Here is a 115,343-nt window from a genome sequence, read left to right as displayed (position 1 = left end):
TGGGTCAAACAAGACAAGACTGCGTCCGGCGGAAGTTCCGCGGTGAGGCTTGCTAGCAAGGCTCACGACGGGCAAACCGCCGTGGTTTCTTATTGTCTGGTATTAACGTTTCTTACGGTTGGCAATGTGGATGGCACCGCCATTCACAGCCAGCGCTGCTTCGTGCAACGCTTCGGACAGGGTTGGATGGGAGAAAACCATCATGCCCAGATCCTCAGCACTAGTGCCGAATTCCATACCGATAGCGCCCTGCTGAACCAGCTCTGCAGCGCTCGGGCCAATCACGTGGACGCCCAGTACGCGGTCAGTTTTGGCATCAGCAATGACTTTAACAAAGCCACCGGTGTCGTTTGCTGCCATGGCACGACCACTGGCTGCGAACGGGAAGGTGCCGACGTTAACTTCAACGCCTTCAGCTTTCAAGGCCTGTTCGGTTTTACCTACCCACGCGATCTCCGGGTGAGTGTAAATAACTGATGGAATCAGGTCGTAGTTCATCTCGGTCTTGTGACCTTTGATGCGCTCAACAACCATGATGCCTTCTTCCGAAGCCTTGTGAGCCAACATCATGCCGCGAACCACGTCACCGATGGCGAATACGCCCGGTACGCTGGTGGCGCAATGATCGTCAACAAACACGAAACCGCGCTCGTCGATGGTCACGCCGCTGTCAGCTGCCAGCAGTTCGGTAGTCACCGGACGGCGACCCACGGCTACGATCAGCTTGTCGAACGTGATGGTCTGTTCGCCGTTGGCGTCGGTGTAGGTCACAACGACTTCTTCGCCGTTAACCTTGGAACCGGTTACGCGAGCGCCCAGCTTGATGTCCAGACCTTGTTTGGTCAGGGTTTTGTAGGCTTCTTTCGAAACGGCAGCGTCAGCAGCCATCAGGAACGTGTCCAGAGCTTCCAGAACAGTTACCTGAGCGCCCAGACGGGACCATACCGAACCCAGTTCCAGACCGATAACGCCAGCGCCGATAACGCCCAGACGCTTAGGTACGGATTGGAATTCCAGTGCGCCGGTCGAATCAACGATCACGTTGTTATCAACTGGAGCCGGTGGAATGTCGATTGGGCGCGAACCCGATGCCAGAATCACGTTCTCGGCTTCGATGATTTCAACGCTGCCGTCTGGCTTGGTCAGTTCAACACGCTTGCCGGCCAGCAGTTTGCCGTGGCCTTGCAGGGAAGTAACACCGTTAGCCTTGAACAGGGTAGCAACGCCGGAAGTCAGACCTTTAACGATGTTGGCTTTACGGCCAACCATCGCAGCTACGTCCATCTTCACTTCACCGGTGGTGATGCCGTGGATAGCAAATGCATCCTTGGCTTCGTGATACTTCCAGGAGCTGTCCAGCAGCGCCTTGGATGGAATGCAACCAACGTTCAGGCAAGTACCGCCCAGAGCCAGTTTGCCTTCCTTGTCGGTGTATTTTTCGATGCAAGCAGTCGAAAGGCCCAATTGCGCGGCCTTGATGGCTGCAACGTAGCCGCCAGGGCCCGCACCAATCACTACAACGTCAAATTTCTGAGACATGAAAATAGATCCTCTATTAGCTACAAGCTGTCAGCTGCAAGCTGCAAGCCCAAGCCAAGCTGCTTTTTCTCGCAGCTTGTCACCTGAAGCTTGCAGCTGCTTCTATTAGATATCCAGCAGCAGACGAGCTGGGTCTTCCAGCAGGTTTTTGATTGCTACCAGGAAACTTACAGCTTCTTTGCCGTCGATCAAGCGGTGATCGTAAGACAGAGCCAAATACATCATCGGACGGATAACTACCTGACCGTTGATTGCCATTGGACGCTGAAGGATGTTGTGCATGCCCAGGATCGCGGCTTGCGGCGGGTTAACGATCGGGGTCGACATCATCGAACCGAAAGTACCACCGTTGGTGATCGTGAAGGTACCGCCGGTCATTTCGTCGATCGACAGCTTACCGTCACGGGCTTTCTTGCCGTAAGCAGCGATACCGCCTTCGATTTCAGCCAGGCTCATCAGTTCGGCGTTACGCAGAACCGGAACCACCAAACCACGGTCGCTGGATACAGCAACACCGATGTCGGCGAAGCCGTGGTAAACGATGTCGGAACCGTCGATCGAAGCGTTCACAGCCGGGAAGCGTTTCAGCGACTCGGTAGCAGCTTTGACGAAGAACGACATGAAGCCCAGGCGTACGCCGTTGTGGGCCTTCTCGAACTGGTCCTTGTACTTCGAACGCAGTGCCATGATTTCAGTCATGTCCACTTCGTTGAAAGTGGTCAGCATCGCCATGTTCGACTGAGCTTCAACCAGACGCTTGGCCACAGTGGCACGAACGCGGGTCATCGGAACGCGTTTTTCTACGCGGTCGCCAACAGCGAATACCGGAGCAGCAGCGGCAGGAGCAGCGGCCTTGGCCGGCGCAGCAGCAGGAGCGGCCTTTTTGGCAGCAACAGCAGCAACTACGTCTTCCTTGGTCACACGACCGCCTTTGCCAGTACCGGCAACGGAAGCGATGTTGATGCCGTTTTCTTCAGCGATCTTGCGAGCTGCAGGAGCAGCAACAGGATCGTCTTCGCCATCAGCAGCAGGAGCAGCAGCCTGAGCGGCCGGTGCAGCAGCGGCTGGGGCAGCAGCAACACCGCCTTCAACGATGGAGCCCAGAACTTCGTCGGACAGAACGGTGTCGCCTTCGTTCTTGACGATAGCGCCCAGAACGCCGTCAGCTGTAGCCAGTACTTCCAGCACAACCTTGTCGGTTTCGATGTCAACAATCAGGTCGTCGCGTTTTACAGCGTCGCCCGGTTGCTTGTGCCAGGTGGCAACGGTGCCATCGGCAACCGATTCCGGAAATGTTGGGGCTTTGATCTCGATAGCCATGTTCTTTGGTTCCTTAAATTCGGTTTCAGTGCGCGAAGGCGTTAAACAGTGAACGCGTCTTGCAACAGTTTTGCCTGTTGCTCAGCGTGCATCGATGCGTAACCACAAGCAGGTGCAGCAGAAGCGTCACGGCCCGCGTACTCAAGTACGAGAGACTTGTCGTGACCGCCAATGATGCGGCGCATGTGGTGTTGGCTGCAGTACCAGGCACCCTGGTTCATCGGCTCTTCCTGACACCAAACAATATGCTTGGCGTTTTTGTACGGAGCCAGGACTTCAATCAAGTCGTCCTCAGGGAACGGGTACAGCTGCTCAAGACGCACGATGGCGATGTCATCACGACCTTCGGCACGGCGTTTTTCCAACAGGTCGTAGTAGACCTTGCCGCTACACAGCACGATGCGACCGACTTTCGCCGGATCTTGCGCATCGATTTCCGGAATAACGGTCTGGAACGAACCTTCGGCCAGATCTTCCAGGGTCGAGATTGCCAATTTGTGACGCAGCAACGACTTCGGTGTCAGGACGATCAGCGGCTTGCGCAGCGGACGGATAACCTGGCGGCGCAGCAGATGGTAGATCTGTGCAGGAGTTGTTGGTACGCACACCTGAATGTTGTGCTCAGCGCACAATTGCAGGTAACGCTCAAGACGTGCAGAGGAGTGCTCCGGGCCCTGACCTTCATAACCGTGTGGCAGCAACATGGTCAGACCGCACAGACGGCCCCACTTGTGCTCACCGCTGGTGATGAACTGGTCGATTACAACCTGGGCGCCGTTGGCGAAGTCGCCGAACTGGGCTTCCCAGATCACCAGCGCCTCTGGCGTGGTGGTCGAGTAACCGTATTCGAACGCCAATACTGCTTCTTCCGACAGCAACGAGTCGTACAGGTCAAAACGTGGCTGACCCTCGAACAGGTGCTTCAGAGGAATGTAGGTGCCAGCATCTTTCTGGTTGTGCAACACGGCGTGACGGTGCGAGAACGTACCGCGACCAATGTCCTGACCCGTCATGCGGATCGGGTGACCTTCGAACTGCAGGGTTGCGTATGCCATTGTTTCGGCATAACCCCAGTTGATCGGCAGGCCGCCGGCTTGCATTTTTTGACGGTCTTCGTAGATCTTCGCAACCTGACGCTGAACCACGAAGCCATCTGGAATTTCCAGCAGCTTGGCCGACAGTTCTTGCAGGGTCTTGAGATCAAAACGCGTGTCGTGACGAGCAGTCCAGGCGTGACCCAGGTATGGGCGCCAGTCTACAAACAGCTCTTTGTTAGGCTCTTTGACCAGACTTTTCACAACATGCAGACCGTTGTCCAGCGCGTTGCGATATTCGTCGATCTTGGCCTGAACGCGCTCTGCGTCTACCACTTTCTCTTGCGTCAGACGCTCGGCATACAGCTCACGGGTAGTGCGCTGCTTGGCGATCTGCTGATACATCAGCGGCTGAGTGCCGTTTGGCTCATCGGCCTCGTTGTGACCGCGACGGCGGTAGCAGAACAGGTCGATCACGACGTCACGCTTGAACTGCATGCGGTAGTCGATAGCCAGCTGGGTCACGAACAATACGGCTTCCGGATCATCACCATTTACATGGAGGATCGGGGCCTGAATCATTTTCGCGACGTCAGTGCAGTACTCGGTAGAACGCGAGTCTTCCGGATTGCTGATGGTGAAGCCAACCTGGTTGTTGATGACCAGGTGAACCGTACCGCCAGTCTTGAAGCCGCGAGTCTGCGACATCTGGAAGGTTTCCATGACCACGCCCTGACCTGCGAATGCAGCGTCACCGTGGATGGAAATCGGCAGTACCTTTTCGCCGGTGCTGTCGTTACGACGGTCCTGGCGAGCACGTACAGACCCTTCAACCACTGGAGAAACGATTTCCAGGTGGGACGGGTTAAACGCCATTGCCAGGTGAACTTCGCCACCGGAGGTCATGACGTTGGAGGAGAAGCCCTGGTGATATTTAACGTCACCGGAACCCAGCTCGATTTTTTTCTTGCCTTCGAACTCGTCGAACAGCTCGCGCGGGTTTTTGCCGAAGGTGTTCACCAATACGTTCAGACGGCCACGGTGGGCCATGCCGATAACGATTTCCTTGGTGCCGTAGTTGCCCGAACGCTGGATCAGCTCGTCCAGCAAAGGAATCAGGCTTTCGCCGCCTTCCAGGCCGAAACGCTTGGTGCCCGGGTATTTAGTACCCAGGTACTTCTCCAGACCTTCAGCAGCAGTGACGCGCTCAAGCAGATGGCCTTTGACTTCAGCAGAATACGCTGGACGGCCGCGTACGCTTTCGAGGCGCTGTTCAAACCAGTGGCGCTGCTCGGAATCGACGATGTGCGTGAACTCTGCGCCGATGGTGCGGCAATATGTCTGCTGCAACGCTTCGAGAATTTCGCGTAGGCTCGCTTCCTCTTTGCCGATATACAGGTCGCCGGCACGGAAGGTCGTATCAAGATCGGCATTGGTCAAGCCGTAATGATTGATCGACAGGTCTGCAGGTGCAGGACGCTGCCACAGCCCCAGCGGATCAAGCTGGGCTGCCTGGTGGCCGCGCATCCGATAGGCCTGGATCAATCGCAGCACTTCAACCTGCTTCTTCTCGTGCTCACTGCTCACGCTCCCGGCGGAAACCGGTTGGGCGCGGCGCTGGTTCTTTGCCAGCAGCACGAAATGATCGCGGATTGTGGAGTGCGAAACATCGTTGGCAGAGTTGCCGTCAGCGGGCAACGTCTGAAATTTGGTGCGCCATTCTTCTGGCACAGCGTTAGGGTCGTGCAGGTAGAGCTCGTAGAGCTCTTCCACATAGGCAGCGTTACCACCTGAAAGATAGCCGCTGTTCCACATGCGCTGCATCACGCTTTCTTGCATGCTTGGTCACCCTCGGTTAGGGGACACCATCGACGAGAACACCAGAGCACGCTTGAGAAAGTCCGAATACAGCGACTAAAACAAGCCACTTAGGATCACGCTGATAGTCCGGGTACCAGCCCGGATGCCCCTGCTGGTCTCATTTCTTCAAAATAAGAGCCGCAGCTTTATGAGCTGTTGCTCAGGTTAAAACTACGGCGCCGGTTGAAGCCTGCGCCGTAGCATCTACGGTTACAGCGGTCCTGCGTTACAGCTTTGGATCACACGCCGCTTTGCAGCAGCATGCTACGCACGTGTCCAATGGCCTTAGTCGGGTTCAAGCCCTTCGGACACACGTTTACGCAGTTCATGATCCCGCGGCAGCGGAATACGCTGAACGGGTCATCCAGTGAAGCCAGACGCTCGCTGGTCTTGGTGTCACGGCTGTCAGCCAGGAAACGATAGGCTTGAAGCAGTGCAGCAGGGCCCAGGAACTTGTCCGGGTTCCACCAGAAGGATGGGCACGAGGTCGAGCAGCAAGCGCACAGGATGCACTCGTACAGACCGTCGAGCTTTTCACGCTCTTCTGGCGATTGCAGACGCTCAATGGCCGGAGCCGGAGTATCGTTCTGCAGGAACGGCTTAACTTTTTCGTATTGCTTGTAGAAGATGCTCATATCGACGACCAGGTCACGGATAACCGGCAAACCTGGCAATGGACGAACAATCAGCTTGTTGCCTTTAACGACAGCGGACAGCGGCGTTACACACGCCAGGCCGTTTTTGCCGTTGATGTTCATGCCGTCGGAGCCGCAAACGCCCTCACGGCAAGAGCGACGATAGGAGAAACCCTCGTCCTGCTCTTTAACCAGCGCCAGCACGTCCAGCACCATCAGGTCTTTACCATTGGTATTGACCTGAAACTCTTGCATGAACGGCGCAGCGTCCTGGTCCGGGTTGTAGCGATAAACACTGACTTTCAACATATCGGCCACCCTTAGTAAGTCCGAATCATGGGTTCAAAGGTCGGGACGGTTTTCGGCGAGAAGTTTACGGCTCGCTTGGCAACGCGCTTTTCACCCGGGAAGTACAGGGTGTGGCACAGCCAGTTAACGTCATCACGATCTTCGAAATCTTCACGGGCGTGAGCACCGCGCGATTCTTTACGAACTTCAGCAGCGATTGCAGTTGCTTCAGCCACTTCGAGCAGGTTTTGCAGCTCAAGGGCTTCGATACGGGCCGTGTTGAACGCCTGGCTCTTATCGTTGATTTTCACGTTGGCGATGCGCTTGCGCAGATCAGCCAGCTGGGCAATACCCTTCTGCATGTATTCGCCAGTACGGAATACACCGAAGTAGTTCTGCATGCAGCTTTGCAGCTCTTTACGCAGGGTAGCTACGTCTTCGCCGTCAGTACGCGAGTTCAGGCCGTCCAGACGTGCCAGGGCAGCGTCGATGTCGGACTGGCGAGGACGAGCGTAATCAACGCCTTCTTTCAGGGTCTGCTCAAGGAACAGGCCTGCAGCACGACCGAACACCACCAGGTCAAGCAGCGAGTTGCCGCCCAGACGGTTGGCACCGTGTACCGATACGCACGCCACTTCACCCACTGCGAACAGGCCAGGGATGATGGTATCAACGCCATCAGCGTCCTGAGTGATCGCTTGGCCATGAATGTTGGTGGCAACGCCGCCCATCATATAGTGGCAAGTTGGAACAACCGGGATCGGCGCTACGGCTGGATCGACGTGAGCGAAGGTCTTGGACAGTTCCATGATGCCTGGCAGACGGCTGTGCAGAACTTCTTCACCCAGGTGATCGAGTTTCAGCATTACGTGGTCGCCATCTGGACCGCAACCGTTGCCCGCGATGATTTCCTTAACCATCGAGCGAGCTACAACGTCACGACCAGCAAGGTCTTTAGCGTTCGGAGCGTAACGCTCCATGAAACGCTCACCGTGCTTGTTGATCAGGTATCCACCTTCACCACGGCAACCTTCTGTAACCAGTACACCGGCGCCGGCAATACCGGTTGGGTGGAACTGCCACATTTCGATGTCTTGTACCGGCACGCCAGCACGCAGCGCCATGCCAATACCGTCACCGGTGTTGATCAGAGCGTTGGTAGTGGACGAGTAGATACGGCCTGCACCGCCAGTCGCCAATACGGTGGCGTTAGCGCGAACGTAAGAGGTTTCGCCTGTTTCGATGCAGATAACGATCATGCCGACAAAGTCGCCAGCCTCGTTCTTCACCAGATCGACACCGTAGTATTCGTTAAGGAATACAGTGCCAGCCTTCAGGTTGGCCTGGTACAGGGTGTGCAGCAGCGCGTGACCGGTACGGTCGGCTGCAGCGCAGGTACGGGCAGCCTGACCGCCTTTACCGAAGTCCTTGGACTGACCACCGAAAGGACGCTGGTAGATGCGACCCTGTTCAGTACGGGAGAACGGCATGCCCATGTGTTCAAGTTCGTATACGGCTTCCGGGCCTACGGAACACATGTATTCGATAGCGTCCTGGTCACCGATATAGTCGGAACCCTTGACGGTATCGTACATGTGCCAGCGCCAGTCATCGTTTGGATCTGCAGACGCGATCGCGCAGGTAATGCCACCCTGAGCCGATACGGTGTGCGAACGAGTCGGGAAAACCTTGGTGATTACGGCAGTCTTGTGACCACCTTGTGCCAGCTGCAGAGCAGCGCGCATGCCAGCACCGCCGCCGCCAATAATGATGGCGTCGAACGAAAGTGTATTAACTGTGTTAGCCATGAATCAGATACCCCAAAGAATCTGCACACCCCAGACGAAGTAAGCGAACATTGCAACGCCGCAGACTGCCTGGAAGAGGAAACGTACTGCTGTCGCGGACTTGCCCAGCGCCATTGGCGTCAGGTAGTCGGTCGCGATGGTCCACATGCCTACCCAGGCGTGTGCGCCCAGAGCAACAAGGGCCAGCAGGCTGAAGATACGCATCCAGTTGCTTGCAAACAGTTCATGCCATTGGGCGTAGCCAATGCCAGGGTTCGCAACGAGGTATCCGATCAGGAAAATGAAATAAGCCGCTAGAACGACCGCAGACACACGTTGTGCCATCCAGTCATAGAGGCCCGAACGCGATAGGTTCGTAACGCTGGTTACCATATCCAAACTCCCGCCAGAACGATCATCACCACGGAAATGGCGATTACGATTTTCGAGCCCAGTCGGCCGCCTTCAAGCGTCTCACCGATGCCCATGTCCATGATCAAGTGGCGCACACCGGCAACCAAGTGATACAGCAAGGCAGAGAGCAGGCCCCACGCAACGAATTTGGCCAGCGGACTGGTCAAGCATGCCTTCACCTCGGCAAAACCTTCTTCGGAACCCAGGGATTTGCTCAATGCATAAAGCATGATGCCCAGGCCGAGAAAAAGAATAATGCCCGATACACGGTGCAGAAATGACGTAACGCCGGTGATGGGGAGTTTGATGGTCCTTAGGTCTAGGTTTACAGGTCGTTGGCTATTCACGGCTTTTTTCACACTGAAGAGCCCCTAACAATCAGGGCAAGTTTGTTGGGATGCGCACTGGTCAGGTACCCACCACCCGGGAGTGACGACCCCCATCTAAACAGGCCCAAAAGCCCCTGGCGGTCGGCTGCCGAGTATAGACAGTTAGGTCACTAATGACAACGCAAACACCTCCCCCTAATAGCGCATTGCGCTTAGGCTATAAAAGGCGTAAACGGCTGGGATATTCGCGAAAAAATGCTTCTCAAAGCCTTGTACAGCAAGACTTTAGGCAAATTGACATTCAAATTTATCTCACTATAGTGGTGCGGGCCCTGCGTGGGGGGTCTGTCTGATGATTTCAAGCATAAATAGGAGGCCACATGGCTGACAAAAAAGCGCAGTTGATCATCGAGGGCGCAGCCCCCGTCGAGCTGCCCATTTTAACTGGCACCGTGGGTCCCGATGTAATCGATGTGCGCGGCCTAACGGCTACGGGCCGATTCACATTTGACCCTGGCTTCATGTCGACTGCATCTTGCGAGTCGAAGATCACCTATATTGATGGTGACAACGGTATCCTGCTCCACCGCGGCTACCCGATTGAACAGCTGGCTGAACACTCTGACTACCTTGAGACCGCTTATCTGCTGCTGAACGGCGAACTGCCGACTGCAGAGCAGAAGGCTCAATTTGTCAGCACCGTGAAGAACCACACCATGGTTCACGAGCAGTTGAAGACTTTCTTCAACGGCTTCCGTCGTGACGCCCACCCGATGGCGGTCATGTGCGGTGTAGTCGGCGCCCTTTCGGCCTTCTACCACGACTCCCTGGACATCAATAACCCGCAGCATCGCGAAATTTCCGCGATCCGCCTGGTTGCCAAGATGCCAACCCTCGCAGCGATGGTTTACAAGTACTCCATGGGTCAACCCATGATGTACCCGCGTAACGACCTGACCTACGCCGAAAACTTCCTGCACATGATGTTCAACACGCCGTGCGAGATCAAACCGATCAGCCCGGTACTGGCCAAGGCAATGGATAAGATCTTTATCCTGCACGCTGACCACGAACAGAATGCTTCGACCTCCACCGTGCGTCTGGCGGGTTCTTCGGGTGCTAACCCGTTCGCCTGTATTGCCGCTGGCATCGCTGCACTGTGGGGCCCTGCCCACGGCGGCGCAAACGAAGCCGTGCTGACCATGCTCGACGAAATTGGCGATGTTTCGAACATCGACACCTTCATCGCCAAGGCCAAGGACAAGAACGATCCATTCAAACTGATGGGCTTCGGTCACCGCGTTTACAAAAACCGCGACCCACGCGCCACAGTCATGAAGAAGACGTGCGACGAAGTACTTAAAGAGCTGGGGATCAAAAATGATCCGCAACTTGAGTTGGCCATGCGTCTGGAAGAGATTGCACTGACCGACCCGTACTTCATCGAGCGCTCGCTGTACCCGAACGTCGACTTCTACTCGGGGATCATCCTCAAGGCGATCGGCATTCCAACCAGCATGTTCACCGTGATCTTCGCTCTGTCGCGTACAGTCGGCTGGATCTCGCACTGGAAAGAAATGCTCTCCAGCCCGTACAAGATTGGCCGCCCACGCCAGCTGTACACCGGCTACGAGCAGCGTGACCTGACCAAACTGGAAGACCGCAAGTAAGGCATATCCCACGATATAGTCTTAGCTGCAAACAAAACGGCCTCTATATATAGAGGCCGTTTTTGTTTTGCGCCGTTTTAACCCTGTGCAGAACTGACTGCTGTGGGAGCGGGCTTGCTCGCGATGGTATCGCCGTGGCTCACCTGACAGGCCGCAGTGATGCCATCGCGAGCAAGCCCGCCCCCACACAAACCTCAACACAAAAAAATCCCCCTGCCTCACGACAGGGGGATTGCTTTACACATAACGCCTACCGCTAATTAATGATCCACCGCCCCGCTCGCCCCAAGACCGGTCTGCGAACGCACAAACTGCGGGAAGAACAACGCACGCTCTTTCTCTGCTGACTTGGACTTGTCAGTAATAGAGAAGAACCAGATACCCGCGAACGCAATGATCATCGAGAACAGTGCTGGGTACTCGTAAGGGAAGATCGCTTTTTCATGATGCAGGATCTGCACCCAAATGGTCGGCCCCAGAATCATCAGGCCTACCGCACTCACCAGCCCCATCCAGCCGCCAATCATCGCACCGCGAGTGGTCAGGTTTTTCCAGTACATGGAAAGCAGCAGTACCGGGAAGTTGCAGCTAGCCGCGATGGAGAACGCCAGGCCCACCATGAACGCGATGTTCTGGCTTTCAAACAGGATACCCAGGCCGATCGCCAACACTGCCAATGCAATGGTGGTGATTTTCGAAACCCGAATCTCATCCTTGTCGTTGGTCTTGCCCTTCTTGATCACGCTGGCATACAGGTCGTGAGACACCGCCGAAGCACCAGCCAGGGTCAGACCCGCAACCACCGCCAGGATGGTGGCGAACGCCACTGCCGAGATAAAGCCCAGGAAGATACTGCCACCTACCGCATCAGCCAGATGCACGGCCGCCATGTTGTTACCACCCAGCAAGGCGCCAGCAGCGTCTTTGAATGCAGGGTTGGTGCTCACCAGGATGATCGCGCCAAAACCGATAATGAAGGTCAGGATGTAGAAGTAGCCAATAAAGCCGGTTGCGTACAACACGCTCTTGCGAGCTTCTTTCGCATCACTCACGGTGAAGAAGCGCATCAGGATATGTGGCAGGCCAGCAGTACCAAACATCAATGCCAGGCCCAGAGAGAACGCAGAAATTGGATCTTTCACCAGCCCGCCCGGGCTCATGATCGCCTCACCTTTAGGGTGAATCTTGACCGCTTCAGCAAACAGCGCATTGAAGTCGAAGTTGACGTGCTTCATTACCATCACGGCCATGAACGTCGCACCGGACAGCAACAGTACCGCCTTGATGATCTGCACCCATGTGGTTGCCAGCATGCCGCCGAACAACACGTACAGGCACATCAGGATGCCCACCATGATCACCGCTACGTGGTAATCCAGGCCGAACAGCAACTGGATCAGCTTACCGGCACCCACCATTTGCGCGATCAGGTAGAACGCAACCACCACCAGCGAACCGCACGCTGACAATGAACGAATCTGGGCTTGCCCCAGACGGTACGACGCCACGTCAGCAAAGGTGTACTTGCCCAGGTTGCGCAGACGCTCTGCTATCAGGAACAGGATGATGGGCCAGCCCACCAGGAAGCCGATCGAATAGATCAGGCCATCGTAGCCAGAGGTATAGACCAGCGCGGAAATACCCAGAAAGGAGGCGGCGGACATATAGTCGCCCGCAATCGCCAGACCATTCTGAAACCCTGTGATTTTGCCGCCAGCTGCATAATAGTCGGCTGCCGACTTGTTACGCTTCGATGCCCAGTAAGTAATGCACAGCGTGGCGCCAACAAATGCAACGAACATGATGATCGCGGCAATATTAAGCGGTTGTTTTTGCACTTCGCCAGTCAGGGCCTCCCCCGCCCAAACCGCTGGTGCAAGGGCAGCGATGCCCAGTGTTGCCAATAGACGCCTGATCATTGCCCCGCCTCCTTGAGAATTGCATTGTTCAGCGCGTCAAACTCACCATTGGCCCGGCGTACATAGATTGCCGTCAGAATAAAGGCTGAAACAATCAGCCCCACACCAATCGGAATACCCCAGGTAATAGACGAATCAGGGGTCAACTTGGCCCCCATGATGTGCGACCCATAAGCAATTAACAGGATAAAGGCGGCATATAACCCGAGCATGATTGCCGAGAGAATCCAGGCGAATCGTTCTCTTTTTTTAACCAGCTCCTTGAAGCGCGGGCTGTTTTGAATCGAGAGGTAAATGCTGTCGTTCATTATTTTTGTCCTCGCAGCACAGATGAAATGGAACGCTTTCACTATTAGGGCGCTGCTGATTCAATTCCAGACGACTTTAGTAGTAGAGCCTCAATTTGCTGTAGCCCCCGATTTCTCTAGCCTGCAAGGACGATGACCGCTAGCACAACCGCCCATAAATGCAAAAACCGCCTGGCGTAAACGCCAAACGGTCTTGTGTACTGCGACCCAGACACTTCGCGATTATTTAGCGGTCCACTGAGCAACGCGTTCCGGATGTTTAGCGACCCATTCCTTGGCCGCAGCTTCAGGTTTTGCACCCTCTTGAATAGCCAGCATTACCTCGCCAATCTCATCTTTTGAATCCCAGGAAAACTTCTGCAAAAACGCCGCTACTTCAGGGGCTTTTTTATCCAGTTCCTTGCTGCCGATACTATTAACGGTTTCTGCAGCGCCATACACGCCCTGCGGATCATCGAGAAAGCGCAGCTTCCACTTGGCAAACATCCAGTGTGGCACCCAGCCGGTCACTGCGATGGGTTCATTCTTGGCATAAGCGCGCCCCAACTCAGAAGTCATGGCAGCCCCTGAACTGGCTTGCAACTTGTAACCCTTCAGGTCGTAATCCTTGATTGCCTGATCGGTCTTGAGCATCACACCTGAGCCGGCATCAATGCCGACAATCTTGTTTTTAAACTCGCTGCTGCCCTTCAGGTCGGCAATGGACCGTGCCTTTACATACTCCGGAACGATCAGGCCAATTCTTGCGTCTTTAAAGTTCGGACCATAATCGACAACCTTGTCTTTATTCTTGGCCCAGTACTCGCCATGAGTCACCGGCAGCCAGGCGGACAGCATCGCGTCCAGCTTGCCCGTCGCCACGCCCTGCCACATGATCCCGGTCGCTACCGGCATCAGTTTCACGTCATAACCCAGCTTCTGCTTGATAACTTCGGCCGCTACATGGGTAGTCGCCACGCTATCGGACCAACCATCAACATAACCAATATTCAGGGTCGGCTTGCTCTGAGCGCTTGCCAAACCCGCACTCATCGCCAGCACCAAGGCTGCTCCCGCGCTCAAAAGGCGTCGCATCTTCATCTTTGATTCCCCACAGTGCCGGGCCCGACGAGTGCCGGGCCACATCAGGGTTGGTGCAGGGTTTGTACCCCCCGCTTAACCTGCACCGTGATAATCAACCTCGATTGCCGACAGTCATGCTCTGACGACGACTTCCAGGCAGCAACCAACGACATTGCGACCATACCCCGTTGGAACCCCGGCACTTTGCCCGCAAGACTGCCTGAACTTTGCATGTCAAAATTATACGCGGGCGCTGAACCGGCTCAATTGCAGGTAAGATGCGCGGCTTTGCTCCCATACGGCCTGACCATGTCTGCGACTGCCCGCTTCCCCGTGCTGCCTTATCTGTTTGCCTGCTTACTGGGCGTGTTTGCCATTGCCGGCTTCTGGTACGGCCTTGGCCAACCGGTAATTTTGCCCGATGCCGCGACACCGACCCACAAACTGCAATGTGCGTCCTACACGCCGTTCGACAAGGACCAGTCCCCCTTCGACCAGCCTTTCGTACCGCGTGCCGAACGCATGGACGCAGACCTGGCATTGCTCGCCACGCGCTTTCAATGTATTCGCACCTACTCCCAGGCAGGCCTTGAAGCCCTGCCGGAGCTGGCACGCAAGCACGGCCTGAAACTGATGATCGGGGCCTGGGTCAGCAGCGACCCTATCGCCACTGAACAGGAAGTCGACGCCCTGATCGCCTCGGCCAACGCCAATCCAGACGTGGTCAGCGCGGTTATCGTCGGCAACGAAGCCCTGCTGCGCAAAGAAATAACAGCCCCGCAACTGGTCAAGCTGATCGGCAAGGTTAAAAGCCAGGTCAAGCAACCCGTCACTTACGCAGATGTTTGGGAGTTCTGGCTGCAACACCCGGAAATCGCTCCGGCAGTGGACTTTCTGACCATCCACCTGCTGCCTTACTGGGAAGATGACCCAGCGGGCATTGATCAGGCAGTGAACCATGTGGCGCAGGTCCGTCAGGTGTTCGGCAACAAGTTTGCCCCTAAAGACATTCTGATCGGCGAAACCGGCTGGCCCAGCGAAGGTCGCCAGCGTGAAACCGCCCTGCCGAGCCGGGTCAACGAAGCGAAATTCATTCGTGGCTTTGTCACGCTAGCCGAACAGAACGGCTGGAAATACAACCTGATCGAAGCGTTCGACCAACCCTGGAAGCGTGGCAGCGAAGGTGCTGTTGGAGGTTACTGGGGTTTGTTTGATGCCGATCGTCAGGACAAGGGCATCCTCGCCGGGCCCGTGTCCAACCTGCCGCACTGGCCTGTGTGGCTAGGTCTTGGCGCCACCCTGTTTCTGGGCACGCTGCTGATTGGCGGGCGGGTTCGTTCAACTCGCGCCGCGCTATTGCTGCCAGCACTGGGGGCTGTGGCGGGATGCAGCATCGTGGCCTGGGCCGAGCTGGCGTCAGTCACCAGTCGCTTTGCTGGCGAGTGGCTATGGGCTGGCTTACTGGTTGGCCTGAACCTGATCGTACTGACCCATGGCGCATTGGCCCTTGGCCAGAAAGACGGCTGGCGCGAACGCCTGTTCAACTTGCTGGAGCGGCGTGCGGGTTGGTGGCTGGCTGCGGCCGGTTTTGCCGGTGCCGTGATGATGCTTGGGTTGGTATTTGAACCGCGCTACCGCAGCTTCCCGAGTGCAGCGCTGCTATTGCCTGCACTGGTTTACCTGCTACGCCCGGTAACCGGCCCACGCCGCGAATTCGGGCTGCTGGCATTGATCATAGGCGCGGGCATTCCGGTGCAGCTGTACCGCGAGGGCCTGATCAATGAGCAGGCGTGGACATGGGCATTGGTGAGCGTACTGATGGTGATGGCACTGTGGCGCAGCGTGCGCAAGCGCGCATAACACCCTTTTAGCATTACCCCTTGTGGGAGCGAGCCGGCTCGCTCCCACAACTGCTCGTACAAACTCTTATCTGGCTGCCCGCACCAATCGCAGCCCTGCAATCACCACCGCAAACACCGCCAGGCTGGCGTTATACAATGCCAGCGCCGGAAAGCCGAACAACAAGGCCAGTACCGCCAGCGCGCTGCCGACCCGTCCGCGCACAAAGAACGCGACAATCGACAGTACCAAAGCGATCCAGCCCATCACCCGGAAATGGATCAACAGCCCCAGGTTGGAGCGCAACTGGCATTCCCAGCGCGCAGCCTCAGCAACACACGTGCCCACCCACTGCGGGTCTTCCATCAAGCCGTATCGCAGCCCATAACTGGCCACGAGCCACACAGGCAGGGCGATAAGCAGCAAGATCAACGGCAAACGAGGTCGCATAAAAACTCCGATAGACAAAAGCGGCGCCCAGCTTAATCTCCATCCTCGTCTATGCAAGCCTTGCAATCAGATATCTGTTAACTAAAGTCATTCAACGTGTATCGTTGGGTAGCCTTTTGCCTGCCTGCGACTCTGTGGGGATTTATTTAGTGCCGCCATACGGCACTTCAGCACTAGCCCTGTGGTCATAGCCTGCGAATCATTTCCGCACCTTTTTAGGGATAGTCTTCATGCTTCGTTCTCTGCCCCTCGCTGCCTTACTGGGCGGCCTTATCTTGAGTGCGTCCGCACAGGCGGTCGATGTCGACCCCGCAACGTATGGCTACCCGATTACCAATCCGTTTGAAGCCACGATTGCCACCACTCCGCCGGACATGCGCCCCCTGCTGCCCGCCGAAGATGACATCAACCAGTCGGACTACACCCTCAGCCTGCGCCCCGAACGCGAATTCACTCTGCCCGCCAATTTTTGGGCCGTGAAAAAGCTGACCTACCGCATGGCCAAACAGGATCATCCGGCGCCACTGATGTTTCTGATTGCAGGCACCGGCGCGGCTTATGACAGTAGCCTCAATGAATACTTGAAAAAACTCTTCTACCAAGAGGGCTATCACGTCGTTCAGCTGTCATCACCCACCAGCTATGACTTTATGAGTGCAGCCTCACGCCTGGCTACACCAGGCATCAGCCAGTACGACGCCGAAGACCTGTATCACGTGATGCAAGCCGTACGCGCCCAACAGGCAAGCCTCCCCGTAACCGACTACTACCTGGCAGGCTATAGCCTGGGAGCGCTGGATGCAGCTTTCGTCAGCCACCTGGATGAAACCCGCAAAAGCTTCAACTTCAAAAAGGTGTTGATGCTCAACCCGCCGGTCAACCTGTTCACCTCCATCAGCAACCTCGACAGGCTGGTTCAAACAGAAGTCAAAGGCATCAACAACACGACCACTTTCTACGAACTGGTGCTGAACAAGCTGACCCGCTACTTCCAGGACAAAGGCCGTGTAGACCTGAATGCTGCCTTGGTCTATGACCTGCAAAACTCCAAGGAGCGCCTGAGCAACGAGCAGATGGCAATGCTGATCGGCACCGTGTTCCGCTTTTCGTCGGCCGACATCGTGTTCACCTCGGACCTGATCAACCGCCGAGGCCTGATCACTCCGCCGAACTACCCGATCACCGAAGGCACCAGCCTTACGCCGTTTCTCAAGCGTTCGTTGCAGTGTGATTTCGACTGCTACCTGACCGAGCAAGTGATTCCCATGTGGCGCGCCAAAACTGATGGCGGCAGCCTGTTGCAACTGATCGATCAAGTCAGCCTGTACGCGCTCCAGGACTACCTTAAAAACAGCCCGAAAATTGCCGTCATGCATAACGCTGACGACATCATCCTGGGCCCTGGCGACCTGGGGTTTCTGCGTAAGACCTTCGGCAATCGCCTGACGGTTTATCCGTATGGCGGCCACTGCGGCAACCTCAACTACCGAGTCAACGCTGACGCTATGCTGGAGTTTTTCCGTGGCTAAACAACTATTGCTTCTTGCCGCCCTGCTCAGCGCAGGCTTCGCCCAAGCGGATAACAGCAAGGCCCACACGGAGCTGACGCCGGATATCGACGGCTTTACCCAACCGTTGAAATTGCTCAAGTTTAATCCGGGCCTGGATCAGCGCGAGTTCGAACGCGCCACCATGAACGCGCTCAATGTGTATGACCCGCTGGAGTCACTCAACCGCCGTATCTACCACTTCAACTACCGCTTCGACCAGTGGGTGTTCCTGCCGGTGGTCGACGGTTATCGCTATGTTACGCCGAGCTTTCTGCGTACAGGCGTGAGTAACTTCTTCAACAATTTGGGTGATGTACCCAACCTGTTCAACAGCCTGTTGCAACTCAAGGGCCACCGTTCTCTGGAAACTACAGGGCGCCTGCTGCTCAACACGACTTTGGGTGTTGGCGGCCTGTGGGACCCGGCTACGGCAATGGGCCTGCCGCGCCAAAGCGAAGACTTCGGCCAGACATTGGGCTTTTATGGAGTACCGGGCGGCGCTTATCTGATGCTGCCTATCCTCGGGCCGTCGAACTTGCGTGACACCACCGGTCTGGCGGTCGACTTTGGCGTCAACCAGGAAATCAACTTCCTCAACGTACCTCACGAAAGCACCCGCCACCCCGAGATCTGGGTACTGGGCGCTGTCGACAAGCGTTACAACACCAGCTTCCGCTATGGCCAGTTCGACTCGCCGTTTGAGTACGACAAGTTGCGCTATATCTACACCGAAGCGCGTAAATTGCAGATCGCCGAGTAACCACACAGGCAAAATCTGTAGCCGCTGCCGCAGCCTGCTAAAGCTGCGCAGCGGCCCCCGTATTCTGATCGAATGCGAAGGTCCTGCGGACCTTATCGCAGCCTGTGGCAGCGGCTACACAAATCGCATGAACTACACCCGCAAAAACCGGCACAGCGCTTCGCGCTTGTCCATCGCGTCACGGCGCCCAAGCTCGATCAACTCGCGGCAATAGCCCGACTCAAACAACAAGTAACTCAGCACCCCTGCACCACTGGTCTTGGTCGCACCGGGGCCACGCAAAAATGTACGCAGCGCAACAGGCAATTCATGTCGATGACGGGCCGCGATCTCGTCGATGGGTTGGCTCGGCGCAATAACCAGCACTTCCACGGGCGCCAGCCCAAGATTATCGGTTTGCCGGGGCAGCAAGCGGCTGAAGTGATTCAAACGCTCCAGCAGTTCGATATCACTCTCCAGGCTGTCAATAAACGTGCTGTTGAGCATATGCCCGCCAATTTGCGCCAGGGTAGGTTGCGCTGCATTGTAGTAACGCGGCTCAGCGCCTTGTAGATCCGGCCCGCGCGGGTTACCGCTGACCCCCACCACCAGCACCCGGGTTGCCCCCAAATGCAGGGCAGGACTGATAGGCGCCGACTGACGCACCGCGCCATCGCCGAAGTACTCCTCACCAATCCTGACCGGAGCAAACAACAACGGAATCGCCGAGCTGGCCAGCAAGTGCTCTACTGTTAGCGCGGTGGGCATACCAATACGTCGGTGACGCAGCCAGCCATCGATAGTGCCCTTGCCCTGATAAAAGGTTATGGCCTGGCTCGAGGAATAACCGAACGCCGTCACCGCCACCGCGCGCAGGTGCTGCCCGGCAATCGCCTGATCAATACCCTGAAAATTGATCTTTTCGTGAAGCAGGTCCCGCAACGGAGAGCTATTGAGCAACGCCACCGGTACCTGCGAACCCAGCCCAAGCAGACTGTGGAACATAAACCGACTGGCCTGACGCAGAACTCCCGGCCAGTCGCTGCGCAATACGCGATGGCTTTCAAAGTTTTGCCAGAACGCGGTCAGGCTCTCGACTGCACGGGTGAAATCCATCGCTCCGCTGGCCAGGCTGACCGCATTGATCGCCCCCGCCGACGTGCCGACGATCACTGGAAACGGATTAGCCGCGCCTGCTGGCAACAATTCGGCAATCGCCGCCAGCACGCCAACCTGATAGGCCGCACGCGCCCCACCGCCTGACAGTATCAGGCCCGTAACGGGCGCGACGGCACTCATCACGAGTCGCCCTCGCAGGGGTATGCGTCAGCGGCGTTTGTCGTAGAGCTTGGGCTCGCCGGGCGGACGGGTCTTGAAGCGACGATGGGCCCACAGATACTGCTCGGGGCACTCACGTATCGCCCGTTCGACCCATTGATTGATTCGCAGGCAGTCCACCTCATCGCTTTCTCCGGGGAAATCCCTCAGGGGAGGATGAATGACCAACTTGTAACCACTGCCGTCGGCCAGTCGTTGTTGAGTAAAGGGCACAACCTGCGCTTTGCCCAGTCGGGCAAACTTGCTGGTGGCAGTCACGGTGGCTGCCTCGATACCGAACAACGGCACGAAGATACTTTGCTTGGCGCCGTAGTCCTGATCAGGCGCATACCAGATCGCCCGCCCGGAGCGCAGCAACTTGAGCATGCCGCGTACGTCATCACGCTCGACTGCCAGCGAGTCGACGTTATGCCGCTCACGCCCCCGACGCTGAATAAAGTCGAACAATGGATTTTTATGCTCGCGGTACATGCCATCGATGGTGTGCTGCTGACCGAGCAAGGCGGCGCCAATCTCCAGCGTGGTGAAGTGAAACGCCATCAGGATCACACCCCTGCCTTCCAGCTGGGCCTGTTTGAGATGCTCCAGCCCTTCGACATGGGCCAGCTTGGCCAATCGTGACCGGGACCACCACCAGCTCATGGCCATTTCAAAAAAAGCGATGCCGGTCGAGGCGAAATTGTCCTTGAGCAACTGCTTGCGCTCGGCGGCAGTTTTTTCAGGAAAACACAATTCAAGGTTGCGCGTCGCAATGCGCCGACGATCACCGGCCACCCGGTACATCAGCGCACCCAGCCCTCGGCCGATACACAGCTGGACTTTATAAGGCAGTTGAACAACCAGCCACAGCACGCCCAGCCCTAGCCAAAGCAGCCAAAAGCGCGGATGAAAAAAAGCAGCACGAAAACGCGGGCGATCCATTAATGATTCCGGACAGACACATGGCCGGGCATTCTACATCGTTCGACCCCGCTTGCGGCTCGCGGGCGTTCTCGTTATAAGTCTCAGCACTTTAAGTGACAAGCCGCGTTAACAGACCATGACCCAAACCGAATCGCTAGACCAAGCCCCTGTGTTCCAGCTTAAGGGCAGTATGCTCGCCATTACGGTGCTGGAACTGGCACACAACAACCTTGAGGCACTGGACCGCCAACTGGCCGCCAAAGTGGCTCAGGCACCAAATTTTTTCAGCAACACCCCTCTCGTACTGGCGTTGGACAAACTGCCCGCCGGCGAAGGTGCTATCGATCTGCCCGGGCTGATGCGCGTGTGCCGCCAGCATGGCTTGCGCACCCTGGCCATTCGGGCCAACCGCATTGAAGACATCGCAGCGGCCATCGCCATCGACCTGCCAGTGCTGCCGCCTTCAGGCGCACGCGAGCGACCGATTGATCCTGTCGAAGTGGTCCAGCCGAAAAAACCCGAAAAACCGCCAGAGCCTGTGATCAAGCCGACGAAAATCATCACCAGCCCGGTACGCGGCGGCCAGACGGTGTATGCCGAAGGTTGTGACCTGGTAGTTATTGCCTCAGTCAGCCCCGGTGCGGAACTTATGGCCGATGGCAACATCCATGTTTACGGGCCAATGCGTGGCCGAGCGCTTGCAGGTCATAAAGGCAACACCAAGGCCCGGATTTTTTGCCAGCAGTTGAGCGCCGAACTGGTGTCGATTGCAGGCAAGTACAAGGTATCTGAAGACTTGCGTCGAGATCCGTTGTGGGGAACAGGCGTTCAGATCAGTCTGTCAAGTGACATGTTGAACATCACCCGGCTTTAACGGATACTCTCGCCATTTTCCAACCATCTCAAAATCGTAGTGAAAACAGACTTTTCCTTGTAGGGACAAACAATCAGGCCGCATTTACACACCGTAAACGCAACCTGAACAATGCCCCGCCAAGGCTGTTCACCTGCAGTCGTTCATAGAGATGTTATTCAGGGGCTAAAAAGTCCTTTTTCCTTAGGGGTGAAACACCTTGGCCAAGATTCTAGTGGTTACATCCGGCAAGGGTGGTGTGGGTAAGACCACCACCAGCGCCGCTATCGGTACCGGCCTCGCTCTGCGCGGCCACAAAACAGTAATCGTCGACTTCGACGTCGGCTTGCGTAACCTCGACCTGATCATGGGTTGCGAGCGCCGCGTGGTGTATGACTTCGTCAACGTGGTAAACGGCGAAGCCAACCTGCAGCAGGCACTGATCAAAGACAAGCGTCTGGAAAACCTTTACGTGCTGGCCGCCAGCCAGACCCGTGACAAGGATGCACTGACCAAGGAAGGCGTCGAAAAAGTTCTGATGGAACTTAAAGAGACCTTCGAATTCGTGGTGTGTGATTCCCCGGCAGGCATCGAAACCGGTGCCCACCTGGCCATGTACTTCGCTGATGAAGCGATTGTCGTGACCAACCCGGAAGTGTCTTCGGTACGTGACTCGGACCGCATGCTGGGCCTGCTGGCCAGCAAATCGCGCCGCGCCGAGAAGGGCGAAGACCCGATCAAGGAACACTTGCTGCTGACCCGCTACAACCCGGACCGCGTCTCCAAGGGCGAAATGCTCGGCGTTGAAGACGTCAAAGAGATTTTGGCCGTGGCCCTGCTGGGCGTCATTCCAGAATCCCAGGCTGTACTGAAGGCTTCCAACCAGGGCGTACCTGTGATCCTTGACGATCAGAGCGACGCCGGCCAGGCCTACAGCGATGCTGTTGATCGCCTGCTGGGCAAAACCGTGGAGCACCGGTTCCTTGATGTACAGAAGAAGGGATTCTTCGAGCGCCTGTTTGGAGGCAACTAAACAATGAACATTTTTGACTTCTTTCGTACTCGCAAAACGCCAAGCACCGCGTCGGTTGCGAAAGAGCGTCTACAGATCATCGTGGCGCACGAGCGCGGCCAACGCAGCACCCCGGACTACCTGCCTGCCCTGCAAAAAGAGCTGGTCGAGGTGATCCGCAAGTACGTCAATATCGGGGATGATCAAGTACAGATCGCCCTCGAGAACGAGGGTAGCTGCTCGATTCTGGAACTCAACATCACACTGCCTGACCGTTAATCGATCCGGCTGACACCACGGCGACTTGGGCGCCTTCCTTGCGGGGGAGGTTCCCTCGTCGCCGTTGGCGTTTGTTAAGAGGCTGTTTTAATGCCGTTGTCCAATATTCACATCATCCATGAGGACGCTGGCGTCCTGGTGGTCAACAAGCCGACCCTGCTGCTTTCGGTGCCGGGCCGGGCCGAAGACAACAAGGACTGCTTGATCACCCGCCTGCAGGAAAACGGCTATCCCGAGGCGCGTATTGTCCATCGACTGGACTGGGAAACCTCCGGGATCATTCTGCTGGCACGGGACGCTGACACCCATCGCGAACTGTCGCGCCAGTTTCACGACCGTGAAACCGAAAAGGCCTATACCGCACTGGCCTGGGGGCAGCCCGAGCTGGACAGTGGCAGCATCGACCTGCCCTTGCGTTACGACCCACCGACCAAGCCCCGGCACGTGGTTGATCACGAATTTGGCAAAAACGCGCTGACCTTCTGGAAAGTTCTGGAACGCTGCGGCGATTACTGCCGGGTTGAGCTGACGCCGATCACCGGCCGCTCGCACCAGCTACGGGTACACATGCTGTCTATCGGTCACCCGCTGCTGGGCGATGGTCTTTATGCGCATCCACAAGCCCTGGCCGCCTGGCCGCGCCTGTGCCTGCACGCCAGCATGCTGAGTTTCACCCACCCGCAAACCGGCGAACGCCTGCGGTTTGAGTGCCCGGCTCCGTTTTGACTGCTGCGGCGCTTCCGTAGCAGCTGCCGTAGGAACGAGGCTGCGGTCGGCGGCGCAGCTGTCGTAAATTCAGGCATCGCGTTTTATCAGGTAAAACGCGCACTCAGATTTTACGATTGCTTCACAATCGAGCGCAGCCTCGTTCCTACGGCAGCTGCTACGGAAATTGCACCGCAACAATTCTTGCGATCAATGCGCTAAACTCGCGGCCTTGCTGTCTGGAGTAACTTATGCGCGAAGAGTTGAACCAAGGCCTGATCGACTTTCTGAAGGCCTCCCCTACCCCCTTTCATGCCACTGCAAGTCTTGTGCAACGCTTGGAGGCTGCAGGCTACCAACGCCTCGACGAGCGCGAGACATGGTTCACCGAAGCCAATGGTCGCTATTACGTCACCCGAAATGACTCTTCCATTGTTGCCTTCAAGCTGGGGCGTCACTCTGCGCTGCAAGGCGGCATTCGTATGGTCGGCGCTCACACAGACAGCCCGTGCCTGCGCGTCAAGCCTCAGCCTGAACTGCAACGCCAAGGTTTCTGGCAGTTGGGCGTCGAAGTCTACGGCGGCGCCTTGCTGGCCCCTTGGTTCGACCGCGACCTGTCGCTCGCTGGGCGAGTCACCTTCCGCCGCGATGGCCAGGTCGAAAGCCAACTGATCGATTTCAAGGCGCCGATTGCGACCATCCCCAACCTGGCGATTCACCTCAATCGTACCGCCAACGAAGGCTGGGCAATCAACCCCCAGACCGAACTGCCGCCGATCCTGGCTCAAGTGGCAGGCGATGAGCGTGTTGATTTCCGCGCCCTGCTCGCCGACCAACTGGCCCGTGAGCACGGCCTCAATGCCGATGTAGTGCTTGATTACGAGCTGAGTTTCTACGACACCCAAAGTGCTGCAGTCATCGGCCTTAATGGCGACTTTATCGCCGGTGCGCGCCTCGACAACCTGTTGTCGTGCTATGCCGGCCTGCAAGCCCTGCTCACTACCGAGACTGAAGAAACCTGCCTGTTCGTGGCCAACGACCACGAAGAAGTCGGCTCTTGCTCGGCCTGCGGTGCCGATGGCCCGATGCTGGAGCAGATCCTGCAACGTGTGCTGCCTGACGGCGACGAGTACGTACGTACAATCCAAAAATCGCTGCTGGTCTCGGCAGACAACGCCCATGGCGTTCATCCCAACTACGCCGATAAACACGACGCCAATCATGGCCCCAAGCTCAATGCCGGGCCGGTGATCAAGGTCAACAGCAATCAGCGTTACGCCACCAACAGCGAAACGGCCGGGTTCTTCCGTCACCTGTGCATGGCGGTGGAAGTTCCGGTGCAAAGCTTTGTGGTGCGCAGCGACATGGGTTGCGGCTCGACGATTGGCCCGATCACCGCCAGCCATTTGGGTGTGCGCACCGTGGATATCGGCCTGCCGACATTCGCCATGCACTCGATCCGCGAACTGGCCGGCAGCCATGACCTGGCGCATCTGGTCAAAGTGTTGAGCGCGTTTTACGCCAGCAACCAATTGCCATGAGGCAAATGCCTTGTAGCCACTACCGTAGGCTGCGATAAGGGCCGCCAAACCCATCGCAGCCTGCGGCAGCGGCTACAGGCTACGCATCTGGCCGATTCATTTTTGACACACATCACCACACATCTGCGTAATCCGACCTAGACTGGGATCATTCTTTTCCACAGGTCCATAACCATGTTCGAAACGTCTGCGTTCCACTCCATGATGATTCCCATTGTCTGCGGCATGCTGCTGCTGACCATTGGCTTCAACTTCCGCGAACGCAGTAGTGGCGTCGGCGTGCTGATGATTTGGGCTGGCATGCTGCTGATTTTCGGCACCATCATCTTTAAAATCCTCGCCAAACTGAACGAGTCATCGCTCTGATTTTTTGCTCCGCGTCCGCAATCGTTTATTTATCGGTTACAAGAAATGAATGATCGCGGGCCCTAGCGTACACTCGGCCAATTTGCCCCCTTCGAGGTTGATCGCCCAGTGTTTCTTCGTCTATTCGCCTTGCCCTATTGCCTGCTGGTTTGCCTGCTGACGCTGTTGCCCATGACGTCGGCGCAAGCCGTTGGCTTGCCGGGCATCCTGGGTAGTTCGGATAAAACCCAGGCACAACCGAGCGAGCCGCTGGGTCAATCGCTGGACGAGGTGATCAAAAACCTCGAAAACGATCAACAGCGCAGCAAGCTGTTGGCTGACCTGAAAAAGCTGCGCGATGCCACCAAAAAAGCCCAGCCCGAAGCCGAAATCGGCGTACTGGGTCTGATCGGTAGCACCCTGGCCGACCTCGAAAAACAGTTCTCCGGCACAGACAGCCCGAGCTATCGCTGGTCCAAGGAAATATCACAGGCCCAGGACGAGCTGGAAGCATTGATGCTGCCAGCCAGCGAATGGATACCGATCATCTTTGCCTTTGCATTGATCATCATGGTCTGGAGCCTGCTGGCCGCACTGCTGATTTGGGTCAGCCACCGTGTGCGTGTGCGTTTTGGCCTCAGTGAAGAATTGCCGCAACACCCCAAGGCCGTCGACATGCTGCGCTTTGCCTTGCGCAAGCTGGGCCCGTGGATGGTCGCGCTGATGATCACGGTGTACATGAGCTATGCCCTGCCGTCGTCGCTGGGCAAAGACCTGGCGATGGTGCTGGCCTATGCCCTGGTTATCGGCACGTGCTTCTCAGCCATTTGCGTCATCCTGTTCTCGCTGCTCGATGGACCGCACCGCCACCGAGCCCTGCATATTTTGCGGCACCAGGCTTTTCGCCCGCTGTGGTGGATCGGCAGCTTCGCAGCGTTTGGTGAGGCGCTGAGCGACCCGCGGCTGGTTGCGACCCTCGGCGTGCATCTGGCCCATACGGCAGCTACGTTTGCCAATGTGATGGCCGCGCTGTCCACCGGGTTGTTTATTATCCGGTTCCGCCGCCCCATCGCCCACCTGATCCGCAACCAGCCATTGTCGCGGCGCCTGACCCGCCGCGCCTTGAGCGACAGCATCGAGATCCTCGGTACCTACTGGTATATACCGGCACTGATTCTGGTTGGTGTTTCGCTGGTCGCGACGTTTGTCTCGGCAGGCGATACCAGCACTGCATTGCGCCAGTCACTGATCTGCACCGTGCTGGTGGTGTTGTGCATGGTGATCAACGGGCTGGTGCGACGTCATTCGCAAAAACCGCAACGCGGACACAAGCGTCACGCGCTGTATTCCGAACGTCTGACAAGCTTCCTCTATACCCTGGCGCATCTGGTTGTGTGGCTGGTGTTCATCGAACTGGGCCTGCGGGTCTGGGGCATGTCCCTGATCAGCTTCACCGAGGGTGAAGGGCACGAGATCAGCGTCAAGCTGTTCAGCCTCGGCGGCACTCTGCTGTTTGCCTGGCTGATCTGGATTCTTTCCGACACCGCAGTGCATCACGCCCTGACCCGCTCGCGCAAAGGTCTGGCCAATGCGCGCGCCCAAACCATGATGCCGCTGATTCGCAACGTGCTGTTCGTGGCGATCTTCATCATTGCGCTGATCGTTGCCCTGGCCAATATGGGCATGAACGTCACCCCCCTGCTGGCGGGTGCCGGTGTGATCGGTCTGGCCATCGGCTTTGGTGCACAGTCACTGGTAGCCGACCTGATCACCGGCCTGTTCATCATCATTGAAGACTCCCTGGCCATCGACGACTACGTCGATGTCGGTGGGCACCTGGGCACTGTTGAAGGGCTGACGATTCGTACGGTACGCCTGCGGGACATCGACGGCATCGTGCACACCATCCCGTTCAGCGAAATCAAAAGCATCAAGAACTATTCCCGCGAATTTGGCTACGCCATCTTTCGGGTTGCGATCCCCTACAACATGGACATCGACGACGCGATAAAACTGATGCGCGAAGTCGGTCAGAAGATGCGCACCGACCCCCTGCAGCGACGCAATATCTGGTCACCACTGGAGATCCAGGGGGTTGAGAGTTTCGAGTCCGGCAGCGCCATTTTGCGTGCTCGTTTCAAGACTGCTCCGATCAAGCAATGGGAAGTGTCGCGGGCATTCAACCTGTCGCTCAAACGGCATCTGGATGAAGCCGGGCTGGACCTGGCGACCCCGCGCCTGAGTGTGCAGGTGGTAACTGCGGGCAGCGGAATATTGCAGAAGGATTGATGCCTGGACATGTAGCAGCTGCCGAAGGAACGAGGCTGCGTTCGATTGCGAAGCGATCGTAAAACCTGAGGCCGCGATTTAACTGATAGACAGCGGGTTCAGGTTTTACGACGGCTACGCCGCCGAACGCAGCCTCGTTCCTTCGGCAGCTGCTACGGAGCACGCATTGGTTCAGCGCTCCAGCACATCCACCCCGACATGAATCGCATCATGTCGCCAATACTCCAGATCGCAATCGATCAGCCGTTCGTGCTGATCGTAATTGACCCGCGCAATTCGCAAGCCTGGGCTACCCGTTGAAACCTTGAGCGTGGCTGCAGCCTCCATCGGCAACGCCGTGGGCACGATTTCGAAACGCACCCGACCGTAATGTAAATCGTAGTGCCGGGCATACAGCTCGGTGATCGACTGTGTGAGATCACATTCCAGAATCCGTGGGAAATATTGCGGGTTCAGGTAGTGCTCGACATACAGCACCAGCCGCCCATCAATGCGCCGCGCACGGCAAATCTGGATCACGCTGGACAGCGCCGGCAATTGCAGGCGTTCGCACACCGCCGCCGTGGCGGGTTGCAGGCGCGCCGAAATCACTTCGGTGGTCGGCACTCGCCCTTGGGCCGTGACCATTGCATGGAAGTGGCTGCGCTGCATCAGGTTGTAAGCCAGACGTGGCGGTGAAATAAACCAGCCACGGCGCTCTTCGCGATAAACCATCCCTTGAGCCTCAAGCTGCAGCAGTGCCTCGCGCACCGTGACCCGGGTGGTGGCAAACAGCTCACTAAGTTTTCGCTCAGCGGGTAACTGACTGCCGCCCGCCAACAGGCCGTGCTCTATCTGCTCTTGCAGCGTGCGACTGATCGCTGTCACCGCTTTGGGTGCACCTTCTCGCATCAACGTTACCTATCTGGACTAGTCCAGCACCAAATGTGGGCAGGCCTGACCTGTTAACGGGTCAATCCTTGAGCCTGCCAGCCTAGGCAGAACATATGACTGTTACATGACAAGCGCCGCGCCGCATGCCACTTGAAAAGCCCCAAAGCCCTTGCCAGTCGGGGCCTTGTCGATGGTCTAAGCTTGTTCGTAACACACCCGCGGACCTGCAACACCTCCTGCACAAGTAATGCCGACATTAAAGTGTCATCTGCCGGGCTTAAATTGGCTCAGGTATTGCTGACCTAGACCAACCCACCGCAAAAGAGCAATAAAACCCAGCGTTGAAAACGCCCAAGGAGCTTCGGATGAAACAGTTTTTCCTGGCAACACTGTTAGGTTCAAGCATCGCCCTGTGCACGTCGGCCATGGCCGCCGATGTCGATTTAAAAGCCCTTGAAGCCGCAGCAAAGGCTGAAGGTGCGGTCAACAGTGTCGGCATGCCCGATGACTGGGCCAACTGGAAAGGCACCTGGGCCGACCTGAACAAGCTCTACGGCCTCAAGCACATCGACACTGACATGAGCTCGGCCCAGGAAGTCGCCAAATTTGCAGCAGAAAAAGACAACGCCAGCGCCGACATTGGTGACGTAGGCGCAGCCTTCGGCCCGATTGCAGTCGCCAAGGGCGTGACCCAGCCGTACAAGCCGACCACCTGGGACCAGATCCCTGCATGGGCCAAGGACAAGGACGGTAACTGGGCCCTGGCCTACACCGGCAGCATCGCGTTTATCGTCAATAAAAAGCTGCTGCACGGTTCCGAAATTCCAACCAAGTGGGCTGATCTGAAGTCCGGCAAATACAAGGTTTCAATCGGTGACGTGAGCACTGCAGCGCAAGCCACCAATGGCGTGCTGGCAGCTGCGCTGGCCAATGGCGGTGATGAAAAGAACGTGCAACCTGCCCTGCTGATGTTTGCTGACATCGCCAAGCAAGGTCGCTTGTCTCTGGCCAACCCGACCATCGCCACCATGGAGAAGGGCGAAGTGGAAGTCGGCGTAGTCTGGGATTTCAACGGTCTGAGCTACAAAGCCAAAATGGTCAACCCGGATGACTACGTGGTGCTGATCCCGTCCGATGGCTCGGTGATCTCGGGCTACACCACCATCATCAACAAATACGCCAAGCACCCGAACGCGGCCAAACTGACCCGCGAATACATCTTCAGCGATGCCGGTCAAACCAACCTGGCGCGAGGCAATGCTCGGCCGATTCGTGCTGAGCACCTGAAGCTGCCAGCAGACGTTCAAGCCAAGCTGCTTTCCAACGATCAGTACAAAAATGTAACGCCGATCAAGGACGCAGACGCCTGGGAAAAAACCTCCAAGGCCTTGCCGCAGCTGTGGCAGGAAGAAGTCATTATCAATATGCAGTAACTGACTGAACCGGCACCTGTAACCGCTGCCACTGGCTGCGATGGGTTGCGAAGCAGCCCTGCTTCTTGGGGGCCTTCGGGCCCTATCGCAGCCTTCGGCAGCGGCTACAGGGTTGGCATGCTACATCTGCTTGCGGAGTCGCCGTACATGAAACACAACGTTATTTTGGTAGTCCTCGACGGTTTGAATTACGAGGTCGCCCGCCAGGCAATGGGGCATTTGCAGGCTTATGTCGGAGCCGGGCGCTGCACGCTGTACAAGCTCACCTGCGAACTGCCCGCACTGTCGCGCCCCCTCTACGAATGTATCCTCACCGGTGTGCCGCCGATTGAAAGCGGCATCGTGCATAACAATGTGGCGCGCTTGTCCAATCAGCGCAGCGTGTTCCATTACGCCCGTGATGGCGGGCTGACCACTGCGGCCGCGGCCTATCACTGGGTCAGCGAACTGTATAACCGCTCCCCGTTCGTCGTTGCCCGGGACCGCCATACCGTTGCAGCCGATCTGCCGATTCAGAACGGGCATTTCTACTGGAGCGATCACTACCCCGACTCTCACTTGTTCGCCGACGCCGAAAGCCTGCGCCTGGCGCACCAGCCGAACTTTCTACTGGTTCACCCCATGAACATTGATGATGCCGGGCACAAGTACGGTCTCGACACCCCGCAATACCGCAACAGCGCACGTTCGGCCGACATCATTCTGGCCGATTATCTGCAAGGCTGGCTGGACGCTGGCTACCAAGTACTGGTGACTGCCGACCACGGCATGAACAACGATCGTTCGCACAACGGCTTGCTGCCCGAAGAACGTGAAGTACCACTGTTTGTGCTGGGGGATGCCTTTAGCCTCAATCCGGATGTCGCGCCTAAACAGACCGAGCTGTGTGGCACCGTCTGCGAACTGCTGGGCGTAGCCCACGACAAACCGTGGTGCCAGGACCTGTTGAGGCCCGCATCATGAGTCGTGGCAAATGGCTTGCGCTGCTGTGCCTGGTGCCCTTCGCAGTATTTTTTATCGTGTTTCAGATTGCCCCGCTGGTGTGGGTACTGATCCACAGTGTGCAATCTGAAGAAAGCGGCTGGGGCTTGGCCAACTTCATCAAGATCTTCAACTCGAAATTCTATTTGCAAGCGATTCAGCACAGCCTGGAGATCAGCTTCTGGTCCAGCCTGTTTGGCATCGTGATCGCCGTACTGGGCAGTTACTCCCTGCGCAAGGTGGATTCACGGCTGCGCAATTTTGTTAACGCGTTCGCCAACATGACCAGCAACTTCTCCGGTGTACCATTGGCCTTTGCGTTCATCATTCTGCTGGGCTTTAACGGCAGCATCACGATCATGCTCAAACAGGCGGGGATCATCCAGGATTTCAACCTCTACTCCAAAACCGGCCTGATCATCCTGTACACCTATTTCCAGATTCCGCTCGGAGTGCTTCTGCTTTACCCGGCCTTCGATGCCTTGCGCGAAGACTGGCGCGAATCAGCCTCCTTGCTGGGCGCGAACAGCTGGCAGTTCTGGCGCCACATCGGCCTGCCGGTACTCACCCCGGCATTGCTCGGTACTTTCGTGATTCTGCTGGCCAACGCCCTGGGCGCCTACGCCACGGTGTATGCGTTGACTACCGGTAACTTCAACGTACTGCCCATCCGTATTGCCGCGATGGTCTCCGGTGATATCAGCCTGGACCCGAATATGGCCAGCGCCTTGGCGGTGATTCTGGTGGGTTTGATGACCCTGGTAACCCTGGTCCATCAGTGGCTGTTAAAGAGGAGCTACCATGTCGCGCGTTGAATCCACGTCTGCCAGCGTTTACCACCGCAGCGTGGTCTGGCTGCTGTTTCTGATTTTACTTCTGCCGCTGCTGGGCACCCTGGTTTATTCCATAGCCAGCAGTTGGTCGGCGACTATCCTGCCCAGTGGTTTCACCTTCAAGTGGTATAGCCAACTGTGGAGCGACCCGCGTTTTCTTGCCGCTTTCGGCCAGTCGCTGCTGGTGTGTGTCGCTGCGCTGGTACTGTCGGTGATTCTGATTTTGCCGCTGCTGTTTGTGGTGCATTACCACTTCCCCAAGCTGGATGCGCTGATGAACATCCTGATCCTGCTGCCTTTTGCCGTACCGCCCGTGGTGTCATCGGTAGGCCTGCTGCAGCTATATGGTTCCGGCCCGCTGCAAATGGTCGGCACTCCGTGGATTCTGATTGGCTGCTATTTCACCGTCGCGCTGCCCTTTATGTATCGAGCGATCACCAACAACCTGCAAGCAATCAACCTGCGCGACCTGATGGACTCCGCCCAACTGCTGGGTGCCAGCACCTGGCAGGCCGCGTTTCTGGTGGTACTGCCCAATTTGCGCAAAGGCCTGATGGTGGCCCTGCTGCTGTCGTTCTCGTTCCTGTTTGGCGAGTTTGTATTTGCCAATATTCTGGTGGGCACCCGCTACGAAACCCTGCAGGTGTTCCTGAACAACATGCGTAACAGCAGCGGCCACTTCACCAGCGCGCTCGTGATCTCCTATTTCCTCTTTGTACTGGTGTTGACCTGGGTTGCCACCTTCCTGAACAAGGACAAAAGCCAATGAGCTTCGTCAGCGTCGAACGCCTGCAAAAATCCTATTCCGGCACGCCGGTCTTCAGTGATATCAACTGCAACATCGCCAAAGGTGAATTCGTCACCCTTCTCGGTCCGTCCGGCTGCGGCAAGTCCACACTGTTGCGCTGCATCGCGGGGCTAACCCCGGTGGATGGCGGCAAAATCCTTCTGGATGGCCAGGACATAGTGCCGCTGAGCCCGCAAAAACGCGGGATCGGTATGGTATTTCAAAGCTATGCGCTGTTCCCCAACATGACTGTCGAGCAAAACGTGGCATTTGGTTTGCGCATGCAAAAGGTCAAAGCCGATGACAGCCACAAACGCGTGGCCGAAGTGTTGCAACTGGTGGAACTCAATGACTTTGCCAAGCGCTACCCCCACCAACTGTCTGGTGGCCAGTGCCAGCGGGTCGCGTTGGCGCGCTCGCTGGTAACGCGCCCACGCCTGCTGCTGTTGGATGAACCACTGTCGGCGCTGGATGCACGCATTCGCAAGCACTTGCGCGAGCAGATCCGCACGATTCAGCGCGAGCTGGGCCTGACCACAATATTCGTCACCCACGATCAGGAAGAAGCCCTGGTCATGAGCGACCGTATTTTCCTGATGAACAAAGGCCACATCGTCCAAAGCGGCAATGCGCAGACCCTCTATGCCGCACCGGCAGATGCGTTCGCCGCAGGGTTTATCGGTAACTACAACCTGCTGGACTCCGACACCGCCAGCCGCCTGTTGCAGCGCCCGATCAACAGCCGCATCGCCATCCGCCCGGAAACCCTCGGCTTGAGCCTGCAAGGCGAGCCCGACACGTTGATCCGCAACCACAGCCTGTTGGGCAATGTGATCCGCTATCGCGTCGAGACGCGCGGGGTCGAATTGATCGTTGATGTGCTCAACCGCTCCCCCGGCGATCTGTACCCGGACGGTCAGCGCGTAGCGCTGTCGATCGATTCGAGTACCCTTTGTGAGGTAGCCTGATGTACTTGAATTTACTGAAGGGAGAGTTGTGCTGATGGCTCTGGCAATCTTTGATCTGGACGAAACCCTGATTCACGGCGACTGCGCCACCCTGTGGAGCGAGCAGATGGGCCGCTTGGGCTGGGTCGACCCGAAGTCGTTCATGCAGCGCAACAACGAATTGATGGACGCCTACAGCCGGGGCGAGCTGGCCATGGAGGACTATATGGCCTTCAGCCTGGAACCCCTGATCGGTCGCACCCCCGAAGAAGTCGAGCATTTGGTCGGCCCCTGGGTTGAAGACTTTATCGAACCGATCATTTTCAGTGACGCGACGCGAACCATTGCCGCACACCGCAAGGCAGGTGACCGGATCCTGGTGATTTCGGCCTCGGGCACACACTTGGTCAAGCCCATTGCAGAGCGCCTGGGCATCGATGAAGTACTGGGGATTGAACTGGAAGTTGCCCACGGTTTCTACACCGGCAACACCGTGGGCACTTTGACTTACCGCGAAGGCAAGATCACGCGCCTGCTGGAATGGCTCGATGAGCAGGAAGAGAATCTCGAAGGCGCGAGCTTTTACTCCGACTCGCGTAACGATTTGCCGTTATTGCTCAAGGTTGACCATCCCCATGTCGTCAATCCGGATCCGGTATTGCTCGAACAGGCTGAAAAGGCCGGATGGCCGATCCATCACTGGAAGTAACACCTCACACCTGTAGCCTGCTCGCGAAGATCATTCGCGAGCAGGCTCGCTCCCACTGGGGCTTGACCTGGAACAGAGTATCTAAACGATGTGCGTACGCTTCAAATAGCTACACCAGACTCGCGTCAATCACCAGCACCAGCTTGCCCGACACCTGATTACTGGCCAGTTCGGCAAACGCCGCCTGGGCCTCTTCAATCGGGAAGGTTTTAGCCAGTTGCGGGCTCAAGCGGCCTTCGGTGAACAACGGCCATACCTGCTGCCCCAGATCACTGAGCAGGTCAGCCTTGAACTGGTCGCTGCGGCTGCGCAAGGTCGAGCCCAGTAACTGGATACGCTTGCCCAGTACCAACGCCAGATCCAGCTCGGCCTTGCGACCGCCCATCAAACCGATCAACACCCAACGCCCGTCCTGTACCAGCAACTTGAGGTTGGATTCGGCATAGTTGGCGCCCACCGGGTCGAGCACTACATCAAAAGGACCCAAGGCCTTTAGATCGTCCAGCCCATCGGTGCGCACCACTCCACCTTGAGCGCCCAGCGCCTGGCAGTAAGCCAGCCGGTCAGCCGAACCTACGGTCACCCAGCACGGGCTGCCAAAGGCTTTGCACAGCTGAATGGCCGCTGAACCAACACCACTTGCACCCGCGTGCAACAGCACTTTTTCACCTGGTTTGAGACCCGCCAGTTGAAACAGGTTGAGCCAAGCCGTGCTGTAAACCTCAGGCAAGGCCGCGGCTTCAATCAACGACAAGCCTTCCGGCACCGGCAAAGCGTGACGGCCATCGACCACCACCTCTTGCGCCATGCCACCGCCCGCCAACAGCGCGCAAACCCGGTCGCCAAGCTGCCAGGAGGAACCCGGACCCACTTCGCTGACCACTCCGGAGCACTCCAGCCCCAACATCTGACTGGCACCCGGCGGCGGCGGATACAAGCCAGCGCTCTGTAACAAGTCGGCCCGATTGAGACCCGCAGCCGCTACTCGAATCCGAATTTGTCCTACATCACAGGTAGGGCTTGGCTCCTCAACCCATGTCACTTGACCTTCAACGCCTTGCAATGCTTTCACAGTGCCTCCATAGTGAGTCTGGACTGAGCCCGGCGCTATAGCACCGGGCTTTTTGCATTATGCGACCGGTCCTTGATGGAACCGGCGACTTCAAAGACGGCCTAATATGCGTTATCAATTGCCCCCGCGTCGAATCAGCATGAAGCATTTATTCCCTAGCACCGCACTTGCCCTATTCATTGGCTTAGGCGTTTTGCCGTTTTCGGCCAATACGTTTGCCGCTAACAGTTGGGATAACCTTCAGCCCGATCGTGATGAGGTAATTGCCAGTCTTAACGTTGTTGAGCTGCTCAAGCGCCATCATTACAGCAAGCCGCCACTGGATGACGCCCGCTCGGCGATCATCTATGACAGCTACTTGAAGCTGCTGGACCCTTCGCGCAGTTACTTTCTGGCAAGCGACATTGCCGAATTTGACAAGTGGAAGTACAAGTTTGACGACTTCCTCAAAAGCGGCGACCTCAACCCCGGTTTCATCATCTACAAGCGCTATCTGGATCGCGTCAAGTCGCGTCTGGACTTCGCCCTTGCCGAGTTGAACAAAGGCGTTGATTCGTTGGACTTTAAAGCCAAGGAAAGCCTGGAGATCGACCGCAAGGAAGCTCCATGGCTCAAGTCCGAAGCCGAGCTCAATGATCTGTGGCGCAAACGCATCAAGGACGAAGTCCTGCGTCTGAAGATTGCCGGCAAGGAGCCTGCGAAAATTCAGGAACTGCTGACCAAGCGCTACAAGAATCAACTGGCGCGCCTCGATCAGACCCGCAGCGAAGATATCTTCCAGGCGTACATCAACACCTTCGCCATGTCTTACGATCCGCACACCAACTATCTGTCGCCAGATAACGCGGAAAACTTCGACATCAACATGAGCCTGTCGCTGGAAGGCATTGGCGCCGTGTTGCAGAGCGATAACGACCAGGTGAAAATTGTCCGTCTGGTGCCCGCAGGCCCGGCCGACAAGACCAAACAGGTCGCTCCGGCGGACAAGATCATCGGTGTCGCCCAAGGCGATAAAGAGATGGTCGACGTAATCGGCTGGCGTCTGGACGAAGTGGTCAAACTGATTCGTGGCCCTAAAGGCTCTGTGGTGCGCCTGGAAGTGATTCCAGCGAGCAACGCGCCTAACGACCAGACCAGCAAGATCGTGTCCATCACCCGCGAAGCGGTGAAGCTTGAAGAGCAGGCCGCGAAAAAGTCTATTCTCAACCTGAAACAGGATGGCAAGGACTACAAGCTCGGCGTGATTGAAATCCCGGCGTTCTACCTGGACTTCAAAGCGTTCCGTGCAGGCGACCCGAACTACAAGAGCACCACCCGCGACGTCAAAAAACTGCTGACCGAGTTGCAGAAAGAAAAAGTCGATGGCGTGATCATCGACCTGCGCAACAACGGCGGCGGTTCGTTGCAGGAAGCCACCGAACTGACCAGCCTGTTTATCGACAAGGGCCCAACCGTTCTGGTGCGTAACGCCGACGGTAAGGTCGACGTTCTTGAAGACGAAAACCCGGGCGCGTTCTACAAAGGCCCGATGGCGTTGCTGGTCAATCGCCTGTCGGCTTCAGCCTCGGAGATTTTTGCCGGTGCCATGCAGGATTACCATCGTGCGCTGATCATTGGCGGCCAGACCTTCGGCAAAGGGACGGTGCAAACCATCCAGCCGCTGAATCATGGCGAACTGAAACTGACCCTGGCCAAGTTCTACCGGGTATCCGGTCAGAGCACCCAGCATCAGGGCGTACTGCCCGATGTCGCTTTCCCGTCGATCATCGACACCAAGGAAATCGGCGAGAGCGCACTGCCTGAAGCCATGCCGTGGGACACCATCCGTCCTGCCATCAAGCCTGCTGTCGATCCGTTCAAGCCTTTCATCAATCAGCTGAAAGCCGAGCATGACGCACGAGTTGCCAAAGATGCCGAGTTCATCTTTATCCGCGACAAGTTGGCCCTCGCCGAAAAACTGATGACCGAGAAAACCGTCAGCCTCAACGAAGCGGAACGTCGCGCACAACACGCCGACATCGACGCCAAGCAGTTGGTGATGGAAAACGCCCGTCGTCAGGCCAAAGGCGAAGCACCGCTCAAGGAAATGAAGAAAGAAGACGAAGATGCATTGCCGGTCGAACCTGAAAAGACCAAACCGGAAGATGACGCCTACCTGAGTGAAACCGGGCGGATTCTGCTGGACTACCTCAAGCTCAGCTCGCAGGTTGCCAAGAAGTAATTCCAGCCGATGTAAAAAAGGGCGGGCCGCGTAATGCGCCCGCCCTTTTTATTGGCGATGGGTAATGCCAGGGCAGTTACGGGTCGGCCTGCTATCGCGAACCACCCTGCTCATTCAACATCTCCAGCTTATGTGCTGCCAACGGGTGCCCGGCTTTTACCGCCATCGTCCACCAGCGTGCAGCCTCGACTGCATCAGGCGCTTTGCCGAGCGAACCTGCCAGGCAGAAAACACCCACTTGGTATGCGGCCTTCGCATCGCCGCTCAACGCTGCCAGGCGCAACAAACGCACGCCCTCCTCCTTTGCCCCCAATCCTTGACCGCGAAAGGCCAGGATATGCCCATAGAAGCTTTGGGCGCGGGTATCCCCCAGGTTGGCCATGCGCGAGAACTGTCCTTCCATCCAGCGCCAGATACGCGGTTGGCGGACACACCAGGACCAGTGAAACAACTTGCGCGCCAGCCAGTAGCTCAAGCGCGCTTTAAATCGCCAGAGCACTCAAGCTTCCTCGTGCTCGTAAGCGTACTCAAACACCCGTACGACCTCAGAGGCATGCCACGACGCGGCAGCAATGCCATCCGGCGGGCCGGGAAAGCGTCCAAGTCGCTCTGCGCATTCAAAAAAACCGGTACGTGGCAGACGGCTTGCGCCCTGGCTGATCACCAGCGAACTGCGCAATGGTTGTTCGGCCTTGGCATCCATTGCCGCCAGATGCTCAAGTGCTGCGGTCAAGGTCAACATGGCCGGGCTCGGCAATTGCAACCGCTCCAACAACGCACGGTACGTCAGCAAATGGCGCTGTCGACGCGCCTGATCGAGCTCAGCCAACAACCCGTCCCAGTGTTGCCGACTGATGCGAACGCTCATGATGCTTCCCTCCAACCTGCGATACCCAGTTCCCAGGCCAAGCTGCGACGAATAGCGAGATCCGGAAGACGCTCCCCGGATTCGATCATTCCCAGATACGACGCACTGATGCCTACTGTGCGCGCCAGCGCCTCAAGGGCCAGGCCCTTGTTCTCGCGCAGAACGCGCAATTGATCGAGCCCGAGCAGAACCTGCTCGGGAACTGCCGGCTGCACATCCGGTGCTGGTGCTGGTGCCGGCTCCTTGATACCTGCAGCCTTGAGCAGAGCCTGATAGCTTTCCCATGAGAGAACTGCGTATTCGGGCTCGCCATTGCGCTTGATAATTTGAAGATCCATTACTAAACCCCGTCAGACTTTTATATAGCTCGAGTCGGAACTTTCCCTATAAGCCTAATCCTAACAGCTACCAAGGGCTCGGGAGTTTTTGATCTCAAATAGGCGATTAGTGGAAAACGCCCCAAAACAGCACGTTGATCGGCAAATGTTATCCACACAAATTGTGGATAACCTTGTGAACAGAGCTGTTTTTCATGGCTGAAAGGCCCGTCCCATAAGGCTTGTAGTCAGATCGGGCGTTTTTTACACACATAAAAAAACCCATAAATTCATTGACTTGGCAGTCAGCAACCACTAGCCAAGGGAACTTATGGGACATTTTGAGTTTTGTAGGACAGAACTTACAAAAATTCGACTCGGACTACAGATACGACAACGCCCCGTCGAGACGGGGCGTTGTGCGTACAAAAAACTGCTTATTGGGCAGCGTCTTGCTCTGCTTTGGCAGGATCTTTGATGCCCAGCAGTTCCAGGTCGAATACCAGTACCGAATTGGCCGGGATCGACGGGCTTGGGCTTTGTGCGCCGTAAGCCAGCTCGCTTGGGATGTACAGCTTGTACTTCTCGCCAACGTGCATCAGTTGCAGGCCTTCAACCCAACCCGGGATTACACCGCTAACCGGCAGATCAATCGGGCTACCACGCTCTACCGAGCTGTCGAACACCTTGCCATCAATCAGTTTGCCTTCGTAGTGAACAGTCACCACGTCGGTAGCTTTAGGCTGAGGACCATCGGCTTTCTTGATTACTTCGTACTGCAAGCCAGAAGCGGTAGTGACAACACCAGCTTTCTTGGCATTTTCTTCGAGGAATTTTTTGCCTGCAGTAGAGGCTTCTTCACTCATTTTGGTCAGACGCTCTTCCGCACGCTTTTGCAGTGCTGCGAACGCTTCGATCAGTTCATCGTCCTTGAGCTTTTGCTCTTTCTTGCCGACGGCATCTTCGATGCCCTGGGCTACAGCCTTGGAATCAAGGTCATCCATGCCTTCCTGAGCCAGGCTTTTGCCCATGTTCAGGCCGATGCCGTACGAGGCTTTTTGCGCAGGGGTTTTCAGCTCTACGCTGGTCTGCGAATCACAACCCGCCAGTACCAGACTTACCAGGGCCACAGCTGCCGCCAACCGATGCTGTTTCATGCTATTTCCTTGTTCATGCGCCAAATGGGCAATCGAATAAAGCCGCGAGCTTATCAGGCGGCCGCGACCAATGGCTACCGGGTTAAGAGAGACAAATCATGGATAAGTTCACCGCCGGAACGGTGTTCTCGGAAGAATTCATAATAGCCGCAACTTTTATTTACACATCTGAGAACCTGCCAAACCTGACAGTGCCACCCCATGATTGCTTGATGCCAGGCCACACCTGAGGCATAAGGCTGTAAATATTCTTACAAGGAGCGTTATTGTGCGTCTGTTTTACCGTGTTTTGCTGGGGTTGCTGGTGGCATTGGCCCTGGGAATTGGCCTGGTGATTTACTTCATTGCCAACCCGAAGCTGCCTGCCTACCAACCCCCGCAGCAACTGCACTATCTTGACCAGTGGAGCCCTGCTGACCGTCAAACTTATTACTACACCCCTCAGGGCACACAGGTTAAAGGCCTGCATTACGACTGGTTCAGCGCCCTGGAGCTGCCTTTTTCAAAGCAGCCTTTCGCAGCGCCCGAGTATTTGGCGCGCTTTGGCTTTCTGGTTGCCCCCCAGCAACAGGCCAGTGCCGCCAACCCGGCCAATTTGCCAGTGGGTTTTACTCGTCACCAGAACCCTGGCAGCACCGTGGAGTACCTGGATATCACCTGCGCAGCCTGTCACACCGGCGAGTTGCGGTTCAAAGGCCAGGCACTGCGCATTGACGGCGCCCCGGCACAGCACGTGCTGCCATCCAGCGTACCTACCTTGCGCGGCGGCAGTTTTGGCCAGGCGCTGGTAGCCAGCCTTGCAGCGACTTATTACAACCCGTGGAAATTCGAGCGTTTCGCCCGCACGGTGCTGGGCGATCAATACGATGCGCAACACCAGCAGCTGCGCAAGGACTTCAAGGCGTCGCTGGACAACTTCCTGAGTGTGGCCTGGAACGATACCCATCGCGGCCTCTATCCGACGCTAGAAGGCCCTGGCCGCACCGATGCATTTGGGCGTATTGCCAACGCCAGCTTCGGCGATGCAATTTCCCCCGCCAACTACCGTGTGGCCAACGCTCCGGTAGACTATCCACACCTGTGGGATATGTGGACGTTTGACTGGGTGCAGTGGACCGGCTCGGCCAAGCAGCCGATGGCACGCAACATTGGCGAAGCGCTTGGCGTTGGCGCCACCCTGAACTTTTTCGACCCCCATGGTCAGCCACTGCAAGGCGATGCTCGTTATCCGTCGAGTGTCCGGGTCAATGACCTGCACCTGATCGAAGAAACCCTGCAAAAACTCAAGCCCCCGGTCTGGCCCGAAGATCTGTTCGGCCCGGTCGATCGCCCTCTGGCCGCCAAAGGTCGCGCGCTATTCAGCGAAAATTGCGCCGGGTGTCACGTGCCGCCTGTGGTTGAAGAAAACGGGCGATGGGTCAAGCAACTCAAAATGCTGCCGGTCGAGGTGATTGGCACCGATCCCAATACCGCGAATAACATCGCCGACAACCGTTACGACCTGAGCGCATTGCAATGGGACCCCGCCGAACTGGCCGGAATGAATGTGGATTTGTTCCCCAAAACCGACGCGCCTCTGGACATGAGCAAACTGTCGGTAGCCAAGGGCTTGGCCTACGTAACCGCCTTTGTTGAAAAGCGTGCCTACCACGACGCCAACATCGGCCCTGAAGAGCAGGATCGCCTCAATGGCTTTGGCCTGCCGATTGGCGTCATGGAGTTGCGTGCCTACAAGGCTCGGCCGCTCGACGGGATCTGGGCCACGGCACCCTTCCTGCACAACGGTTCGGTACCTACGGTGTACCAACTGCTGTCACCACAGTCCGAGCGCGACGCTACCTTCTATCGCGGCAGCTTTGAGTACGACCCGCGCCATTTGGGCTACCGCACAGAGGCCTTTGACGGCGGTTTTGTACTCGACACCCGCATCAGCGGCAATCACAACAGCGGTCACGAGTTCCGCTCCGGTCCTCGTGGCAATGGGGTGATCGGCCGCCTGCTGCAACCCGAAGAACGCTGGGCGCTGCTGGAGTACTTGAAAGTGCTCGGCGGTCCCCTTGAGCAACAGTTGCCCAACCAATGAAGCGCCTTCAACACACCGAAGCTTTCGCTAAAAGGATGTTTGCATGCTGACCACTTTCTGGCTTCGACTCGGCAAATGGCTGGGCAAGTTGCTGTTGCTGCTGATTGCCCTGGGGTTACTCGGCTGGGCGCTTGCTACAGGCTGGTACGCCTGGCAGCATCGCGGGCCGGTCTCGGCTCAGGAGCAGATACCGGCGGGTGAAGCCGCCATGACCCAGGACACCCTCCAGACAGCGATCAGGATCGTCGACCAGCATCGCGAGAACACCCGCTATCTGCGCGATGCTCACGCCAAGGCTCATGGCTGCGTCAAGGCGCAAGTCCAGGTGCTGGATGACCTGGACCCGACTTTGCGCGAAGGCGTGTTTGCCACCCCAGGCAAAACCTGGCAAGCCGTGATGCGCCTGTCCAATGGCAACGCTTACCCGCAATTCGACAGCATCCGCGATGCCCGTGGCATGGCGATCAAGTTGCTCGACGTGCCGGGGGCTCAACTGTTGCCGAGCCAGCAAGGCCGTCACGAACAGGACTTTGTGATGTTCAACCACCCCAACTTCTTTGTCAGCGATGTTGCCGAATATCGTCAGAACATCGCGGCCCAGGCCGATGGCAAAAAGATCGCAGCGTTCTTCCCGTCATGGGACCCGCGCAGTTGGCAAGTCCGTCATTTGTTTATTGCCCTGGCCACATTGGCACCGGCTCCGGCCAGCCCAACTCAAACCACCTACTTTTCGGTATCGCCTTACAAGTTCGGCACGGCCAATGCCAAATACCGGGTAGCCCCTGACCCCGACAGTTGCCCGGCGTATAACTTGCCCAAGCAGAACGAGGCGCTGCCCAACTTTTTGCGCAACGCCTTGAACCAGCAACTGTCCACGGACCGAGTACCGGCCTGTTTTGTGCTGCAAATCCAGCGTCAGAACGCCAATCGCTTTATGCCGATCGAAGACACCAGTATCGAGTGGAAAGAGTCTGACGCGCCCTTCGAGACCGTGGCACGAGTCAAGATTGCCCCTCAAGACTTCGACACCCCAAGTCAGAATCTAACGTGTGACAACCTGTCGTTCAGCCCGTGGCACGGGATTGAAGAGCATCGGCCGATAGGCGGGATCAACCGTTTGCGCAAAGCGGTGTATGACGCGGTGAGCGCGTACCGGCATACGCGTAATGCCGAGCAGTAACCGCAAACACATATAGCCGCTGCCGCAGGCTGCGATGGGCAGCGCAGCGGCCCTGATTCTTAAAGGTCCTGCGGACCTTATCGCAGCCTGCGGTAGCGGCTACAGTCCAGAATGGCGCACTTAATGCACCGGCAGTTCAACGCCTTCGAACAGGTCTTCCAGTTCCTGTTTGTTGTGGCACGCAATGGCCTTGGCCATGACTTCACGGGTGAGGTGCGGAGCGAACTTTTCGATAAAGTCGCACATAAACCCGCGCAGGAAGGTGCCACGGCGGAAACCGATCTTGGTGATGCTCGACTCGAACAGTTCGCTCGCGTCCAGTACCACCAGGTCGTTGTCGAGTTTGGTGTCCACGGCCATTTTGGCGACGATGCCAACACCCAGGCCCAAACGCACATAGGTTTTGATCACGTCGGCGTCAGCAGCGGTAAACACCACTTTAGGGGTCAGGCCGCGGTGGCTGAAGGCTTCGTCGAGTTTGGAGCGACCGGTAAAGCCGAACACATAGGTCACGATCGGGTATTCAGCCAGCGCTTCAAGGGTCAGCTTCGGCAATTTGGTCAGTGGGTGACCTTGTGGCACCACCACACAGCGATTCCAGCGGTAGCACGGCATCATCACCAGATCACCGAACAGCTCCAGGGCCTCGGTGGCAATCGCAAAATCGACCGTACCATCGGCGGCCATTTCGGCAATTTGCATCGGCGAACCCTGGTGCATGTGCAACGCAACATCCGGGTATTGCTTGATGAAATTACTGATCACCGGCGGCAAGGCATAACGCGCCTGGGTGTGGGTGGTGGCAATCGACAGCGTGCCTTTTTTCTCGTTGGAAAATTCCTGGGCGATCTGCTTGATGCTTTCGACCTTGCGCAGGATCTCGCCAGCGGTGGTGATAATGCGCTCGCCTGCCGGTGTCACTCGGGTCAGGTGTTTACCACTACGGGCAAAGACCTCGACCCCCAGCTCATCTTCAAGCAGGCGGATCTGTTTGCTGATACCCGGCTGTGAGGTGTAAAGACTCTGCGCGGTGGCCGAAACGTTGAGGTCGTGGTGCGCCACTTCCCAGATGTAGCGCAATTGTTGAAGCTTCATATGCATCCCTCAAAGCTGATAGACGCCAAGGGTATCGGCGGCGGTATATAACTATATGGAAGGTTGGAATAAGAAATCTAGAACTTTTTATCGTTTTTATCGATTCATCAGCCTTACACATCAGTACTGCGCCGACGCTGCATCAGCGGCACCAGATACACCGGGATCTGTACCAGATCGATAATCCGGGCTGCCGTACGCCCCAAATGCGATTCGCCCCCCGTTGACTGGGCATGACTGCCCAGAACCAGCAGATCAACCAACAGTTTGCGCGACTGCTCCAGAATGACCTGCGAAGGCTCGCCCTGAATAACCTTGACCGATCGAATCAGGGCCAGTTCCCGCTCCCCCCCTGCCAACTCCTCGCGAATACTTGCAAAAACCCGCAGCTCTATATTTGAAAGCATGGTGTCCATGCCCTGCTGATGCAGCTCGCTCAACGCCTGCTCATCGAGGTAGCTTTCTAATACCGACTCGGCAAACAGCCCCATGGGCTCAACCACATGCACTACATACAGATCTGCGCCGAAACTGCTGGCCAACCCCAACGCATGCTGCATCACTACCGGCGAGTAAATACCGAGATCAGTGGCGTACAGAATTGAGCGAATCATACGACCCCCTCGACAGCTTTAATGGACGAGATTGATTCAGCTTAGCAGCGCACGGACAAGTACGATGATCCGCGCAATAACTTGCCCACGCGGCTACTCGGGCGTTGAGTCCGCGGATTCATTGCTGATGCCGTGGGGCACATGACCGGTAGCGACAACCTGACGCGCCCTTTCGCAATGACCGGCCTGATCGTCGAAAAACACGTCCGCTGCAAAGGCTTCCAGAAACGCCGATTTATCCAGCCCGCCGAGAAACAGCGACTCGTCCAGGCGAATATCCCAATCACGCAACGTGCGTATCACCCGCTCATGGGCTGGCGCCGAACGTGCGGTGACCAGCGCGGTGCGAATCGGGCATGCATCATCAGGAAACTCGCGTTGCAGCAGGTTAAGCGCCTCCAAAAAACCTTTGAACGGCCCGCCACGCAACGGGTTGCGCGCGGACTCGCGCTCAAGGGACTGAAACGCCTCAAGGCCACCGGTCTGAAACACGCGCTCTGACTCATCGGAAAACAGCACCGCATCACCGTCGAAGGCAATCCGTAATTCGTTGCTCTCGGCACGCAACGCGCCACCCGACAAAATGGTCGCCGCCGCAAACCCGGCATTCAATGCGCTGCGCACATCATCGGCATGGGTCGATAAAAACAGATCACAGCCAAATGCATTGAGATATGGATGCGGATTGCGCCCACCGGAAAACGCTGCCCGGGAAATATTCAGGCCGTAATGCTGGATCGAATTGAACACCCGCAACCCGGTATCGGCACTGTTGCGCGACACCAGCACCACCTCGACCCGCTCGCGCCCAAGGCTGGCGTTGAAACTAAGGAGCTTCTTGACCAGCGCGAAGGCATCCCCCGGGGCAAGTACTTCATCTTCATGTTCGATCTGGTACTGGCGGTATGCCTCGATCCCTTGGGTCAAGTACACCTGATGGCTATCACTCAAGTCGAACAGGGCCCGAGAAGAGATGGCCAGCACCAGCTTGCCTTTTAAGCCTTTGCTCATATCGCCTCCACAGGTTTTCAAGCGAGTACAAATATCGGATCAAGGTAACTCGTCAGGCTCAAGCATCAAGGCGAGTCGAATATGGTGCGCCAATTCGCCTTCACTCAAACGGGACTTGAGCTCACCGTAAAACGCCCCGTCGCGCACCACAAACAGGGTTGGCAAATGGAAAATTTCATAGCGCTCGACCAGGCCCCCGTTGTCACTGGCATCGATCCAGCACAGCCGGTCAATGGGCAACTGCATCTCTGGCAGCATGCGCCGAGCAGTGCGACAGGCCGAACAACCAGCGCTGGTAAAAATCACCAGCGAGGTCCCGGGCAGCGCCAGCAGCTGCTGATCGGCATCAAAGTCGGTCAGTTCCATTTCGCTCACTATACTCATAAGACAATATTAAATTGATGGCACTTGGAGTCAGTGTTCATGGGTCGTTTTTTACCTCACCCAGATGATGTTCCCGTTGAAATAACGCTGCGCAAACAACCTTCACTTTCGCGTCAGAAGCTGCACTCTATCAGCCTCGGCGGCGTGTCATGCAATAGCGATAGAGGCTGGCGACGCGGCACTGCGGTCGACCTGTACATGCCCACCCTGGGGGAAAACGCACATTACCCAGGCTATATCGCCTGGTGCGAGAAACACCTGCAGGGTTACCGCGTCGGGATTGCCCTGATCGACGAACAAACACTGTTTGGCGCGCGCATGGGCGAACAGATTTGCCAGATCGAGCACTACTCACGCCTCCAGCGCCAACAAAATCCATGCCCGCAAGACCTGGAGGCCCTGGCCCTGGAATGGGTCAGTCACCACGCTGCGGAGTTCTCCCAGGCGACCCTCGATCACGCAATGGCGCAGGCAGTGCTGGATTAAAGCTGTGCTTGCCCATTGTCGAATAACCGGTTAACGCGTTAAGGTTCGGCTCCCCGATGCGATCAACCAAGCAGTGCTCCGCCGCACGGGGATCGCTGGCGGCCGGCACCCGTGACCTGACGAGTAACACGATGGCTGATTTACCGATCGACGACCTAAACGTTGCCTCCAACGAAACCCTGATCACACCTGAACAGCTCAAGCGCGAAATGCCTTTGCGTGAAACGGCTCTGCAGACCGTGACCAAAGGCCGTGAGGTGATTCGCAACATCCTGGATGGCACCGACCATCGACTGTTCGTTGTTATCGGGCCTTGCTCGATCCACGATATCAAGGCTGCCCATGAGTATGCCGAGCGCCTTAAAGTGCTCGCCGCAGAAGTCAGCGACACGCTGTACCTGGTGATGCGCGTTTATTTCGAAAAGCCACGGACCACCGTGGGCTGGAAAGGCCTGATCAACGATCCGTACCTGGACGACTCCTTCAAGATCGAAGACGGTCTGCACATTGGCCGCAAACTGCTGCTGGATCTGGCTGAAATGGGCCTGCCAACGGCCACTGAAGCCCTTGATCCGATTTCCCCGCAGTACTTGCAGGACCTGATCAGCTGGTCGGCGATTGGCGCCCGTACCACCGAATCGCAGACCCACCGCGAAATGGCTTCCGGTCTGTCTTCCTCGGTAGGTTTCAAGAACGGCACCGATGGCGGCCTGACCGTGGCGATCAACGCCCTGCAGTCGGTTTCCAGCCCGCATCGCTTCCTGGGGATCAACCAGGAAGGCGGCGTGTCGATCGTCACCACCAAGGGCAACGCCTACGGCCACGTGGTATTGCGCGGCGGCAACGGCAAGCCCAACTATGATTCGGTCAGCGTCGCGCTCTGTGAGCAAGCGCTGAACAAGGCAAAAATCCGTCCGAATATCATGGTCGACTGCAGCCACGCCAACTCCAACAAAGACCCGGCGCTGCAACCGCTGGTCATGGAAAACGTGGCTAACCAGATCGTCGAGGGCAACCAGTCGATTATCGGCCTGATGGTCGAAAGTCACTTGAATTGGGGCTGCCAGGCAATCCCGAAAAACCTCGAAGACCTGCAATACGGCGTGTCGATTACCGATGCCTGCATCGATTGGGCGGCCACCGAAAGCACCTTGCGCAGCATGCATGCCAAGCTCAAGGATGTGCTGCCAAAACGTGATCGCGGCTAACACACCTGATCTGTAGTGCTGATACTCCTCAACTTGTAGCCGCTACCGCAGGCTGCGATGGGCAGCCTAGCTGTCCTGCCTTCAACGGCGAAGGTCCTTCGGACCTTCTCGCAGCCTGCGGCAGCGGCTACAGGTCAGTCTGAGCCCAGCAAACGCTGGCTTGCCACCATCTGCTCCCGCCCACGCGCCACCATCCAGCGATGAAAATCGCGGCAATGCGCGTTGTCAAAAGCGCCCTTGGCGCCCACCAGAAAATACGCTGAAGGCAAGGGCAAGCCGTAAGGGAACGGCATGACCAAGCGCCCCTGCGCCAGGGCATCAGCCACCATCGAGTATTGCGCCAACACCACACCCTGCCCCGCTTGAGCGGCATGGATTGCCATGGCCGACAATGAATAAACCCGATAACCGTCGCGCAACCCTTCGCAGTCAACCTGCTGGGCCTTGAACCAGTCGCGCCACGACGGTGGTGAAGCAAACTTGGGCAACCAGTCAATCGACAGCAAGGGATAGGCCAGCAAGTCCTGCGGGCTGTTGAGCGGCGCCTCGGTGCGCAACAGCTGCGGGCTCAGCACCGGCACCACGCAATCGCGGTATAGCTCAATGGCGTTCTCACTCGCCACATAATCGCCGTAGGTGAAGCGAAAGTCGATGTCATAGCCGTCAGGCGACGGCTCGGCATGGCTGCCATCAAGAAACACATTGAGCTGGGGGTGCTCGGCCTGCCAGGCATAAATATGCGGCGCCAACCACTCCGAAAGCAGCGACGGCAACGCGCTGATGCGCAGGTTGCTGGCATTTTTCGAGCGCTCGACTTCGGTCTGGGCAATGCGCAAACTTTCAAAAGCAGCGGCACAGCTCTCGTGATAACGCTGCCCGGCAACGGTCAGGCGGATGCGCTTGCCGACTTTGTGGGTCAGGCTCAAACCCAGGGTGTCCTCCAGCAGTTTCATCTGCTGACTGACAGCCCCGGCCGAAATCCCCAGGCGCCTGGCCGCCTCCACAATCCCGCCAAAGCGTCCAACGGCTTCAAAAACCTGCAAGGCACGCAGGGAAGGCAAGCTGTTCATCCACATCTCCAGAGGCAATTCAGCGGGTCGATACTTTAGCTGAGCTATAGAAAGCCACAGCTTTCACCCTCTTTTAGAAAAATGAAAGCCTCGTATTCTGAAGAGCCCCTGCGCCGCACAGCGAGGAAAATTCCCACACAGATGTAACTCTACGTAACGGCACACCCTACTGGCTGGCACAGCCCGCGCGTTAGTGGCCCGTACCAGGCCAGAGAACCGCTCTGGCACGCCATCCCACCGAATTGGCCTGTAATTTGCTCGTCATGTATATACAGGTACGGTCAATGCGCATCGTATATGTAGATCGGTCATAACGCTGAATCCGTCTGACAAAGGAAAATAACAATGAAAAAACTTGTCCTCGCAACCGTCTTGGCACTGGCATCTACCGGCATTCTGGCCAAGGATCTGAGCGAGATTCGCTTCGGTGTTGACCCCACTTTCGCGCCCTTCGAGTCCAAAAACGAAAAGGGTGAACTGGTGGGCTTTGATATTGATCTGGGCAACGCCATCTGCGCCGAACTCAAGGTCAAGTGCAAATGGGTAGAGACCCCGTTTGACAGCAGTATCCCGGCCTTGCGCGCGAAGAAGTTCGACGCGGTGTTATCAGCCATGACCGTTAACGAGCAGCGCAAAAAGAACGTCGCATTCTCGGATCGCCTCTACAACTCTCCCAACCGCTTGATCGCGAAGAAAGACAGCGGCCTGCTGCCGACCCCCGAGTCGCTCAAAGGCAAGCGTGTCGGCGTCGCCCAGGGCACCACTCAGGAAGCTTACGTCAAAGCCATTTGGGCGCCGCAGGGGGTGATCATGGTCACCTACCCCAACCAGGACCTGCTGTACCCCGACCTGATCAGTGGTCGTATCGATGCCAGCCTGACCGATGCTGCCGTGGCGGATATCGGCTTCTTGCAGACCAGCAAGAACACCGGTTTCTCGTTCGCCGGTGACGCGGTGACCAACACCGAGATCCTCGGCGAAGGCATCGCCATCGGCCTGCGCAAGGATGACCCGGTATTGCTCGAAGCCATCAACCGGGCACTGGCAGCCATGCACAAGGACGGCACCTACGACACCATCCAGAAAAAATACTTCACCTTCGATATCTATAACTGAAGCCCGCGTCTGAACGGTGCCGGATAGCCTGCATGCAGGTGGTCCGGCGCCTTGTATTGCACTTTCGCGCAACCGGCCTGCGGGCCGTCGTTGCCTCTGGAGCGACAGAACATGCTTTTACAGGGCTATGGCTCACTGATTGTCGAAGGGACGCTGGCAACCATCCAATTGGCACTGCTGTCGATGCTGCTGGCCGTAACACTGGGCCTGATCGGCGCGTCGGCCAAGCTGTCGAAACAACGGACCTTGCGCAATCTGGCAGCGGGCTACACCACGCTGATCCGTAGCGTGCCGGATCTGGTGATCATGCTGCTGCTGTTTTTCAGCCTGCAAATCTGGCTGAACAACTTCACCGAATGGCTGCAAGTCGATCAGATCGACATCAACCCGTTTGCCGCCGGGGTGCTGACTCTGGGTTTTATTTACGGGGCCTATTTCACCGAAACCTTTCGCGGAGCCTTTCAGGCCGTGCCTGCCGGCCAGCTCGAAGCAGCCGTGGCATACGGCATGAACCGGCGTCAGGTATTCATCCGCGTGCTGTTCCCGCAAATGATGCGTTTCGCGCTGCCGGGCATCGGCAATAACTGGCAAGTACTGATCAAAGCGACGGCGCTGGTGTCGATCATCGGTTTGATCGACATCGTCAAAGTCACCCAGGATGCCGGTAAAAACTCGATGGACCTGTTCTTTTTCAGCGTGATCGGCGGGCTGATTTACCTGGCCCTGACCACCGTGTCCAACGGCGTATTGATGTGGCTTGAGCGTCGCTATTCGGTCGGCGTCAGAGGTGCCCAACTGTGAACGAAATCATCCAGGAATATTGGAAGTCCTACCTGTGGTTCGATGGTTATCAGCTGTCGGGCGTGGCCATGACCTTGTGGCTACTGGTTGCTTCGATTGCCATCGGTGGCACTCTGGCCGTGCCATTGGCTGTCGCACGGGTGTCGCGCAACCCGCTGCTGCGCATCCCGGTGTGGTTCTACACTTACGTGTTTCGCGGCACGCCCTTGTACATCCAACTGCTGATTCTCTACACCGGGATCTACAGCTTGCAGATAGTGCGTGACCAGCCGGCGTTGGACGCGTTCTTTCGCGAAGGCATCAACTGCACCCTGCTGGCGTTTGCGCTCAACACTTGTGCCTACACCACGGAGATTTTTGCCGGAGCCATTCGAGCCACGCCCTATGGCGAAATTGAAGCCGGGCGTGCCTACGGCATGTCTGAATTCACTCTGTACCGACGCATCATTCTGCCCTCGGCGCTGCGCCGCTCGCTGCCGTTCTACAGCAACGAAGTGATCCTGATGCTGCACTCCACCACCCTGGCCTTTACCGCCACGGTGCCGGATCTGTTGAAGGTCGCTCGCGATGTGAACTCGGCCACCTACTCCTCGTTTGAAGCCTTTGGCCTGGCCGCCGTGTTGTACGCGGTGATGGTCTTTACCCTGGTCTGGGTGTTTCGCCGCTGCGAAAACCGCTGGCTAGCCTTCTTGCAACCGCAGGCCCATTAAACTGGCGTCATTTGGAGAACATCGAGCATGTACAAACTCAGTATCGAGGGCTTGCACAAGAAGTATGGCAATCACGAAGTCCTCAAGGGCGTGTCGCTCCAGGCCAAGGCCGGTGACGTGATCAGCATTATTGGCTCCAGTGGCTCGGGCAAAAGCACCTTCCTGCGTTGCATCAACTTTCTGGAACAGCCCTGCGCCGGCAGCATCACGGTCAACGATGAACCGATCCGCACCAAACAGGATCTGAACGGAGCCTTGTGTGTGGCTGATCCACGCCAGCTGCAAAAAATCCGCACCAAGCTGGCCATGGTGTTTCAGCATTTCAATCTGTGGCAACACATGACCGTACTGGAAAACATCATCGAAGCCCCGGTGCATGTGCTGGGCATCAAGCGCAAGGAAGCCATCGAGCGGGCGCGCCAGTATTTGCACAAAGTGGGCCTGGCACCGGAAGTCGAAAACAAGTACCCGTCCCATCTTTCCGGCGGACAACAGCAGCGGGTCGCGATTGCCCGGGCTCTGGCGATGGAACCGGAAGTGATGCTGTTCGATGAGCCCACCTCGGCCCTGGACCCGGAGCTGGTCGGTGAAGTACTCAAGGTGATGCAGGCCCTGGCTGAAGAGGGCCGCACCATGGTGGTCGTGACCCATGAAATGGGTTTTGCGCGCAATGTCTCCAACCATGTGATGTTTCTGCATCAAGGACTGGTGGAAGAACAAGGACCGCCGGGCGAAGTGCTGGTCAATCCCAAGAGTGAGCGTTTGACCCAGTTTCTTTCCGGGCGCTTGAAGTGAGCAGGCAGCTCAACAGGAGAAAGGCATGACCACAGGTTTCCCTTCACACCGCAGTTTTGCCCACCAGCGGGAACAATTTCTGGCGGCGGCCAACGAAGTTGGCGCGCAACTTCATGAGTATCCCCATCCACTACGCGGCCCATTTGGCGAGGCACTGAGCACCGACGTCGCGCTGATCGGCAACCCCCAGGCCAAACACCTGCTGGTAGCCCTGAGCGGCACCCACGGCGTGGAAGGCTATTACGGCTCGGACTGTCAGCGTCAATGGCTGGACGACTTGCGCGAGCGCAGCCTGCCCGAGGATGTCGCGGTGTTGATGATTCACTTGATCAACCCGTGGGGCACGGCCTGGATGCGCCGGGTTAACGAAGACAATATCGACCTCAATCGCAACTACCTGGACTTCAATCAGGCAGCGCCCGACAACCAGCCTTACGAAGCACTGCACGCGATCTATACCTGCGACCAACTGCGCGGCCCGCACCGCGAGCAGGCGGATGCCCTGCTCAATGAGCGGGTGCAACGTGAAGGCTGGTCGACGGTGATGTCGATTGTCGAAGCGGGCCAGTATCGCCATCCCGATGGGCTGTTTTACGGCGGTAACGCTGCCAGTTGGTCGAACCGGACGCTGCACCGCATTCTGCAGGAGCATCTGGGGCACGCCAGCAGCGTCATGTGCTTCGACCTGCACACCGGGGCCGGTGAGTACGGCCATCCGATGCTGATGACCATCGCCCAGGCCCCTTACCCGGCACTGAAAGATGCCCAGCGTCTGTTCGGTCCGTGGCTGTATACCTTGATGACCGGTGCTGGTAGCCACAGCGACACGGGGGTGGCCGCCACCGCCACCGGTTACACCTCGCAGGCAATCATTGATGCCCTGCCCCAAGTGCAACTGATGCCGTTTGTGATCGAGTGCGGCACCTACCCCGGCGAGCAGATTCATACGGTGTTGCGCGACGATCAGTGGCTGCATTTGCACGGCGACCTGTTCAGCCCCGAGGCGCGACAGATCAAACTCAAACTGCTGGAGCAATTCTTCCCGGCCGACCCTGACTGGCAAGAGCTGGTCTGGGTGCGTACGCGGCAGATCTGGGAGCGGGCGCTGGAAGAACTGACCAAGTCAGCTACACCATAAATCCTGTAGCCGCTGCCGCAGAGATACTTCAAGCGTGGGAGCGAGCCTGCTCGCGAAGATCATTCGCGAGCAGGCTCGCTCCCACTGGGGCTTGATCTGGAACAGAGTATCTACAGGGGTGTACTCGATCAACGTCATCAGTTAAGAAAATCTAAACAAAACAACAGATTTACCCATCTATTCTTACTCAAGCGCTCCCTCTTATTCTGGTCTCGTCCTCGCACAGGGCACATACCAGAATAATAAGGAGAGACCGCATGTTTATGCGCAACGCGTGGTACGTCGCAGCCAGTGAAACCGAGTTGGGTGAGGAGTTGCTTGCCGTCAAGTTGCTCAACGAGTCCGTGGTGCTGTATCGCAAGGGCGATGGCACCCCGGTTGCCCTGGAGGATGCCTGCCCGCACCGCAAGTTGCCGCTGTCGTTGGGCCGACGCAAGGGCGATGACATCGAATGCGGCTATCACGGCCTGACGTTCGACTGCTCCGGCAGTTGCGTCAAGGCCCCCGGCAGCAGCCATGTCCCCAAGGGCGCAAAAGTGCGCAGCTATCCGCTGCAAGTGCGCTACGGCCTGATCTGGATCTGGATGGGCGATGCCGAACTGGCCGATGCCGACAAGATTTGCCAGGTACCCGAATGGGACGATCCGGCCTGGGGACTCAACCGTGGCGACAGCATGCTTATCCCGTGCAACTACCTGTACATGACCGACAATCTGCTTGATCCGTCCCATGTAGCGTGGGTCCATCAGTCATCTTTTGGCAACGCCGCCTGCGCCCAGGAGCCGCTGCAAACCCGGGTCAGCGATGTCGGCGTAATCGTTTCGCGCTGGATGCGTGACGTTGAAGTTGCGCCCTTCTATGCCAAGTTCGTCAAATTCAGCGGCAACTGCGATCGCAAGCAACACTACGAAGTCCACTACCCCGCGCAGGCCATTATCAAGGCCATCTTCACCCCCGCGGGCACCGGTAGCGATGATGGCGAGCTGCATGAGCAGGTGTTCCTGATGAACTCCTATAACTTCATGACCCCCATCGACGAATCGAACACGCGCTATTACTGGTTTCAGGTGCGCAATTTCGATCAGGACAACCCGGATATTTCCCGTCAGTTTGATGAAGACGTACGCCACGCGTTTGCCGAAGACCGGATTGTGCTCAGCGCAGTCCATCAAGGCATGACCCACAAGCGCAGCCCCAATATTGACCTGGCTTCAGACGCGGGCCCACTGCGGTTTCGGCGTAACCTGGCGCGCTTGATTGCACTTGAGCAACCGGAACAGCTGATCCCGCTGATGCCTGCAGTGGAGGCCTGAGATGAGTACGCAAACACCGGGATTCAGTGCCTGGCGGGTAATCGACAAGCAACCGGAAAGCGCCATCATCACCTCCTTCGTGCTGGCACCTGCGGACGGTATCAGCCGTCTGGATTTTCGCCCAGGGCAGTTCCTCACCCTGCGCCTGACTCTGGCAAACAACAGCACGTTGCTGCGCAACTACAGCTTCAGCGCCTGCGCCGCCAAACCGGGCCAGGTACGGATTTCGGTCAAGCGCGAACCCGCACCCCTTGACCAGCCTCAACTGCCGCCGGGGCTGGGCTCCAACCACCTGCATGACTGCGTACAGACGGGCGACTTGCTGCAAGTCGCAGGCCCGTCCGGAACCTTTGTGCTGGATGAACTCAGTACCCGCCCCGTGCTGTTGTTCAGCGGCGGGGTTGGCCTGACGCCGATGGTCAGCATGCTCCACAGCCTGAGCCGCGACTCGAGCCGCACCGTGTATTTTGTGCATGCCTGCGAAAACGGCACGGTACATGCCCTGCGCGATGAAGTCCTGGCCCTGGCCGACCGGCGCCCGGGTATCAACGTGCATTTTTGCTATCGCACCCCCGGCGCAGACGACCGGAGTCGTTACCATAGCGAAGGCCTGATTACCCGCCAGACCCTGCAACAGTTGCTGCCGCTGGACGACTACGATGTCTACCTGTGCGGCCCACGCCCGTTCATGCAAGCGAACTGGCGCCTGTTGCGCAGCCTGGGGGTCGCCAGGGAACGTATCCACTATGAGTTCTTTGGCCCGGCTGCCGTGCTTGAAGAAGACGAGGTCAGCCCGCTGGCAGCACCTGTCAGTCCACCAACCGCACAGCGCCCGGAAGCCGACACGCTGAGCGTGTGCTTTATGCCGTCCGGTACTCGGGTGGTGTGGGATGAAAACTGTCACTCGCTACTGGAGTTGGCCGAGCAGGCAGGCCTTGAGCCCGCCTTCAACTGCCGGGCGGGGCTGTGCAACACCTGTCAGGTACGACTGCAGGAGGGAACCGTGGAGTATCTGGAGGAACCGCTGGAGGCACCGCAACATGGCGACATCCTGCTGTGTTGTACGCGCCCCACCAGCGCGATCACCGTGCAGTTATAGCCGCACACAAAAACGCCGGGGCGTGCCCGGCGTTTTTGTGAATCTGCTTTCAGGTGTTGGCTTGAGGGCGCTTGTGGCGCTCCATGTAGCGCTCAACATAAGAACATGAGGGGATCACCTCATAGCCCATCTTGTCGGCGTAATCGAGCGCCTGCTCTGTCAATGCTGCCGCAATACCCCGACCACGCAAGGCGTTGGGCACGAACGTGCGATAGATATCCAGAGTCTGCTTGCCCAGATCCATGTAGGTCAGGTAAGCACGATGACCGTCGACAGTGGTCTCAAACTGGTGACCTGCCTGGTCATGGTGGATAGACAACGCCTCGCTCATCATTGCTCCTTCGCGGGTCTCGAACCGTGACCCCTACCTTACTGATGTTTTTCCGCCGAGGGAACTACTACGCCATCGCCCACACTGCCAACACGCGACGGGTCGACAGGACTGAGCAAAGAGTAGCCACTCTCAAGGCAAATGTTCAATTCATGCGATCGGCAGTTGTCAGCAGAATAAGCCTGCCCAAACGTTTCGTCAGCCCGATAACCCGAAAGAAGCCCTGAACATTTTTCGGAAGGTTGAGGCTATGACGTAGACGCGCATTTAAAGTCACGTACTGGCAACACCGGCATGGCATTGCGTAACACTTGAAACTGACTGTTTTACAAACACAATCTGTTAAAGCTAGCCCATCAACAATGCTTTCCAATTATTTTTTTTGGTTCTTGCGCTAGGTCATTTTACTTACTACAACTAATGGGTACTATGTACGCCGGCTGTTTCCTCACTTTGAAGGAACAGCTTTAATTAGAAAGTCCTTGAAGGGGAACACGATGAACAACGTTCTGAAATTCTCTGCTCTGGCATTGGCCGCAGTTCTGGCTACCGGTTGCAGCAGCGTATCTAAAGAAACTGAAGCCCGTCTGACTGCAACTGAAGATGCAGCAGCTCGCTCCCAGGCTCGTGCTGACGAAGCCTACCGTAAAGCTGACGAAGCTCTGGCTGCTGCTCAAAAAGCACAACAGACTGCTGATGAAGCTAACGAGCGCGCTCTGCGCATGCTTGAAAAAGCAAGCCGCAAGTAATAGTCCTTCGGGATTGTTACCAAGCCGACCTATTTTTAGGTCGGCTTTTTTATTGCCTGCCAGCGACTAAACAGGCAATAAAAAGCCGCCGAGGTTAATAACCGCGGCGGCTTTTTTTAGTGCGTTTTTACTGCACGTAGTCCAGCGACTGGCCGACGGCCACTGAGTTGGATACACCGATTTCTGCCGGTATGCCCGTCTCGGCACCCACTACCGGGAACGCCTTGTCCTTGTCTATCTGGACTTTGTTTTCCAGGTCTTTGTGCTTGAGCAGAAAGTTGATGAAGCCTGCGTACTTGTTCTGCAAATCTTCAGGGGTCAAGTGGGACTTGTCGCTGACCGCCAACAAGGAGCCATCCTTGACGTTCAGGGGCTCATGGACCTCGAGGAAAACCTTGCCGCCACTGACGCCAATCTTGTACGGCTCGTTGATGATTCTTACCGGCGTACCGACAGGCACCATGCGCGACATTTCAAGAACGTTCTGGTTGAGCATGCGGAAACAACCATGGCTGGTCCCGGTGCCAATACCGAACTTCGCGTTCGAGCCATGGATCAGGTAGCCCGGCATGCCAAGGGTGAACTTGAACGGGCCCAACGGATTATCAGGGCCTGCAGGCACCACGTTCGGCAGCGGATCGCCATTTTTGGCGTGCTCTGCCTTGATCGAAGCCGGTGGGGTCCAGGTTGGATTAGGCGTCTTGGCGGTGACCTTGGTCTGACCTAAAGGCGAACCCCAGCCTTCACGGCCAATCCCCAGCGGAAAGGTGTAAACCTTGTTCTGGTCTTTGGGGAAGTAGTACAACCGGTACTCGGCCAGGTTGATCACGATCCCTTCACGCTTGCCCGGCGGCAGGATGAACTGGGTCGGCAACACGATATCGGTGTCGACTATGGTGCCATCGAGGTTCTTCTTGACCGGCAACCAGGCATCAATCCCAGGGTTGGCAGCGATCATTTCCGAGTAACCCAGTTCGTACTTGTTGCCCAGATCAGCGAAGGAGTCTTCGTACTTGCCCTTGATCACCTGCACCTCGCCGACGACATCTTCGCCAGGCGGTGGCAACGGGAATTCAAGCGCGACAGCGGGACCCGCAACACAAAGTGCGGCAACTGACAGGTAGCGGGTGACGGCAGGTAGGCGCGACAACATCCGGAACATCCTTCGCATAATCAACGGGGGACAAAAAAGGGAGTGTACACCGCGCCCGCAGGGATCGCGGGCCGGTTAAGACGTCAAACACGTAACATCATAGTTCAAAGCGCAACTCTACAGCTCGAAGCGCAACTCTGGCCAGATAGGCTCGGTGCCACGGCGCTGCGACTCGATAATTGCCCGGCACAGCGGGCACAGCCGATGGTCTTGAAAGACCTTGCGCGTGACATCCGACCAGCGCGGCTGTGCTGGCAGCAATGAGCCGCACAACGTACGGTCAATGGTGCCTCCCAGCTCCAGTTGACGCGTCACCAGATGCACCCGTACCTCCTGGCAGGCGAACAAATCGAGCTGCTCATCGGGCTCGATCAGTTGATAGGCATATAAAGACCAGGCAGGACGCGACATCAGGGGCTCCAAATCGGGGGGGCGCCACCTTAGCCGAAACACTGCCACTAGAAAAGCATCAAAGCAGGGGTTTTAGCGCCGGCCACACATTATCCAGCAAAAGCCCCTGCGCTCCGACCGCCGGGTGGATGCCATCGGCTTGCATCAACTCGGGTTTTCCCCCTACGCCCTCAAGGAAAAATGGCACCAGCACGACGTTTTTTTCCTTACCCAGTTCGGTATAAACCGCAGCAAATGCCTGGGTATATCGCGCACCATAATTGGGCGGCAACTGCATCCCCAGCAGTAGCACCTTGGCACCCGATTTTTGCGAGGCATCAATCATCCCCGCAAGATTTTGTTTCAATTGCGCTGGCAACTGGCCACGCAGACCGTCATTGCCACCCAGCTCCACAATAACCACCTCGGGCTTATGCTCTGCAAGCAGCGCGGGCAGCCGCGCCAGCCCTCCAGCGCTGGTGTCGCCACTGATCGAAGCATTGACTACCTTGTCGTCGTATCCTTGCTCCACAAGCCGCTGTTTGAGCAGCGACACCCATCCCAGACGGGTATCCAGGCCGAAAGCCGCGCTGATACTATCGCCAACGATCAAGATTGTTCCCGCCGTTGCCGTCTGCGCCATGCACATCAGGGCCAGAGCAGCACTTAAAAACCACACACGCATTGGATTCTCCATGGGCGAAAGTATTCTCACCGCGCAGAACCTTAGCAAAGTGGTTCCCAGCGCGGAAGGCGAGTTAACCATCCTCCACCCCCTGAGCCTAGAGCTGAACAAGGGCGACAGCCTGGCGATTGTCGGCGCATCCGGTTCCGGCAAGTCCACATTGCTGGGCTTGCTCGCAGGCCTGGACCTGCCCAGTCAGGGCGAAGTGATCCTGGCCGGACGCGCCCTGAGCACGCTGGATGAAGACCAGCGCGCACGGGTGCGAGCCGAACACGTGGGTTTTGTGTTCCAGTCGTTCCAACTGCTCGACAGCCTCAATGCCCTGGAAAACGTCATGCTGCCGCTGGAGCTGGATGGCCGCAAAGATGCCCGTGAGCATGCCCGGCATCTGCTTGAGCGGGTCGGCCTGGGCCAACGCCTGAGCCACTCACCGCGCCAGCTGTCCGGCGGCGAACAACAACGTGTCGCCATAGCCCGGGCGTTTGCAGCCAACCCGGATGTGCTGTTTGCCGATGAACCCACCGGTAACCTGGACAGCCACACCGGCGAGCGCATCACCGACCTGCTCTTTGAGCTGAACAAGGAAAGCGGCACCACCCTGGTGCTGGTGACCCACGACGAACGCCTGGCACATCGTTGCCGGCGCCTGATCCGCCTTGAAGCTGGCCATCTGGTCGGCCCTCTGGAGCCCTGATGGCACGTTTGCCGCTATTGCGCCTGCTAAGCCTCGCCGTACGCCAATTGCTGCGCGATGCCCGCGCGGGTGAGTTGCGCGTGCTGTTCTTTGCCCTGCTGGTCGCGGTCGCGGCCAGTACCGCCATCGGCTACTTCGGGGCCCGTCTCAATGGCGCGATGCTGTTGCGCGCTACCGAATTCCTCGGCGCCGACCTGGTGCTCGATGGCAGCTCCCCTGCCCGCGAAGAACAAATCAAGGTCGGCACCGATCTGCAGCTCCAGCATGCCCGGGTGGTCGAGTTTGCCAGCGTGATTGCCACCGACAACGGCATCCAGCTCTCCAGCATCAAGGCGGCAGATGCTGCATACCCGTTGCGCGGCGAACTGAAAAGCGCCCCCCAGCCCTACGCCGAAGAGCAACCCGGCGGCGGCCCCAGCCCCGGCGAAGCCTGGGCCGAAGCACGCCTGCTCACCGCGCTGAACCTCAAGGTCGGCGACGAAATCGATATCGGCTCCAAACCCGTGCGCATCACCCGCGTACTGACGTACGAGCCAGACCGTGCCGGTAACCTTTACAGCCTCACCCCGCGCGTACTGATCAATCTCGACGACCTTGCCGCTACTGGCATCGTGCAACCGGGCAGCAGGGTCACCTACCGCGAGCTGTGGCGCGGTGAAGCGCCAGCGCTTGAAGCCTATCGCCAGGTGATCAAACCCGGCCTGGAGGCCAACCAACGCCTGCTGGATGGCCGTGATGGCAACCAGCAGATCGGCGGCGCGCTGGGCAAGGCCGAGCGCTACTTGAACATGGCCAGCCTGGTGGCGGTGTTGCTTTCGGGCGTGGCCGTGGCCTTGTCTGCGACACGCTTTGCCAATCGACGCTTTGATGCCAGCGCCCTGTTGCGCTGCCTGGGCCTGTCGCGGCGCGAAACCCTGTGGCTGTTCACCCTGCAACTGACGGTACTCGGGCTGCTGGCCAGCCTTGCAGGCGCAGTGCTCGGGTGGCTGGCGCAGCTTGGGCTGTTCGCCCTGCTGCATGACTTGCTGCCTGCTGACGTGCCGCCCGGCGGTCTGATCCCGGCCATCGCCGGGATGGGCACCGGTCTGGTAGCACTCGCAGGTTTCGCCCTGCCGCCGCTGGCCGCGCTGGGTCGCGTACCGCCGCTGCGGGTATTGCGCCGCGACATGCTACCGATTCCCGCCAGCACCTGGACTGTCTACGGCGCGGCCCTGCTGGCCCTCGGGCTGATCATGTGGCGCATGAGCCTCGATCTGGTGTTGACCTTCGCCCTGCTCGGTGGCGGGGTGATTGCCGCACTGATGCTTGGCGGCATCCTGCTGTTGGGCCTGCAAAGCCTTCGCCGCCTGCTGGCACGGGCCTCACTGCCCTGGCGCCTCGGCTTGGGCCAGTTGCTGCGCCACCCGCTGGCAGCCGCAGGCCAGGCCTTGGCCTTCGGCTTGATCCTGCTGTCGATGGCACTGATCGCCCTGCTGCGTGGCGAGTTGCTCGACACTTGGCAAAACCAGTTGCCCAAGGATGCGCCCAACTACTTTGCGCTCAATATTTTACCGGCCGACAAGGACGCTTTCGGCGCCCACCTGATGACCCTTCAAGCCCAGGCCGCGCCCTTGTATCCAGTGATTCCTGGGCGTTTGATCAGTATCAACGGCGAACCGGTGCAAGACATCGTCAGCAAGGACTCCAGCGGCGACAAAGCCACTCAGCGCGACCTGAGCCTGACCTGGGCCGCTAACCTGCCAGCCGACAACGAACTGACCGCAGGCACCTGGTGGACCCAACAGCCTGCCGGGGATGTGCCTGGTGTGTCGGTCGAAGCCAAAGTCGCCGAAAGCCTGAAGCTGAAGCTGGGCGACCACTTGATGTTTACCGTTGCCGGAGTCAATCGCGAAGCTCAGGTCACCAGTTTGCGCAGCATCAACTGGGACAACTTCCAGCCCAACTTTTTCATGATCTTCCAACCGGGCACCTTGCAGGACCTGCCGGCCACTTACCTCACCAGCTTTTACCTGGCACCTGGGCACGACAAGGAAGTCATCGAACTGTCGCGCAGCTTCCCGGCCGTGACCATCCTGCCCATCGACGCCCTGCTCGAACAGCTGCGCAGCATCCTGGCGCAAGTAACCATTGCCGTGGAATACGTGCTGTTGTTTGTATTGGCGGCAGGCATGGCGGTGCTGTTTTCCGGCTTGCAATCCACCCTCGACGAACGTATTCGCCAGGGCGCCTTGCTGCGGGCATTGGGGGCCGAGCGCCAACTGCTGGTCAAGGCCCGGCGCATCGAGTTCGGCCTGCTGGGTGCTACCAGCGGCTTGCTCGCGGCACTGGGCGCCGAACTGGTCAGCCTGGTGCTGTACCGCTTCGCCTTCGACCTGCCGTGGCACCCGCATCCGTGGCTGCTGCTGTTGCCGGTACTGGGCGCCGTGATGGTCGGCGGCGCAGGTGTGTTCGGCACGCGCCGAGCACTCAATGCCAGCCCGCTAACCGTGTTGCGCGAGGGCTGATAGACTCGCGCCCTTCACTGACAACGGATTGCCCATGAGTCGCTATCGCCCTCCCCGCCCTGCCGGCACCGCGCTGATCACCCCTGAAGGTGAAGCGCGGATGCGTGCCGAATTGCACGAGTTGTGGCACGTACGCAGGCCGCAGGTCACGCAATCGGTCAGCGAGGCGGCGGCCCAGGGCGATCGCTCGGAAAACGCCGAATACACCTACGGCAAAAAAATGCTGCGCGAGATCGATAGCCGGGTGCGCTTCCTGACCAAGCGCCTTGAAAGCCTCAAGGTCGTCAGCGAAAAACCCAGCGATCCGAACAAGGTCTACTTCGGTGCCTGGGTCACCATTGAGGATGAAGACGGCAAACAGGCGCGCTATCGCATCGTCGGGCCCGATGAACTTGACCTCAAGCAAGGCCTGATCAGCATCGACTCACCTCTGGCCCGGGCGCTGATCGGCAAAGCGCTGGATGCCGAAGTACAGGTCCACACACCCACCGGGGAGCAGTGGGTGTATATCGTCGCGATTGATTACCCGTAACGCTCAGCGCGCCGTAGCCTCGCGATACTGACGCGGCGTAAAACCGGTCAATGCCTTGAACTGGCGGGTGAATGCACTGTGGTCGGTGTAGCCGCATTGCAAGGCGACTTCAGTGATGGGGATCTCGGTCAGCAGCAGCCTATGGGCATGCTCAAGGCGGACCTTCTGGATCATCTGCCGTGGCGTCAGGTGGAACACCCGTTTGCAGTACCTCTCCAGTTGCGCCACCGATATACCGGCAATCCGCGTCAGCTCGCCCAACGTGACGCGACGATTGAAGTGCGCGCGAATGTGCTCATCCACCGCCGCTAGCCGCTGATAGGCCGGATGGGTGTCGCTGGCCGATTGCAGGTCCACCGAAATCCCGACCAGGCCGATGATCTCTCCCATGCGGTTATACAACGGTCGCTTGTGGGTCAGGCACCAACCCGGCTCACGGCTCCCGTACAAATGCAGTTCCAACTGGTCTTCCAGCACCAGACCCTGCTCCAGCACCCGTCGATCCTGTTCGGTATAGCCAGGCCCCAATTGCTCGGGAAACACCTCGGCACTGGTTTTGCCCAGCAAGGGTTGTAGCTGTTTCAAACCGCAACGCTGCACCAGCGTGCGATTGGCCAATACATAGCGCGCCTGCATGTCCTTGATAAAAATCGCGGCGTTGGGAATCACATCCAGCATCGGCAGCAACAACGCCACGCCCGAGAGCAATTGTTCAAGGCTCTCGGGGCGGCTCAAGTCGCTGCCCACGCTCAGGATTGCAAAAGCATTGTGCGTTATCAATCTCACTCCCCCACTACTGGATCTGGCGATGCCCGCTGGCGTGCATTGTGCCGATTTCGTCATCGGCTTCAATGGAAAACATCAATCGCAAACCTCTTGAGACGTTCAATCTAGCGCCATTGCACACCCGCCAGTGGTTTTGGCGCAATGGCAAATGACATCACACCTGCCTAACCAATAACTCACAAAAAGGCGCCGCAATGTCAGGTAAAGGCAAATTCAAGAAACAGCTCTCACTGATGGACCTGACCTTTATCGGTCTGGGTGCCATCTTCGGTTCCGGCTGGTTGTTTGCAGCCAGTCACGTTTCGGCAATCGCAGGCCCTGCGGGGATTTTTTCCTGGCTGCTGGGCGGCTTTTCCGTACTGCTGCTGGGCATTGTTTACTGTGAGCTGGGCGCTGCCCTGCCACGCGCCGGTGGCGTAATCCGCTATCCGGTGTATTCCCATGGCCCGTTGCTCGGGTATTTGATGGGTTTTATTACCCTGATTGCATTCTCAAGCCTAGTGGCTATTGAAGTGGTCGCCGCCCGCCAATATGCCGCGGCATGGTTCCCCGAACTGACCAAGGCAGGCTCCAGCGATCCCTCAATCCTGGGCTGGCTCCTGCAGTTCGGCCTGCTGTGCCTGTTCTTCATGCTCAACTATCGCAGCGTGAAAACCTTTGCCATGGCCAATAACCTGGTCAGCGTGTTCAAGTTTATCGTGCCGCTGCTGGTCATCGGCGTGCTGTTCACCTTCTTCAAACCGCAAAACTTCTACTCCCAGGGCTTCGCCCCCTTCGGCCTGTCGGGCGTGCAAATGGCCGTTTCTGCAGGTGGCATTATCTTCGCCTACCTGGGGCTGACACCTATCATCTCGGTAGCCAGCGAAGTCAAAAACCCGCAACGCACCATCCCGATTGCCCTGATCCTGTCGGTTCTGCTGTCCACCGTGATCTATGTGCTGTTGCAAGTAGCTTTCCTCGGCGGCGTACCTACCGAAATGCTCGCCAATGGCTGGGCCGGTGTGACCAAGGAACTGGCCTTGCCGTATCGCGACATCGCCCTGGCATTGGGTGTGGGCTGGTTGGCTTATCTGGTGGTGGCCGACGCAGTGATCTCGCCCAGCGGTTGCGGCAATATCTACATGAACGCCACACCTCGCGTGATCTACGGCTGGGCGCAAACCGGGACATTCTTCAAGGTGTTCACCCGCATCGATGAAAAATCCGGCATCCCGCGCCCGGCGCTGTGGCTGACCTTTGGCCTGTCGGTATTCTGGACCCTGCCGTTCCCGTCCTGGGAAGCGTTGATCAACGTGGTCTCCGCAGCCCTGGTGTTGAGCTATGCCGTAGCCCCGGTGTCCGTTGCCGCGCTGCGCCGCAATGCCCCGGATATGCCGCGCCCGTTCCGGGTCAAGTGGATGAGCGTCATGGGTCCGCTGTCATTCATCATCGCCGCGCTGATCGTCTACTGGTCAGGCTGGAACACCGTGTCCTGGCTACTTGGCCTGCAAATCGTGATGTTCGTGGTGTACCTGCTGTGTGCCCGCTTTGTACCGACCAACCACCTGAGCCTGGCGCAACAAGTGCGTTCCTCCTTGTGGCTGATCGGCTTCTACGCCGTGACCATCGTACTGTCCAAACTCGGCTCCTTCGGCGGCATGGGCGTGCTCACTCACCCCTTCGACACCCTGGCCGTGGCGGTATGCGCAATGGGTATCTATTACTGGGGCGCGGCAACCGGCGTACCAGCTCACCTTGTGCGTCTGGAAGACGACGAGGAAAGCGAAGAGGCACCGCAACCTGCCCGCACCGCGCCAGCCCGACACGCCACCGGAGCATTTATCCAGACTTCGTCCTGAGACACCGTTAGCCATCGTCCTCCCAGCCGTTGTTCTCATCTAATGGATAGGTTTATGAAGCAAGTACATATCATTGATTCCCACACCGGCGGCGAACCCACTCGCCTGGTGATCAAAGGCTTCCCGCAGTTGAGCGGCCAGACCATGGTCCAGAAGCGCGATGCTTTGCGCGACCAGCATGACCAATGGCGCCGGGCCTGCCTGCTGGAGCCGCGTGGCAACGATGTACTGGTCGGCGCGCTGTACTGCGAACCGGTTTCGGCGGATGCCACCTGCGGCGTGATTTTCTTCAACAACGCCGGCTATCTCGGCATGTGCGGTCACGGCACCATCGGCTTGGTTGCCTCGTTGCACCATCTGGGCATGATCGAGGCCGGTGAGCACAAAATCGACACTCCGGTCGGCCCGGTCACTGCCACTCTGCATGCAGACGGCAGCGTCACCGTGGGCAATGTCCCGGCCTACCGCTACCGCCAGCAGGTTGCCGTTGAAGTCCCGGGGCATGGCCGTGTACACGGCGATATCGCCTGGGGCGGCAACTGGTTCTTCCTGGTATCCGATCACGGCCAAGCGCTGCAACTGGATAACGTCGAAGCCCTGACCGAGTACACCTGGGCGATGCTCAAGGCTCTGGAAGCTCAGGGTATCCACGGCGAAGACGGCGCTCTTATCGACCATATCGAACTGTTTGCCGACGACGACAAGGCCGATAGCCGCAACTTCGTCATGTGCCCGGGCAAAGCCTACGACCGCTCGCCGTGCGGCACGGGCACCAGCGCCAAGCTGGCGTGCCTGGCGGCTGATGGAAAACTGGCCCCAGGCGAGCCGTGGGTGCAAGCCAGCATCACCGCCAGCCAGTTTGTCGGCAGCTATCAATGGGAAGGCGAACGCATTCGCCCGTTCATTACCGGCCAGGCCTACATGACCGCCGACAGCACGCTGCTGATCGACGAACAAGACCCTTTCGCGTGGGGCATTTAAGCCTCCCGCTGCACACATCCGAATAAACGACTCCAGGAGTTACAACAATGAGCGATAACATTTTCACCGGTTGCATGCCTGCCCTGATGACCCCGTGCACCGCCCAGCGCAAGCCGGACTTCGACGCGCTGGTGGCCAAGGGGCGCGAGCTGATCGATATCGGCATGAGCGCCGTCGTGTACTGCGGCTCCATGGGTGACTGGCCTTTGCTGACCGAAGCCGAGCGCCAGGAAGGCGTGGCACGCCTGGTGGCTGCAGGCATTCCGACCATCGTCGGCACCGGCGCCGTAAACAGCCGCGAAGCGGTGTCCCATGCGGCACACGCGGCCAAGGTCGGCGCCCAAGGCCTGATGGTGATTCCACGCCTGCTGTCCCGTGCGGCCTCGCCTGCTGCGCAAAAAGCCCACTTCGCCGCCATCCTCGAGGCTGCTCCTGAGCTGCCAGCGGTGATCTACAACAGCCCTTACTACGGCTTCGCCACCCGCGCCGACCTGTTCTTCGAACTGCGCCGCGAATACCCGAACCTGATCGGCTTCAAAGAGTTCGGCGGTGCGGCCGACATGCGTTACGCCGCCGAGCACATCACCTCCAAGGACGATGACGTGACCCTGATGGTCGGCGTTGACACCCAAGTGGTGCACGGTTTCGTCAATTGCAACGCCACCGGTGCCATTACCGGTATCGGTAACGCCCTGCCACGCGAAGTGCTGCAACTGGTAGCCCTGAGCAAGCAAGCAGCCACGGGCGATCCCAAGGCCCGTCGCCTGGCCCGCGAACTGGAAGCCGCCCTCGCAGTGCTGTCGTCGTTCGATGAAGGCACCGACCTGGTGCTCTATTACAAGCACCTGATGGTGCTCAATGGCGACACCGAATACAGCCTGCACTTCAATGAAACCGATGTTCTGAGTGATGCCCAGCGCAACTATGCAGAGAATCAGTACAACCTGTTCCGCCAGTGGTACAAAAACTGGTCTGCAGAACAGAACGTTGCCTGATCGCTCAACTCCGTTCAGTTAAACGAGCGGTGCTTCTGTGGGAGCGAGCCTGCTCGCGAAGGCCTTACCGGATAATCGCGATGTCCTTGAAACCTTCGCGAGCAGGCTCGCTCCCACACCCCCAGCCCAATTTTTTCAGGAACACGCCATGACTCTGACAGGCAACATGCTGATCGGTCAGCAAGCCATCACCGGTAGCCGCGAGGCAATTCGGGCGATCAACCCCGCCACCGGCACAGCGCTCGAACCGGCCTACCTCGGCGGCACCGGCGAACATGTCGAGCAGGCGTGCGCCTTGGCCTGGGAAGCTTTTGACAGCTTTCGCGAGACGCCACTGGCAACTCGCGCCACTTTTCTTGAAGCCATTGCCGAAGAAATCGAAGCCCTTGGCGATGAACTGATCGACCGCGCAGTCAGCGAATCAGGCCTGCCACGTCCGCGTATCCTCGGCGAACGTGGACGCACCTGCCAGCAACTGCGCACCTTTGCCCGTACCGTGCGCGCCGGCGAGTGGCTGGATGTGCGGGTCGACAACGCCTTGCCGGAGCGTCAGCCCCTGCCCCGCGCCGACCTGCGTCAACGCCAGGTACCTCTGGGGCCGGTGGCCGTATTCGGCGCCAGCAACTTCCCGTTGGCCTTCTCCGTGGCCGGCGGCGATACCGCATCAGCATTGGCTGCCGGCTGCCCGGTGGTGGTCAAGGCCCATAGCGCTCACCCCGGCACCAGCGAACTGGTTGGCCACGCGGTCGCCCGTGCGGTGACAAAATCGGGCCTGCATGCCGGTGTGTTTTCGCTGTTGTTTGGTTCCGGTCGCGAGGTGGGTGTTGCTCTGGTCAGCGACCCGCGCATCAAGGCTGTCGGCTTTACCGGTTCGCGCAGTGGTGGTCTGGCCCTGTGCAAGGCGGCCCAGGCGCGGCCCGAGCCGATCCCGGTGTATGCGGAAATGAGTTCGATCAATCCGGTACTGCTTTTCCCGGCGGCCCTGCAGGCTCGCGGCGAATCACTGGCCCAAGGCTTCGTGGCCTCCCTGACTCAAGGTGCCGGGCAGTTTTGTACTAACCCGGGCCTGGTCGTTGCACATCAAGGCCCGGCGCTGGATAAATTTATCAGCACCGCTGCCAGCCTCGTCCAGCAAAGCCCCGCACAAACCATGCTCACTCCGGGGATTTTCCAGGCCTATGAAGCTGGCGTCGGCTCGCTGCTCGAACTGAGCAGCGCACAAGAGGCCGCCGCAGGCCTTAGGGGCAACACACCAAACCAGTGCCAGACCCATTTATTTGTGACCCGGGCGCAGGACTTTCTCACCGACCCGGCGTTGCAGGCCGAGATCTTTGGGGCTGCGTCGCTGATTGTGCAATGCGCCAGTGATGACGAAATCCGCCAGGTCACCGAGCATCTGGAAGGCCAACTGACCATCACCCTGCAACTGGATGACGCGGACCTTGAAAGTGCCAGAGCCTTGCTCCCGACCTTGGAACGCAAGGCCGGGCGCCTGCTGGTCAACGGCTGGCCAACGGGGGTTGAGGTGTGCGATGCGATGGTCCACGGCGGCCCTTTCCCGGCCACCTCGGACACCCGTACAACTTCGGTAGGCACCGCAGCCATTCTGCGTTTCCTGCGCCCGGTCTGCTATCAGGATTTCCCGGACAGCCTGTTGCCCACCGCCCTCAAGCATGCCAACCCTCTGCAACTGCGCCGCCTGCTCGATGGCCACAGAGAAGCTCAAGAAAATGCCTGATAACTCCACGTCAAACAGCCCACACCAGAATGCCGACATTGCGGTGGTCGGCGCTGGCATTATCGGCGTCGCCTGTGCCCTGCAACTGGCGCGCCAGGGCCTGCGAGTGGTGGTCATAGACCAGCAGGAACCGGGCCAGGGCGCATCATTCGGCAATGCCGGGCACCTGGCGACCGAACAGGTGTTCCCGATTGCCGACCTGTCGATCCTCAAGCGCTTGCCCGCCATGCTGATGGACCCCATGGGGCCCTTGCGCCTGGATTGGAAATACATGCCTCGGGCCATGCCCTGGTTCACCCGCCTGCTGCTGAACCTGCGCCCGGCACCGTTTCAACGCACCGTTGCGGGTATTCGTGCCCTCAATGAAAGCAGCCTGGGTGCCTGGCACCGGCTGCTGGAGGGCATCGATTGCCCCGGCCTGATGAAGGAAGACGGCTCGTTGCTGGTATACGAACGACCTGAATCGCGTCAGGCACTCCAGGCACTGGAGGCGCGCATGCGCCAGCAACAGGTTCCGGTTGAGTTCTGGCAGGCAAAAGCCGTGCTCGAGACTGCTCCGCAACTCAGCGAAAATATCCAGGGCGGGTTGTTTTTTCCGAGTACGGGGCATTTTATCGACCCCTACCGCGTGGTATGCGAACTGGTAAAAGCCGCCAAAAACTGCGGTGTGCAGTTCATCAAACAACAGGTAACCGGCGGACAAATGAGCGAGGCCGGGGTTTCATTGGTGACCCCTCAGGGCCGGTTGACTGCCCGCCGGGTCGTGATCGCCTGCGGTGCCCACTCAGCGAAACTCACCAGCGCCCTGACTGGCAAGAAAGTCCCTCTGGATACCGAACGCGGCTATCACCTGATGCTGCCCACCGAACGTGACCGGTTACCGTTTGCGGTCACCTCGCTGGAGCGCAAGTTCATCATGACCCCGATGACCGATGGGTTAAGGCTGGCGGGTACAGTTGAATTTGCGGGGCTGCAAGCGCCTGCGAACATGGAACGCGCCTGGCAGTTGCATCGCCTGAGTAAAGGGTTATTTCGCCGCGACCTGAGCGCTGAAGGCGCCACACCCTGGATGGGCTTTCGGCCATCGTTGCCCGACTCACTGCCGGTCATTGATCGGGTGTGCGACGGCAAAGTGCTGCTTGCCTTCGGCCATCAGCATCTGGGCCTGACTCAGGCAGCGGTAACGGCTGAGATGATTGCACAACTGGCATCAGCGGGCAGTACCCATGCGTTACCGGCGCTGGCGCCCTATAGACTGGACCGTTTCTGAAACAGAACGTACGTAGCAGCTGACGAGCTCCGCGAGGCTGCGTTCGGCGGCGCAGCCGTCGTAAAACCATACAACCAGGTAATTCAGATCCACGGTGATTACCGGGTTTACGACGGCTGCGCCGCCGAACGCAGCCTCGTTCCTTCGGCAGCTGCTACGGATCTAATATCTCAACGCAGGGTAATCAGCCCCTGACGGCTCACGCGGGTCAGGTTGTGAATCACCTGTGCGGCATCTTCGGCGCTGGGGGACTGGACCACTGCCAGATCAAAGCTGTCAGCGGCAAATCGCGCCAACTGATCACCTGCTTCCACAAACTGGATCAAGAATGCCGTAGCCCGGCCTTTGCGTCGTGGCCAGCCGTCGAGGTAGCGCAACAGCGTTGGCTGGTGTTTACCGCCGAGAAGGATTTTTGGATTGCGCAGGGCCGGGCTGGCCGCAAGCGGTGCAAGACGTACCAGGGGACGTGGGTGACTCATGTGTCGGTTCTCCGCCTCAAGATTCTGCGTGGCAGGTGAGAGGCAACACCGAACCAGCGCTTTAGCGGTATTTCGAGGTTTGCTTCAAACCTCTTAGACGGTCTTGCGACCCTCTGGCGCCCCGCAAGTAGCTGTTTAAATCGGCGCAAGAAACATCCTAGATAAACCTGCTTACAACTGTCAACAGTCATCTAAAACGAAAAAGGCCCGCTCGGGCGGGCCTCTTCGAGAACACGGCACTTTAGTCGGCAATCGCACGATCAAGCGACAACTTGCCCGCGCCTTCGAACAATACCGCCACGGTGCCACCCAGCAGAGCCAGAGCAAACTCATAGCCGTTGTTGGCCATAAACAGACCGTTATGGATGTGCACTGAAAAGATCGCCACCAGCAACGTAAAAGACAAGCCCAATGCCGCAGGTCGGGCCAGTAGACCTACGATCAATGCCAGCCCCCCCAGAAACTCGGTCCCGCCCGCCATTGCCGCCATCAGCGTACCCGGCGCCAACCCAATGCTTTCCATCCATTGCGCCGTACCGGCCAGACCACCACCGCCAAACCATCCAAAAAGCTTTTGCGAACCGTGGGCAGCAAAGATGATGCCTACAAAAATGCGCAGAACCGTCAAGCCATAACCTGCGCGTGAGCCCAAAACGGTATGGATCAATTTGCTCATGGTGAAATCCTTTAGGTAATCAGTTGGGGAATGCACGCCATACTAATCAGTTTTTATAATGTTAATAGCCTAATAAGTCCGTAATAACGATCAATTTATTAGATTATTTGCGTGTTACCAGTTCAGCTTTTGTGGGTTCCAGCGAATCGCGCTCCCGGTCAAAGGCCAAATAGTATTTATTCACGCTATTAACATAGCTGACGGCACCCATTCCCACCTGTTCCATGGCAATACGTTCCACTTGAAAGAACCATTGATTGGGGTTCAGGCCACGCCGTTTGGCCTCCGCACGCATGCTCTGGACCCGCTCAGGGCCCATGTTGTAGGCCGCCAGCACAAAGGCCATGCGCTCACGCTCGTTGAGTTTGGGGCTGGCAAAGAACTTGCGACGGATCAACGCCAGGTACTTGGCCCCGGCCTGCACATTGTTATCCACGTTCTGAATATTGCTGACCCCCACCCGCTGTGCCGCCGAAGGCGTGATCTGCAACAACCCGGTCGCCCCACCAGAGCCCTTGGCGTCTGGGTCGAGGGTAGACTCCTTGAACGCCAGCGCTGCCAGATTGAGCCAGTCCATGCCCTGTTGCCGGGCATGTTTTTGCAACACAGGGCGCAATTTTTCAAGCTTTTGGCGGTCGGCACGGGCCAAGGGGTAATGCACCCGATACAAACGTCGGTATACCCGTTCAAAGGCCACATCCTGGTCGGCCGGTGCCTTATAACCGGCCAGAAAGCGATCAATACTGGCGCGCAGCATCGAGGCATCGCGGCGCACATACCAATGCATCGCATCGGGTGCACTGACCAGCACCTTGCGGTCAAAACGCAGCTTGGGCATCAACGTGGCCCAGCGCTCGGCAATCGGCTGTTCAACAATTGTCAGATGGAAAATCCCGGCCTGAACCATCTCCAGCACGTCTTCCACCGCCAGCGTCGGGTCCACCCATTCGATTTTGACTGGCGGCAATTTGCGCAGGGCCAGTTTTTGATTGATCAAGTTGACCGACGCACCGGCCGCACTGCCTGTGGTCAGTGCCACGGTACGCCCCGATAGCTGCTCAAAACGGGTAAAGCGGCGCTCGCCTTTAACCCCTACCAGCAGCAACGGGACATGGTCGATGATCGGGTCACTGGCGCTGATGGCATGGCTGGGCATGAAGTCGATCAACTCTCCCGGAGCAACCACATCGCCTTCACCCCGCGACAAGGCGCCAAGCAACTGGTCCTTGGCTTTGGGAATGATCTTGAGGGTGATTTCCTGACCATCGCGGGCGTGGCTGTTGAGGTAATGCTCAAATGCACGCAATCGATGGTACTCGACGCCAATGGACTGGCCCTGGACCTCGCCCGAACTGTTGCGGCTCTGGTTGACCAGTACTCGCAGTACCTGACTGCTGCGGATTTGCGCCAGATCGCGGACCTGACTCGGCTGCCCGACCTGTAACGGTCCAGCCAGGCGTGCCAGTGCCGGGAGTGGCAGTAGCATCAGGCACAGCGCAATCAATAGCGTCGGTCTTGTCATCCGTTCTCCGGAAAGAATACAGCCCAGCACCCTGTCGGATTACCCGACAACCGGTTGCCCCTTTTGGGGCTTTTAAGCGCTGGAATCAGCGCGCAAAACAGTCAATGCGTCCTGTGGAAAACCGGGCATTGCGTTGTTGCGGCATTCAAAGACAACCATAACTGTCTGTAGTTCTTGGTTTTTCTTATTAAATCTACAGCTCTGATATGCTTCGCGGCCTGTGGCCTGAGGTAGCACCATGCAACTCATCGATATCGGCGTCAACCTGACTAACCCAAGCTTCGACGGCAAACACCAGGCCGTGCTGGACCGTGCGTACGCGGCCGGGGTTTGCCAATTGGTCCTCACCGGCACCAGCGTTGACGGCAGTGAACTGGCCTTGCAACTGTGCCGCGAGCTGGATGAAAGCGGCCAGCGGCTGTTCTCCACCGCAGGTATTCACCCGCACTCGGCCAGTGACTGGAACGGCGACAGCGCCCGGCAGTTGCTCGCCTTGCTCAAGGAACCTGGTGTATGCGCCGTCGGTGAGTGCGGCCTGGATTTCAACCGCGACTTCTCGCCCCGGGCCCAGCAAGAGAAAGTACTGGAAGAACACCTGGCGATGGCGGTGGACCTGCAATTGCCGGTTTTTCTGCATGAGCGCGACGCCAGCCAGCGTCTGCTGGAAATCCTTCGTGACTTCCGCGACCGCTTGCCAGCGGCAGTTGTGCATTGCTTTACCGGCGAAAAAAAGGCGCTGTTCAGCTACCTCGATCAGGACCTGCACATCGGCATTACCGGCTGGATTTGCGACGAGCGTCGTGGCACCCACTTGCATCCGCTGGTGCGTGACATCCCACGCGGGCGCCTGATGCTCGAAAGCGACGCGCCCTACCTGCTGCCGCGTACCCTGCGGCCCAAACCGAAAAATGGTCGCAACGAGCCGGCCTACCTGACCGACGTACTGCGTGAAGTGGCGGTACATCGAAGCGAAAGCGAGCAGGACCTGGCCGCCCACACTACCGCCTGCGCGCGGGCGTTTTATGGGTTGCCGGTACTGGCCAATATTGCGTAGCAACCAAATATCACGTAGCAGCTGCCGCAGGAACGAGGCTGCGTTCGGCTGCGTAGCAGTCGTAAACCCAGAGAGCTGGGTGTGACTTGCACACCGCAGGGTCTGATTTCGCGAGCGCTGCGCGCTCGAACGCAGCCTCGTTCCTTCGGCAGCTGCTACGGAGATCTCAGCGTATTTTTTGCATCCTTGACCCACATCAACAAGATCGTCACTGAATAGCGGCACAATGATGGCACCTTGCCAATATTGTTTGCGCCAAATCAGAGAAGACCTCCCATGGGTACCTGGCTTAGCAACATCTCGCTTAAATACAAATTCTGGGCCGTCAACGCGGTGGCCTTTGTCACCACGTTGCTGCTGGTGCTGTACGCCGTGCAGCTCGAGCAGCAATCGCGCAGTCACGCCGCGCAGGTCAACGCCCAGGACCAGGCGCAACTGCTCAGAGCTTGGCCCGCCGGGCAGGCTTTGCCTGAGGCCAAGCACTTGTTGCGCCTTGAACCGGGACAAACCCCCAACATCAACCAGCAACCCCTGCCTCAGCTAAACAACGCCCACGGCTGGGTTTCGATCAACTCCATGCCGCTGCTGGGTCGCGACCTGTTGTTGGGCGCCGATGTGCTGACCCGCGACGACGGACAAAAAATCGCGGTTCTGGCGTATACGCCAAGCCTGGCGCAAGTGTTTGTCGAGCGGCTGCCCAACTATGCGGCTGCGGTGCTGATCCTGATGTTGGCCATGCTGTGCGCCTCGCAGTTGCTGATCCGCTTCCTCCTCAGCCAGCTCAATACGCTCAAGGACGTGATGCTGCATGTCGAGAAAACCGGCGACCTGTCAGCCAGGGTGCCTTTGGCCTGTACCGATGAAGTCGGACAAATGGCCAGTGCCTTTAACGCCATGCAGGCTGGCTATCAGCGGGTAGTCAACACCGTAGCCGAGACCGCCGCGCAACTGGACGCTGGTGCCGCGCGCCTGGCCAGCAGCATGGATGAGGTGCGCCACGGCATGCTCGGCCAGCAAAGCGAGACCGACCAGGCCGCCACCGCAATCAATGAGATGTCGGCCACGGTCTACCACATTGCGCAACACGCTGGCGCCACCCGCGACCTGTCACAAACCGCAGATGACCTGGCCGGCAGCGGGCAGAAAGTAGTCAGCCGGGTCCAGCAATCCATCGCCAGCCTGTCGACCGGGGTGCAAACTACCGCCGAGATGATTCAACAACTGGCGCAGGACAGCCAAAAGATCAACAGCGTGGTCAGTGTGATCCACAGCATCGCCGAACAGACCAACCTGCTGGCATTGAACGCAGCGATTGAGGCCGCTCGCGCAGGCGAGATGGGCCGTGGCTTTGCCGTAGTCGCCGATGAAGTGCGGAACCTGGCCAAGCGGGTGCAAACCTCCACCGACGAAATCACCACGATGGTCTCGGCCTTGCAGGCGGGCACCCGCGACGCCGTGGACTTTATGCAGGAAAGCTCATTCAAGGCCGACGACTGCGTACAGCAGGCCCAGGAAGCAGGTGCGGCACTGGCCGAGATCACCCACGCAGTGGCACAAATGCGCGAAAGCAACACCCAGATTGCCGTAGCTGCCGAACAGCAAAGCCAAGTCGCGGAAGAGATGAACCGGGCGGTGGTGAGCATCCGCGATGTCACCGAAAACACCGTGCAACAGACGGTTGATTCGGCCACTACCAGCAATCAACTGGCAACACTGGCCGGTGAATTGAACCGGGCCATTGGTCAATTAAAGCTATAGGCATTCAGCTATAAGGCCAATAGCCATTGTTGATTCGCCGCACGCGACTCGCAGCTCTATCCTTTGTTTATCCGGTTCAGCCAAGGCTGAGCCCTCGAACAAGGAGAGCAATCATGGGCAAACGTCATCCAAACATACCGGCCTGGCAATGGCGCTCCAACCCACAGAGCCATCAGAGCACCACGCATCAGGCGATCAATCTGATCGCCATGCCGATGCTGGTGATAGCCTTTCTACTGCTGGTTTCGGGGGTGTTCAGTGAGAACGCAACGAGCGCAGTGATCGGCCTGGTTGCCTTGTTTGCGGCGCTGGCTCTGCAACACCAGGGCCGCAAGCTCGAAGCCGCGCCGCGCAACAGCGAAAAGTTCTGATCAACCAAACACGGCCACTGTCTGGCGGCTGATCGCAATAAGCTCACCACTAGGAGCCCACAGATTGGCCGCCACGTGGCCGTAACCGTCACGGGCATGTTCGATGACGGCCAGGTATTTGCACCACTCCAGGGTGCTGGCCGTGGGCAGCGGCTGCACGAACTCGATGGTCCAGGTCAGCGTGCTGCCTGCAGTCGGCTTGTTCAGCAGCGGCAGCAGAGCAGGTGGCCAGGTATCGACCAGTGCCAGCAAATGGGTTTCAGTCAGGGGTTCGTCCGGGACCTCACCGGCTAGACGTACCCAACCGCCCATTTCTCGCGTTCCGCGACCGGTGAAAGGCAGAGCACCGACAGCCCAGGCCATGGACATATGCCGCATGAATTCAGGGGTAACGCCCTTGATGTAGGGCAACAACGGGCACTCTGCCGGGGCTTTCATCTCAGGGGCGGGTACGCTGTCGACGCTCACTGCTGACTCCCGTGCCGCGCCAAAACTGCCTTGTACCAAGGTCACCACTTGACCATCCTGTATAGCGCGGCCCAATACCTGGCTGACGGCCTTGCCCTCGCGTAGCACCTCGACTTCAAATCGGATCGGCACATCCGCTGCCACCGGACCGACAAAACTCACCGCCAGCGAACGTAGCGCACGCTCTACAGAGATTTGGGCGCGCATGGCCTCGTACTGCAAGGCCACCACCAAGCCACCGAAGCTGGCACGTCCCTGGCCCCAGTCTGCCGGGATTGTCACGTCCAGTGGCGTCTTACGTACCGCCGCAACCAATTCGGAAAACTGCATGAGCACCTCAAAACAGAAAAATATGACGGAATACTACCCATCCACCTGACTGTGAACAGTGCTGTATCAGCCAAACATCAGGAGTGAAAGCACGCTGCAGTCAATTTTATCAGCGCCTTGTCAGCCCGTTTTTCTCCGTGTTCCAGGGTGGCCTGCCATTTCGCCACACAGGGTTGTAAATCGGCCTGTTGCCCGGCCTGCAGCAGCCATTGCCAAGCATCGTGCCATTCACCCAGCGCCTTTTGTGCAACTTTAAGGCGGGCCAAAACCAGCGGCGGCAATTGGTCCAGCTCAGGATAGGCCTCAGCCGCGTAGCGCACACGCTTGATCAGCAGCCTGACGCGATGGCGGTCGTGACCCGGATCATTGAGGGCTTTTTCCAGGGTTTGCCACTGCTTTTTCAGCACCTTTTCGATCCGCTGGCGCAAACCGCGCAGCATGCCTTCACGTTGTGCGGCACGCAGAAAACGCGGGAACACGTCGAGGATCATCAGCAGTTGCGCCAACTGTTCACTGTCGGCCACCAGGGCATAACTGCCAGACAACTGATCCACACGCCTTTGTGCCTGCATCGGATAGCCTTGCTCCTGCAAATGCGCCGCCAGCACTTCAAGGTCGCGCAAGGGCGTAGTCAGGGCGCCCACTTGGGAAGCTGACATCTCCAGCTGCACCACGCCCGGCAAACCACGCAGTGGCCGCAACAGGCTGCGCAAACGGCGCACTGTGGTGCGCAGGTCATGCAGGGCCTCCGGGTCCGTGTCGGCCGCCAGACGCGCCTGGCAGGCCAGCAACCTGACCTCCAGACGCACAATGTTTACAACTATCCGGTCAACCAGCTCAGACATCCTTACCCTCCTTCATTGCCGATACGGCTCAACGCCCGGCGCGGGACTCACGAATATAGAAACGTGCTTTCTGGGATTTAATCGTACAGCCCTCAAACGCTTCAAATTGCTGCTGAGTTTTAGCTGCGGTCAGCAAGGACAAAGCCTTGGAGTAGCTGACAGTACCTGCAAAGCCTTCAGCCTTGGCCAGATCCAGCTCATGCCAGGCCGCGTCCAGATTCGTTGCGCACGTGTCGCGGTAAGCTTTAGTTCCCGCGCAACCTGCCAACGCCAGCGCAATCAACGGCACACAAATCCATGCTTTCATGGTGTTTCCCTCGGAAATTAAAGTTCAGTGCAGTCTCAGACGAGCAACCCGCATAAAAGTGCCACAACGCAAAGATCAAAAAAACCTTTCACCTTGTCTCATTGCTGTTCTATCGATCGAGTGGTGTGTGGGAGCGAGCCTGCTCGCGAAGGCATCAAGACACCGCAGTTAACCAATAAGCACGCGGTATCGCTGACGACCTTGGCGAGCAGGCTCGCTCCCACCAATTTAAAAGAACAACATTACGTACCTAGCCTAGCTTGAGGATACGAGTTCATCCTCAAAGCTGTCACTGAGCCTCACAAAAAGGCATTGTGGGCACTTGTCAGTGCGAAGGTTCGGTTCATGAAAAAACGTATTGCATTGGTATTGGGCTCCGGTGGCGCCCGGGGCTATGCCCATATTGGCGTGATTGAAGAGCTTGAAAGCCGCGGCTATGACATCGCCTGTATCGCCGGTTGCTCCATGGGCGCCGTGGTGGGCGGGATTTACGCTGCCGGCAAGCTTGATCTGTATCGCGACTGGATTCAAAGCCTGGACTATCTCGATGTACTGCGCCTGGTGGACGTCAGCTTTCGGCTGGGCGCGATTCGCGGCGAGAAAGTCTTCGGCCAAATCCGCAATATCGTCGGCGAAATCAATATCGAAGACCTGCGCATTCCGTACACCGCCGTGGCCACCGACCTTACCCATCAGCAGGAAATCTGGTTTCAGGAAGGCTGCCTGCACCAGGCCATGCGCGCCTCGGCGGCCATTCCCAGCCTCTTCACCCCAGTGATGCAAGGCAACCGCATGCTGGTCGATGGCGGCCTGCTGAACCCTTTGCCTATCGTGCCGGTGGTCTCCAGCCATTGCGACCTGATCGTTGCGGTCAACCTCAACTCAACCAACCAGAGCAACTACCAACTGCCCGTCATCCAGCGGCCTGCGGCCTTTAAAGGGCGCTTTGACAACCTGATGAGCTCGCTGGGCTCGCACATACCGTTTCGCAACAAACACGCCGAGCAACTGCTCAACCTGGAGCAGGAACTGCTCAATCCGTTGAGCGAGCCCCTGGAACAGGAGCCGACCAACCCCTGGCTTGAATCAACCCAACCGGCGCGAAAGCCCACTGGGGAAGGTTCGCCCAAGTCCGCGACCGGCTCATTTATCATCGACAACGTCGGCCCGGCCTCACTGCTGGACTTGATCAACCAGAGTTTCGAGGTGATGCAAACCTCATTGGCGCAATACAAGATTGCCGGTTACCCGCCCGACATCCTGATCAACGTACCCAAGCGCGTGTGCCGATTTTTCGAGTTTTATAAAGCCCCAGAGCTGATCGCTCTTGGGCGCCAGATTGCCAAAGACACCTTGGACCGCTACGAAAGCGAAGACGGCTCCAACAACCGATAACCGACCCCGGCTTCGGTGGCGATAAACCGGGGCCGGGTCGGGTCATCCGCCAGCTTCTGACGCAAATGCGCAACGACGATCCGCAAGTAATGGCTGTTCTCGATATGGGTCGGCCCCCAGATATCCTTGAGCAATTGCTGCTGCGTGACGACGCGCCCGGGATGGCGCGCCAATTGCGCCAGCACCGCATACTCCTTGCGAGTCAGTGCCACCTCGACGCCATCGAGCAACACCCGGCGAAAGGCCAGGTCCACGATCAACGGGCCAAGCTCCAGAGCCGACTCCTGTGCCTCCCCGGCAGGAGCCTGACGCAGCAACGCCCGAATCCGCGCCAGAAATTCCTGAATCCCGAAGGGTTTTGTCACGTAGTCGTTGGCCCCGCCGTCCAGCGCCTGGACTTTTTGCGCTTCGCTGGCGCGTACCGAGAGCACCAGCACCGGCACGCTGGACCATTCGCGAAATTCACGCAGCACCTGTTGCCCGTCCATGTCCGGCAAGCCCAGATCCAGCACCAGCACATCGGGGCGCTTAAGCGCCGCCTGGCTCAAGCCTTCGGCACCGGTCGCGGCTTCCAGCACGGTGTAACCCTGGGATACCAGGCTGATCCGCAAGAACTTACGGATCTGCGGCTCGTCGTCGATGACCAAAATGGTCGCGCTCTGGCTCATGGCATCTTTTCGCAGCAAAGTGATGGCCAAAGATTATCACTGTTCACCGTCCGGCCCTTCATTGTCCAGGTCGGGCTGATCGCGTAACGGCAGGTACAAGGTGATGCATGTGCCCTGCCCGCCAATGCCCTCGCCAACAGTGATCCGCCCACCATGGGCACCCACCATGCCCAGACAGATTGCCAGCCCCAATCCCGTGCCCTGTCCGCCTCTATCGCCTCGGGCAGCGGTGTAGAACATGTCGAAAATTCGCGCCCGATCTTCTTCGGGGATGCCCGGCCCTTGGTCACTGACGGCAAACCACAGTTCCCCCTCGTCCGCCCCGGCCGACAGTTGCAATTGGCCATGAGGTGGTGAAAAACGCGCGGCGTTTTCCAACACATTGACCAGCGCCTGCTCAATTAATGCGCCGTGCACGTGCAGCAGCGGCAATTGCGCAGGCACATCCACAGCCACCTGCAAGGGCGCCAGCACTGCCCGCAGACGGTTCAAGGCGCTGCCCGCAATGTCGGCCGGCGATACCCAGTCGCGGGCCAGCTTCAATGCGCCGTGGCCTAGCCGGGTCATGTCTAAAAGGTTCTGGATATAACGATCCAGACGCTCGGCCTCATCGCGGGTGCCTTCAAGCAAATCGCGCCGGTCAGCCAATGGGATCGCCTCGCCCAACGCCAGCAAGGTGTCGATACTGCCGCGCATGGTGGTCAACGGGGTCCGCAGGTCATGGGACACTGACGCCAGCAGCGCACTGCGCAACTGCTCGGTTTCGCCATGCAGGCGCGCAGCTTCAAGGTCCTGGACCAAACGCGCACGGGCCAATGCCTGAGCCAGGGGCTGGCTCAACGCCATAAGCAAGCGCCGACGCTGACCGACAAGCTGCTGCCCCTGTTTCGGGCATACGCCGAGCAAGGCCAGCGGCCCCTCCTCGGCGCTTATCGGCCACCACCACCAACGCCCCATCGGCAACGTGCCGGTGCCCTTGCCCGCAGGCTGGTCATGGGCCCAAGCCCAGTCCGCAGCAGCGCGCTCGGCTTCGGAAAACTGTAATGGGCCACCCGTTTCGACGTCCCAGCCACCCGCGTCATTACGATTGAGCAGGCACACATCAAGCTCTTTCCAGCCGCTCAAATGTTGCCCGGCAGCATTGACCACGGCTTTGCGGTCGGTGGCGGCAGTGAGCTTGCGCGACAGATCGAGCAGCTCGGTGGTTTCATGCTGGGTGTCGCGCAGAGCCTGCAACTGCCGACGCTGGCGAGCCGCCAGATTACCGGTCAGCGCCGCCATCAGCAGAAAGAACACCAACGTCAGCACATCTTCTTCGCGCTGAATGCTGAACGAGAAATTGGGCGGAATAAACAGGAAGTCATAGGCCAAAAACGACATCGCCGCACAGGCCAGCGATGGCCCCAGGCTGCTGCGAACCGCGACCAGCAGCACCGCCGCCAGAAACACCAGCGAGATATTGGGCAGCGCCAGCACGCTGGACACCCCCCACGCCAGGGCACTGGCCAGTACCGTGGCAATCAGCGCCAGGCCATAGTCAAACCACACCAGCCTGATTTCACTGCGACTGCTGGTTGGCGTGGGGGATTGCTCGTTGTCGAGCACGTTGATTTCCAGACCGTGGGCATCGCGCAACAAGCGCGCTGCCAGCCCGCCACCGAACACGCGGCGGCGCCAGGTCAACCGTGACTGGCCGACCAGCAGCAAGCTGGCACGACGTTCGCTGGCGTGCTGGATCAGGGTTTTGGCCACTTCACCGGCACGCAGCAACACCACTTCGCCGCCAAGGCGCTCAGCCAATTGCTGAGCACTCTGCAGGCGCAAGCGCGATTGCTCATCGCGCACCGTGCCGTTATCGACATGCACCAGGCTCCAGGGTAAATGCCGACGCTCCGCGACCCGGCTGGCGTGACGCACCAGGCGCTCGGCATGCACATCGCCATCGATCCCCACCAGCAAGCGGCCCCGCAGTGCAGGCGCCGATTGCCCCTGCTGGCGGTAGCCTTTGTCCAGTTCATCGTCGACATACACCGCCGCCGTCTGCATGGCCAATTCGCGCAGGGCGTTGAGGTTGGTCTGGCTGAAAAACGCATCGATCGCCGCCCGCGCCTGCTCCGGCACATACACCTTGCCCTCGCGCAGACGCTCCAGCAGTTCACGGGGCGGCAGGTCGATCAGCAACAGCTCGTAGGCTTCCTGCACGATCCAGTCCGGCAGGGTTTCACGCACTTGCACACCGGTAATACCGCGCACCTGATCGTTAAGGCTCTCCAGATGCTGAACGTTGACCGTGGTGTACACGTCGATTCCGGCGGCAAGCAGTTCCTGCACATCCTGCCAGCGCTTGGCATGCCGGCTACCGGGAGCGTTGCTGTGGGCCAGCTCATCGACCAGTACCAGCGTGGGTTTGGCCGCGAGCAAACCGTCGAGGTCCATTTCTTCGAGCTGCACGCCGCGATATTCCGAGCGCAACATTGGTTGCTGGGGCAAACCGTTGAGCAGCGCTTCGGTCTCCGCCCGGCCATGGGTTTCAACCACCCCCGCCAATACCTCCACACCCTGACGCAGTTGGGTGTGGGCGGCTTGCAGCATGGCGTAGGTTTTGCCCACACCGGGTGCCGCGCCAAGGAACACTTTAAGCCGACCACGGCCTGCGCGTGGCAAATCAGCTAACAGCGCATCGGCGCGCACGGAATGACTCATGTGATTTTCCTGTAAATCAGGGGGAGGCATGACCTGTGGGAGCGGGCTTGCTCGCGATGGTAGCTACGCGGTCACTCTGATTCACCGCGCGGCCTGCATCGCGAGCAAGCTCGCTCCCACAAGATCAAGGTCAAGCTTGAAGTCAGTTGTTAAGCTGCGCCAATGCCTGGTTCAACAGCAACACGTTAACCACCGGTGGCCCCACCAACGGCTGCTCGATATGTTTTTCCACCAGTTGTTCGACGGTCTGCACCGGCAAGTTACGGGCTGCGGCTACGCGCACCAGTTGATAGCGTATTGCCTCTGGTGGCAAGTGCGGGTCCAACCCGCTGCCCGAGGTGGTCAGCAGCGCCAGGGGCACTGGGCCCTGATCGGGCACCGCGAGCTGGGCGGCGCTATCCTTGACCCGTGCAGCCAGCGCCGGGTTGCTCGGCGCCAGGTTACTCGCCGAACTGGCTACCGTGGCAAACGCCCCCGCAGAGGGCCGTGGATGAAACCAGCTGTCGCCACTGAAGTCCTGCGCGATCAGCGCCGAACCCAGTACCTTGCCAGTGCTGTCGCGCACCAGGCTGCCGTTGGCCTGTTCAGGGAAGGCCAGTTGCGCAATCCCGGTCACGGTCAGCGGGTAGATCACGCCGGTAATGGCGGTCATCAATAGCATCAGGCTCAGGGCCGGACGTAGAAAAGTAGTCATGGTGTAACCCTCCAATGCTTAAACCAGATGCAACGCGGTGAGCAGCATGTCGATCAGTTTGATCCCCACAAACGGCACCACCAGCCCACCCACGCCATAGATCAGCAGATTGCGACGCAGCAGGTGCGCGGCACTCGCCGCCTGTACCCGTACCCCGCGCAGCGCCAACGGAATCAGCACCACGATAATCAGCGCGTTAAACACGATGGCCGACAAAATCGCACTCTGCGGGCTGCTCAGGCGCATCACGTTCAGCACGCCCAACTGCGGGTAGATCGAAGCAAACAGCGCTGGCAGAACAGCAAAGTACTTGGCCACGTCGTTGGCAATCGAGAAGGTGGTCAATGCACCCCGGGTCACCAGCAGCTCTTTGCCGATTTGCACCACGTCCAGCAGCTTGGTCGGATCGCTGTCGAGGTCGACCATATTCGCCGCTTCGCGTGCCGCTTGGGTGCCGTCGTTCATCGCCATGCCGACGTCAGCCTGGGCCAGTGCCGGGGCGTCGTTGGCGCCATCGCCGCACATGGCAACCAGTCGCCCGTCATTTTGCTCATGACGAATACGCGCCAGTTTTTTCTCCGGCGTGGCTTCGGCCAGCACGTCATCCACACCCGCTTCTGCAGCAATTGCGGCGGCGGTCAGCGGGTTGTCGCCAGTCACCATCACGGTGCGAATCCCCAGCTTGCGCAACTCGGCAAAGCGCTCGCGAATCCCCGGTTTAACAACGTCCTTGAGGTGGATCGCGCCTAACAATTTGCCCTGGGCACACACCAGCAACGGGGTGCCGCCGCTCTGGGCGATCTTGTCGATTTCTCGCGACAAGGCAGGCAGCAGTTCGCCACGTGTAAGGCCAACAAACGCCAACACCGAATCCACAGCGCCCTTGCGGTACACCCGGCCGTCGTAGTCGATACCCGACAGGCGCGTTTCAGCGGTAAACGGCACCGCTGTAAAGTCAGACACTGGCAACTCGGGCAGGCTGTGCTGGCCGCGAATAAACTCAACGATGGACTTGCCTTCAGCCGTCTCGTCCGCCAGCGAGGCGCGCAGTGCGCCTTCGGCCAGCTCTTTGGCAGTCACACCAGTGGTTGCATACAGCGCCGTGCAGCGACGGTTACCAAAAGTGATGGTGCCGGTCTTGTCGAGCATCAGCACATGTACATCACCGGCCGCCTCCACCGCACGTCCGGATTTGGCGATCACGTTGAGGCGCACCAGACGGTCCATCCCGGCAATACCGATGGCCGACAGCAAGCCGCCAATGGTGGTCGGGATCAACGTCACCAGCAGCGCCACCAAAAACACCAACGGCAAGCTGCCACCGGCGAAGTAGGCAAAAGGCTGCAAGGTCACGACCACGATCAAAAAGATCAGGGTCAAGCCAATCAACAGGATATCCAGCGCCACTTCGTTGGGTGTTTTCTGGCGTTTGGCGCCTTCGACCAAGGCGATCATGCGGTCCAGGGTCGACTCGCCGGGGTTGGCACTGATTTGCACCAGCAGCCAGTCACTCACCAGGCGCGTGTTGCCGGTCACCGCCGAGCGATCACCGCCCGACTCGCGGATCACCGGCGCGGATTCACCGGTAATCGCCGCTTCGTTGACCGCGGCAATCCCTTCAATCACCTCGCCGTCGCCGGGGATCATCTCCCCCGCCTCGACGCGCACCACATCACCCTTGCGCAAACGGGTGGCCGGTACGACTTCAAAGCCACCCGTAGCGGTGCGCCGACGCGCACTCAGGCCCACGCTGCCCGCCTTGAGGCTGTCGGCCCGAGCTTTGCCTCGGCCCTCGGCCAGGGCTTCAGCAAAGTTGGCGAATAACACGGTAAACCACAACCACAGGGCGATTTGCACCGCTACCCCAGTGGGTACCGCGGGCTCGGGAATAAAGCACAGCACAGTGGTAAAAATCGCGGTCAGCTCGACCACCAGCATCACCGGCGAACGCTTGAGCTGACGCGGGTCTAGCTTGACGAAAGCTTGCAGCAGCGCCGGGCGCCAAATATCGGCAAACGAGGTTTTCGGCGACTCGGGCGCCTTGGCTTCAGGCGTTGGCGTCAACTTTGAAACAGGAGCAGGCATAGTCATCATCGTCTCCTCAGAAGCCCAGTGTCAGTTGTTCGGCGATGGGGCCCAGGGCCAATGTCGGCAAGAAGGTCAGGCCGCCCACCAGCAAAATGGTTACGGTCAACAGCGCGACAAACAGCGGGCCGTGGGTCGGAAAACTGTCCTGGCCAATCGGTGCGGTTTTCTTCAGCGCCAGGCTGCCCGCCAGAGCCAGCACTGGCAGGATGTAGCCGAAACGCCCGATCAACATGCCCAGGCCCAACATCAGGTTGTAGAACGGCGTGTTGGCGTTGAGCCCGGCAAAGGCTGAGCCGTTGTTGGCACTGGCCGAGGTGAAGGCGTACAGCACCTGACTGAAACCGTGCGGGCCGGGGTTGCTCACCGAGGCCGCGGCACTGGGCAGCACGGCGGCAATCGAACCCAGCACCAGCACGCCCACTGGCATCACCAGCAGGGTCACCACCAGCAACTGGACTTCCTTGGCCTGGAGCTTTTTACCGAGGTATTCCGGGGTGCGGCCGATCATCAGACCGGCGAGGAACACCGCGACCAACACGTTCAGCAACATGCCGTAGAGCCCGGCACCAACGCCGCCGAAGATCACCTCACCGACCATCATGTTGACCAGCGCCACCATCCCGGTCAGTGGGTTGAGGCTGTCGTGCATCCCGTTCACCGAACCGTTGGAAGCCGAAGTCGTGGTTTCGGTCCAGAGCACTGTGCCGGTGGTGCCGAAGCGCACTTCCTTGCCTTCCAGCGGTGCAGTCTGTTCAACCAGCGGGCTGTTGAGCGCCGGGTTCGGTTGATATTCGGCGTACAGCGCGGTGCCGCCGCCAATCAGGAACAGCGCCAGCATGCAGGCAATGATCGCCCGGCTCTGACGCAGATCCTTGACGTAATGGCCGAAGGTGAACACCAGCGCCACCGGGATCAGAATGATCGAGGCCATTTCAAACAGGTTGCTCCAGGCGCTCGGGTTCTCGAACGGGTGCGCTGAGTTGACGCCGAAGAAGCCGCCACCGTTGGTGCCCAGTTGCTTGATCGCAATCTGGCTGGCAGCCGGGCCCAGCGGAATCACTTGATCCACGCCTTGCAAGGTCACGGCGTTGACGTAATGGGCGAAGGTTTGCGGAACGCCCTGCCAGACCAGAAACAGCGCCAGTACCAAACACAACGGCAGCAGGCCGTAGAGCGTGGCACGGGTCATATCGACCCAGAAGTTGCCCAAGGTGTGCGCCGAACGACGGCTGATACCGCGGCATAACGCAACCAGCACGGCCAGACCGGTGGCGGCGCTGACAAAGTTCTGCACGGTCAGGCCAGCCATTTGGCTGAAGTAGCTCAGGCTCGCTTCACCGCTGTAGCTTTGCCAGTTGGTATTGGTGACAAAACTCACTGCGGTGTTGAAGGCTTGCGTCCACTCCTGCCCCGGCAACTGCTGCGGGTTAAGCGGCAAGTACTGCTGAAACAGCACAATTGCAAACAACAGCACAAAACCCGTCAGGTTAAAGGCCAGCAGGGCCAGGGTGTATTTCTGCCAGCTTTGCTCGGTCGCCGGGTCTACCCCGGCAATTCGATAGCAAACTTTTTCGACCGGCCCGAACACCGGGCTCAGCCAGGTACGCTGGCCTTCCATCACTTTGTAGTAAAAGCGCCCCAGCCAGGGTGCCGGTAGCAGCACCAAGGCGAAAAAGGCGAGGATCAGCCCATAGTCATAACTGTGCATACCCGCTCCTAGTTCCGATCTGCGCGCAACAGCGCAACCAGCAGATAAACGAACAGCGCCACTGCCAGCAGCAGCGACACTCCATCCAGAACGCCCATGGCAACTCTCCCAAAGCGGCACTTGCCGCGTATGGAGAGAGTGTGGGTAATCAGGGCGTAAAGGATCGAGATCGAGAGGGATGCGGGGGCGTAAAGAAGGCGTAAAGAAGCAGGAGGGGGAATCCGCAGCTGCCTAAGGAACGAAGGCTGCGTCCGGCGACGCTGTTGTCGTAAACCCAGTAGGCACGGTTTGTCTGAAGCACCGCATTGGATGGTTTTACGACGACTGCGTCGCCGAACGCAGCCTTCGTTCCTCGGCAGCTGCTACAACATCAGCGCAGCAACGGCGTGTCCAGCACCTCGGAGGGGCCGCCGAGCACGCTTTCGCTCAGTTGGATAAAACTCTGGGTATTGACCTTGTCCATGCGCATCAGGGCCTGGCTGACGTCATCCAGCGAGCGCTTGTTGTGGGTCTGTAAACGAATTTCACGGTCCAGCGCCTGCAACAGCGTGACAGCCCTAGCCACCACAGCCGGGCCTGCCTGCTGGCCGCGCAGGTGGGTAACGCTTTTACCAGCAGCATTGAGCTTGTGTTGCAAGGTCTGGTAACGCTCGTCACTCATGCCCCCTGCGCGACGCATCAGTTCAATGCCGTAGTACTCGCTCAGGCCTTCGCCGATCCAGTCATGGCCCGGCTCGTCATTGATGCCACTGAACAACTGCACCACTTCGCGCAACAACGGGCTGGTGCCGCTCTCGCTGACCAGCGGCAAGCCGCTGTACAGGTAGATCGAGTTGCGCCCCGCCGCACTGCCTTTCCACATCGGTCTGCCCGCCCCGACAATCAGCAGCTTGGGCGGGTTGCGCGGGAACACGGCCTGCACTTGCGGCCAGACAAACGTCAACAGGGTCAGTACATCCATGCGGTGCATGCCCTGCCCTTTGGGTGCGCTCACCGTGACTTCGGTTTCGCCCATAGTGGTACGGCGGCTACCCAGGTTGCCCGCGAGCATCCACCCTGTGGGCCGGTCGAACAGCCGCGAGACATCATCGATACGGAAGCGATTTTTGCCAATACGCGGCCAGGCGGTTTCAACACTTTTCCAGCCTTTGGGCAATTCGAACTCAAGGCGTGACACCAGTTCGACGCCGTCCTGCTGATCAAGGTTGGCGGGCGGGATCAGCTCTTCGCCGCGAAACAATGCCCAATCGGGGGTAATGCGGGCGTCAAACGTGCCGTTTTTGCGCGGCTGGCTCAGACGCACTCGATAGCTCAGATTGGCCTTGCCCGGCGCGGGCCGCCACAAGCCACGACTATGGGCCGGGTCGGCGGTCAGTTGCCATTGCCCGTCCGCCTTGAAATCGCTGTAGCTGCCCGGCGCCCCGAGATCAAAATCCAGGCTGCGCACGGCCGAACCCTCAGCCAGGGTCAGCCGCACCTCAGCCTGATCGGTTTGCGGCAACAGGCGTACGTGGTAGTTCAGATCGACTTTTTGCGCAGCCCACAGCGGGCCACTGGCCAGCAATAGCAGCAGGCCCAGGGGCAATTTGTAACGCAGCGGCATATTCACTCCTTGGCAACCGCTCCGGCACTTAACCGGCGCGGAAAATCAGATGATCTTCCCAGTCGTCTTCCGGCACGCTGCCTTCGGCGAGCATGCGCCCGGACTGCGAAATGCGTTCATGGTGCACCGCGTCCGGGTCGCCGCAGACCAAATGGTGCCAGAGCGGCAAATCCTTGCGTTCGCTCACCAGCCGGTAACCGCAGGTCGGCGGCAACCACTTGAACTCTTCGGCCTTGCCCGGCGACAGCTGAATGCAGTCCGGCACTGAATCACGACGGTTAGGATAGTCAGTGCACTGACAGGTTTTCAGATCGAGCAGCTTGCAGGCGATACGCGTGTAGTAAACGCTGTTGTCGTCTTCATCTTCGAGCTTTTGCAAACAGCACAACCCGCAGCCGTCGCACAGCGACTCCCATTCCTCTTGATCAAGTTGATCGAGGGTCTTGCGGATCCAGAACGGTTCAACTATTGCGGCCATGGCTCAAACATCAACATCAGGGAGTGGAAAAGGCCGCCAGTCTAGTGCCCAAGGCCCCGCGGGCCAAGCGCTAGTGACTGACGGTGTAACTGGACTTGTCACATTAAGGGCTTAACAGTAGCTTTGTGCCTGAAAATTCAACTCAGGAAAATCGAATGCCAGCTTCTAACCGCATTGCCGAACACCAAATCCATGAGCAATTCACCCAGCGTTGGTCGCCCCGTGCCTTTACTGATGCGACCATCGACAAAGCCACTCTGATGAGCTTTTTTGAAGCTGCTCGCTGGGCTCCGTCGGCCTACAACGCACAACCCTGGCGCTTTCTGTTCGCCCTGCGCGGTACTCCGGACTTTGACCGCTACCTGAACCTGCTGGTGGAATTCAACCAGGGTTGGGCCAAGCATGCGGCCGCATTGGTGGTGATTGTTTCCAAAACCACCTTCGCCGCACCGGGTACCACCGAAGAAAAACCCGCGCCGACCCACGCCTTTGACGCAGGCGCAGCCTGGGGTCACCTGGCACTGCAAGCGCACCTGAGCGGCTGGCATACCCACGGTATGAGCGGCCTGGATTTCGAACGGGCGCGCAAGGAGCTGAAAATCCCCGAGGGTTACGCGGTACAAGCCATGGTCGCCATCGGCAAAATCGGCGACAAGTCGAGCCTGGTGGACTACCTGCAAGCCAAGGAAGTACCAAGCCAGCGCGAACCGTTGAGCAAGCTGGTGGCTGAAGGCGATTTCAGCCTGTAAATGCAAGTCTTGTAGCCGCTACCGCAGGTTGCGATAAGGTCCGCAGGACCTTCGCTTTTAAAAGCAGGATCGCAGCCTGCGGCAGCGGCTACACATAGCTAGCGGTTTCAATACCCGCGATCGAAGTCCACTTCGCCACGCAGCGCTTCGCCCGCCTGAAACGCACGCAAGTTGTCGACAAACAACTGCACCATCATTGGCGGTGAAGTCGGCGCCGAGCTGTGACCGGTCAGCAGCAGGCCCCAGGCCGTCCAGAACGGATGCTTGGCCGGCAACGGTTCCTGACGGCACACGTCGATCACCGCCCCCGCCAGATGCCCCACTCGCAAAGCCTCGACCAGATCGGCATCGACCACGGCTACGCCGCGCCCGGCATTGATAAACACCGCATTCGGATTGAATTGCGCAAACAACTCTGCATCGTACACATCATGGGTGTCCGGGGTATTTGGCAGCAGATTGATCACGTAATCCACCTGCGCCACCAGACGCGGCAAGTCGCTTAACACCCCGACTTCCTTGAAAGGCGCCAGTTCACGCGGGGTATTGGCGATGGCATACAGCTCGACACCAAAGGGCAGCAGAAACTGCGCCACCGTCTGACCGATATCCCCGGCCCCGACAATCAGTACCTTGCGCCCTATCAGGCTCTGGCCCATGCGGTTGTCCCACTTGCGTTCGACCTGGCTGACCAGCCGGGCCATGACTTCACGCTCGTGGCCGAGCATGTAAGTCAAAACGTATTCGGCCATTACCTGGCCAAAAATACCTACCGCACGGGTCAGCCGATAATCACGATTCAGGCCTTGGGCCAATAACGGAGTGATCCCCGCCCAGGTCGACTGCAACCATTGAGGCTTGTGCCCCTGTCGCATCAGTGTCGCCAACAAGTCCGGCTGGCCAAGCCATACCGGGCACTCGCCAGCCATGCGCGACAGTTGCTCGGAGTCGCCGCTGGACTGCACCTCGAGATCCGGTGCCATGCGTTGCAAAAGTTGGGTGTAGAGCGGGTAGTCGTTCTCGGCAATCAGGACGCGCATGTTGCTAACCTTTCTAAAACACTGCCAGCACCCGCCGCCGAGGTTTGCCCCGTCGCGTTCGGCCACCGCCAATCAAAATGAGTCCGTTTGAGACAGGCGCCCGGAGCCGGGCACCTGGCGCTTCATTTACATCGGGTCGTTGCGACGCAACAACTCTTCGGGCAAGTGCTCGATGTATTCGTCTTCGGCCGGTGGCATTTGCAGGTGATAGCCCTGAGTCTCAAGGTTTTCCAGCACCTTGTTGATGTCTTCGCGAGACAGTGTGCGCTCAGGGGTAAGCACCAGATCAAAAGCGTGATGCGGCTTGCCGAAGGCGGCCAGCAGGCTTTCGGGCACGCGTTCCAGGGCATCGGCCTTGAGCACGTAGAGGTACATTTCGTTGCGTTTGAGGCTGCGGTAGATAGAGCAAATACGTTTCAAGACGGTTCTCCAGCGGTGGCCAGGCAATCGAGCAAGGCCTGGCCCATCAGCTCACGGCGCCAGCCGCGCAGTGATTCCGGCAATTGATAAGGGCCATTGGGGAAGCCACTTTTAAGCAGGGCTTCCAGGGTTTTCTTGCGTAGCATCAGTTCCGGCGCAATGTTCAGGCGCTCGGCTTCAGCCTGACCGATGGCACGCAGGCGCTTGATCAACAACGCCGCTTCAACCGGCAACGGCTCAGGCACAGCGGGCGGCCATTGTTCTGGCGGTAGACTGCCAGCACGCTTGATCAGATCAAGTAAAAACTCGCCATCCTGACGCACGGTGCGCGGGTGCATATCTTCGATACGCGCCAGCGCGACCAGGTTGTCAGGCTGCGTTTTGGCCAAAGGCCATAACGCATGCTCACGTATAACCCGATTACGCGGCAGGTCACGGGCACGGGCCTGGTGCTCGCGCCATGCGCAAATTTCACGCAGCACAGCCAACTGGTCCCTTGAGAGCTTCCACGCCAACTTCGCGTCGCGGTACACCTCGTTCGGGTCTACTTCACGGCGCAGGTTGGCAACTAGCTCAGCACCATCGTCCAGCACCCAGCTGTACTTCTCTGCCGACAGGCGCGGATACAGCAACTTGTAGACTTCAGCCAGATGCAGGGCATCTTCGGCGGCGTAGCTGATCTGGGTTTCAGACAACGGACGCTGAAGCCAGTCGGAGCGGGTTTCGCCTTTGGGCAGGTCGATATCCAGCACTTCCTTGACCAGGCGCGAGTAGCCCATCGAGAAGCCCAGGTTCAGGTAGGCGGCGGCCAGTTGAGTATCGAACAACGGCACCGGCAAGCTGGCGGTCAGGCGCAGCAAAACCTCAAGATCTTCGCTGCATGCATGCAGCACTTTGACGACCGACGGGTTTTCCATCAGATCAGCCAATGGCTGCCAGTTGTCGATGGTCAACGGGTCGATCAGGTAAGCCCGTGTGCCGTCGCCAATCTGGATCAGGCCGGCAATCGGGTAAAAGGTGTCGACCCGCATAAATTCGGTGTCGAGGGCTACGAACGGCAAATGTTGCCATTCGGCGCAATGTTGGCCGAGGCTATCGTTGTCGCGAATCCAGTGAATATCGATGGCCACACGGCTCTCCCTTGAAGAATGGCGCGCAGTATATATCGTCGTCAGGGATTTCCGGACATTGACTCGTCATGTTGTGCGCGAAAAAACCTACGAGGTTTAGATCTAAAACCTGCATCCACATACCGTTTTTGTGTGTAGGTTGCCCGGAGCCTCGACACACAAATTTTGTTACAACACATAATGTGACAAGCCGGAGAGGTCACTGCGTGAGGACACGAGTAGATTTGCGCCCTATAAAAACCGAGGATGACCCAATGCACATGTCCCGCAAGTTGTCAGGTATTGCTCTCTCGCTGGTAGGCTTCTGTGCCTTTGGCAATGTGGCCCTGGCCCAAACTCCAGAATCCAAACTCGACACCGTGGTGCAAAACGGCGCCAAACAGGTGATGCAGCAACACGCGGTGCCCGGCTTGGCCATCGCCGTCAGCGTCAATGGCAAACAACGTTTCTACAATTTTGGCGTGGCATCACAAACGACCAAAGCGCCCGTAACCCCCGACACGCTGTTTGAAGTCGGCTCCATCAGCAAGGTGTTTACGGCCACCCTGGCCACCTATGCCCAAGCCAAGGGCCAGCTTTCACTGGCAGACACAGTCGCCAAGTACGAACCCGAACTTCAGGGCACGCCCTTTGGCAAGATTACGCTGACCCATCTGGCCACCCACACGGCTGGCGGCTTCCCTTTGCAGGTCCCGGACAGCGTACAGAACGAACGCCAACTGATGGACTACCTCAAAGCCTGGAAGCCTGTGTACCCGACGGGCACCCAACGCAGCTATGCCAACCCCAGTATCGGCATGCTCGGCATGATTGCCGCCAAGAGCATGAACCTGCCCTTTACCCAGGCCATGGAACAGCAATTGTTCCCACAACTTGGGCTTAAAAGCAGTTACTACACAGTACCCGCAAGCAAAATGGGGCTATATGCCCAAGGCTATAACAAACAGGGCGAACCGGTCAGGCTCAACCCTGGAGTGCTCGGCAACGAAGCCTACGGCGTGAAGACCACTACCCGCGACCTGATCCACTTTACCGAGTTGAACATGGGCCAGGGCGAGGCCAGTCCGCTTGTGCGTCGCGCATTGGCTGACACACACGCGGGTTACTTCCGAGTAGGCCCGATGATTCAGGACCTGATCTGGGAGCAGTATCCTTACCCCGTCGAACTCAAGTCGCTGCTGGTGGGCAACTCAAACAAAATGGCTTACGAGAATAATGATGCCATTGCCCTGAACCCTGTCCTGGCGCCACAGCAAGCGGTATGGATCAACAAGACCGGTTCGACCAATGGCTTTGGTGCCTACGCGGTCTTCGTGCCATCCGAACAAAAGGCGATCATCATCCTGGCCAACAAAAACTACCCCAACGACGCTCGGGTCGAATTGGCGTACGAGATCTTGAAAGCCCTGAATTAAGTGTCTTTGCGCAAGATATAGATGCTGCCCATGTCACAACCGGGCAGCACCTCGTTCTGCTTGAAAATGTTAAAACCCGCCAGCGCAAACTGACTTTCAATCTCGCTCTTGCTCACCACGATGGGTTGCGGCTCTTCGATCCGCGCTGCTGCACGACCAATCGGTACTGACAGGATCAAGCTGTCACGGCTGACCCGGTGAAGCTCACGCAAAATGGCCAGTCGATGGTCGCTGTCTCGCACATGGTGGAACAGCTGCATGCAAAAAATGCAGTCCACCGCGTTTGCGGACATGTCGATGGAGAACACTGAGCTTTGAAACAGCTTGATCCGCGCCAGCAGGCTCGCCGGGTGATGAGTCTGCGCATGATTGAGCATGGATTGCGAAGAGTCGCAGGCCAGAATGACCCGATTGCCGTGCTCGGCCAAAACCGGCCAGAACCGGCCTGCACCGCAAGCCAGATCCAGTACCAACCCAGGTTCACCCGCGACCTTCAGCGCACGGCGAACCAGACGTTTTTCGCGCCACAACGCCAACCTGCGAACAAACCCTTGGGGCTGTGCTTGCAGGCAAACCTTCGCATGCTCGCGGTCATAACGCTCGGCGAACTCAAGCTCAATATGGGTGGAAGGTGGCTGCGATGACATGGCCCGCGAACTCTTGTGTTTGATGATGATCGGCTCAGAGGTTAACGCGGCACCAGTGAAAAAATTGTCACAGAAGCATGAAAAACAAAGGGATCAGGAGCATCCCGTAGCAGCTGCCGAAGGAACGAGGCTGCGTTCGAGCGCGCAGCGCTCGCGAAATCAGACCCTGCGGTGTGCAAGTCACATCCAGCTCTCTGGGTTTACGACTGCTACGCAGCCGAACGCAGCCTCGTTCCTTCGGCAGCTGCTACGGGGGCTCCTGATCTGGATTTACGCCTGCTGCAAATACCAGCGCCAGTCCTGCTCACCGACCTCGCCCATAAATTGTCGGTACTCGGAGTTTTTCACCGCCAGGTACACCTTCAAAAACTCTGGCCCGAAGGCCTCTTTGGCCCATACCGAACCTTGCAGCGCGCGCAAGGTGGTTAGCCAGTCGGTCGGCAGCATTTCGCTGGCCTGGGCATAGCCATTGCCTTCAATCGGCGCCCCCGGATCGAGCTGCTCACGAATACCGCGATGAATCCCGGCCAGAATCGCGGCGGCAGCCAGGTAGGGGTTGGCGTCGGCGCCACAAATCCGGTGTTCGATATGCCGCGAGAACGCCGGGCCTCCCGGCACTCGTAAGCTCACCGTACGGTTGTCCACACCCCAGGTCGCGGCCAACGGCGCATAGCTGTTGCTCTGAAAACGGCGATAAGAGTTGGCATTGGGGCAAAACATCAGCAACGAGTCGAGCAAAGTACTGAGCATCCCGCCCACCGCCTGCCTGAGCAGCGGCGTGCCGTCCGGCGCTTCGCTGGCGAACAGGTTATTGCCGTCTTTATCGGCCAGGCTCACATGCATATGCATGCCGGTGCCAGCCAAGTCATCAAACGGTTTGGCCATAAAACAGGCGACCATCCCGTGCTTGTGCGCTACGCCCTTGACCAGACGCTTGTAGCGCACCGCTTCGTCCATCGCCTGCAAGGCATCGCTGCGATGTTCCAGGGTGATCTCCACCTGCCCCGGCGCGTATTCGGAAATCGCCGTGCGCGCCGGAATCCCCTGCAGCTTGCAGGCACTGTACAAATCGGCCAAAAACGGCTCGATCTGCTCCAGCTCCCGCAGCCCGTACACCTGGGTCGCCCGCGGGCGCTGACCATCGGCATCGCGCGCTGGCTGCGGCCGCCCGTTACTGTCGCGCTGCTGATCGAGCAGGTAAAACTCCAGCTCGGCAGCCATCACCGGGTAGTAACCGTCCGCCTTGAGCCCGTCGATCACCTTGGCCAACAAGTGCCGAGGGTCGGCCACGGTGGCGGGCATGCCCTGCTGCGGATGCATGCTGACTTGCACCGCCGCCGTTGGGATCAGGCGCCACGGCATGCGTTGCAAACTGCCACTGATCGGGTAGGCACGGCAGTCGATATCGCCCACGTCCCATACCAGTCCGGTGTTTTCCACATCATCGCCATTGATGCTCAAGCCCAGAATTGTGCTCGGCAGCGGCCGCCCACTCTCGTAGACCGCCAGCAGTTCATCACGATGCAACAACTTGCCGCGGGGCACGCCGTTGTTGTCGATGATAAACAGCTCGAACATCTCGACATCCGGGTTCAGTTCCAGAAAATTCAGGGCTTCTTGTAGCGGGGCAAACGCGGTCGTGGCACTCATGACAATACTCGTAGAATTCATATCAGGCAGGCGCACCCTTCCGGGCACAGACAATCAAGACTTAACAGGAAATACGAGCATCCGGCGGGCGGGCATGGCGGCAATGGAACAGGGCCCAAAAGGCCAGCTCAGAAGGCAGGCACGGCACACGCCGCACGGCTGGAGCGCGCGACGGCCATGGGTACTGAATTCTGATCAGACCAAGCCTCATACCTGCAACCGTTGCCAAAAAGGGAACCCAGCCTCACATGGCTGAGCAGGTTGTTTAAATGCAGGCTTTCATACCTTTGGTTACACCTGCGCTAAACATTAGAATCTCTTTACTTTGTTGCAAATTCTGTGGGAGCGCCGGTCGGCGCTCCCACTGGGGGCCAGGTCAGCTCAACGGGAGTGGAAACGCCGGTTCAGGGCGATCTTTTTGGCCTCAATGGCCCGTACACGCCTGCGTTTGCTGCGCACTACCAAGGCCCAAACGATCAAAACCAACAGCAGTAAGCCTCCGCCCCACATCACGTAAGGCATTGCCGTTACCAACAACGGTGCATCACCACCACGACGCCATTTGGCTACAGTTTGCTCATCCACACTGAGCAGCGGATTACCAAAGCGTTGCAGGCTGTAGTTGGCGATGGCGGCAATTTGCTGATCGTTCAGGTCATCACCCAAGGCGGGCATGTTGACCTCAAGGTCGGCACCTTTGCGGTCGATGCCTTCGATGATCGCCATCACCAGATTGTTGACATGCTGGCCGGTCAAGGCGCTGTTTTGGCTCAACGAAGGGTAGAACGCATCAACGGTGCCCTGCCCGTCTCGCCCGTGGCAACTGGCGCAGGCCGAGTTGTAAAGGCGTGCGCCGTCGGTTTCGCTGGCGTCTACCAACGAGGCCTGATCGCCCTGCCCCGTTTCGAGGGTGGTCATGTCAATCGGCGTGACCTCGCGCGGATGGCTGGCCACATGATTACCGGTGGCAATCGCCGGAACGGTTTTCAGGTAGCTCGCCATGGCGTGCAGATCATCGTCGGTCAAAAAGCGTAGGCTGTGCTCTACCGCTTCAGCCATGCCACCCGCCGCTTGCGCCTTGTTAGTGACGTGGCCGTTTTTCAGGAAGCCCACCAGTTCATCAGCGCTCCAACTGCCCACGCCCGTGGCTTTATCGGACGTGATATTCGGCGCAATCCAGCCACCCAGCTCCGCACCGGACAGATAACGGCTGTTGTCCTCGGCCATCAACGCATTGCGCGGGGTGTGGCAGGCGCCACAGTGCGCAAGGTTGTCGACCAGATACTGACCACGTACCTGCTGAGCATCGGCTCCGGCTTCAGGAACAAAGCCCTGGGTATCGAGAAACAGCAGGTTCCAGCCAAACATCAAGGGCCGAATATTGAACGGAAACGCCAGTTGCGTCGGTTCCACCGGGATGTCGACCGCTTTCACACCCTGCTGCAGGTATGCATACAGCGCATGAATGTCTGCATCGCTCATACCCTGATAAGAGGTATATGGCATAGCCGGGTAAAGATTCTGACCCTTGGCGTTAACCCCCTTGCGCACGGCGTCCGCCAGCTGTTGCTCGGTGTAATCGCCAATGCCATAGGCCTTGGAAGGCGTGATGTTGCTGGAGATGATCCGGCCCATCGGCGAGTCGATGGCATACCCGCCGGAAAGGGCTGCACCGCCCTTTTCCACGGTACGGTGACAAGCGGCGCAGTCGGCAGCTCGCGCCACGTACTCGCCTTGTTTGACTAACGCAGCGTTGTCTTCAACCGCCCAGACCGACAACGACGCAAACAGCCCGCACAGGGCAGCCAGACCACGCAAACGTGAGATTTGAACGTTCATGGCTCAGACCTCCCGCGCAATGATGTCGGCCAGGCGAATGCTCAACGCCACCCCGGTCAACGTCGGGTTAATAGTGCCTGAAGCCGGTATCACCCCGGTGGTGGCCAAAAACAGGTTGGGATGATCGAACGTGCGGCATTCATGATTGACCACCGAATCTTTGGCATCGCTGCCCATGATCACGGTGCCCATCAAATGGTCGCGGTTCTGCCAGCCGGTGTTGTCCTCCACCACCGTGCCGCCCATGATTTTCACGAAGTCGGCGTAGTCGGCGTCCACGCCAGGCTTGGCCGCTTTAACGTAGTCATCCACTTCGTAGTTGACCACCATCATCGGAATGCCCAGGGCATCGGTGCGGGTGGTGCTCGGGCGAATGGTATTGGTCGCCAGCGGTAATGTTTCGTACACCGTCGACACATCGACCCAGCGCGCCGCATCGTGGCGAATACGCTCGTCCAGCTCCTTGCCGAAAACGCCCTGCTCGATCAAACGCTGGGCCACCGCCATGTTCGGTACATTGTTGGCAAAAGCATGTTTAACCGACGCCCGTTCCTTGCGAAATTCACCGTCGCGACGGTTGAAAATCCCGCCTTGCTGCACTGCCCCTCGGCCCGGCCATACCGGTTCATCGGCCAAAAACTGCAGACCTTGCCCAGTGTGGTCCATCAGGTTGCGACCCACTTGGTCGGAGGAGTTGGCCACGTCCGAGATCAACAACAGCTTGGGGGTTTCCAGGCCATTGGCAGCCACCACAAAGTACTTGGCGGTCAGGCGTACATCGTCGCCTTTGGAACTGCGGTAATGCACGGCCACAATCTTGCCGCCTTCGCCCTTTTCCAACTTGTAGGCAGTGGCATCGGTCAACAGCTTCGCGCCCGCCTGTTGCGCGTGTTTGGCATGCACATCGCCGCTGTACATCGCGCCAATCGGACACACCGGCATGCAGTTGTTATTGCCGCTGCACGCCGGGCGACCGTCATAAGGCGTGGTGGCGCGGCCATTGGGTTCATGCAAAAACACATAACCTGCAGGCGCCAGACGCGCACGCAGGCGCTGGAACAAATAGGTATCGCCTTCAGGCGGCATCGGATACGGCGTCGAGCGTGGCGGGAATGCCTCACCGTCGTGCCCGCTTTGATCCTGGGTATCGCTGCCACATACGCCCAGCGCCACTTCGGCCCGTGCGTAATAAGGTTCCAGTTCGCTGTACTCCATCGGCCAATCGCGGCCTACCCCGTACAGGGTTTTAAGCTTCATGTCGTTTGGCAGATAGCGCCAGCAGGCCGCCGCCCAATGCCAGGTAGTACCACCCACCAGCTTTAACATGCCCGGACGAAATTCAAACGAACCGGTGTTCTCAATGTACTGCTCATCGTAGGAATTACGCGCCCACGGCTCATTCGGATACGGCGAGTTGTAGTTACTTTTATTCGACGAATTGCGAAAGTTTTCGACGATCTTCCAACGGGGAATATGCTCACCCGCTTCCAGAATAATCACCGACTTGCCGTGCTTGGCGAGTTCAAACGCTGCGTTGCTGCCCAAGGCTCCGGACCCAACAACAATGACATCAGCATCAAAGACCTGATTCATGGGTACCCCTTGTATTAATCATTAGCGACGGTGGACGGCGGGTTAACCCAATAGTTGGTGTGCCCCCGCGAATACGTTGGAATAACCGTGGCATCCAGGGTCGGCGTATACGCCAACGCACCGGTGAAGGTGACCAACTTGGTATCGTCCACGGCGCGCATGCTGACCGGCGTGCCGGTGTAACCCAAGTACCAGGCGCGGACAATTTTTTGTACCGTGTCCTTGTGCGCCGGGGTCTGATAAACCGGGCTGGCACTCAGCTGGCCCACGCGGCTCAAACCTTGTTGCGCAATGCTGCCCCACAGCGCTTTCATCTTGTCGGGGAACAATGGATCAGCCTCGGTACAACGGGCCAGAACCCGCAGCGTCAGGCTCGGGTCCAGCGCCTCGCGCTCGGTGAGAAACAGCGACAGTTGGTGCAGTTGTTCGACATCGTTACTGGCGGCATTGTGGACTTGCTGCGCCAGTGCCGAGCCTACCCAAGTAGAGGAAAGAAGGCCGGCACCGGTAATAGCAGCGCCTGAAAACAGTAACTTTCTGCGAGATATCACATAGATCTCCTTGATTGCCAAAAATAAAGGCGTAGTGCCTAGACCTTCGGAAAATCAGGTTGTTACAAAGAATGTATGAAACATCCTACAGAGATTATCTATGTGCCTGCATGAATAACGGCCTGGAACAACTTTTTTAGAACTTTCCTGGCCGAAGTTACAAACAAGAAGTATTCACAACCCGTAAAGACGTCGATGCCTGAACAGCAATCAAGTCTCTACAGGGGCGCGAAATGACCTTTAAAAAACACTCCGATAAATCGCCTCCACGTCTTGTTCATTCATATCCCGCGGGTTGCTGTCGATCAGGCGACGAATGCCCACCACCACTTCGCTCGCCATCACCTGCAGTGAGTCTTCATCGACATTCAAATTGGACAGGCGCTGCTCCAGGCCGCTGTTCTTGACCAGACCTTCAATCGCCTGGACAAACGCTTCGGCGGCGCTCGCCTCATCTACAAAATGTTCACCCGGCAGCAGATACGCCGCCAGCTCCGCGTATTGGCGTTGAGCGTTGGCCAGATTGAAACGGATCACCGGGGCCATGACCAGAGCATTTGCATGGCCGTGAGGTATATGAAAGCGGGCGCCCAGTGGATAGGCCAGTGCATGGATCGCCGCCACCGATGCATTGACGAACGCCATACCGGCCATCAACGAGCCTTGCAGCATGGCGCTGCGGGCTGGCAGATCCTGGCCGTTGGCCAACACCTTGGGCAGGTTAGCCCCGAGTAACGCCAGGGCCGCCGTGGCCAGACCATCAGAAATCGGGTTTTTGCGCGTCCGGCTGGTATAGGCCTCGATGGCGTGAACCATGGCGTCCAGCCCGGTGGCCGCTGTGACTTTCGCGGGCAGGCCGAGGGTCAGTAGCGGGTCGAGCAGCGCCACGTCCGGCAGCAATTGAGGCGAATAAACCGCCTGCTTGCGCTGCTGCGCATCGGTAATCACCGAGACCCAGGTCACTTCCGAACCGGTGCCCGAGGTGGTGGGCATCAACACCAGCGGTGTGCGCTTACCCTGGGCTTTATCGGTGCCGTACAGTTGTTCCAGCGATTGCTCGCTGTTGATCAGCAATGCCACCAGTTTGGCTGCATCCAGTGAGCTGCCGCCGCCCAACCCCAGTACGCCATCAACCTTGAACTCTTGCGCCTGCTTGACCGCCAGTTCAACCACCGCCGAGGACGGGTCGGGCGCCACCTGATCAAACACAGACACTGCGCAACCCGCAGCTTCCAGCACCTCCTGCGCCCTACCGGCAAAGCCCAGGCTGACAATCCCCGGATCGCATACCAGCATCACGCGCTGTGCACCCAGGCCTCTAAATACGTAGCCAACTTCCTGTAGTGCACCAGCCTCACAGACAATGCGTGGCACACTTCTGAATTCATGGTTCATGACTAACTCCTGTAGTGAGGCTGGCTTACAGCACCGAGGCGTAGATGCCGTAGATGTCGTCGCGGTTTAGCGGGCGCGGGTTGTTGATCAACAGGCGCTCGACTTTCAGCGCGTCATCGGTCAACCGGTCGAGGTCCTCGGAGGTGACGCCCACTTCGTGCAGACGTTGGGCAAATGGCATGCGGGCCACCAGCCGGGTCATAAACTCGATAAAGCCGTCGCAGGCATCGCTGGCGCTGGCAAATCGCTGCCCCGGCAATACCGCCCCGGCCAGTTGTGCATACAGCGGTTCAGCCGCCGAGCGGTTGAAGTTGAGCACGGGCACCAGCACCAAGGCATTGCTCAAACCGTGGGGCACATGGAACTGCCCGCCCAGTGGATACGCCAGCGCATGCACCGCCGCCACCGGTGCATTGGCGAATGCCATGCCGGCCAGCATCGAGCCCAGCAGCATGTCCGAGCGCGCCTGCAAATCAGCCGGCTCGGCCAGCACGCGGTCCATGTTGGCAGCCAGCAACGTCAGGGCCTGCACCGCCAAACCATCGGACAACACGTTCTTTTTGTGCGCGCTGGTGTACGCCTCAATGGCATGCACCATGGCATCGACTCCAGTCATGGCACTGACCGCAGCCGGCAGGCCGACCGTCAGCCGCGCATCGAGCAAGGCAATGTCGGGGTACAGCAAGGGGCTGACCACGCCCTTTTTCTCATGGCTGGGAGTGGTGACAATCGCCACCGCCGTGACTTCCGAGCCAGTGCCCGCGGTCGTCGGCACCTGAATCAGCGGCAGGCGCGGCCCCTTGGCCAGGCCGATGCCGTAAATATCCTCCAACTGCTGCTCCTGACCGCAGAGCAGGGCCACCAGCTTGGCGGTGTCGAGTGAACTGCCGCCGCCCAGGCCGATCACCGCCTGGGCGCGACACTGACGCGCCACATCGACCGCATCCTGCACCGATGCGGCAGGCGGATCGGCCTGCACATCGCTGTACAGCGTGACCTGCAGGCCGCTGTCGCGCATGGCCTGCAGCGGTGCATCCAGCAGCCCCGCGCGCAGCAACCCTGGGTCGCTGATCAGCAATACACGCTCGGCCTTCAGCTCACGGCACAGGGCGCCAAGACGCAGCGCACCGTCGATTTCGCAGATCACCCGCGGTGTGGTTTCAAAGGTGAATTTTGACATTGTGGTCCCTACCCTACGGTCACACTGCCGCGCTCGATGCGAAACAACGCATCGACCAGATCGGCAGAATGAGTGTCATCAGATTCAGAAATCAGCACGCACAGACCTTCCTGGCCCAGCTTGGCGATCACCTCGCTCAAGCGCCGGGACAGCACCGGCGCCACGCCCTCGAAAGGCTCATCGAGCAGCAGCAACTTGTTGCCCGGCATCAATGCCCGCGCCAGAGCCACCAGCTTTTGTTGCCCGCCAGACAGTTGCATGGCCTTGCGGTCACGGAACTGGGCGATTTCCGGGATCAGGCTGTAGACCCATTCCAGGCGGCGCTTGCTGTCAGCCAACTTGTTGGCCCAGACCGGCAGCAGGATGTTTTCTTCCACGTTCAGCGACGGAATCAGCCGCCGGTCTTCGGGCAGGTAGCTGATACCGGCCCCGGCCCGGGTAAAGCCCGCCTGGCTGCGCAGGTCCTGACCGGCAAAGGTGATCGAACCGGAATCGGCGTCAAGCAGGCCCATGATGGCGCGGATCAGCGTGGTTTTACCGGCACCGTTGTGGCCGATCAGGCCCACCATCTGCCCGCTGCCTACGTGCAGGGAAACGTCATGCAGGATCGGTACGCCTTCGATCGAAACATGCAAATTGCGAATATCCAGACTCATTGCGCTGCCCTCTTGTGAGCGTGCGGGCCACCGGTCACGAATTCCTGCACCCGTGCATTGGCCAGGACCGCTTCGGGGGCACCGTCTGCCAGTACTTCACCGCTGTAGAAGGCCAGAATTCGCGATACATAACGACGCACCACGTCCATATCATGCTCAACGAACAGCACCGTGACCTGATGCTGGGCGACCACCCGCATCACCGTGTCCATCAGCGCAGTTTTCTCTTCTGCGCTGACCCCGCTGGTGGGTTCGTCGAGCAGCAACATTTGCGGATCACCGATCAGCGCCATGGCGATGTCGATCAGTTTACGTACGCCTTGCGGCACGGCCGTGACCTGGGTATCGCGCCAGCGGCTGATATCGAATTCAGCGAGGATCGCATCCGCCTGAGCGATGCGCGACGCGTTGCGCATCGGTGCCAGCAGCGAAGGAAACGGGCTTTGCGCAGCAGACACGGCTATTAACAGGTTCTCCAGCACACTCAACTGCGGGAACAGCTGCGCCACCTGGAACGAACGGGCCATGCCCGCGCGGGTGATTGCCCTAGGGGTGCGGCCGAGGATCGACTGGCCGTTGAACAGGATCTCGCCGCTGCTGGGTTTCAGGTAGCCGGTGACCATATTGATAAAGGTGGTTTTACCCGCGCCGTTTGAGCCGATTACGCCGACCACTTCGCCTTTATGGATGCGTACGTTCACATCCTTGGCGGCGGTGACCGCGCCAAACGATTTGCACAGGCCCTTGGTTTCCAGAATGCAATTCATGCTTTGGCCCTCCGTGCCTGACCAGTGAACAGACTCCACAGGCCTTTAGGCAGAAATACGATGATCGCCAACAAGGTGAAGCCCAGAATCATCTGCCAGCTGTGCGGCACCAGCTCGATGGCGTAGGTACGCACTACCGCAAACAGGATGGCGGCAATAAACGGCGCCGCCACATGGGCAGTACCACCCAACAGGGCGATAAACACGAATTCACCGGAGGTGATCCAGTAAGCCATTTCCGGGTCGATATGCCCGGCCGACAGGGCCATGAAACCACCGCCCAATGCCGACACGGCGGCGGCCGCGACATAGTTCATGTACAGCACCCAACGCGGTGACTGCCCCAGGTATTCGACGCGCACTTCGTTTTCACGAATGGCTTCGCACATCATCCCCGCGCTGCTGCGGCTGTAGCGATGCAGCAACACCGCCAGCAGTGCCGAGCAGGCCACGATGATGACAAACAGCGCCAACGGCGCCTGCCCTGAAGCCGGAGTCCAGCCGAACAGAGTCCAGGCCTTGACGTTGAATCCGTCGGTACTGCCCAGGGCCGAACTTTTGACCAGTACGCCGTAGAGGATCATCGAGAAGGCCAACGACAGCATGGCGAAGAAAATCTCGCGGTAGCGAGTCATCAACAGCCCCAGCAGCATCGCCAGCAGCACCGCAGCACCCACCCCGATCAGCAGCAATACAGCAAGATCGGTAATGTCCAGAAAGTGCCCGCTCATGCCGACCGCATAACCGCCCACGCAGAAGAACAGGCCCTGGCCAAAGGTCACCAGACCGGCGCGCATCTGCATCACCACGCCCTGTACCACCATGGCCTTGGCCAGGGCCATCGTCAGCAGGAACACCAGCCATTGCGGCGCAATAAAGCCACCGGCGGCCAGCAGCACGGCGACGCCGAGCAGAATCAATTCGGTTTTACTCAGGCGCATATCAAATTTTCCTCGCCAGCACGCGGCCGAACAGCCCTTGGGGACGCACTGCAAGTACCAGCGCCATCACCCCGTAAATCACAAACAGCTCGAACTCCGGTGCGTAATGCACCGCCGCCGCGCGGCTCAACCCCACCAGCAATGCGCCCACAGCAGCGCCTTCGATGCTGCCCATGCCACCGATCACCACCACGGCAAACGCCAGCACGATGATTTCCACGCCCATGCCCGGCACCACCGAAATGGCCGGGGCGGTCAAGGCGCCCGCCAGCGTGCCGAGCATGGTGCCCAGCACAAACACCAGGGTGAACATGCGCCGTACATTGACACCCATGGCCATGGCCACTTCGCGGTCATGAATCACGGCGCGCAGCACCTTGCCCTGGTGTGTGCGCTCCAGCCACAACCACAGGCCCAGGCCCAGCACGGCGGAAACGCCGACCAGCATCAGGTCGTAATTGGACACTTTGAGCCCCGCCAGGGCGCTGCGGCCCATCTCGGCGTAGGGCTGATAAGCGAAGTAAGGATTCACGCCCCAGATCATTTTCATGGTGTCTTCGAGCACCAGCAGCAGGGCGTAAGTGATGATTACCATCAGGACTTCGTCGCGCCCGTACATAAAGCGCAACAGGCCGCGCTCGATAATCAGACCGACAATCAGGCCGGCCACCAGCGCGCAGCCGAGCATCAGCAGATACCCGGCCCAGACGGGGCCAATCCCGTTATTGAAATACCAGCCCACCAGCGAGGCTGCGGTGTAGGCACCAATGGCATAGAAGCTGCCGTGGGCCATATTCAGGATGCGCATCACCCCGTAAATCACCGTCAACCCGGCTGCGACCAGAAACAGCCACGAGGCATAGATGGTGCCGTCAATCAGCACCGCGAAAAGACTCATCATAGAGGTCCTACCTTGGAATCAATCACGCAACCGTTGTTGTAGCTGCTGTCGAAGGCTGCGATCGAGCCCGCAGGGATCGCGCCTTTTCAAAAGCGAAGGTCCTTCGGCCCTTATCGCAGCCTGCGGCAGCAGCTACAGGTGTGTGGTAATCAGTTGCACTGAGCGCCAGGGAAACCGGCCTTGATCCACTCCAGCGCGGTGGTGCCGTCCGGTGGCGTTACGCACTCACCGGCAAAGGCGATGACGTTTTGCACGCTGCCTTTTTTGCTCGCCGGGTCGTAGTTGTACTCGCCGTAAGCGATGCCCTGCATGGCCTGATGCCCCTCGGCGCGGGCCATTTGCACGGTGCCGGACACCGACTCGAAGGTCGCGCCCTTGAACGCCTTGGCAATTTCCAACGGTGCCGGGATTTTGCCGGACTCGACCTTGGCGTTTTCAGCCGCGTGCTTGAGGCCGAGAATCGCCTGGGCCATTTTGCTCGCCGGGTAAGTCGGCGCGGTCTTGTAAGCCGCTACGTACTTGTCCTTGAACCAGCGGTTGAGTTCGTTATCCGGGGCAAAGGCGCCGAACGGACCACGGCCACCGATAATCATGCCGTTGGGGGCCTGGTCCTTGTAGCGGTCAATTGCCGACTCGCCGCACGTCAGGACTGCCGTGGCATCTTCCAACAGACCACGGGCGTTGGCTTGCAACACCAGCGCCTCCATGTCGCCACCCCAGAAGCTGGAGTGAATGATGTCCGGGCGCTTGACCGAAATCGCAGAGATCTCGGCACCGTACTGGCCCTGGAACACTTTGGGCATCTGCGATTCGACCACCTTGGCCTTGGGCATCAGTTGCTCCATGGAGTGGGTGAAGTCGTTCCAGCTGTCCTGGCCCCAGGCGTAGTTTTGCTGGATGCCCGCGACTTTCTGCGCATCCGGTCGCACCTTGGCCAGGTAACGCGCGGCGCCGATGTTGTCCACCGCCGCATCAAGGCTGGTGCGGAACACGTATTGCGGGGTTTTGTCTTCCTTGAACAGTTGCGAAGTGCCGCAGTCGTAGAACACGGTCATCGCGCCCAGCTCTTCAGCTACCGGCGCGATGGCCAGACAGTCGCCGGACGAGATGTAACCCACCACCGCATCGACCTTCTGGCGCTGTACCAGATTGCGGAATTCTTCGACCTGTTTCGCGGCTCCGCCCGCCTCGTCAATGATCACCACTTCGATCTCGGCGCCATTGATCCCCAACTTGTCGTAGGGCGCGGGCAACTGGCCCTTGTTCAAACCTTCGACCAGCACCTTGGCAGCATTGGCCGAAGGTTCGCCAAACGGCCCGGCGGCCGGGCCGGACAGAAAGGTCACGATGCCAATGCGGAACTTGCCGTTTTCAGCGGCCTGGACCCCAGCGCTCAAGGACAGGGCCAGCCCGGCTGCCGTGATGGCAAATGCCAAAGGGTGTTTCAACATGCTTTTCTTGGAATTGTTCATGCTTGTCTCTCAATGGATGAGTGAGCCGTCAGGGCTCGACAACGGTTTTTCGTGCGGCCAGTCGCCGCTTCAGCGTGGCGCTGTCGAGCTGTAGCTCTTGCGCCGAGTACACCGACCAGTCACCCAGCATCAGTTGGGCAGGCGGGTAAGCGGTATTGGGTAGCGGCGTGCCAATGGCCTGGCTCTGCTGGATTTGATGGGTCACCGGATCGATGCGCGACCAGGTGCCTGGCGGGTCTTCCGGCAAGGCAATTTCCAGGCCTTCCAGGGCGTGGATCAGCGCCTGGGTCTCGGTCACGCCGCCGGTCTTTTCATAGGCCTGGGCCAGCACCATGACACCGGTGTAGGCGCCCTGTGCGGCATAGGTCGGGTAGCGCCCGCTCAGCGCGTGAAAGCGCTCGACAAACGAGCGGTTGCGCTCGGTAGTCGGCCAGTTGTTGTGGTGCCGGGAAGAGAGGATCAACCCCGCGGGGGCCTTGTCCCCCAGGGCAACCAGAAAATCGAAATTGGCCCCGGTATCGAAGTTCGCCAGGCGCGAGGTTTCGAGCAGCCGGGAACCGGCAGCCTGTTTGACGAATGCGTGGAAATCGCCGCCCCAAATAGCCGACACGATGATGTCCGGTCTGGATTGTTCCAGCGCGGTGATATAGGGCGAGTAGTCTGGCTCATACAGGCGCGGCCATAGCTCGATCACGTCGTCGAATTTCACGCCCAGTTGGTTGAGGGCAGTGTGCAAATCATCACGGGACACATGACCGTATTCGTAATCAGGACCAATAAAGGCCAGGCGCTTCCAGCCGGTTTTTTTCTGCAACGCCTGCAGGTAGCGAGCACCCGCCGCCATGGAGGTCCAGGTGTCGTTGGTTACGCGAAAATAATAGGGATGGCCGTTTTCCAGGGTCATGCGCGAAGAGGCATGATCGGTGCCGATCATCAGTACTTTTTCCTGCAGGGCCAATTGGCTGACTGCCAGCGCGACCCCGGACGAGACCATGCCGCACAGCACCTGTACCCCGTCCTTGTGGATAAAGCTGCGGGCCAGACTAACGCCGTATGAGGCCTTGGACTGATCATCATCGATGATCACCCGCAAACGCGGTACGGGCTCACCGGCGAGTCGGCGGGCCTGCAATTCATTGAGGGCCACCTGGATTCCGATAATGCTGTCTTGCCCGTAGATGGCCGCACGCTCGGTCATCGGATACAGGCAACCCATGGTCAGATCGGCCTGGGCAGCAGGCACGCCCAACTCCAGTCGGCCGACCTCGGCACAAGCGAACGAACCAAGCAGCAGACCAGCCAAAGCCAGGGCGCAATGGCGCAATGAACGCATCGGGTGCATAAATTCCTTTGGGCGTTGAAAACGCCTCTTGTTGAGCAGCCAGAGGGATAGAGCAAAGGGTGTGCCAAGATATATCGCCACCCTGTAGCCGCTGCCGCAGGCTGCGATAAGGGCCGCAGGCCCTTCGCTGTCGATTAAATTCTGGGGTCGCTACGCAACCCATCGCAGCTTGCGGCAGCGGCTACAGGTTAAGGGTTTGCAGAAATGTTGAGCGCTAACCGCTCAACATGCGCGCAAGGCTGAGCGCTTAGCGCTCAATGCCCAGACGTTGCAGACGGCGTTTGAGCGCATGCCGGGAGATCCCCAGCAGTTGTGCGGCCAGGCCTTTGTGGCCCGCGGTGCGGGTCAAGGCGTCAGTGACCAGCTCACGCTCGGCGCGTTCGAGCTGATCGCCCAGCACCAGAGCTGGGTTGCCTGGCGATGCACTGTCCTGCAACTGCGCTGGCAGCATCGCGGCGCTGATGTCCTGACCTGGTAAAAGAATGGTCAAGCGCTCAACCAGATTCTTCAACTCACGCACATTGCCGGGCCAGCGATGCCGACGCAGCAGCGCAATGCTGTCGGGCAAGAACCGGATCGGACTCACGCCCTCTTCCAGCGCTTGGCGCTGGGCAAAATACTGGACCAGAAGCAGCAGATCATCTGCCCGGTCACGCAGGGCCGGTATATCTACGGTGATTACGTTCAACCGGTAAAACAAGTCTTCGCGAAACCGCCCCAGACGTACATCGTCGGCCAAATCCCGATTGGTTGCGGCCACCACCCTGACATCCGCGCTACTGGCCTGGCTGGCGCCGACGGCGCGGTAGCTGCCGTTTTCCAGAAAATGCAGCAGCTTGGCCTGCAGGCTCAGGGGCAATTCGCCAATTTCATCAAGGAACAACGTGCCGCCATTGGCCTGGCTGACCAACCCGGCACGCTTTTGATGAGCCCCGGTGTAAGCGCCCTTCTCGGAGCCAAACAGCTCAGCCTCAATCAACTGCTCGGGCAGGGCCGCGCAGTTGACCTCGATAAATGCACTGCCCGCCCGCGAGCTGTGACTATGCAGGGCTTGAGCCACGAGGGTTTTACCGGTGCCGGATTCGCCCAGCAGCAAGATTCGCGTTGCCGAACTGCGGGCAATTCGTTGTACGGCACCATGCAGGGCCGACATGACCGCGCTCTGCCCTTGCAGGCCCGCCGTCACTTCAGGCTCCACGGCATCCAGAGCCAGGGTGCTGCTGATAGTGGCCAGCAAGTCATCCAGTTCAAACGGCTTGGTCAGGTAATCGGTAGCCCCGCCCTTGACCGCCTGAACCGCCGCACGAGTGTCGCCATGAGCTGAAATCATGATCACCGGCAGCAGCGGACTGCGCTGGCGCAAGCCGTCCAGGGTGGCCATGCCATCAATGCCCGGCAGGCACAGATCCAGCAGGACAATATCGACATCGTCCAGGGCATGTTGCAGCGCCGCTTCGCCACTGCCGGCCGTGCTGATGCGCATGCCCTCCTCGCGCAACGCAAAACTGAGCGAGCGCACCAGCGCCTCTTCATCATCGACGATTAAAACGTGAACATCAGACATCTGCGACTCACTTCAATACGTTCTCTGGAGATTTCAGGCATATACAAAACCCGTAGCAGTTGCCGAAGGCTACGTTCGATTGCGAACCGATCGTAAAACCTGAACATGCGATTTACCTGACTCACCGCATAGCCTGACTTTACGACGGCTGCGCCGCCGCACGCAGCCTCGTTACTGCGGCAGCTGCTACGAATTACGCTCAACGCCTGTGTCATTGGCAGTAGCAGGGCAATCCAGTATTACCTGCGTGCCCTCCCCAAGGGTGCTGAGGATTTCCATCCGGGCACCATTGGCCTCCAGCAGTTGCTGACAAATACTCAGGCCCAACCCGGTGCCCCGGGCCTTGAGGGTAAAAAACGGCTGGCGGATATTCTGCAAGTCAGTGGCCGAAATACCACAGCCCTGGTCAGTTATAACGATACGCACCCGCCCCTGCCACTCCTCGGCATCAAGCCGGACGGTTTGCCCCTCGCTGCTGGCCTGCAAGGCGTTCAGGCACAGATTGAGCAATACCTGCTGCGCCTGATCCGGATCGATACAGATCTGTAAATCCACCGGTGCCCTGCACTGAAACTCAATATTGCGGGCCTGCATCTGCGGCGCGACCAAGTGCGCGGTCTGCTCAAACAGCTGCGCCACCGACACGTTTTGCGGCTGGGCCGGGCGCGGTCTGCCGTATTCCAGCAGGTCATTGGTGACCCGTGACAAGCGATCGATTTCCTTGACCAGATCACTCAGCAGCAAACGTCGTTGCGGTTCCTGTTCACGGCGCAACAAGGCCTGCACCGTGGTTTTCATGGTTGCCAGCGGGTTGCGCACTTCATGGGCCACCCCGGTGGCAAACGTACCAAGGACCGCGAGGTTCTCGGTGCGCACGGTTTTTTCCATCACCTGCGCCAGACGTTCGGCCATGACGTTGAACGCACGGGCAACGTGGCCGATTTCGTCGTCCCGCGGCTGTTGGGCCAGGCGATAGCTCAAGTCGCCCATCGACAGTTGATGAGCACCCTGCAACAACGTGCTGACCCGCGAGCGCAGTTGCCGCGAGAGGGTAAAAAACACCACCAGAATAAACCCGATAAATCCCGCAGCCACCCAGTACAGCCACCAGCGGGCATCGTTGAGCGGCTTGAGGATTGCACCCGGCTCAACGCTGAACACCAGTTGCCAGCCCGGCAAGATTACCGGCCCTTCGTGCCATTGGCCGGGCGCCTTGACCTGACGCCCGGTGGGGTCGACAAACGCGCCGCCGGGTACGCGCAGCAACGGCGCAACCACACCGCTCATGCCCGCACTGACCAGCAACTCGGTCAAGGACGCCAGACGCAAGTGCAGCGCGATGCGTACCCGTTGATTGGTTCGCCCGTTACGGATGCTCTTGCGGATCAAAAAGCTGCCGGAGCCTCCGGCGTGCGCCAGCAGCGGGCCAATCACTTCGACATCCCCTACCCATTGCACCGGCAGGCCCGCGATGGACCAGTGCTCGCTGCCCCAGTAAGGCTCCCCGGAAGCCGACTGGCCGGGCAGCACTTTGATCAGGCGATCCTGTTCATCGAAAAACAGCACGCCATAAATAAAGGGTAAATCGCCCTCGATCTTGAGCAGCGAATCCACATCACTGATCACGCGCGACGGATCGACAATGAAATCCGGCATGTTGGGATGATTGGACAGCGCCGAGAGCTGGTAAAAACGGTCATCCAGAAACGACGACAAGCGGTTTGCCGTCGACAGCGCCTGGGCGTCAAGGCGTTCGCCGGTCAGGCGATTGAGCAGGTCCTTGGCCAATTGCTCGTAAAGAACGGCCAGAGTGACCAGCGCAATGCTCATCACGAACACCGAGAGCAAGGTATACCGTGCCACCAGGCTTCGGTGCGGCCGGGCAAGCCAGTGGAGCAGCGCATGGAGGGAGGCATTAAGGGTCATGGTGTTCTGATTGTTTTTTTAATCGCACCAGCATAGGGATCGACCCGCAGGGCTGTCCATGACTAACAGACCTTTGAGTTGCGATCGTGCCACGCCCTCGATTAATATACGTTTCATATATACTTCATATTGAGCATTCAGATGGGCATCGTAAAAATATCGGACGCCACCCACGAAAACCTGCGGGTCGCCAGCAACGCACTCAACCGTTCAATCAACGCACAAGCAGAGCACTGGATGCGCATCGGCATGCTGACCGAGCTGCACCCCGATCTGGACCACAACCAGATCTGCCGCTTGCTGATCCGCGCCGAACAGCAAGGCGGCCTCGATTTGAAGCAACTGTGCGAGCTGGCTGATGCCACTGCGGGAGCGGCACAATGAGAACCAGCGTCGTGATCAACAGCCCGGCACAAATCGCCCAGTCCAAGGTCGCGGGCAAACTGGCAGCCGAAGTGCTGGCCATGATCGGTGAGCACGTCAAGGCTGGCGTCAGCACCGACCAGCTCGATCAGATCTGCCACGACTACATCGTCAATGTGCAGAAGGCCATACCCGGCAATGTCGGCTATCACGGCTTCCCGAAAACCGTGTGCGCCTCGGTCAATGAGGTGGTTTGCCACGGCATTCCGTCAAACCGGGTGCTGCAGGACGGCGATATCGTCAATATCGATATCGCGGTGGTCAAGGATGGCTGGTTCGGCGACACCAGCCGCATGTACTTCGTCGGCGAACCTAGCCCCGAGGCACGCCATCTGGTGAAAACCACCTACGATGCCATGTGCGCAGGCATCCGCATGGTGCGCCCTGGCGCGACCCTCGGTGATATCGGCCATGCCATCCAGACCCTTGCCGAGACAGAAGGCTACAGCGTGGTGCGTGAGTATTGCGGCCACGGGATCGGCAAGGTTTATCACGATGAGCCGCAGGTACTGCACTACGGTTATCCGGGCCAGGGCATGAAGCTCAAGACCGGCATGATTTTCACCATCGAGCCCATGCTCAACGCTGGCAAACGCCATGTGAAAACCCTCCCCGATAACTGGACCGTGGTCACCAAGGACAACTCGCTTTCAGCCCAGTGGGAACACATGGTCGCCGTGACCGACGATGGTTTCGAAGTGTTGAGCCCGTGGCCTGACACGATGGCCGATTACCCCGCCATCGTTTGACGAGCTACCGGGGGGAGCCTGACTCCCCCTACAGCCCGCCTTGCCCCTGATCCAGCCGCTCGCGCAAGAATTCGATCAATGCCTGCACCGGTAGCGAACGCTGGCGATGCTGCGGATACACCGCCGATAACGCCAACGGCGCGCAGCGGTAATCGTCCAGCACGCGTACCAGTTGCCCGCTCTCCAGAGCCGAGCCAACGATAAAGGTCGGCAGGTAGGTAATGCCCAGCCCTGCAATAGCTGCGTCCCTGAGCAACTCACCATTATTGACCCGCATGCGCCCGCTGACGTTGATGGTCAGGGGCTTGCCCTGCCCTTCGAAACGCCACTGCACCTGACGGCCGTGGCCGTAGGGCAGGCAATCATGCTCGTGCAGATCCTGGGGTTTGAGCGGTGTGCCGCGCTCGGCCAGGTAGGCCGGGCTGGCACAGTAAACACGCTCGATGCTGGCGATACGACGGGCAATTAGAGTCGAGTCCTCAAGCACGCCGATGCGCAAGGCCAGGTCATAGCCTTCGCTGAGCAAGTCCACCGGCCGGTCGCTGAGGTCCACTTCTACGGTCACGCCGCTGTAGCGCTGTAAAAACAACGGCAGCAGGCAGCCCAGATGCGCCATGGCAAAGGACAGCGGTGCGCTGACCCGCAAGGTGCCGCGTGGCTCGCTGGTCTGGCCAGCGATACCCTGCTCCATATGCTCGACATCGTTGAGCAAGCGCATGGCCGACTCGTAATAACTTTGCCCCAGGGGCGTGACGTCCAGTCGCCGAGTGGAGCGGTTGAGCAGACGCACGCCCAATCGCGCCTCCAGTTGTATCAATCGCCGACTCACGAATTGCTTGGACAGACCCAATTGGTCGGCCGCCGCAGTGAAGCTGCCGGAGTCCATGACCT

Annotated in this window: 108 protein-coding genes (1 of these 108 only partly in view); 46 read left to right on the top strand and 62 right to left on the bottom strand. The window is 58.6% G+C overall.

Features of this window, described 5'->3' with window-relative positions; translation table 11 throughout:
* Window positions 1–102: 102 nt before the first annotated feature.
* From lpdA to sdhC, 7 genes are all read right to left on the bottom strand, one after another.
* Complete coding sequence (gene lpdA, locus N7D90_RS07515) at window positions 103–1,539, bottom strand: dihydrolipoyl dehydrogenase (protein ID WP_261741572.1); 1,437 nt, start codon at window positions 1,537–1,539, stop codon at window positions 103–105.
* A 105-nt stretch (window positions 1,540–1,644) separates the two neighbouring features.
* A complete protein-coding gene (odhB, locus tag N7D90_RS07510; protein ID WP_261741571.1) occupies window positions 1,645–2,859 on the bottom strand; it encodes a 2-oxoglutarate dehydrogenase complex dihydrolipoyllysine-residue succinyltransferase in 1,215 nt (404 codons plus the stop codon).
* 41 nt (window positions 2,860–2,900) lie between these two features.
* Window positions 2,901–5,732: a 2-oxoglutarate dehydrogenase E1 component gene (locus tag N7D90_RS07505; RefSeq protein ID WP_261741570.1), complete on the bottom strand. Its 2,832-nt coding sequence runs from the start codon at window positions 5,730–5,732 to the stop codon at window positions 2,901–2,903.
* 260 nt (window positions 5,733–5,992) lie between these two features.
* Window positions 5,993–6,697: a succinate dehydrogenase iron-sulfur subunit gene (locus N7D90_RS07500; RefSeq protein ID WP_261741569.1), complete on the bottom strand. Its 705-nt coding sequence runs from the start codon at window positions 6,695–6,697 to the stop codon at window positions 5,993–5,995.
* Window positions 6,698–6,708: 11 nt separating this feature from the next.
* Entirely contained in the window at window positions 6,709–8,484 is a 1,776-nt protein-coding gene (gene sdhA / locus N7D90_RS07495; RefSeq protein WP_261741568.1) for a succinate dehydrogenase flavoprotein subunit, read from the bottom strand.
* A gap of 3 nt (window positions 8,485–8,487) precedes the next feature.
* On the bottom strand, window positions 8,488–8,856 hold the full coding sequence (sdhD, locus tag N7D90_RS07490; RefSeq protein ID WP_003446906.1) for a succinate dehydrogenase, hydrophobic membrane anchor protein: 369 nt from the start codon (window positions 8,854–8,856) through the stop codon (window positions 8,488–8,490).
* Window positions 8,850–9,236: a succinate dehydrogenase, cytochrome b556 subunit gene (sdhC, locus tag N7D90_RS07485; RefSeq protein ID WP_261741567.1), complete on the bottom strand. Its 387-nt coding sequence runs from the start codon at window positions 9,234–9,236 to the stop codon at window positions 8,850–8,852. The genes sdhD and sdhC overlap by 7 nt, the downstream gene beginning before the upstream one ends.
* A 350-nt stretch (window positions 9,237–9,586) precedes the next feature.
* Between sdhC and gltA the strand changes: the two genes are divergently transcribed.
* Window positions 9,587–10,876 (top strand): citrate synthase, encoded by a 1,290-nt coding sequence (gene gltA, locus N7D90_RS07480; RefSeq protein WP_261741566.1) that lies wholly within the window; start codon window positions 9,587–9,589, stop codon window positions 10,874–10,876.
* 260 nt (window positions 10,877–11,136) lie between these two features.
* On the opposite strand, the gene N7D90_RS07475 is transcribed toward gltA, so the two are convergent.
* The 3 genes from N7D90_RS07475 to N7D90_RS07465 form a co-directional block, all read right to left on the bottom strand.
* The gene (locus tag N7D90_RS07475) at window positions 11,137–12,795 is read right to left on the bottom strand and encodes a cation acetate symporter (protein WP_261741565.1); all 1,659 of its coding nucleotides are present in this window, start codon (window positions 12,793–12,795) and stop codon (window positions 11,137–11,139) included.
* Window positions 12,792–13,103, bottom strand: a complete 312-nt coding sequence (locus N7D90_RS07470) for a DUF485 domain-containing protein (protein WP_261741564.1) — start codon at window positions 13,101–13,103, stop codon at window positions 12,792–12,794. Before N7D90_RS07470 ends, N7D90_RS07475 begins: the two co-directional genes overlap by 4 nt.
* A gap of 222 nt (window positions 13,104–13,325) precedes the next feature.
* Window positions 13,326–14,183: a glycine betaine ABC transporter substrate-binding protein gene (locus tag N7D90_RS07465; protein ID WP_261742396.1), complete on the bottom strand. Its 858-nt coding sequence runs from the start codon at window positions 14,181–14,183 to the stop codon at window positions 13,326–13,328.
* 291 nt (window positions 14,184–14,474) lie between these two features.
* Here N7D90_RS07465 and N7D90_RS07460 point away from each other — a divergent pair, with 291 nt between their 5' ends.
* A complete protein-coding gene (locus N7D90_RS07460; RefSeq protein ID WP_261741563.1) occupies window positions 14,475–16,025 on the top strand; it encodes a beta (1-6) glucans synthase in 1,551 nt (516 codons plus the stop codon).
* A gap of 66 nt (window positions 16,026–16,091) precedes the next feature.
* On the opposite strand, the gene N7D90_RS07455 is transcribed toward N7D90_RS07460, so the two are convergent.
* Complete coding sequence (locus N7D90_RS07455) at window positions 16,092–16,454, bottom strand: hypothetical protein (RefSeq protein ID WP_261741562.1); 363 nt, start codon at window positions 16,452–16,454, stop codon at window positions 16,092–16,094.
* 230 nt (window positions 16,455–16,684) lie between these two features.
* Here N7D90_RS07455 and N7D90_RS07450 point away from each other — a divergent pair, with 230 nt between their 5' ends.
* On the top strand, window positions 16,685–17,983 hold the full coding sequence (locus tag N7D90_RS07450) for a serine/threonine protein kinase (RefSeq protein ID WP_261741561.1): 1,299 nt from the start codon (window positions 16,685–16,687) through the stop codon (window positions 17,981–17,983).
* Window positions 17,976–18,764 (top strand): VacJ family lipoprotein, encoded by a 789-nt coding sequence (locus tag N7D90_RS07445; protein ID WP_261741560.1) that lies wholly within the window; start codon window positions 17,976–17,978, stop codon window positions 18,762–18,764. The genes N7D90_RS07450 and N7D90_RS07445 overlap by 8 nt, the downstream gene beginning before the upstream one ends.
* Before the next feature lie 132 nt (window positions 18,765–18,896).
* Here the strand turns inward: N7D90_RS07445 and N7D90_RS07440 are convergent, their stop codons facing one another.
* Both N7D90_RS07440 and N7D90_RS07435 read right to left on the bottom strand, forming a co-directional pair.
* Window positions 18,897–20,042, bottom strand: a complete 1,146-nt coding sequence (locus N7D90_RS07440; RefSeq protein ID WP_261741559.1) for a patatin-like phospholipase family protein — start codon at window positions 20,040–20,042, stop codon at window positions 18,897–18,899.
* Between the two features lie 27 nt (window positions 20,043–20,069).
* Entirely contained in the window at window positions 20,070–21,002 is a 933-nt protein-coding gene (locus N7D90_RS07435; RefSeq protein WP_261741558.1) for a lipid A biosynthesis lauroyl acyltransferase, read from the bottom strand.
* Window positions 21,003–21,120: 118 nt separating this feature from the next.
* Between N7D90_RS07435 and minC the strand changes: the two genes are divergently transcribed.
* From minC to N7D90_RS07400, 7 genes are all read left to right on the top strand, one after another.
* Window positions 21,121–21,858: a septum site-determining protein MinC gene (gene minC / locus N7D90_RS07430; protein ID WP_261741557.1), complete on the top strand. Its 738-nt coding sequence runs from the start codon at window positions 21,121–21,123 to the stop codon at window positions 21,856–21,858.
* Between the two features lie 199 nt (window positions 21,859–22,057).
* A complete protein-coding gene (minD, locus tag N7D90_RS07425) occupies window positions 22,058–22,870 on the top strand; it encodes a septum site-determining protein MinD (RefSeq protein WP_048358615.1) in 813 nt (270 codons plus the stop codon).
* A 3-nt stretch (window positions 22,871–22,873) separates the two neighbouring features.
* Window positions 22,874–23,128, top strand: coding sequence for a cell division topological specificity factor MinE (minE, locus tag N7D90_RS07420; protein WP_019828577.1), 255 nt, complete (start codon window positions 22,874–22,876; stop codon window positions 23,126–23,128).
* 90 nt (window positions 23,129–23,218) lie between these two features.
* Complete coding sequence (locus N7D90_RS07415; protein ID WP_261741556.1) at window positions 23,219–23,854, top strand: RluA family pseudouridine synthase; 636 nt, start codon at window positions 23,219–23,221, stop codon at window positions 23,852–23,854.
* Between the two features lie 230 nt (window positions 23,855–24,084).
* Window positions 24,085–25,374: a M18 family aminopeptidase gene (locus N7D90_RS07410; protein ID WP_261741555.1), complete on the top strand. Its 1,290-nt coding sequence runs from the start codon at window positions 24,085–24,087 to the stop codon at window positions 25,372–25,374.
* 174 nt (window positions 25,375–25,548) lie between these two features.
* Window positions 25,549–25,740 (top strand): hypothetical protein, encoded by a 192-nt coding sequence (locus tag N7D90_RS07405; RefSeq protein WP_261741554.1) that lies wholly within the window; start codon window positions 25,549–25,551, stop codon window positions 25,738–25,740.
* A 108-nt stretch (window positions 25,741–25,848) separates the two neighbouring features.
* Window positions 25,849–28,008 (top strand): mechanosensitive ion channel family protein, encoded by a 2,160-nt coding sequence (locus N7D90_RS07400; RefSeq protein ID WP_261741553.1) that lies wholly within the window; start codon window positions 25,849–25,851, stop codon window positions 28,006–28,008.
* Between the two features lie 171 nt (window positions 28,009–28,179).
* Here N7D90_RS07400 and N7D90_RS07395 read toward each other — a convergent pair whose 3' ends face one another.
* The gene (locus tag N7D90_RS07395) at window positions 28,180–28,899 is read right to left on the bottom strand and encodes a UTRA domain-containing protein (protein WP_261741552.1); all 720 of its coding nucleotides are present in this window, start codon (window positions 28,897–28,899) and stop codon (window positions 28,180–28,182) included.
* A 347-nt stretch (window positions 28,900–29,246) separates the two neighbouring features.
* Between N7D90_RS07395 and N7D90_RS07390 the strand changes: the two genes are divergently transcribed.
* From N7D90_RS07390 to N7D90_RS07365, 6 genes are all read left to right on the top strand, one after another.
* Window positions 29,247–30,314 carry an ABC transporter substrate-binding protein gene (locus tag N7D90_RS07390; protein ID WP_261741551.1) on the top strand — a complete coding sequence of 356 codons (1,068 nt, stop codon included), beginning with the start codon at window positions 29,247–29,249 and terminating at the stop codon, window positions 30,312–30,314.
* Window positions 30,315–30,461: 147 nt separating this feature from the next.
* Window positions 30,462–31,277, top strand: coding sequence for an alkaline phosphatase family protein (locus N7D90_RS07385; RefSeq protein ID WP_261741550.1), 816 nt, complete (start codon window positions 30,462–30,464; stop codon window positions 31,275–31,277).
* A complete protein-coding gene (locus N7D90_RS07380) occupies window positions 31,274–32,110 on the top strand; it encodes an ABC transporter permease (RefSeq protein WP_261741549.1) in 837 nt (278 codons plus the stop codon). Before N7D90_RS07385 ends, N7D90_RS07380 begins: the two co-directional genes overlap by 4 nt.
* On the top strand, window positions 32,097–32,897 hold the full coding sequence (locus N7D90_RS07375) for an ABC transporter permease (protein WP_261741548.1): 801 nt from the start codon (window positions 32,097–32,099) through the stop codon (window positions 32,895–32,897). The genes N7D90_RS07380 and N7D90_RS07375 overlap by 14 nt, the downstream gene beginning before the upstream one ends.
* Window positions 32,894–33,883, top strand: a complete 990-nt coding sequence (locus N7D90_RS07370) for an ABC transporter ATP-binding protein (protein WP_261741547.1) — start codon at window positions 32,894–32,896, stop codon at window positions 33,881–33,883. The genes N7D90_RS07375 and N7D90_RS07370 overlap by 4 nt, the downstream gene beginning before the upstream one ends.
* 34 nt (window positions 33,884–33,917) lie before the next feature.
* Window positions 33,918–34,571, top strand: coding sequence for an HAD family hydrolase (locus N7D90_RS07365; protein ID WP_261741546.1), 654 nt, complete (start codon window positions 33,918–33,920; stop codon window positions 34,569–34,571).
* 109 nt (window positions 34,572–34,680) lie between these two features.
* On the opposite strand, the gene N7D90_RS07360 is transcribed toward N7D90_RS07365, so the two are convergent.
* Entirely contained in the window at window positions 34,681–35,643 is a 963-nt protein-coding gene (locus N7D90_RS07360) for a zinc-binding dehydrogenase (RefSeq protein WP_261741545.1), read from the bottom strand.
* A gap of 139 nt (window positions 35,644–35,782) precedes the next feature.
* Between N7D90_RS07360 and N7D90_RS07355 the strand changes: the two genes are divergently transcribed.
* Window positions 35,783–37,864 (top strand): carboxy terminal-processing peptidase, encoded by a 2,082-nt coding sequence (locus N7D90_RS07355; RefSeq protein WP_261741544.1) that lies wholly within the window; start codon window positions 35,783–35,785, stop codon window positions 37,862–37,864.
* A gap of 91 nt (window positions 37,865–37,955) precedes the next feature.
* On the opposite strand, the gene N7D90_RS07350 is transcribed toward N7D90_RS07355, so the two are convergent.
* From N7D90_RS07350 to N7D90_RS07335, 4 genes are all read right to left on the bottom strand, one after another.
* A complete protein-coding gene (locus N7D90_RS07350) occupies window positions 37,956–38,363 on the bottom strand; it encodes a tetratricopeptide repeat protein (RefSeq protein ID WP_261741543.1) in 408 nt (135 codons plus the stop codon).
* Window positions 38,364–38,732 carry a hypothetical protein gene (locus tag N7D90_RS07345; protein WP_261741542.1) on the bottom strand — a complete coding sequence of 123 codons (369 nt, stop codon included), beginning with the start codon at window positions 38,730–38,732 and terminating at the stop codon, window positions 38,364–38,366.
* Window positions 38,729–39,070, bottom strand: coding sequence for a multiprotein-bridging factor 1 family protein (locus N7D90_RS07340; protein ID WP_261741541.1), 342 nt, complete (start codon window positions 39,068–39,070; stop codon window positions 38,729–38,731). The genes N7D90_RS07345 and N7D90_RS07340 overlap by 4 nt, the downstream gene beginning before the upstream one ends.
* A gap of 416 nt (window positions 39,071–39,486) precedes the next feature.
* Window positions 39,487–40,206 carry an FKBP-type peptidyl-prolyl cis-trans isomerase gene (locus N7D90_RS07335; protein ID WP_261741540.1) on the bottom strand — a complete coding sequence of 240 codons (720 nt, stop codon included), beginning with the start codon at window positions 40,204–40,206 and terminating at the stop codon, window positions 39,487–39,489.
* Between the two features lie 268 nt (window positions 40,207–40,474).
* Here N7D90_RS07335 and N7D90_RS07330 point away from each other — a divergent pair, with 268 nt between their 5' ends.
* A complete protein-coding gene (locus tag N7D90_RS07330; RefSeq protein ID WP_261741539.1) occupies window positions 40,475–42,289 on the top strand; it encodes a di-heme-cytochrome C peroxidase in 1,815 nt (604 codons plus the stop codon).
* Between the two features lie 43 nt (window positions 42,290–42,332).
* Window positions 42,333–43,469: a catalase family protein gene (locus tag N7D90_RS07325; RefSeq protein WP_261741538.1), complete on the top strand. Its 1,137-nt coding sequence runs from the start codon at window positions 42,333–42,335 to the stop codon at window positions 43,467–43,469.
* Window positions 43,470–43,589: 120 nt separating this feature from the next.
* Here the strand turns inward: N7D90_RS07325 and cysB are convergent, their stop codons facing one another.
* The 4 genes from cysB to N7D90_RS07305 all read right to left on the bottom strand — a co-directional run bounded on the left by cysB (window position 43,590) and on the right by N7D90_RS07305 (window position 46,555).
* Window positions 43,590–44,564 carry an HTH-type transcriptional regulator CysB gene (gene cysB / locus N7D90_RS07320; RefSeq protein WP_019410733.1) on the bottom strand — a complete coding sequence of 325 codons (975 nt, stop codon included), beginning with the start codon at window positions 44,562–44,564 and terminating at the stop codon, window positions 43,590–43,592.
* A 113-nt stretch (window positions 44,565–44,677) separates the two neighbouring features.
* Window positions 44,678–45,178 (bottom strand): universal stress protein, encoded by a 501-nt coding sequence (locus N7D90_RS07315; RefSeq protein WP_261741537.1) that lies wholly within the window; start codon window positions 45,176–45,178, stop codon window positions 44,678–44,680.
* A gap of 93 nt (window positions 45,179–45,271) precedes the next feature.
* Complete coding sequence (locus tag N7D90_RS07310; protein ID WP_261741536.1) at window positions 45,272–46,189, bottom strand: 5'-nucleotidase; 918 nt, start codon at window positions 46,187–46,189, stop codon at window positions 45,272–45,274.
* A gap of 39 nt (window positions 46,190–46,228) precedes the next feature.
* A complete protein-coding gene (locus N7D90_RS07305; RefSeq protein ID WP_261741535.1) occupies window positions 46,229–46,555 on the bottom strand; it encodes a thioredoxin family protein in 327 nt (108 codons plus the stop codon).
* Window positions 46,556–46,612: 57 nt separating this feature from the next.
* On the opposite strand from N7D90_RS07305, the gene N7D90_RS07300 reads away from it, so the two are divergent.
* Window positions 46,613–47,059, top strand: a complete 447-nt coding sequence (locus tag N7D90_RS07300) for a PilZ domain-containing protein (RefSeq protein WP_261741534.1) — start codon at window positions 46,613–46,615, stop codon at window positions 47,057–47,059.
* 131 nt (window positions 47,060–47,190) lie between these two features.
* Window positions 47,191–48,267 (top strand): 3-deoxy-7-phosphoheptulonate synthase, encoded by a 1,077-nt coding sequence (locus tag N7D90_RS07295; protein WP_261741533.1) that lies wholly within the window; start codon window positions 47,191–47,193, stop codon window positions 48,265–48,267.
* A gap of 134 nt (window positions 48,268–48,401) precedes the next feature.
* Here N7D90_RS07295 and N7D90_RS07290 read toward each other — a convergent pair whose 3' ends face one another.
* A complete protein-coding gene (locus N7D90_RS07290; protein WP_261741532.1) occupies window positions 48,402–49,337 on the bottom strand; it encodes a LysR substrate-binding domain-containing protein in 936 nt (311 codons plus the stop codon).
* Between the two features lie 345 nt (window positions 49,338–49,682).
* On the opposite strand from N7D90_RS07290, the gene N7D90_RS07285 reads away from it, so the two are divergent.
* The 7 genes from N7D90_RS07285 to N7D90_RS07255 all read left to right on the top strand — a co-directional run bounded on the left by N7D90_RS07285 (window position 49,683) and on the right by N7D90_RS07255 (window position 56,309).
* Complete coding sequence (locus tag N7D90_RS07285) at window positions 49,683–50,453, top strand: ABC transporter substrate-binding protein (protein ID WP_261741531.1); 771 nt, start codon at window positions 49,683–49,685, stop codon at window positions 50,451–50,453.
* A gap of 111 nt (window positions 50,454–50,564) precedes the next feature.
* A complete protein-coding gene (locus tag N7D90_RS07280) occupies window positions 50,565–51,254 on the top strand; it encodes an ABC transporter permease (protein WP_261741530.1) in 690 nt (229 codons plus the stop codon).
* Window positions 51,251–51,964: an ABC transporter permease gene (locus tag N7D90_RS07275; RefSeq protein ID WP_261741529.1), complete on the top strand. Its 714-nt coding sequence runs from the start codon at window positions 51,251–51,253 to the stop codon at window positions 51,962–51,964. The genes N7D90_RS07280 and N7D90_RS07275 overlap by 4 nt, the downstream gene beginning before the upstream one ends.
* A 27-nt stretch (window positions 51,965–51,991) precedes the next feature.
* On the top strand, window positions 51,992–52,759 hold the full coding sequence (locus N7D90_RS07270) for an ABC transporter ATP-binding protein (protein WP_261741528.1): 768 nt from the start codon (window positions 51,992–51,994) through the stop codon (window positions 52,757–52,759).
* A 25-nt stretch (window positions 52,760–52,784) separates the two neighbouring features.
* Window positions 52,785–53,897 carry a M14 family metallopeptidase gene (locus N7D90_RS07265; RefSeq protein WP_261741527.1) on the top strand — a complete coding sequence of 371 codons (1,113 nt, stop codon included), beginning with the start codon at window positions 52,785–52,787 and terminating at the stop codon, window positions 53,895–53,897.
* 257 nt (window positions 53,898–54,154) lie between these two features.
* A complete protein-coding gene (locus N7D90_RS07260; protein WP_261741526.1) occupies window positions 54,155–55,210 on the top strand; it encodes an aromatic ring-hydroxylating dioxygenase subunit alpha in 1,056 nt (351 codons plus the stop codon).
* 1 nt (window position 55,211) lies between these two features.
* On the top strand, window positions 55,212–56,309 hold the full coding sequence (locus N7D90_RS07255; RefSeq protein WP_261741525.1) for an FAD-binding oxidoreductase: 1,098 nt from the start codon (window positions 55,212–55,214) through the stop codon (window positions 56,307–56,309).
* A 49-nt stretch (window positions 56,310–56,358) separates the two neighbouring features.
* Here the strand turns inward: N7D90_RS07255 and N7D90_RS07250 are convergent, their stop codons facing one another.
* Window positions 56,359–56,640 carry a GNAT family N-acetyltransferase gene (locus tag N7D90_RS07250; RefSeq protein WP_019827604.1) on the bottom strand — a complete coding sequence of 94 codons (282 nt, stop codon included), beginning with the start codon at window positions 56,638–56,640 and terminating at the stop codon, window positions 56,359–56,361.
* Window positions 56,641–57,137: 497 nt separating this feature from the next.
* Between N7D90_RS07250 and oprI the strand changes: the two genes are divergently transcribed.
* Complete coding sequence (gene oprI, locus N7D90_RS07245; protein ID WP_003172710.1) at window positions 57,138–57,389, top strand: outer membrane lipoprotei OprI; 252 nt, start codon at window positions 57,138–57,140, stop codon at window positions 57,387–57,389.
* A 127-nt stretch (window positions 57,390–57,516) separates the two neighbouring features.
* Here oprI and N7D90_RS07240 read toward each other — a convergent pair whose 3' ends face one another.
* From N7D90_RS07240 to N7D90_RS07230, 3 genes are all read right to left on the bottom strand, one after another.
* Window positions 57,517–58,542, bottom strand: coding sequence for a L,D-transpeptidase family protein (locus tag N7D90_RS07240; RefSeq protein WP_261741524.1), 1,026 nt, complete (start codon window positions 58,540–58,542; stop codon window positions 57,517–57,519).
* Window positions 58,543–58,659: 117 nt separating this feature from the next.
* Window positions 58,660–58,953: a hypothetical protein gene (locus tag N7D90_RS07235; RefSeq protein WP_003446817.1), complete on the bottom strand. Its 294-nt coding sequence runs from the start codon at window positions 58,951–58,953 to the stop codon at window positions 58,660–58,662.
* Window positions 58,954–59,011: 58 nt separating this feature from the next.
* Window positions 59,012–59,617 carry an arylesterase gene (locus N7D90_RS07230; RefSeq protein WP_261741523.1) on the bottom strand — a complete coding sequence of 202 codons (606 nt, stop codon included), beginning with the start codon at window positions 59,615–59,617 and terminating at the stop codon, window positions 59,012–59,014.
* A 10-nt stretch (window positions 59,618–59,627) separates the two neighbouring features.
* On the opposite strand from N7D90_RS07230, the gene N7D90_RS07225 reads away from it, so the two are divergent.
* The 3 genes from N7D90_RS07225 to greB are packed head-to-tail and all read left to right on the top strand — an operon-like array spanning window position 59,628 to window position 63,347.
* Window positions 59,628–60,311: an ABC transporter ATP-binding protein gene (locus tag N7D90_RS07225; RefSeq protein WP_261741522.1), complete on the top strand. Its 684-nt coding sequence runs from the start codon at window positions 59,628–59,630 to the stop codon at window positions 60,309–60,311.
* Entirely contained in the window at window positions 60,311–62,815 is a 2,505-nt protein-coding gene (locus N7D90_RS07220; protein WP_261741521.1) for an ABC transporter permease, read from the top strand. The genes N7D90_RS07225 and N7D90_RS07220 overlap by 1 nt, the downstream gene beginning before the upstream one ends.
* A 34-nt stretch (window positions 62,816–62,849) precedes the next feature.
* Complete coding sequence (gene greB, locus N7D90_RS07215; protein WP_261741520.1) at window positions 62,850–63,347, top strand: transcription elongation factor GreB; 498 nt, start codon at window positions 62,850–62,852, stop codon at window positions 63,345–63,347.
* Window positions 63,348–63,350: 3 nt separating this feature from the next.
* Here the strand turns inward: greB and N7D90_RS07210 are convergent, their stop codons facing one another.
* Complete coding sequence (locus N7D90_RS07210; protein WP_261742395.1) at window positions 63,351–64,124, bottom strand: AraC family transcriptional regulator; 774 nt, start codon at window positions 64,122–64,124, stop codon at window positions 63,351–63,353.
* A 203-nt stretch (window positions 64,125–64,327) separates the two neighbouring features.
* On the opposite strand from N7D90_RS07210, the gene N7D90_RS07205 reads away from it, so the two are divergent.
* The 5 genes from N7D90_RS07205 (at window position 64,328) to N7D90_RS07185 (ending at window position 70,955) form a co-directional block, all read left to right on the top strand.
* On the top strand, window positions 64,328–65,971 hold the full coding sequence (locus N7D90_RS07205) for an APC family permease (RefSeq protein ID WP_261741519.1): 1,644 nt from the start codon (window positions 64,328–64,330) through the stop codon (window positions 65,969–65,971).
* Window positions 65,972–66,025: 54 nt separating this feature from the next.
* The gene (locus N7D90_RS07200; RefSeq protein ID WP_261741518.1) at window positions 66,026–66,952 is read left to right on the top strand and encodes a 4-hydroxyproline epimerase; all 927 of its coding nucleotides are present in this window, start codon (window positions 66,026–66,028) and stop codon (window positions 66,950–66,952) included.
* A gap of 47 nt (window positions 66,953–66,999) precedes the next feature.
* Window positions 67,000–67,947: a dihydrodipicolinate synthase family protein gene (locus N7D90_RS07195; protein ID WP_261741517.1), complete on the top strand. Its 948-nt coding sequence runs from the start codon at window positions 67,000–67,002 to the stop codon at window positions 67,945–67,947.
* A 148-nt stretch (window positions 67,948–68,095) separates the two neighbouring features.
* Window positions 68,096–69,685 (top strand): aldehyde dehydrogenase (NADP(+)), encoded by a 1,590-nt coding sequence (locus N7D90_RS07190; protein ID WP_261741516.1) that lies wholly within the window; start codon window positions 68,096–68,098, stop codon window positions 69,683–69,685.
* On the top strand, window positions 69,678–70,955 hold the full coding sequence (locus N7D90_RS07185; RefSeq protein ID WP_261741515.1) for an NAD(P)/FAD-dependent oxidoreductase: 1,278 nt from the start codon (window positions 69,678–69,680) through the stop codon (window positions 70,953–70,955). Before N7D90_RS07190 ends, N7D90_RS07185 begins: the two co-directional genes overlap by 8 nt.
* A 170-nt stretch (window positions 70,956–71,125) precedes the next feature.
* Here the strand turns inward: N7D90_RS07185 and N7D90_RS07180 are convergent, their stop codons facing one another.
* The 3 genes from N7D90_RS07180 to N7D90_RS07170 all read right to left on the bottom strand — a co-directional run bounded on the left by N7D90_RS07180 (window position 71,126) and on the right by N7D90_RS07170 (window position 73,632).
* Window positions 71,126–71,434 (bottom strand): class I SAM-dependent methyltransferase, encoded by a 309-nt coding sequence (locus tag N7D90_RS07180; protein WP_261741514.1) that lies wholly within the window; start codon window positions 71,432–71,434, stop codon window positions 71,126–71,128.
* 241 nt (window positions 71,435–71,675) lie between these two features.
* A complete protein-coding gene (locus tag N7D90_RS07175) occupies window positions 71,676–72,110 on the bottom strand; it encodes a DoxX family protein (protein ID WP_261741513.1) in 435 nt (144 codons plus the stop codon).
* Between the two features lie 103 nt (window positions 72,111–72,213).
* Window positions 72,214–73,632, bottom strand: coding sequence for a transglycosylase SLT domain-containing protein (locus N7D90_RS07170; protein WP_261741512.1), 1,419 nt, complete (start codon window positions 73,630–73,632; stop codon window positions 72,214–72,216).
* Between the two features lie 238 nt (window positions 73,633–73,870).
* Between N7D90_RS07170 and N7D90_RS07165 the strand changes: the two genes are divergently transcribed.
* The 3 genes from N7D90_RS07165 (at window position 73,871) to N7D90_RS07155 (ending at window position 76,815) form a co-directional block, all read left to right on the top strand.
* Window positions 73,871–74,686 carry a TatD family hydrolase gene (locus N7D90_RS07165; protein ID WP_261741511.1) on the top strand — a complete coding sequence of 272 codons (816 nt, stop codon included), beginning with the start codon at window positions 73,871–73,873 and terminating at the stop codon, window positions 74,684–74,686.
* A 276-nt stretch (window positions 74,687–74,962) separates the two neighbouring features.
* Window positions 74,963–76,444: a methyl-accepting chemotaxis protein gene (locus N7D90_RS07160; protein WP_261741510.1), complete on the top strand. Its 1,482-nt coding sequence runs from the start codon at window positions 74,963–74,965 to the stop codon at window positions 76,442–76,444.
* A 113-nt stretch (window positions 76,445–76,557) separates the two neighbouring features.
* Window positions 76,558–76,815 carry a terminase gene (locus N7D90_RS07155; RefSeq protein ID WP_261741509.1) on the top strand — a complete coding sequence of 86 codons (258 nt, stop codon included), beginning with the start codon at window positions 76,558–76,560 and terminating at the stop codon, window positions 76,813–76,815.
* Here N7D90_RS07155 and N7D90_RS07150 read toward each other — a convergent pair whose 3' ends face one another.
* The 3 genes from N7D90_RS07150 to N7D90_RS07140 form a co-directional block, all read right to left on the bottom strand.
* The gene (locus N7D90_RS07150) at window positions 76,816–77,613 is read right to left on the bottom strand and encodes an acyl-CoA thioesterase (RefSeq protein WP_261741508.1); all 798 of its coding nucleotides are present in this window, start codon (window positions 77,611–77,613) and stop codon (window positions 76,816–76,818) included.
* A gap of 77 nt (window positions 77,614–77,690) precedes the next feature.
* Complete coding sequence (locus N7D90_RS07145; protein ID WP_261741507.1) at window positions 77,691–78,458, bottom strand: CHAD domain-containing protein; 768 nt, start codon at window positions 78,456–78,458, stop codon at window positions 77,691–77,693.
* 28 nt (window positions 78,459–78,486) lie between these two features.
* The gene (locus N7D90_RS07140; RefSeq protein ID WP_261741506.1) at window positions 78,487–78,765 is read right to left on the bottom strand and encodes a hypothetical protein; all 279 of its coding nucleotides are present in this window, start codon (window positions 78,763–78,765) and stop codon (window positions 78,487–78,489) included.
* 345 nt (window positions 78,766–79,110) lie between these two features.
* Here N7D90_RS07140 and N7D90_RS07135 point away from each other — a divergent pair, with 345 nt between their 5' ends.
* On the top strand, window positions 79,111–80,160 hold the full coding sequence (locus N7D90_RS07135; RefSeq protein WP_261741505.1) for a patatin-like phospholipase family protein: 1,050 nt from the start codon (window positions 79,111–79,113) through the stop codon (window positions 80,158–80,160).
* On the opposite strand, the gene N7D90_RS07130 is transcribed toward N7D90_RS07135, so the two are convergent.
* The 8 genes from N7D90_RS07130 to N7D90_RS07095 form a co-directional block, all read right to left on the bottom strand.
* Window positions 80,127–80,828 carry a response regulator gene (locus N7D90_RS07130; RefSeq protein WP_261741504.1) on the bottom strand — a complete coding sequence of 234 codons (702 nt, stop codon included), beginning with the start codon at window positions 80,826–80,828 and terminating at the stop codon, window positions 80,127–80,129. The two genes, N7D90_RS07135 and N7D90_RS07130, sit on opposite strands and share 34 nt — an antisense overlap.
* Window positions 80,829–80,864: 36 nt before the next feature.
* On the bottom strand, window positions 80,865–83,531 hold the full coding sequence (locus N7D90_RS07125) for a sensor histidine kinase (RefSeq protein ID WP_261741503.1): 2,667 nt from the start codon (window positions 83,529–83,531) through the stop codon (window positions 80,865–80,867).
* 142 nt (window positions 83,532–83,673) lie between these two features.
* Complete coding sequence (gene kdpC / locus N7D90_RS07120) at window positions 83,674–84,225, bottom strand: potassium-transporting ATPase subunit KdpC (protein ID WP_261741502.1); 552 nt, start codon at window positions 84,223–84,225, stop codon at window positions 83,674–83,676.
* Window positions 84,226–84,243: 18 nt separating this feature from the next.
* On the bottom strand, window positions 84,244–86,316 hold the full coding sequence (gene kdpB / locus N7D90_RS07115; protein WP_261741501.1) for a potassium-transporting ATPase subunit KdpB: 2,073 nt from the start codon (window positions 86,314–86,316) through the stop codon (window positions 84,244–84,246).
* A 10-nt stretch (window positions 86,317–86,326) separates the two neighbouring features.
* Complete coding sequence (kdpA, locus tag N7D90_RS07110; RefSeq protein ID WP_261741500.1) at window positions 86,327–88,021, bottom strand: potassium-transporting ATPase subunit KdpA; 1,695 nt, start codon at window positions 88,019–88,021, stop codon at window positions 86,327–86,329.
* An 8-nt stretch (window positions 88,022–88,029) separates the two neighbouring features.
* A complete protein-coding gene (gene kdpF / locus N7D90_RS07105; protein ID WP_048358668.1) occupies window positions 88,030–88,119 on the bottom strand; it encodes a K(+)-transporting ATPase subunit F in 90 nt (29 codons plus the stop codon).
* 272 nt (window positions 88,120–88,391) lie between these two features.
* Entirely contained in the window at window positions 88,392–89,624 is a 1,233-nt protein-coding gene (locus N7D90_RS07100; protein WP_261741499.1) for a hypothetical protein, read from the bottom strand.
* Between the two features lie 28 nt (window positions 89,625–89,652).
* Window positions 89,653–90,102, bottom strand: a complete 450-nt coding sequence (locus tag N7D90_RS07095; RefSeq protein WP_016780096.1) for a YcgN family cysteine cluster protein — start codon at window positions 90,100–90,102, stop codon at window positions 89,653–89,655.
* 155 nt (window positions 90,103–90,257) lie between these two features.
* Between N7D90_RS07095 and N7D90_RS07090 the strand changes: the two genes are divergently transcribed.
* A complete protein-coding gene (locus N7D90_RS07090) occupies window positions 90,258–90,851 on the top strand; it encodes a nitroreductase family protein (RefSeq protein ID WP_261741498.1) in 594 nt (197 codons plus the stop codon).
* A gap of 107 nt (window positions 90,852–90,958) precedes the next feature.
* On the opposite strand, the gene N7D90_RS07085 is transcribed toward N7D90_RS07090, so the two are convergent.
* From N7D90_RS07085 to rnd, 3 genes are all read right to left on the bottom strand, one after another.
* Window positions 90,959–91,891: a D-2-hydroxyacid dehydrogenase gene (locus tag N7D90_RS07085; RefSeq protein ID WP_261741497.1), complete on the bottom strand. Its 933-nt coding sequence runs from the start codon at window positions 91,889–91,891 to the stop codon at window positions 90,959–90,961.
* 126 nt (window positions 91,892–92,017) lie between these two features.
* The gene (locus N7D90_RS07080; RefSeq protein ID WP_261741496.1) at window positions 92,018–92,311 is read right to left on the bottom strand and encodes a YcgL domain-containing protein; all 294 of its coding nucleotides are present in this window, start codon (window positions 92,309–92,311) and stop codon (window positions 92,018–92,020) included.
* Complete coding sequence (gene rnd, locus N7D90_RS07075; protein WP_261741495.1) at window positions 92,308–93,441, bottom strand: ribonuclease D; 1,134 nt, start codon at window positions 93,439–93,441, stop codon at window positions 92,308–92,310. The genes N7D90_RS07080 and rnd overlap by 4 nt, the downstream gene beginning before the upstream one ends.
* A 254-nt stretch (window positions 93,442–93,695) precedes the next feature.
* Between rnd and ampC the strand changes: the two genes are divergently transcribed.
* Window positions 93,696–94,856, top strand: a complete 1,161-nt coding sequence (ampC, locus tag N7D90_RS07070) for a class C beta-lactamase (protein ID WP_410012138.1) — start codon at window positions 93,696–93,698, stop codon at window positions 94,854–94,856.
* Here the strand turns inward: ampC and N7D90_RS07065 are convergent.
* From N7D90_RS07065 to N7D90_RS06995, 15 genes are all read right to left on the bottom strand, one after another.
* Entirely contained in the window at window positions 94,853–95,503 is a 651-nt protein-coding gene (locus N7D90_RS07065; protein WP_261741494.1) for a class I SAM-dependent methyltransferase, read from the bottom strand. The two genes, ampC and N7D90_RS07065, sit on opposite strands and share 4 nt — an antisense overlap.
* 270 nt (window positions 95,504–95,773) lie before the next feature.
* Complete coding sequence (locus tag N7D90_RS07060) at window positions 95,774–97,153, bottom strand: glutamine synthetase family protein (RefSeq protein WP_261741493.1); 1,380 nt, start codon at window positions 97,151–97,153, stop codon at window positions 95,774–95,776.
* A 381-nt stretch (window positions 97,154–97,534) separates the two neighbouring features.
* Window positions 97,535–98,992, bottom strand: a complete 1,458-nt coding sequence (locus tag N7D90_RS07055; RefSeq protein ID WP_261741492.1) for a cytochrome c — start codon at window positions 98,990–98,992, stop codon at window positions 97,535–97,537.
* 3 nt (window positions 98,993–98,995) lie between these two features.
* Complete coding sequence (locus N7D90_RS07050; RefSeq protein ID WP_261741491.1) at window positions 98,996–100,585, bottom strand: GMC family oxidoreductase; 1,590 nt, start codon at window positions 100,583–100,585, stop codon at window positions 98,996–98,998.
* Window positions 100,586–100,599: 14 nt separating this feature from the next.
* The gene (locus N7D90_RS07045) at window positions 100,600–101,136 is read right to left on the bottom strand and encodes a sorbitol dehydrogenase family protein (protein WP_261741490.1); all 537 of its coding nucleotides are present in this window, start codon (window positions 101,134–101,136) and stop codon (window positions 100,600–100,602) included.
* Window positions 101,137–101,376: 240 nt separating this feature from the next.
* Entirely contained in the window at window positions 101,377–102,531 is a 1,155-nt protein-coding gene (locus N7D90_RS07040) for an iron-containing alcohol dehydrogenase (RefSeq protein WP_261741489.1), read from the bottom strand.
* A 25-nt stretch (window positions 102,532–102,556) separates the two neighbouring features.
* Window positions 102,557–103,711: an iron-containing alcohol dehydrogenase gene (locus N7D90_RS07035; RefSeq protein ID WP_261741488.1), complete on the bottom strand. Its 1,155-nt coding sequence runs from the start codon at window positions 103,709–103,711 to the stop codon at window positions 102,557–102,559.
* 8 nt (window positions 103,712–103,719) lie between these two features.
* Window positions 103,720–104,367 (bottom strand): ATP-binding cassette domain-containing protein, encoded by a 648-nt coding sequence (locus tag N7D90_RS07030; protein ID WP_261741487.1) that lies wholly within the window; start codon window positions 104,365–104,367, stop codon window positions 103,720–103,722.
* On the bottom strand, window positions 104,364–105,134 hold the full coding sequence (locus N7D90_RS07025; protein WP_261741486.1) for an ABC transporter ATP-binding protein: 771 nt from the start codon (window positions 105,132–105,134) through the stop codon (window positions 104,364–104,366). Before N7D90_RS07025 ends, N7D90_RS07030 begins: the two co-directional genes overlap by 4 nt.
* A complete protein-coding gene (locus N7D90_RS07020) occupies window positions 105,131–106,075 on the bottom strand; it encodes a branched-chain amino acid ABC transporter permease (RefSeq protein WP_261741485.1) in 945 nt (314 codons plus the stop codon). Before N7D90_RS07020 ends, N7D90_RS07025 begins: the two co-directional genes overlap by 4 nt.
* Before the next feature lies 1 nt (window position 106,076).
* On the bottom strand, window positions 106,077–106,976 hold the full coding sequence (locus tag N7D90_RS07015) for a branched-chain amino acid ABC transporter permease (RefSeq protein ID WP_261741484.1): 900 nt from the start codon (window positions 106,974–106,976) through the stop codon (window positions 106,077–106,079).
* A gap of 149 nt (window positions 106,977–107,125) precedes the next feature.
* Complete coding sequence (locus N7D90_RS07010) at window positions 107,126–108,448, bottom strand: ABC transporter substrate-binding protein (RefSeq protein WP_261741483.1); 1,323 nt, start codon at window positions 108,446–108,448, stop codon at window positions 107,126–107,128.
* Window positions 108,449–108,476: 28 nt separating this feature from the next.
* The gene (locus N7D90_RS07005; protein WP_261741482.1) at window positions 108,477–109,781 is read right to left on the bottom strand and encodes an ABC transporter substrate-binding protein; all 1,305 of its coding nucleotides are present in this window, start codon (window positions 109,779–109,781) and stop codon (window positions 108,477–108,479) included.
* Window positions 109,782–110,037: 256 nt separating this feature from the next.
* The gene (locus N7D90_RS07000) at window positions 110,038–111,354 is read right to left on the bottom strand and encodes a sigma-54-dependent transcriptional regulator (RefSeq protein ID WP_261741481.1); all 1,317 of its coding nucleotides are present in this window, start codon (window positions 111,352–111,354) and stop codon (window positions 110,038–110,040) included.
* 186 nt (window positions 111,355–111,540) lie between these two features.
* On the bottom strand, window positions 111,541–113,280 hold the full coding sequence (locus N7D90_RS06995) for a sensor histidine kinase (RefSeq protein WP_261741480.1): 1,740 nt from the start codon (window positions 113,278–113,280) through the stop codon (window positions 111,541–111,543).
* Window positions 113,281–113,421: 141 nt separating this feature from the next.
* Between N7D90_RS06995 and N7D90_RS06990 the strand changes: the two genes are divergently transcribed.
* Together N7D90_RS06990 and map are read left to right on the top strand one after the other, a co-directional pair.
* Window positions 113,422–113,664, top strand: coding sequence for a ParD-like family protein (locus tag N7D90_RS06990; RefSeq protein WP_261741479.1), 243 nt, complete (start codon window positions 113,422–113,424; stop codon window positions 113,662–113,664).
* Window positions 113,661–114,452 carry a type I methionyl aminopeptidase gene (gene map, locus N7D90_RS06985; protein WP_261741478.1) on the top strand — a complete coding sequence of 264 codons (792 nt, stop codon included), beginning with the start codon at window positions 113,661–113,663 and terminating at the stop codon, window positions 114,450–114,452. The genes N7D90_RS06990 and map overlap by 4 nt, the downstream gene beginning before the upstream one ends.
* A 28-nt stretch (window positions 114,453–114,480) precedes the next feature.
* Here the strand turns inward: map and N7D90_RS06980 are convergent, their stop codons facing one another.
* Window positions 114,481–115,343, bottom strand: the 3' portion of a protein-coding gene (locus N7D90_RS06980; protein WP_261741477.1) for a LysR family transcriptional regulator. It continues 34 nt past the right edge of the window; 863 of the gene's 897 nt are visible here — the last part of the coding sequence; its start codon lies off the right edge, out of view; its stop codon occupies window positions 114,481–114,483.

It is taken from the genome of Pseudomonas fragi (assembly GCF_025426255.1).
Taxonomy (GTDB): Bacteria; Pseudomonadota; Gammaproteobacteria; order Pseudomonadales; family Pseudomonadaceae; genus Aquipseudomonas; species Aquipseudomonas kulmbachensis.
Note: the sequence above shows the minus strand (reverse complement) of the source record. Positions and strands in the feature narration are given on the sequence as shown.

Coding starts and splice junctions, on each gene's coding strand:
- lpdA (WP_261741572.1), bottom strand. CDS start 1,539: ATGTCTCAGAAATTTGACGTTGTAGTGATTGGTGCGGGCCCTGGCGGC.
- odhB (WP_261741571.1), bottom strand. CDS start 2,859: ATGGCTATCGAGATCAAAGCCCCAACATTTCCGGAATCGGTTGCCGAT.
- N7D90_RS07505 (WP_261741570.1), bottom strand. CDS start 5,732: ATGCAAGAAAGCGTGATGCAGCGCATGTGGAACAGCGGCTATCTTTCA.
- N7D90_RS07500 (WP_261741569.1), bottom strand. CDS start 6,697: ATGTTGAAAGTCAGTGTTTATCGCTACAACCCGGACCAGGACGCTGCG.
- sdhA (WP_261741568.1), bottom strand. CDS start 8,484: ATGGCTAACACAGTTAATACACTTTCGTTCGACGCCATCATTATTGGC.
- sdhD (WP_003446906.1), bottom strand. CDS start 8,856: ATGGTAACCAGCGTTACGAACCTATCGCGTTCGGGCCTCTATGACTGG.
- gltA (WP_261741566.1), top strand. CDS start 9,587: ATGGCTGACAAAAAAGCGCAGTTGATCATCGAGGGCGCAGCCCCCGTC.
- N7D90_RS07475 (WP_261741565.1), bottom strand. CDS start 12,795: ATGATCAGGCGTCTATTGGCAACACTGGGCATCGCTGCCCTTGCACCA.
- N7D90_RS07470 (WP_261741564.1), bottom strand. CDS start 13,103: ATGAACGACAGCATTTACCTCTCGATTCAAAACAGCCCGCGCTTCAAG.
- N7D90_RS07465 (WP_261742396.1), bottom strand. CDS start 14,183: ATGAAGATGCGACGCCTTTTGAGCGCGGGAGCAGCCTTGGTGCTGGCG.
- N7D90_RS07460 (WP_261741563.1), top strand. CDS start 14,475: ATGTCTGCGACTGCCCGCTTCCCCGTGCTGCCTTATCTGTTTGCCTGC.
- N7D90_RS07455 (WP_261741562.1), bottom strand. CDS start 16,454: ATGCGACCTCGTTTGCCGTTGATCTTGCTGCTTATCGCCCTGCCTGTG.
- N7D90_RS07450 (WP_261741561.1), top strand. CDS start 16,685: ATGCTTCGTTCTCTGCCCCTCGCTGCCTTACTGGGCGGCCTTATCTTG.
- N7D90_RS07440 (WP_261741559.1), bottom strand. CDS start 20,042: ATGAGTGCCGTCGCGCCCGTTACGGGCCTGATACTGTCAGGCGGTGGG.
- N7D90_RS07435 (WP_261741558.1), bottom strand. CDS start 21,002: ATGGATCGCCCGCGTTTTCGTGCTGCTTTTTTTCATCCGCGCTTTTGG.
- minC (WP_261741557.1), top strand. CDS start 21,121: ATGACCCAAACCGAATCGCTAGACCAAGCCCCTGTGTTCCAGCTTAAG.
- minE (WP_019828577.1), top strand. CDS start 22,874: ATGAACATTTTTGACTTCTTTCGTACTCGCAAAACGCCAAGCACCGCG.
- N7D90_RS07415 (WP_261741556.1), top strand. CDS start 23,219: ATGCCGTTGTCCAATATTCACATCATCCATGAGGACGCTGGCGTCCTG.
- N7D90_RS07410 (WP_261741555.1), top strand. CDS start 24,085: ATGCGCGAAGAGTTGAACCAAGGCCTGATCGACTTTCTGAAGGCCTCC.
- N7D90_RS07405 (WP_261741554.1), top strand. CDS start 25,549: ATGTTCGAAACGTCTGCGTTCCACTCCATGATGATTCCCATTGTCTGC.
- N7D90_RS07395 (WP_261741552.1), bottom strand. CDS start 28,899: ATGCGAGAAGGTGCACCCAAAGCGGTGACAGCGATCAGTCGCACGCTG.
- N7D90_RS07390 (WP_261741551.1), top strand. CDS start 29,247: ATGAAACAGTTTTTCCTGGCAACACTGTTAGGTTCAAGCATCGCCCTG.
- N7D90_RS07385 (WP_261741550.1), top strand. CDS start 30,462: ATGAAACACAACGTTATTTTGGTAGTCCTCGACGGTTTGAATTACGAG.
- N7D90_RS07380 (WP_261741549.1), top strand. CDS start 31,274: ATGAGTCGTGGCAAATGGCTTGCGCTGCTGTGCCTGGTGCCCTTCGCA.
- N7D90_RS07375 (WP_261741548.1), top strand. CDS start 32,097: ATGTCGCGCGTTGAATCCACGTCTGCCAGCGTTTACCACCGCAGCGTG.
- N7D90_RS07370 (WP_261741547.1), top strand. CDS start 32,894: ATGAGCTTCGTCAGCGTCGAACGCCTGCAAAAATCCTATTCCGGCACG.
- N7D90_RS07365 (WP_261741546.1), top strand. CDS start 33,918: ATGGCTCTGGCAATCTTTGATCTGGACGAAACCCTGATTCACGGCGAC.
- N7D90_RS07355 (WP_261741544.1), top strand. CDS start 35,783: ATGAAGCATTTATTCCCTAGCACCGCACTTGCCCTATTCATTGGCTTA.
- N7D90_RS07345 (WP_261741542.1), bottom strand. CDS start 38,732: ATGAGCGTTCGCATCAGTCGGCAACACTGGGACGGGTTGTTGGCTGAG.
- N7D90_RS07340 (WP_261741541.1), bottom strand. CDS start 39,070: ATGGATCTTCAAATTATCAAGCGCAATGGCGAGCCCGAATACGCAGTT.
- N7D90_RS07335 (WP_261741540.1), bottom strand. CDS start 40,206: ATGAAACAGCATCGGTTGGCGGCAGCTGTGGCCCTGGTAAGTCTGGTA.
- N7D90_RS07325 (WP_261741538.1), top strand. CDS start 42,333: ATGCTGACCACTTTCTGGCTTCGACTCGGCAAATGGCTGGGCAAGTTG.
- cysB (WP_019410733.1), bottom strand. CDS start 44,564: ATGAAGCTTCAACAATTGCGCTACATCTGGGAAGTGGCGCACCACGAC.
- N7D90_RS07315 (WP_261741537.1), bottom strand. CDS start 45,178: ATGATTCGCTCAATTCTGTACGCCACTGATCTCGGTATTTACTCGCCG.
- N7D90_RS07310 (WP_261741536.1), bottom strand. CDS start 46,189: ATGAGCAAAGGCTTAAAAGGCAAGCTGGTGCTGGCCATCTCTTCTCGG.
- N7D90_RS07305 (WP_261741535.1), bottom strand. CDS start 46,555: ATGGAACTGACCGACTTTGATGCCGATCAGCAGCTGCTGGCGCTGCCC.
- N7D90_RS07300 (WP_261741534.1), top strand. CDS start 46,613: ATGGGTCGTTTTTTACCTCACCCAGATGATGTTCCCGTTGAAATAACG.
- N7D90_RS07295 (WP_261741533.1), top strand. CDS start 47,191: ATGGCTGATTTACCGATCGACGACCTAAACGTTGCCTCCAACGAAACC.
- N7D90_RS07290 (WP_261741532.1), bottom strand. CDS start 49,337: ATGAACAGCTTGCCTTCCCTGCGTGCCTTGCAGGTTTTTGAAGCCGTT.
- N7D90_RS07285 (WP_261741531.1), top strand. CDS start 49,683: ATGAAAAAACTTGTCCTCGCAACCGTCTTGGCACTGGCATCTACCGGC.
- N7D90_RS07280 (WP_261741530.1), top strand. CDS start 50,565: ATGCTTTTACAGGGCTATGGCTCACTGATTGTCGAAGGGACGCTGGCA.
- N7D90_RS07270 (WP_261741528.1), top strand. CDS start 51,992: ATGTACAAACTCAGTATCGAGGGCTTGCACAAGAAGTATGGCAATCAC.
- N7D90_RS07265 (WP_261741527.1), top strand. CDS start 52,785: ATGACCACAGGTTTCCCTTCACACCGCAGTTTTGCCCACCAGCGGGAA.
- N7D90_RS07260 (WP_261741526.1), top strand. CDS start 54,155: ATGTTTATGCGCAACGCGTGGTACGTCGCAGCCAGTGAAACCGAGTTG.
- N7D90_RS07255 (WP_261741525.1), top strand. CDS start 55,212: ATGAGTACGCAAACACCGGGATTCAGTGCCTGGCGGGTAATCGACAAG.
- N7D90_RS07250 (WP_019827604.1), bottom strand. CDS start 56,640: ATGAGCGAGGCGTTGTCTATCCACCATGACCAGGCAGGTCACCAGTTT.
- oprI (WP_003172710.1), top strand. CDS start 57,138: ATGAACAACGTTCTGAAATTCTCTGCTCTGGCATTGGCCGCAGTTCTG.
- N7D90_RS07240 (WP_261741524.1), bottom strand. CDS start 58,542: ATGTTGTCGCGCCTACCTGCCGTCACCCGCTACCTGTCAGTTGCCGCA.
- N7D90_RS07235 (WP_003446817.1), bottom strand. CDS start 58,953: ATGTCGCGTCCTGCCTGGTCTTTATATGCCTATCAACTGATCGAGCCC.
- N7D90_RS07230 (WP_261741523.1), bottom strand. CDS start 59,617: ATGCGTGTGTGGTTTTTAAGTGCTGCTCTGGCCCTGATGTGCATGGCG.
- N7D90_RS07225 (WP_261741522.1), top strand. CDS start 59,628: ATGGGCGAAAGTATTCTCACCGCGCAGAACCTTAGCAAAGTGGTTCCC.
- N7D90_RS07220 (WP_261741521.1), top strand. CDS start 60,311: ATGGCACGTTTGCCGCTATTGCGCCTGCTAAGCCTCGCCGTACGCCAA.
- greB (WP_261741520.1), top strand. CDS start 62,850: ATGAGTCGCTATCGCCCTCCCCGCCCTGCCGGCACCGCGCTGATCACC.
- N7D90_RS07205 (WP_261741519.1), top strand. CDS start 64,328: ATGTCAGGTAAAGGCAAATTCAAGAAACAGCTCTCACTGATGGACCTG.
- N7D90_RS07200 (WP_261741518.1), top strand. CDS start 66,026: ATGAAGCAAGTACATATCATTGATTCCCACACCGGCGGCGAACCCACT.
- N7D90_RS07195 (WP_261741517.1), top strand. CDS start 67,000: ATGAGCGATAACATTTTCACCGGTTGCATGCCTGCCCTGATGACCCCG.
- N7D90_RS07190 (WP_261741516.1), top strand. CDS start 68,096: ATGACTCTGACAGGCAACATGCTGATCGGTCAGCAAGCCATCACCGGT.
- N7D90_RS07185 (WP_261741515.1), top strand. CDS start 69,678: ATGCCTGATAACTCCACGTCAAACAGCCCACACCAGAATGCCGACATT.
- N7D90_RS07180 (WP_261741514.1), bottom strand. CDS start 71,434: ATGAGTCACCCACGTCCCCTGGTACGTCTTGCACCGCTTGCGGCCAGC.
- N7D90_RS07175 (WP_261741513.1), bottom strand. CDS start 72,110: ATGAGCAAATTGATCCATACCGTTTTGGGCTCACGCGCAGGTTATGGC.
- N7D90_RS07170 (WP_261741512.1), bottom strand. CDS start 73,632: ATGACAAGACCGACGCTATTGATTGCGCTGTGCCTGATGCTACTGCCA.
- N7D90_RS07165 (WP_261741511.1), top strand. CDS start 73,871: ATGCAACTCATCGATATCGGCGTCAACCTGACTAACCCAAGCTTCGAC.
- N7D90_RS07160 (WP_261741510.1), top strand. CDS start 74,963: ATGGGTACCTGGCTTAGCAACATCTCGCTTAAATACAAATTCTGGGCC.
- N7D90_RS07155 (WP_261741509.1), top strand. CDS start 76,558: ATGGGCAAACGTCATCCAAACATACCGGCCTGGCAATGGCGCTCCAAC.
- N7D90_RS07150 (WP_261741508.1), bottom strand. CDS start 77,613: ATGCAGTTTTCCGAATTGGTTGCGGCGGTACGTAAGACGCCACTGGAC.
- N7D90_RS07145 (WP_261741507.1), bottom strand. CDS start 78,458: ATGTCTGAGCTGGTTGACCGGATAGTTGTAAACATTGTGCGTCTGGAG.
- N7D90_RS07140 (WP_261741506.1), bottom strand. CDS start 78,765: ATGAAAGCATGGATTTGTGTGCCGTTGATTGCGCTGGCGTTGGCAGGT.
- N7D90_RS07135 (WP_261741505.1), top strand. CDS start 79,111: ATGAAAAAACGTATTGCATTGGTATTGGGCTCCGGTGGCGCCCGGGGC.
- N7D90_RS07130 (WP_261741504.1), bottom strand. CDS start 80,828: ATGAGCCAGAGCGCGACCATTTTGGTCATCGACGACGAGCCGCAGATC.
- N7D90_RS07125 (WP_261741503.1), bottom strand. CDS start 83,531: ATGAGTCATTCCGTGCGCGCCGATGCGCTGTTAGCTGATTTGCCACGC.
- kdpC (WP_261741502.1), bottom strand. CDS start 84,225: ATGACTACTTTTCTACGTCCGGCCCTGAGCCTGATGCTATTGATGACC.
- kdpB (WP_261741501.1), bottom strand. CDS start 86,316: ATGACTATGCCTGCTCCTGTTTCAAAGTTGACGCCAACGCCTGAAGCC.
- kdpA (WP_261741500.1), bottom strand. CDS start 88,021: ATGCACAGTTATGACTATGGGCTGATCCTCGCCTTTTTCGCCTTGGTG.
- kdpF (WP_048358668.1), bottom strand. CDS start 88,119: ATGGGCGTTCTGGATGGAGTGTCGCTGCTGCTGGCAGTGGCGCTGTTC.
- N7D90_RS07100 (WP_261741499.1), bottom strand. CDS start 89,624: ATGCCGCTGCGTTACAAATTGCCCCTGGGCCTGCTGCTATTGCTGGCC.
- N7D90_RS07095 (WP_016780096.1), bottom strand. CDS start 90,102: ATGGCCGCAATAGTTGAACCGTTCTGGATCCGCAAGACCCTCGATCAA.
- N7D90_RS07090 (WP_261741498.1), top strand. CDS start 90,258: ATGCCAGCTTCTAACCGCATTGCCGAACACCAAATCCATGAGCAATTC.
- N7D90_RS07085 (WP_261741497.1), bottom strand. CDS start 91,891: ATGCGCGTCCTGATTGCCGAGAACGACTACCCGCTCTACACCCAACTT.
- ampC (WP_410012138.1), top strand. CDS start 93,696: ATGCACATGTCCCGCAAGTTGTCAGGTATTGCTCTCTCGCTGGTAGGC.
- N7D90_RS07065 (WP_261741494.1), bottom strand. CDS start 95,503: ATGTCATCGCAGCCACCTTCCACCCATATTGAGCTTGAGTTCGCCGAG.
- N7D90_RS07060 (WP_261741493.1), bottom strand. CDS start 97,153: ATGAGTGCCACGACCGCGTTTGCCCCGCTACAAGAAGCCCTGAATTTT.
- N7D90_RS07055 (WP_261741492.1), bottom strand. CDS start 98,992: ATGAACGTTCAAATCTCACGTTTGCGTGGTCTGGCTGCCCTGTGCGGG.
- N7D90_RS07050 (WP_261741491.1), bottom strand. CDS start 100,585: ATGAATCAGGTCTTTGATGCTGATGTCATTGTTGTTGGGTCCGGAGCC.
- N7D90_RS07040 (WP_261741489.1), bottom strand. CDS start 102,531: ATGAACCATGAATTCAGAAGTGTGCCACGCATTGTCTGTGAGGCTGGT.
- N7D90_RS07035 (WP_261741488.1), bottom strand. CDS start 103,711: ATGTCAAAATTCACCTTTGAAACCACACCGCGGGTGATCTGCGAAATC.
- N7D90_RS07030 (WP_261741487.1), bottom strand. CDS start 104,367: ATGAGTCTGGATATTCGCAATTTGCATGTTTCGATCGAAGGCGTACCG.
- N7D90_RS07025 (WP_261741486.1), bottom strand. CDS start 105,134: ATGAATTGCATTCTGGAAACCAAGGGCCTGTGCAAATCGTTTGGCGCG.
- N7D90_RS07020 (WP_261741485.1), bottom strand. CDS start 106,075: ATGCGCCTGAGTAAAACCGAATTGATTCTGCTCGGCGTCGCCGTGCTG.
- N7D90_RS07015 (WP_261741484.1), bottom strand. CDS start 106,976: ATGATGAGTCTTTTCGCGGTGCTGATTGACGGCACCATCTATGCCTCG.
- N7D90_RS07010 (WP_261741483.1), bottom strand. CDS start 108,448: ATGAACAATTCCAAGAAAAGCATGTTGAAACACCCTTTGGCATTTGCC.
- N7D90_RS07005 (WP_261741482.1), bottom strand. CDS start 109,781: ATGCGTTCATTGCGCCATTGCGCCCTGGCTTTGGCTGGTCTGCTGCTT.
- N7D90_RS07000 (WP_261741481.1), bottom strand. CDS start 111,354: ATGTCTGATGTTCACGTTTTAATCGTCGATGATGAAGAGGCGCTGGTG.
- N7D90_RS06995 (WP_261741480.1), bottom strand. CDS start 113,280: ATGACCCTTAATGCCTCCCTCCATGCGCTGCTCCACTGGCTTGCCCGG.
- N7D90_RS06990 (WP_261741479.1), top strand. CDS start 113,422: ATGGGCATCGTAAAAATATCGGACGCCACCCACGAAAACCTGCGGGTC.
- map (WP_261741478.1), top strand. CDS start 113,661: ATGAGAACCAGCGTCGTGATCAACAGCCCGGCACAAATCGCCCAGTCC.